The 89,406-nt window shown below is 46.6% G+C and carries 82 protein-coding genes, 1 tRNA gene and 1 pseudogene; 73 read left to right on the top strand and 11 right to left on the bottom strand.

Translation table 11 applies throughout. The features are described 5' to 3' along the window. Positions 1 to 731: 731 nt before the first annotated feature. The 3 genes from gntK to F4V51_RS28735 all read right to left on the bottom strand — a co-directional run bounded on the left by gntK (position 732) and on the right by F4V51_RS28735 (position 4,590). Complete coding sequence (gene gntK, locus F4V51_RS28745) at positions 732 to 2,279, bottom strand: gluconokinase (protein ID WP_153980507.1); 1,548 nt, start codon at positions 2,277 to 2,279, stop codon at positions 732 to 734. A gap of 63 nt (positions 2,280 to 2,342) precedes the next feature. Then, the gene (locus F4V51_RS28740; protein WP_153980506.1) at positions 2,343 to 3,704 is read right to left on the bottom strand and encodes a GntP family permease; all 1,362 of its coding nucleotides are present in this window, start codon (positions 3,702 to 3,704) and stop codon (positions 2,343 to 2,345) included. 211 nt (positions 3,705 to 3,915) lie between these two features. Further along, positions 3,916 to 4,590 (bottom strand): GntR family transcriptional regulator, encoded by a 675-nt coding sequence (locus F4V51_RS28735; protein WP_153980505.1) that lies wholly within the window; start codon positions 4,588 to 4,590, stop codon positions 3,916 to 3,918. Positions 4,591 to 5,396: 806 nt separating this feature from the next. Here F4V51_RS28735 and rpmH point away from each other — a divergent pair. The 12 genes from rpmH to F4V51_RS28675 all read left to right on the top strand — a co-directional run bounded on the left by rpmH (position 5,397) and on the right by F4V51_RS28675 (position 17,298). Continuing rightward, positions 5,397 to 5,531 carry a 50S ribosomal protein L34 gene (gene rpmH, locus F4V51_RS28730; protein WP_024629517.1) on the top strand — a complete coding sequence of 45 codons (135 nt, stop codon included), beginning with the start codon at positions 5,397 to 5,399 and terminating at the stop codon, positions 5,529 to 5,531. Between the two features lie 280 nt (positions 5,532 to 5,811). Continuing rightward, a complete protein-coding gene (rnpA, locus tag F4V51_RS28725; RefSeq protein ID WP_095293513.1) occupies positions 5,812 to 6,162 on the top strand; it encodes a ribonuclease P protein component in 351 nt (116 codons plus the stop codon). Between the two features lie 74 nt (positions 6,163 to 6,236). Then, positions 6,237 to 7,115, top strand: coding sequence for a YidC/Oxa1 family membrane protein insertase (locus F4V51_RS28720; protein ID WP_127537615.1), 879 nt, complete (start codon positions 6,237 to 6,239; stop codon positions 7,113 to 7,115). Then, positions 7,112 to 7,813 (top strand): RNA-binding cell elongation regulator Jag/EloR, encoded by a 702-nt coding sequence (gene jag / locus F4V51_RS28715; protein ID WP_153980504.1) that lies wholly within the window; start codon positions 7,112 to 7,114, stop codon positions 7,811 to 7,813. The genes F4V51_RS28720 and jag overlap by 4 nt, the downstream gene beginning before the upstream one ends. Positions 7,814 to 7,961: 148 nt before the next feature. Then, positions 7,962 to 9,338: a tRNA uridine-5-carboxymethylaminomethyl(34) synthesis GTPase MnmE gene (gene mnmE, locus F4V51_RS28710; protein ID WP_153980503.1), complete on the top strand. Its 1,377-nt coding sequence runs from the start codon at positions 7,962 to 7,964 to the stop codon at positions 9,336 to 9,338. A gap of 215 nt (positions 9,339 to 9,553) precedes the next feature. Further along, entirely contained in the window at positions 9,554 to 11,443 is a 1,890-nt protein-coding gene (gene mnmG / locus F4V51_RS28705; RefSeq protein WP_153980502.1) for a tRNA uridine-5-carboxymethylaminomethyl(34) synthesis enzyme MnmG, read from the top strand. Then, on the top strand, positions 11,443 to 12,168 hold the full coding sequence (gene rsmG, locus F4V51_RS28700; RefSeq protein ID WP_153980501.1) for a 16S rRNA (guanine(527)-N(7))-methyltransferase RsmG: 726 nt from the start codon (positions 11,443 to 11,445) through the stop codon (positions 12,166 to 12,168). The genes mnmG and rsmG overlap by 1 nt, the downstream gene beginning before the upstream one ends. A gap of 497 nt (positions 12,169 to 12,665) precedes the next feature. Beyond that, positions 12,666 to 13,484 carry a nucleoid occlusion protein gene (gene noc / locus F4V51_RS28695; protein WP_153980500.1) on the top strand — a complete coding sequence of 273 codons (819 nt, stop codon included), beginning with the start codon at positions 12,666 to 12,668 and terminating at the stop codon, positions 13,482 to 13,484. A gap of 189 nt (positions 13,485 to 13,673) precedes the next feature. Next, positions 13,674 to 14,435 (top strand): ParA family protein, encoded by a 762-nt coding sequence (locus F4V51_RS28690; protein WP_095293506.1) that lies wholly within the window; start codon positions 13,674 to 13,676, stop codon positions 14,433 to 14,435. Then, a complete protein-coding gene (locus F4V51_RS28685) occupies positions 14,428 to 15,273 on the top strand; it encodes a ParB/RepB/Spo0J family partition protein (protein ID WP_095293505.1) in 846 nt (281 codons plus the stop codon). Before F4V51_RS28690 ends, F4V51_RS28685 begins: the two co-directional genes overlap by 8 nt. 183 nt (positions 15,274 to 15,456) lie before the next feature. Next, the gene (locus F4V51_RS28680) at positions 15,457 to 16,611 is read left to right on the top strand and encodes an aminotransferase class V-fold PLP-dependent enzyme (RefSeq protein WP_153980499.1); all 1,155 of its coding nucleotides are present in this window, start codon (positions 15,457 to 15,459) and stop codon (positions 16,609 to 16,611) included. Between the two features lie 186 nt (positions 16,612 to 16,797). Beyond that, complete coding sequence (locus tag F4V51_RS28675; RefSeq protein ID WP_153980498.1) at positions 16,798 to 17,298, top strand: DUF4446 family protein; 501 nt, start codon at positions 16,798 to 16,800, stop codon at positions 17,296 to 17,298. Here the strand turns inward: F4V51_RS28675 and yyaC are convergent. After that, entirely contained in the window at positions 17,273 to 17,878 is a 606-nt protein-coding gene (gene yyaC / locus F4V51_RS28670) for a spore protease YyaC (RefSeq protein WP_095362187.1), read from the bottom strand. The genes F4V51_RS28675 and yyaC overlap by 26 nt on opposite strands. A gap of 162 nt (positions 17,879 to 18,040) precedes the next feature. Here yyaC and F4V51_RS28665 point away from each other — a divergent pair, with 162 nt between their 5' ends. The 4 genes from F4V51_RS28665 to F4V51_RS28650 all read left to right on the top strand — a co-directional run bounded on the left by F4V51_RS28665 (position 18,041) and on the right by F4V51_RS28650 (position 19,659). Beyond that, the gene (locus F4V51_RS28665; RefSeq protein WP_153980912.1) at positions 18,041 to 18,292 is read left to right on the top strand and encodes a putative Se/S carrier protein; all 252 of its coding nucleotides are present in this window, start codon (positions 18,041 to 18,043) and stop codon (positions 18,290 to 18,292) included. A 15-nt stretch (positions 18,293 to 18,307) separates the two neighbouring features. Next, positions 18,308 to 19,267 carry a mechanosensitive ion channel family protein gene (locus F4V51_RS28660; protein WP_153980497.1) on the top strand — a complete coding sequence of 320 codons (960 nt, stop codon included), beginning with the start codon at positions 18,308 to 18,310 and terminating at the stop codon, positions 19,265 to 19,267. Further along, positions 19,257 to 19,466 carry a DUF951 domain-containing protein gene (locus F4V51_RS28655; protein WP_153980911.1) on the top strand — a complete coding sequence of 70 codons (210 nt, stop codon included), beginning with the start codon at positions 19,257 to 19,259 and terminating at the stop codon, positions 19,464 to 19,466. The genes F4V51_RS28660 and F4V51_RS28655 overlap by 11 nt, the downstream gene beginning before the upstream one ends. A gap of 102 nt (positions 19,467 to 19,568) precedes the next feature. Beyond that, positions 19,569 to 19,659, top strand: a tRNA-Ser gene (locus tag F4V51_RS28650). 400 nt (positions 19,660 to 20,059) lie between these two features. Here F4V51_RS28650 and F4V51_RS28645 read toward each other — a convergent pair. Beyond that, on the bottom strand, positions 20,060 to 20,254 hold the full coding sequence (locus F4V51_RS28645) for a YjzC family protein (protein ID WP_153980496.1): 195 nt from the start codon (positions 20,252 to 20,254) through the stop codon (positions 20,060 to 20,062). Positions 20,255 to 20,453: 199 nt separating this feature from the next. On the opposite strand from F4V51_RS28645, the gene rpsF reads away from it, so the two are divergent. The 27 genes from rpsF (at position 20,454) to F4V51_RS28510 (ending at position 52,168) form a co-directional block, all read left to right on the top strand. Beyond that, positions 20,454 to 20,747 (top strand): 30S ribosomal protein S6, encoded by a 294-nt coding sequence (gene rpsF / locus F4V51_RS28640; protein ID WP_153980495.1) that lies wholly within the window; start codon positions 20,454 to 20,456, stop codon positions 20,745 to 20,747. Between the two features lie 48 nt (positions 20,748 to 20,795). After that, complete coding sequence (gene ssb, locus F4V51_RS28635) at positions 20,796 to 21,278, top strand: single-stranded DNA-binding protein (protein ID WP_128104227.1); 483 nt, start codon at positions 20,796 to 20,798, stop codon at positions 21,276 to 21,278. A 54-nt stretch (positions 21,279 to 21,332) separates the two neighbouring features. Continuing rightward, positions 21,333 to 21,605, top strand: a complete 273-nt coding sequence (rpsR, locus tag F4V51_RS28630; RefSeq protein ID WP_062327715.1) for a 30S ribosomal protein S18 — start codon at positions 21,333 to 21,335, stop codon at positions 21,603 to 21,605. Positions 21,606 to 21,795: 190 nt separating this feature from the next. Further along, positions 21,796 to 22,386: a M15 family metallopeptidase gene (locus tag F4V51_RS28625; protein ID WP_153980494.1), complete on the top strand. Its 591-nt coding sequence runs from the start codon at positions 21,796 to 21,798 to the stop codon at positions 22,384 to 22,386. A gap of 727 nt (positions 22,387 to 23,113) precedes the next feature. Then, positions 23,114 to 24,112, top strand: a complete 999-nt coding sequence (locus tag F4V51_RS28620) for an ABC transporter ATP-binding protein (RefSeq protein WP_095293497.1) — start codon at positions 23,114 to 23,116, stop codon at positions 24,110 to 24,112. A 4-nt stretch (positions 24,113 to 24,116) separates the two neighbouring features. Beyond that, a complete protein-coding gene (locus F4V51_RS28615) occupies positions 24,117 to 25,049 on the top strand; it encodes an ABC transporter ATP-binding protein (RefSeq protein WP_153980493.1) in 933 nt (310 codons plus the stop codon). A 7-nt stretch (positions 25,050 to 25,056) separates the two neighbouring features. Next, positions 25,057 to 26,019 carry an oligopeptide ABC transporter permease gene (opp4B, locus tag F4V51_RS28610; protein WP_153980492.1) on the top strand — a complete coding sequence of 321 codons (963 nt, stop codon included), beginning with the start codon at positions 25,057 to 25,059 and terminating at the stop codon, positions 26,017 to 26,019. A 27-nt stretch (positions 26,020 to 26,046) separates the two neighbouring features. Then, positions 26,047 to 26,952 carry an ABC transporter permease gene (locus F4V51_RS28605; protein ID WP_153980491.1) on the top strand — a complete coding sequence of 302 codons (906 nt, stop codon included), beginning with the start codon at positions 26,047 to 26,049 and terminating at the stop codon, positions 26,950 to 26,952. A gap of 17 nt (positions 26,953 to 26,969) precedes the next feature. Next, entirely contained in the window at positions 26,970 to 28,796 is a 1,827-nt protein-coding gene (locus F4V51_RS28600; RefSeq protein ID WP_153980490.1) for an oligopeptide ABC transporter substrate-binding protein, read from the top strand. Between the two features lie 302 nt (positions 28,797 to 29,098). Then, positions 29,099 to 29,992 carry a D-alanyl-D-alanine carboxypeptidase family protein gene (locus F4V51_RS28595; RefSeq protein WP_236146669.1) on the top strand — a complete coding sequence of 298 codons (894 nt, stop codon included), beginning with the start codon at positions 29,099 to 29,101 and terminating at the stop codon, positions 29,990 to 29,992. 104 nt (positions 29,993 to 30,096) lie between these two features. Next, positions 30,097 to 32,529, top strand: a complete 2,433-nt coding sequence (locus F4V51_RS28590) for a S9 family peptidase (protein ID WP_153980489.1) — start codon at positions 30,097 to 30,099, stop codon at positions 32,527 to 32,529. 281 nt (positions 32,530 to 32,810) lie between these two features. Further along, positions 32,811 to 34,403: an MFS transporter gene (locus F4V51_RS28585; protein WP_153980488.1), complete on the top strand. Its 1,593-nt coding sequence runs from the start codon at positions 32,811 to 32,813 to the stop codon at positions 34,401 to 34,403. A 258-nt stretch (positions 34,404 to 34,661) separates the two neighbouring features. After that, on the top strand, positions 34,662 to 35,696 hold the full coding sequence (locus F4V51_RS28580) for an LCP family protein (RefSeq protein ID WP_153980487.1): 1,035 nt from the start codon (positions 34,662 to 34,664) through the stop codon (positions 35,694 to 35,696). Between the two features lie 186 nt (positions 35,697 to 35,882). Then, positions 35,883 to 36,308: a CBS domain-containing protein gene (locus tag F4V51_RS28575; RefSeq protein ID WP_153980486.1), complete on the top strand. Its 426-nt coding sequence runs from the start codon at positions 35,883 to 35,885 to the stop codon at positions 36,306 to 36,308. Positions 36,309 to 36,491: 183 nt separating this feature from the next. Continuing rightward, positions 36,492 to 36,794: a MazG-like family protein gene (locus tag F4V51_RS28570; protein ID WP_095290575.1), complete on the top strand. Its 303-nt coding sequence runs from the start codon at positions 36,492 to 36,494 to the stop codon at positions 36,792 to 36,794. Positions 36,795 to 36,799: 5 nt separating this feature from the next. Then, entirely contained in the window at positions 36,800 to 37,711 is a 912-nt protein-coding gene (locus F4V51_RS28565) for a DUF2232 domain-containing protein (protein WP_127537598.1), read from the top strand. A gap of 11 nt (positions 37,712 to 37,722) precedes the next feature. Continuing rightward, on the top strand, positions 37,723 to 39,711 hold the full coding sequence (locus F4V51_RS28560; protein WP_127537597.1) for a DHH family phosphoesterase: 1,989 nt from the start codon (positions 37,723 to 37,725) through the stop codon (positions 39,709 to 39,711). Continuing rightward, positions 39,708 to 40,151: a 50S ribosomal protein L9 gene (rplI, locus tag F4V51_RS28555; protein ID WP_095290578.1), complete on the top strand. Its 444-nt coding sequence runs from the start codon at positions 39,708 to 39,710 to the stop codon at positions 40,149 to 40,151. The genes F4V51_RS28560 and rplI overlap by 4 nt, the downstream gene beginning before the upstream one ends. Position 40,152: 1 nt before the next feature. Continuing rightward, positions 40,153 to 41,514, top strand: a complete 1,362-nt coding sequence (gene dnaB / locus F4V51_RS28550; RefSeq protein ID WP_095290580.1) for a replicative DNA helicase — start codon at positions 40,153 to 40,155, stop codon at positions 41,512 to 41,514. Positions 41,515 to 41,954: 440 nt separating this feature from the next. Next, positions 41,955 to 43,241, top strand: coding sequence for an adenylosuccinate synthase (locus F4V51_RS28545; protein WP_153980485.1), 1,287 nt, complete (start codon positions 41,955 to 41,957; stop codon positions 43,239 to 43,241). Positions 43,242 to 43,413: 172 nt separating this feature from the next. Further along, complete coding sequence (locus tag F4V51_RS28540) at positions 43,414 to 44,175, top strand: dermokine domain-containing protein (protein ID WP_153980484.1); 762 nt, start codon at positions 43,414 to 43,416, stop codon at positions 44,173 to 44,175. A gap of 542 nt (positions 44,176 to 44,717) precedes the next feature. Continuing rightward, positions 44,718 to 46,250 (top strand): peptidoglycan DD-metalloendopeptidase family protein, encoded by a 1,533-nt coding sequence (locus tag F4V51_RS28535; RefSeq protein ID WP_153980483.1) that lies wholly within the window; start codon positions 44,718 to 44,720, stop codon positions 46,248 to 46,250. A 248-nt stretch (positions 46,251 to 46,498) separates the two neighbouring features. Continuing rightward, positions 46,499 to 47,221, top strand: coding sequence for a response regulator YycF (gene yycF, locus F4V51_RS28530; protein WP_095290587.1), 723 nt, complete (start codon positions 46,499 to 46,501; stop codon positions 47,219 to 47,221). Continuing rightward, positions 47,221 to 49,071, top strand: a complete 1,851-nt coding sequence (walK, locus tag F4V51_RS28525; protein WP_153980482.1) for a cell wall metabolism sensor histidine kinase WalK — start codon at positions 47,221 to 47,223, stop codon at positions 49,069 to 49,071. The genes yycF and walK overlap by 1 nt, the downstream gene beginning before the upstream one ends. Next, the gene (locus F4V51_RS28520) at positions 49,055 to 50,335 is read left to right on the top strand and encodes a YycH family regulatory protein (protein WP_153980481.1); all 1,281 of its coding nucleotides are present in this window, start codon (positions 49,055 to 49,057) and stop codon (positions 50,333 to 50,335) included. Before walK ends, F4V51_RS28520 begins: the two co-directional genes overlap by 17 nt. 276 nt (positions 50,336 to 50,611) lie before the next feature. Then, positions 50,612 to 51,355, top strand: coding sequence for a two-component system regulatory protein YycI (yycI, locus tag F4V51_RS28515; RefSeq protein WP_153980909.1), 744 nt, complete (start codon positions 50,612 to 50,614; stop codon positions 51,353 to 51,355). Positions 51,356 to 51,361: 6 nt separating this feature from the next. Then, positions 51,362 to 52,168, top strand: a complete 807-nt coding sequence (locus tag F4V51_RS28510; RefSeq protein WP_153980480.1) for an MBL fold metallo-hydrolase — start codon at positions 51,362 to 51,364, stop codon at positions 52,166 to 52,168. Here the strand turns inward: F4V51_RS28510 and F4V51_RS28505 are convergent. Next, on the bottom strand, positions 52,137 to 52,349 hold the full coding sequence (locus F4V51_RS28505; protein WP_095290595.1) for a hypothetical protein: 213 nt from the start codon (positions 52,347 to 52,349) through the stop codon (positions 52,137 to 52,139). The two genes, F4V51_RS28510 and F4V51_RS28505, sit on opposite strands and share 32 nt — an antisense overlap. A gap of 668 nt (positions 52,350 to 53,017) precedes the next feature. Here F4V51_RS28505 and F4V51_RS28500 point away from each other — a divergent pair. The 4 genes from F4V51_RS28500 (at position 53,018) to rlmH (ending at position 56,510) form a co-directional block, all read left to right on the top strand. Further along, positions 53,018 to 54,289, top strand: a complete 1,272-nt coding sequence (locus tag F4V51_RS28500) for a S1C family serine protease (protein WP_153980479.1) — start codon at positions 53,018 to 53,020, stop codon at positions 54,287 to 54,289. A 277-nt stretch (positions 54,290 to 54,566) separates the two neighbouring features. After that, a complete protein-coding gene (locus F4V51_RS29215) occupies positions 54,567 to 55,088 on the top strand; it encodes a hypothetical protein (protein WP_236146668.1) in 522 nt (173 codons plus the stop codon). A gap of 282 nt (positions 55,089 to 55,370) precedes the next feature. Continuing rightward, positions 55,371 to 55,538 (top strand): CxxH/CxxC protein, encoded by a 168-nt coding sequence (locus F4V51_RS28490; RefSeq protein WP_068964251.1) that lies wholly within the window; start codon positions 55,371 to 55,373, stop codon positions 55,536 to 55,538. Between the two features lie 492 nt (positions 55,539 to 56,030). After that, a complete protein-coding gene (rlmH, locus tag F4V51_RS28485) occupies positions 56,031 to 56,510 on the top strand; it encodes a 23S rRNA (pseudouridine(1915)-N(3))-methyltransferase RlmH (protein ID WP_095362209.1) in 480 nt (159 codons plus the stop codon). A 123-nt stretch (positions 56,511 to 56,633) separates the two neighbouring features. On the opposite strand, the pseudogene F4V51_RS28480 reads toward rlmH, so the two are convergent. The 3 genes and pseudogenes from F4V51_RS28480 to F4V51_RS29440 all read right to left on the bottom strand — a co-directional run bounded on the left by F4V51_RS28480 (position 56,634) and on the right by F4V51_RS29440 (position 58,024). Continuing rightward, positions 56,634 to 57,354 (bottom strand): annotated as a pseudogene (locus F4V51_RS28480) (SDR family oxidoreductase). Then, positions 57,338 to 57,640: a Dabb family protein gene (locus F4V51_RS28475; protein WP_153980478.1), complete on the bottom strand. Its 303-nt coding sequence runs from the start codon at positions 57,638 to 57,640 to the stop codon at positions 57,338 to 57,340. Before F4V51_RS28475 ends, F4V51_RS28480 begins: the two are co-directional and overlap by 17 nt. Positions 57,641 to 57,892: 252 nt before the next feature. After that, a complete protein-coding gene (locus tag F4V51_RS29440; protein WP_323131795.1) occupies positions 57,893 to 58,024 on the bottom strand; it encodes an NADPH-dependent FMN reductase in 132 nt (43 codons plus the stop codon). Positions 58,025 to 58,209: 185 nt separating this feature from the next. On the opposite strand from F4V51_RS29440, the gene F4V51_RS28465 reads away from it, so the two are divergent. From F4V51_RS28465 to F4V51_RS28425, 10 genes are all read left to right on the top strand, one after another. Next, positions 58,210 to 59,082, top strand: coding sequence for a helix-turn-helix transcriptional regulator (locus F4V51_RS28465; protein ID WP_153980477.1), 873 nt, complete (start codon positions 58,210 to 58,212; stop codon positions 59,080 to 59,082). A gap of 207 nt (positions 59,083 to 59,289) precedes the next feature. Beyond that, positions 59,290 to 60,306 (top strand): AraC family transcriptional regulator, encoded by a 1,017-nt coding sequence (locus tag F4V51_RS28460; protein ID WP_236146667.1) that lies wholly within the window; start codon positions 59,290 to 59,292, stop codon positions 60,304 to 60,306. A gap of 181 nt (positions 60,307 to 60,487) precedes the next feature. Beyond that, the gene (locus tag F4V51_RS28455) at positions 60,488 to 61,447 is read left to right on the top strand and encodes an SDR family oxidoreductase (RefSeq protein WP_153980476.1); all 960 of its coding nucleotides are present in this window, start codon (positions 60,488 to 60,490) and stop codon (positions 61,445 to 61,447) included. A 195-nt stretch (positions 61,448 to 61,642) separates the two neighbouring features. Continuing rightward, entirely contained in the window at positions 61,643 to 61,843 is a 201-nt protein-coding gene (locus F4V51_RS28450) for a hypothetical protein (protein ID WP_153980475.1), read from the top strand. Between the two features lie 123 nt (positions 61,844 to 61,966). After that, positions 61,967 to 62,593 (top strand): DUF2306 domain-containing protein, encoded by a 627-nt coding sequence (locus tag F4V51_RS28445; RefSeq protein ID WP_153980474.1) that lies wholly within the window; start codon positions 61,967 to 61,969, stop codon positions 62,591 to 62,593. Between the two features lie 319 nt (positions 62,594 to 62,912). Beyond that, positions 62,913 to 63,281, top strand: a complete 369-nt coding sequence (locus F4V51_RS28925) for a hypothetical protein (RefSeq protein WP_167301672.1) — start codon at positions 62,913 to 62,915, stop codon at positions 63,279 to 63,281. A 178-nt stretch (positions 63,282 to 63,459) separates the two neighbouring features. Then, positions 63,460 to 64,182, top strand: a complete 723-nt coding sequence (locus F4V51_RS28440; RefSeq protein WP_153980473.1) for a hypothetical protein — start codon at positions 63,460 to 63,462, stop codon at positions 64,180 to 64,182. 34 nt (positions 64,183 to 64,216) lie between these two features. Next, complete coding sequence (locus tag F4V51_RS28435; RefSeq protein ID WP_153980472.1) at positions 64,217 to 65,494, top strand: polysaccharide deacetylase family protein; 1,278 nt, start codon at positions 64,217 to 64,219, stop codon at positions 65,492 to 65,494. A 130-nt stretch (positions 65,495 to 65,624) separates the two neighbouring features. Beyond that, the gene (locus F4V51_RS28430; protein WP_153980471.1) at positions 65,625 to 67,748 is read left to right on the top strand and encodes a bifunctional metallophosphatase/5'-nucleotidase; all 2,124 of its coding nucleotides are present in this window, start codon (positions 65,625 to 65,627) and stop codon (positions 67,746 to 67,748) included. Between the two features lie 295 nt (positions 67,749 to 68,043). Continuing rightward, on the top strand, positions 68,044 to 68,376 hold the full coding sequence (locus F4V51_RS28425; protein WP_153980470.1) for a hypothetical protein: 333 nt from the start codon (positions 68,044 to 68,046) through the stop codon (positions 68,374 to 68,376). An 87-nt stretch (positions 68,377 to 68,463) separates the two neighbouring features. Here F4V51_RS28425 and F4V51_RS28420 read toward each other — a convergent pair whose 3' ends face one another. Next, positions 68,464 to 69,207, bottom strand: a complete 744-nt coding sequence (locus F4V51_RS28420) for a YheC/YheD family protein (RefSeq protein ID WP_153980469.1) — start codon at positions 69,205 to 69,207, stop codon at positions 68,464 to 68,466. Between the two features lie 466 nt (positions 69,208 to 69,673). Here F4V51_RS28420 and F4V51_RS28415 point away from each other — a divergent pair, with 466 nt between their 5' ends. The 3 genes from F4V51_RS28415 (at position 69,674) to F4V51_RS28405 (ending at position 72,199) form a co-directional block, all read left to right on the top strand. Next, a complete protein-coding gene (locus F4V51_RS28415) occupies positions 69,674 to 70,891 on the top strand; it encodes a sensor histidine kinase (protein ID WP_153980468.1) in 1,218 nt (405 codons plus the stop codon). Between the two features lie 98 nt (positions 70,892 to 70,989). Further along, positions 70,990 to 71,436 (top strand): RrF2 family transcriptional regulator, encoded by a 447-nt coding sequence (locus F4V51_RS28410; RefSeq protein WP_153980467.1) that lies wholly within the window; start codon positions 70,990 to 70,992, stop codon positions 71,434 to 71,436. A 118-nt stretch (positions 71,437 to 71,554) separates the two neighbouring features. Further along, positions 71,555 to 72,199, top strand: a complete 645-nt coding sequence (locus F4V51_RS28405) for a nitroreductase family protein (RefSeq protein WP_153980466.1) — start codon at positions 71,555 to 71,557, stop codon at positions 72,197 to 72,199. A gap of 123 nt (positions 72,200 to 72,322) precedes the next feature. Here the strand turns inward: F4V51_RS28405 and F4V51_RS28400 are convergent, their stop codons facing one another. Beyond that, positions 72,323 to 73,414 carry a GntR family transcriptional regulator gene (locus F4V51_RS28400; protein WP_153980465.1) on the bottom strand — a complete coding sequence of 364 codons (1,092 nt, stop codon included), beginning with the start codon at positions 73,412 to 73,414 and terminating at the stop codon, positions 72,323 to 72,325. 461 nt (positions 73,415 to 73,875) lie between these two features. On the opposite strand from F4V51_RS28400, the gene F4V51_RS28395 reads away from it, so the two are divergent. The 13 genes from F4V51_RS28395 to F4V51_RS28335 all read left to right on the top strand — a co-directional run bounded on the left by F4V51_RS28395 (position 73,876) and on the right by F4V51_RS28335 (position 89,036). Beyond that, on the top strand, positions 73,876 to 75,492 hold the full coding sequence (locus F4V51_RS28395; protein WP_153980464.1) for a xylulokinase: 1,617 nt from the start codon (positions 73,876 to 73,878) through the stop codon (positions 75,490 to 75,492). A gap of 1 nt (position 75,493) precedes the next feature. Beyond that, the gene (locus F4V51_RS28390; RefSeq protein ID WP_110758158.1) at positions 75,494 to 76,189 is read left to right on the top strand and encodes an L-ribulose-5-phosphate 4-epimerase; all 696 of its coding nucleotides are present in this window, start codon (positions 75,494 to 75,496) and stop codon (positions 76,187 to 76,189) included. A gap of 271 nt (positions 76,190 to 76,460) precedes the next feature. After that, positions 76,461 to 77,885: an L-arabinose isomerase gene (araA, locus tag F4V51_RS28385; RefSeq protein WP_153980463.1), complete on the top strand. Its 1,425-nt coding sequence runs from the start codon at positions 76,461 to 76,463 to the stop codon at positions 77,883 to 77,885. A gap of 207 nt (positions 77,886 to 78,092) precedes the next feature. Beyond that, entirely contained in the window at positions 78,093 to 78,857 is a 765-nt protein-coding gene (locus tag F4V51_RS28380) for an AAC(3) family N-acetyltransferase (RefSeq protein ID WP_153980462.1), read from the top strand. A 293-nt stretch (positions 78,858 to 79,150) separates the two neighbouring features. After that, complete coding sequence (locus tag F4V51_RS28375) at positions 79,151 to 80,848, top strand: histidine kinase N-terminal 7TM domain-containing diguanylate cyclase (protein WP_153980461.1); 1,698 nt, start codon at positions 79,151 to 79,153, stop codon at positions 80,846 to 80,848. Positions 80,849 to 81,072: 224 nt separating this feature from the next. Then, positions 81,073 to 82,521 (top strand): WXG100 family type VII secretion target, encoded by a 1,449-nt coding sequence (locus F4V51_RS28370; RefSeq protein ID WP_153980460.1) that lies wholly within the window; start codon positions 81,073 to 81,075, stop codon positions 82,519 to 82,521. Positions 82,522 to 82,562: 41 nt separating this feature from the next. Next, positions 82,563 to 83,060 (top strand): hypothetical protein, encoded by a 498-nt coding sequence (locus tag F4V51_RS28365; RefSeq protein WP_153980459.1) that lies wholly within the window; start codon positions 82,563 to 82,565, stop codon positions 83,058 to 83,060. Between the two features lie 342 nt (positions 83,061 to 83,402). Then, on the top strand, positions 83,403 to 83,732 hold the full coding sequence (locus F4V51_RS28360) for a hypothetical protein (protein ID WP_153980458.1): 330 nt from the start codon (positions 83,403 to 83,405) through the stop codon (positions 83,730 to 83,732). A gap of 307 nt (positions 83,733 to 84,039) precedes the next feature. After that, positions 84,040 to 85,587, top strand: a complete 1,548-nt coding sequence (gene nikA / locus F4V51_RS28355) for a nickel ABC transporter substrate-binding protein (protein ID WP_153980457.1) — start codon at positions 84,040 to 84,042, stop codon at positions 85,585 to 85,587. Then, positions 85,587 to 86,534 carry a nickel ABC transporter permease gene (nikB, locus tag F4V51_RS28350; RefSeq protein ID WP_095290629.1) on the top strand — a complete coding sequence of 316 codons (948 nt, stop codon included), beginning with the start codon at positions 85,587 to 85,589 and terminating at the stop codon, positions 86,532 to 86,534. The genes nikA and nikB overlap by 1 nt, the downstream gene beginning before the upstream one ends. After that, positions 86,531 to 87,388, top strand: coding sequence for a nickel transporter permease (nikC, locus tag F4V51_RS28345; protein ID WP_153980456.1), 858 nt, complete (start codon positions 86,531 to 86,533; stop codon positions 87,386 to 87,388). Before nikB ends, nikC begins: the two co-directional genes overlap by 4 nt. Then, positions 87,385 to 88,185, top strand: coding sequence for an ABC transporter ATP-binding protein (locus F4V51_RS28340; protein ID WP_153980455.1), 801 nt, complete (start codon positions 87,385 to 87,387; stop codon positions 88,183 to 88,185). The genes nikC and F4V51_RS28340 overlap by 4 nt, the downstream gene beginning before the upstream one ends. Continuing rightward, positions 88,182 to 89,036: an ABC transporter ATP-binding protein gene (locus F4V51_RS28335; protein ID WP_236146666.1), complete on the top strand. Its 855-nt coding sequence runs from the start codon at positions 88,182 to 88,184 to the stop codon at positions 89,034 to 89,036. The genes F4V51_RS28340 and F4V51_RS28335 overlap by 4 nt, the downstream gene beginning before the upstream one ends. Positions 89,037 to 89,406: the final 370 nt, after the last annotated feature.

The following is an 89,406-nucleotide window of genomic DNA, read 5'->3' as shown; positions in this document are numbered from 1 at the left end:
AAGTGTGGCTTAAGCCATGATGCAGTGTCGAAATACGAGATATATTGCCGGAATTTATCCCCAAACCCCCGCAGGTCGAAAACAAAAAAAGAATGAACAACGGAAAATTGTTCACAACTTTATCCACAGGCTGTTGATAATATTATGGGTCAGATCACATATTCACATCCAAAAGTAATACAATCATAGCAAAAGAAGCCCCGCATTTCAACGTATCGCGAGATTTTATCCACAAATTCAATAACTTGTGTATAATTTTTAATCACAACACAATATATTGTTTATAAATTGTTTAATTTTCGACAGGATGACCCAAAAAGCCAAAATGTTTTATACACAGGTTGTTCGTCGAAAATCGCTAAATTGTGTGTAAAACGACTCCTGAGTTGTGAATAACACATCTGTGGATAACCGCGAATTCAGAATGAGCGTTTTGGGGATCTGTTGAATTAGCCTCTTTAACCTCATTTGGGGTTGTATGTAACAAGTAGAGGTTCGCAGCAATGATAATAGAGGCGGACAGGCTGATTAATACTAAAAAGGGGCCGGTTGAAGCGCTGGCTGGATAGGATGAAGGAAGTCATACACTTCGGCGTAAATGCTGGATGGGAAGAATAGATTGAATCAAAAAAATGAATCAAATACATGGACAAAAAAGAGGTTGTTCCTTAAGGCCAGCGTGTGGTCTAAGTGAACAACCTCTTTTTTTGGTGATTACAATGAAGGAACCATTACTTGGTTCTTAAGGACAATTTGCGTTGGAATTCTGCAATATCCGCATATTCCTCTTCAAGTTTGCGCGAGATGCGAATGAAAATCGGGAGCAGTTCCCTGTAAATTGCCGCGTTTTCTCTAACAGGGGTATGTCTGTGCGTTGTCCCCACCATAGATGAGACGGCATGAAGTGACTTGATTCGCCCTGTAGCATACAGACCGAGGACGACGGCACCCAGACAGGAGCTTTCGAAGCTCTCGGGGACAACGACCTCCTGATTGAAAATATCGGACATCATCTGACGCCAGAGAGGGGAACGTGCGAATCCGCCGGTAGCCTGAATGGAGGTCGGTTGCCCGATCTGTTCTTCCATGGCCAGCAAGACCGTATACAGGTTGAAAATGACCCCTTCCAGGACAGCACGAATCATATGCTCTTTCTGATGATGGAGGGTTAACCCAAAGAAAGAACCACGGGCATCCGGATTCCATAATGGGGCACGCTCTCCTGATAAATAAGGATGGAACAGTAGTCCTTCAGAGCCTGGGCTGACTCGCTCAGCAATTTTGGTGAGGACGTCATATGAATTGATGCCGAGCCTTTTTGCTGTTTCCACTTCTGATGCTGCAAATTCGTCACGTACCCAGCGAAATAGCATGCCACCGTTATTCACAGGCCCACCCACGACCCAGAGGTCCTCCGTGAGGGCATAACAGAAGGTCCGTCCTTTGGGATCGGTAACAGGGCGATCAACGACCGTACGAATGGCACCACTGGTCCCAATGGTTGCTGCCACGACTCCAGGCTCGATGGCATTTACGCCGAGATTGGATAGCACTCCGTCACTTGCCCCGATCACAAAAGGAGTAGAGGGGGAAAGACCCATTTTCTCTGCACATTCGTTGTCCATTCCCTCTATTGTATATGTCGTAGGAACGAGCTTCGAAAGATGGTCAGGTGTGATTCCTGCAACCTCGAGCGCTTCCGTATCCCAATCCAGTTGTTCCAGGTTGAGAAGACCGGTGCAGGAGGCGATGGAATGATCCACGATATATTGTCCGAACAAACGGAAGAACAGATACTCTTTAATCGAAATGAACTTGGCTGTGCGCTGAAAAAGGTCTGGTTCATCATGGCGCAGCCACATGAGTTTGGTTAGGGGAGACATGGGATGGATCGGTGTGCCCGTGCGCAAATAGATCCGATGACCTTGCCCACTCTCCTGTAATTGGGCTGACCAGGCTGCACTGCGGTTATCCGCCCACGTGATGCAGCGAGTGAGCGGCTTATGGTCCGGGTCCATGGCAATCAGACTGTGCATGGCAGAGCTGCAGGACAAAAACATGATTTGTCCTGCACTTACACTGCTCTGATCCATGACTCCACGTACCGAGCGAATAGCTGCTTGTACAATTTCCTCGGGATCCTGCTCAGCTACATCAGGAGCAGGTGTATATAGAGGATATTCCTGAGTGGAAGTGCTCACAACCTCACCTTGCTCCGTAAATAATACGGATTTGGTGCTGGTGGTCCCGATATCCATGCCAATCATATATTTTTTCATTTGGTGTAATCCTTCTTTCCCTTGATACAGTAAAATTTATCTTCTAATAGATGCGATCTTGTCTTAGATTACGGTACTCAGCAGCAAAATAAAGATCAATCCGACAACGGATAGTAGTGTTTCCATAACGGTCCACGTTTTCAGTGTCTGGGAGACACTCATATTAAAGAACTCCTTAATCATCCAGAAGCCTGCGTCATTCACGTGGGACAAAACAAGTGATCCCGCACCAGTAGCAAGTACAACCAGTTCAATGTTGGCTCCTGGAGTCAGCGCAAGAACCGGAGCAACGATCCCCGCTGCCGTTGTCATAGCAACCGTTGCCGACCCTGTGGCTACACGAATCAATGCCGCAACGAGCCAAGCAAACAGGATGACGTTGATATTGGCGTGAGTGGCAACTTCTGCAATCGCATTGCCGACACCGCTATTAATCAAGACCTGTTTAAACGCACCGCCCCCACCAATAATGAGGATGATGGTCGCCGTAGGCGCCAGACATTCACTGGTGAAACGGGAAATGTCGTGTTTGGTAAATCCGCGTGCGAAGCCGAGCGAAAAGAGGGCAAACACAACAGATATCAACAGGGCAATAATCTCATGCCCGATAAACTCACAAAAGACTGTAAAGCTGCTTGTGGCATTGGGATCTACGATATTGGCAATGGAGCCGATTAGCATCAGGATGACTGGCAGCAAAATCGTAAACAGGGTAATGCCGAACCCTGGAAGATTGGTGTTTTTCTTCGTTGCGAACTGCTCTGCCAGCTCCGCTGGCGGTTCCGTGTGTATTCTTTTGCCGATAAACTTACCGAACAAGGGACCTGCGATAATCGCGGTCGGAATACCAACAATGAGGGAGTACAAAATAGTTTTCCCCAAATCCGCGTTGAATGCATCAATAGCGATCATAGGAGCGGGATGTGGTGGAACCAGACCATGTACAGTCGACAGACCGGCCAAAATCGGAATCCCGATCTGCAGAAGAGACATATTGGTTTTACGTGCAACGGTGAAAATGATTGGAATCAGCAGAATCACGCCAACTTCGAAGAAGACAGGGATACCTACGATAAACCCAACGATCATCATGGCCCAGTGCACACGTTTCACACCAAAGCGATCGACCAATGTGGTTGCAATGCGCTCGGCACCGCCTGATTCGGCCATCATTTTACCCAGCATCGTGCCAAGCCCGATGACAATGGCTATGGTTCCTAGCGTACCGCCGAGTCCACCTGTAATGGAAGAGATCACATCGGCGGGTTTCATACCGGCAAGCAGACCAAGCATTAAAGCGGATATTAAAAGGGTAACGAAGGGATTCCATTTATATTTGGAGATCAACACGATCAGAAATACGATCGCAATCAATGTCCACACCAACAATGTTGCATTATGGGATAGTCCAAAAAGAGTGCTCATGATGTATGCTCCTTTGTTTTGAATATAAACGCTTACAAGTGAATTTGCCGTCAGGGAAGTTTATCTCCCTTTAATATGCCCAAAAATTGAAACTAAATCGCATTTTGTATACTTGTCGACAACTTAGTTGACAATCCATCCAATTGGATGTGATTGCAGACGGTGGTCATTATTTAAACCAAAGTCGAAAAATATAAACTTTCTGACATGATCAGGAGTCGAAGCTCTCATGCAGGGTTTTGCCGGAATCCTGAAAGTACGTACGCACGCCGGCCTGAATGGATGCTTTGTCACCTGACTCTAGTGCTTCAATCAGCAATCGGTGTTTTTGAATTACAGCGCTTACTTTTGGATCGCCCTGATCAAACACCCTGCGGGTTGTTAGCAGCATAACCGTCATGACAACATAACGAATGCTTCTCCATAAATGTGAAATACGGGAATGCTTGGCTGCCTCAATGATGGTCTCATGGAAAGTCAGATCCTGAAAAGCAAACTCGACGGCATCCTGATGCCGACCTGCCAGCTCCATTTTGTCCATTATATTACGAAGTGAAGTAATCAATTGCTCGGGAACTGACCCAGCTAGTCGCTGCTGGACAAAGCTTTCAATTAGAAAACGGACGTCGTACAGCTCTTCAACATCCTTGATCTTCAATCCAAGGACAACCACACCCATCCGTTCAAGCCGAATCAGTCCTTCATTCGACAATGTTCTCAGGGCTTCGCGGACAGGTGAACGACTGCTGTCAAAATCAGCGGCAATTCGATTTTCAGACAAAATCTCTCCAGGACGCAGGGTTCCACTGATGATGCGCAGCCTTAATTCGCAGGCGATGGCTTCCCCACGGGAAGCTCCCTGCAGCCAGGAAGAAGGAAACAACATAATGGCTAACGCTCCTATTCAAGTAATCAGTTCTCTAGGTCCAGTACTCGGTAATCCATCTCAGGTGGACCTGTACACTGATCATAGCATAACCTTTTTGCAGTTTGCATGCTGCCTGATTAAGAAGCGAAAGTCCAAAACCTATTTTCCTAATACCGTTTTCAAAGAGCCGAAGATCAGTACTTTTGTAAATCAAAAAGAGTGTTAGGTAATGCGGATGTTCTCTTCATGAATACTTAAGTATACTTGTATACAAGATGATGATTTTTATCCTACACCTTTCTTGAAAGCTTGTAAACCTTCAGATTAAAGCGGATACATCAAATTTTAAACAAGGTCCAATATTCAATAAAATGTACTACATAAGTTAAGAAAATAATTAGAGAATTTGTCGCCTTCAGTAGAAAGAAAATAATGTATAAAAGGAAAGCTCCAATACGAATAAAACGTAGTAGAATTCGTTATCCACATGTGAATAACTTCTGGTTAATGAAGTGGATGGTGAGAGATGAGAGAGAGGTCCAAATTAGGGTGTGGATAACCGTTGGAGTGATGGATGAAGTGACAGCGCGAGGCTTGTTGGGGATAACTTTTTTCGCTTCAAAAATTATTTTATTCAAATCAAAATCTACTAAAGTGTTACGAGCTCTGAGGGGCAGGCTGGAAAGGGCTATAAAAAGAGGGAGAAGCTAAGTGGGTTAGAGTTGACTTTTCCAGGTGTACGTGGTTAAATGTATAAAGGTGTTTTCTGTGAAGATGAAAATGATTCATCACATAAGTATTTCCTTGTAAGGAGGTGCAATACATTGAGACCTACATTCAAACCGAACGTAAGCAAACGTAAAAAAGTTCATGGTTTCCGGAAAAGAATGAGCACGAGCAACGGCCGTAAAGTTTTGGCTGCACGTCGCCTGAAAGGCCGTAAAGTCCTGAGTGCTTAATGCATGAGAAGACCACCGAGGTGGTCTTTTTTTTCTTAAATGAGTCATTTCAGACTGGATGCTGATATAGATCGGGTCTGAATTGGCTGCGAAAAAGGGCGAAAGTGTCTATTTCTTTATTGAAGAAGGATCTAATCCGTCACGAAATTTTTAAAAAAGTTACCTTATATATAATGAAGTTGTCGTTAGAACAGTTTACCGTTATTCAAGAAAGCCTATACTAAATCAGTAATGAGGCCTCCGTCAATATGGATGGTGGAGAACAGCAAGGAGAAGCGCCGTGTATAAAAGACTGCGTTTGCGAAACCGGGCGGACTTTAGCCGCGTATACCGGTATGGGAAATCTTTTGCCAATCATCAATTTGTGGTGTATGGCTGCCGCCGTAAAGATACGGAGCAATTCCGGGTGGGTGTATCGTGCAGCAAGAAAATCGGAAACGCTGTCGTACGAAACCGGATGAGACGCATGATTAAGGAAATTATAAGGCACCATGAAAAAGAGATTGTCACACAGATGGACCTGATCTTCATTGTGAGAAAAGGTGCGCTGGACATGACCTATCAGGAAATGGAGAAAAGCCTGCTGCACGTTATGCGCAAAGCGGCTCTTCTTAAGCCTAACAAACGGTAAGCTTCGGTTTATTTGTCCTCCTAATTATGGTATGATTTACGGTGGAATGGAATGGTTAAGAGAGGGGTTATGAAGTGTCGCGATTGAAGACATCAAAGGGGAAGTGGATTCTCCTCATTGCAGTCATTGCAATGGTCACCGTACTAGCGGGGTGTACTCCGCAAGGCTCCGGGGTTACGACGGAAGATCTGAAAAACAGTGACTCATTCTGGCAAAGCAATGTTGTTTACTGGTTCTCACTGGCGCTCGATACATTCGCCAACTGGTTTAACGGTGAATATGGACTAGCTGTCCTAGTCATGGTGCTGATTGTGCGGACGTTGATTTTGCCACTAACAATGAAGCAGGTCCGCAGCTCCAAAGCCATGCAGGCAATTCAGCCGCAGTTGAAGGAGATTCAAGCCAAGTATAAAGATACACCTGAGAAAGTTCAGCAAGAAACGATGAAGTTGTTTCAGGAGAACAAAGTTAATCCGATGGCGGGTTGTCTACCACTTCTGATTCAGATGCCGATTTACATCGCACTTTATAACTCAATTTACGGTAACTCCAGTCTGAGAACACATGACTTCTTGTGGCTCCAGCTCGGAGCGCCGGATCACCTGTTTATACTGCCTGTGCTGGCTGCCATCACAACATTCGTACAAACATGGATGATGATGCGCATGAATCCTGCACAACAGGTTGGACCAATGCAGTTCATGCTGTGGGTTTACCCAATCTTGATTTTCGTAATGTCTTACCAGTTCCCGTCAGCGTTGCCGCTGTACTGGTTCTACAGTAACATCTACACGATCGTGCAAAACTATTTCCTTTACCGGAATAATGATAAAGTCGTGGCTGAAGTCAACGTGAAGCAGAATAGTTCCTCCAAAAATGGAGCTAAACGCAAAAACGGTGGCAAGGCAACCGTCTCTGGAAAAGGGTCGAAAGGGGCCAAAAAATCGAAATGACCAAAGTCATTACGTCAGGAAAAACCGTTGAAGATGCTGTAAACCAAGGATTGGCTGAGCTTGGCGTGAGCCGGGACAAGGTCGAGATACAAGTGTTAGAGCAGCCGTCAAAAGGATTCCTGGGTTTGATCGGGGTAAAGGCGGCGAAAGTTGAAGTAAAACTTCTGCCTGTGCCCGAAGCTGTACCACAGCGGGTCGAACCGGCCGCACATGTACCTCAGGTTGAAGCTAAGCTTGAGGATGTCGCAGCTAAAAATCCCTATGAGGAAGCGGCTGCTTTCTTAAAAGAAGTAGCAGCAGGTATGGGACTGGATGTTGAAGTGGATATCAAAAAGCAGCGGGATGGACATATCTTCAATATTGCCGGGGAGGATCTTGGCATGATTATTGGCAGACGTGGACAGACGCTGGATGCACTTCAATATCTAACGAACATTGTAGCTAACCGTTATTCGGAAAGTTTCGTTCGAATTGTACTGGACGCGGAGAATTTCCGCCAACGCCGCCGGAAGACACTTGAGGATCTGGCTGAACGTCTGGCTGGACAAGCGATCCGTTCTGGCAAGGAAGTGGTTCTGGAGCCGATGCCTCCACTCGAACGCAAGGTCATTCATGCGAAACTGCAAAACCACCCGCAGATTAAGACGTACAGTAAGGGCGAAGAGCCCAATCGGCGTGTGGTCATCATGACGAAATAACACGAAATTGAAGACGCAATGGCTTCCTGCCCGGTGCAGAAGCCATTGCTTTTTTCGTAGATAAGTATATTGGTAAGAACTCATAAAGTGAAATTTACATGTGGTCCGTAAGGACAACCATTTTAAAATAGAGCAGGGAGAGATAACGATGATCAGTGATACGATCACAGCGATATCCACGGCTGTTGGGGAAGCGGGCATAGCCGTTATCCGGGTCAGCGGTCCGGATGCAGTATCGGAGACGGAGAAAATTTTCCGCAGTAAAACCCCTTTGACCCAAGCCGCATCTCATACAGTTCACTACGGTCATATCATAGAACCTGGCAGTGGAGAGAACATTGAAGAAGTACTGGTTACGGTCATGCGGGCACCTCGTTCGTTTACGACAGAAGATGTGGTTGAGATTAGTGCTCATGGTGGAGTAGTCTCCGTGAAGCGGGTTCTGGATCTGCTGCTTCAGCTTAATATTCGCCTTGCGGAGCCGGGTGAGTTCACGAAGCGTGCTTTCCTGAATGGGCGGATCGATCTGTCACAGGCGGAAGGCGTTATGGATCTTATTCGTTCCAAATCGGATCGAGCATTCTCGGTAGCACTCAAACAAGTGGAGGGCAAACTTTCTTCCAAACTGCGTGATCTGAGACATACGTTGGTGGAAACACTGGCTCACATTGAAGTGAACATTGACTATCCCGAGCATGATGTAGAGTCTTTAACTGCTGATTTTATTAAAGAAAAATCCAGTCTGGTCATGACTGAAATTGATAAATTGCTGGTAACGGCAGAACAGGGCAAGATACTACGTGAAGGAATTACGACGGCAATTGTAGGGCGGCCAAACGTAGGGAAATCCTCTTTGCTGAATGCACTCGCTCAGGATAATCGGGCAATTGTAACGGATATTCCGGGAACAACACGTGACGTCATTGAGGAATTTGTAACGATTAATAACATTCCGCTCAAGCTGCTGGATACAGCCGGCATTCGGGAAACGATGGACGTTGTCGAGAGAATCGGGGTAGAACGTTCACGCTCCGCAGTAGCAGAGGCAGATCTGTTGTTGATGGTGATCAATGCGGCAGAACCATTACATGAGGATGAGATTGAATTACTGGAACAAATCCGCGGTAGACAATCAATTATCATTATGAATAAAATGGACTTAGCTCCGCAGGCTGACCGCGAGATTTTGCTTCGCTACATCCCGGAAGAGCGCCTTGTTCCGATGTCGGTGAAGGATGATCTGGGTGTTGATCGTCTGGAAGATGCCATTTCCACCTTGTTCTTCAGCGGTAAGCTGGAATCGGCTGACTTGACGTATGTCAGCAATGTGCGTCATATTGCTTTGCTCAAAAAGGCAAAACAGTCCTTGGTAGACGCATATGAAGCTGCTGAACAGCTCATTCCAATCGACATGATTCAGATTGATGTGCGTCTGGCATGGGAGCACCTTGGTGAGATTGTGGGCGATACGGCACATGATGCATTGATTGACCAGATTTTCTCCCAGTTCTGTCTAGGAAAGTAAAATGAACAAACATACTTCCTGTGAAAAGTAGTATGATAATGAAGTCCATTTCTTGTGAATGGTCAATATGGCAATGACGTCTGTAGGAATTACAGACTTGATGGCTTGATATAGATCGGAATGTCCCTGGCTGAATAGGGAGAGCATTCAAATTTTTTTACAATAGACCGTGGGCATGGAATTGAAACGTGCTGCGGCATAAGGAGGTAAACAGAATGGCTTTTGATGGCGGCAGCTATGATGTAATTGTCGTTGGTGCTGGACATGCGGGTGTGGAATCGGCACTGGCCGCAGCCCGTATGGGTTCCAAAACACTGATGATTACAATAAATCTGGATATGGTGGCCTTCATGCCTTGTAACCCATCCATTGGGGGACCGGCTAAAGGACATGTTGTGCGCGAAATTGATGCGCTTGGCGGTGAGATGGGACGGAATATCGATAAGACGTTTATTCAGATGAGAATGCTCAACACAGGGAAAGGTCCTGCAGTTCACGCTCTGCGGGCTCAGGCAGACAAATTCTCTTATCAGCACAAAATGAAAGAAACGATGGAGAACGAGCGCAACCTCACTATGCGTCAAGGCATGGTGGATCGCTTGATCGTCGAAGACGGGAAATGTGTGGGGGTAGTGACGCAGACGGGTACAGAGTACCGTGCTAAGGCTGTTGTTTTGACTACAGGCACATATCTGCGCGGTAAAGTCATTATGGGTGAATTGATGTACGAAAGCGGACCGAACAACCAACAGCCTTCACTCAAATTGTCTGAGCATCTGCGGGAACTTGGATTCGATCTGGTTCGTTTCAAAACAGGTACACCACCTCGTGTGCATAAGGATACAATTGATTTCAGCAAAACGGAAATTCAGCCTGGTGATGATGAGCCGAAGTTCTTTTCATATGAGACTGAGTCTTCGGAAAATGAGCAGCTGCCATGCTGGTTGACTTACACTTCAGTTGAAACGCATCAGATCATTAATGATAACCTGCATCGTGCACCGATGTTCTCAGGTGTCATTGAAGGTACGGGACCGCGTTACTGCCCATCCATTGAAGACAAAATTGTTCGTTTCAGCGATAAGCCGAAACATCAGATCTTCCTGGAGCCAGAAGGCAAAAATACATCCGAGTATTATGTACAAGGACTATCTACCAGCCTGCCGGAGGATGTTCAGCTTGCTGTCCTTCGCTCGATTCCCGGAATGGAAAAAGTGGAAATGATGCGTAATGGATACGCCATTGAATACGATGCGATGGTACCTACACAGCTCTGGCCTTCACTTGAAACCAAACGTCTGCCAGGTCTGTTCACGGCCGGACAAATCAATGGTACTTCCGGTTATGAAGAGGCCGCAGGACAGGGGATCATGGCTGGGATTAACGCTGCACGCAAAGTACAAGGCAAAGAGCCTGTTATTTTGGATCGTTCCCAAGGCTATATCGGCGTGTTAATTGATGATCTGGTGACTAAGGGAACAAACGAGCCATATCGTTTGCTCACATCACGTGCCGAGTATCGTTTGCTGCTTCGTCATGATAATGCAGATCTGCGTTTGACCGAAATTGGTCATGATATTGGTCTGGTTTCAGACGAGCGTTATGCTAAATTCCTCGACAAAAAAGCAAAAGTGGATGCAGAGGTTGAACGTCTAAAAGCGGCTAAAGCACGCCCTGCGGATGTGAATCCGAAGCTTGAAGAGTTTGGCTCGACTCCAATTCAGGATGGAAGCACACTGCTTACCCTATTGCGTCGTCCGGAAATTACGTATGACTGGGTTGAACAGGTTTCACCTTCTGAGGTAGAACTGACAGCAGATATGAAGGAACAAGTAGAGATTCAGATCAAATATGCGGGTTATATTGAGAAACAATTGATCCACGTGGAACGTTTGCAAAAGATGGAGAAAAAGAAAATTCCGGATACGATTGAGTACAATGATGTTCATGGTCTGGCTATGGAAGCGAAGCAAAAACTATCCACGATCCGTCCCATTTCAATTGGGCAGGCTTCCCGGATTGCTGGGGTAACTCCTGCAGACATTTCCATTCTGCTTGTCTACTTGGAGCATTATAACCGTGTAACCGCAGCAAGGGGACAATAATGGACGATATTCAACAGCAATTGCAGGTTCGACTGAAAGAGCATGGTTTGGAGCTGGATAAACGTCAGCTGGAACAGTTCGAACTGTATTTTCAGGAGCTGGTATCCTGGAATGAAAAGATGAACCTGACAGGGATAACGGAACGGGAACAGGTGTATACGAAGCATTTTTATGACTCGGTATCCCTGGCCTTCTACACGGATATGACCAAAGTGGAAAAGCTTGCTGATATTGGATCTGGGGCAGGCTTTCCCGGTATTCCGCTCAAGATATGCTTCCCACATATAAAGCTGACCATTATTGATTCACTCAACAAACGCATTGGCTTCCTGCAGCATGTCGTGGATACCCTGGGTCTAACTGAGGTTGAATTAATTCATGGCCGGGCAGAAGAGCTGGGGCGCAAAGAAGGATATCGGGACAGCTACGATCTGGTTACTGCCCGCGCAGTAGCTAAGCTGGCAGTGCTGAATGAATTCTGTTTGCCTTTCGTTCGAAAAGGTGGGATGTTTGCCGCAATGAAAGGCGGAGACCCTCGTGAAGAAATGAAGGAAGCAGAATTTAGCTTCAATCAGCTGAGAGGACGGGTAAAAGCCGTTCATCCATTCCAGCTGCCCGTGGAAGAGTCAGCGCGTCATATCATCTTGATACAGAAGTTTGATAAAACGCCTCACAAGTATCCTCGTAAACCGGGGACTCCACTCAAGACACCATTGGTACAGTAAATCAATGTTGGGTAAACCAATATACTTTGCTTACTTTATGGGCGATCGATTTATAAAATAATTAGTCGTGCATGTCGTAGTCAGACTAGAAAAATAAAAAGAGGATGTTTCACGTGAAACATCCTCTTTTTATTTTCAGATACATATTACAAAGCGAGTACTATTTCAAAATAAACTAATGAAAAAAAGGGCGAAAACGAGGGTAAAACCGACAAGATGCTCGGAGGAAAAGCAGGAAAATTAGGAGGGTTTAAAGAATAGGTTAGAATAGGATTATGATAGAAAAGATGATAGAATAGAAGTAGCCGATCCTGGGTATCAGAGATCATAGATTATATATAAATAGATTTGGCAAGAAGGATAGACATTTCATCAGAACGTGGATGTAGAAAGCAAAACTTATTCGAAGAACGACAACATATGAGGGGTCGCATATAGAATAGGAAGCACCTGCACTGCTGCGGGAGCTATTACGAAACTAGGTGGTAATATACGGAATGAAAGAACAATTTTCGAAGTTGTTTGGTTTGGCGGAGCGCAATAACGGAGATGAAGTGAAACAAATTCCGGTAGGTGAAATAGTAAGCAGCCCTTATCAACCTCGTACGATTTTTGACGATGATAAAATTGATGAGTTGTTGCAGACAATCAAAACCCATGGAGTCATTCAACCCATTGTTGTCCGTGTGCGGAATGGATCATATGAGATTATTGCCGGGGAACGTCGCTGGCGTGCGGTTCGAAAACTGGGACTAGAGCATATTCCAGCCATTGTGCGCGAATTTAATGACTCTCAGGCCGCTTCCATTGCCTTGATTGAGAACCTGCAGCGTGAAGGCCTCACGGCTATTGAAGAAGCGGTTGCATATCAAAAGTTGATTGATCTTCACCAATTGACGCAAGAGAGTCTTGCGCAGCGATTAGGCAAAAGCCAATCAACCATTGCCAATAAAATTCGGTTGTTACAACTCCCGGAAGGGATTAAGACTGCACTGATGGAACGGAAAATATCCGAGCGTCATGCAAGAGCTTTGCTTTCACTGGACTCGGAAGAACTGCAAATGAAATTGCTCAGCGAGATTATTGATAAAGAGCTGAACGTAAAACAAACCGAAGCAAGGGTTGCCTTTTACAAGGAAGCTTCCAAAATCAAAAAGTCCAAACGCATCTCATTTACCAAAGATGTCAGACTCGCGCTAAATACGATCCGTCAATCCATTGATATGGTATCTGGTTCTGGTATGGATATCAAAACAAAAGAAGCCGATCACGAAGATCATTATGAGATCGTCATTCATATTCCTAAACGCAAATAGTTGAAGCTTAAGGCGGCAATGGGGCCGCTTTTTCTGTCTATAGAGCTGGTTGAAGTCTGGTGTATTGAAGAACGTGCTTGAAGAACGGAACGGTAGTTGTTGTTTTTGTGGACGATAGCCACCTGCTTTTAGTTAACTGTATCTCACAACCTACAAGAAAAGACTCCTATTTTATTTGAGGTGAAGTAATTGTCTAAGATTATGGCCGTAGCAAATCAAAAGGGCGGTGTGGGGAAAACGACGACATCTGTTAACTTGGGTGCAGGACTGGCTTCACTCGGGAAAAGGGTACTGCTTGTCGATATTGACCCTCAGGGAAATACGACTAGTGGAGTCGGAATCAACAAAGCAGATGTGGCCAATTGTATATATGATGTCATCATTAATGAAGTACATCCTCAGGAAGCCATTGTGGAAACCCAAATTGAAGGGCTTCATATCATCCCTGCAACGATACAACTTGCCGGAGCCGAGATTGAGTTGGTATCCACCATATCACGTGAAGTTCGTTTGAAAAAATCACTCGCCATGGTGAAAAAAAACTATGATTACATACTGATCGATTGCCCACCATCTCTTGGCATGTTAACGATCAACTCGTTAACCGCTTCCGACTCGGTGATCATTCCGATCCAGTGTGAGTACTACGCACTTGAAGGGCTAAGCCAACTGCTTAACACGGTTCGCCTCGTGCAGAAACATTTGAATACCTCTCTGCAAATAGAGGGAGTGCTGCTCACCATGTTTGATGCCCGCACAAACCTGGGGATTCAGGTGATTGAAGAAGTGAAGAAGTATTTCCAACAAAAGGTATATCAAACGATTATTCCGCGTAATGTGCGACTTAGTGAAGCCCCTTCACATGGGCAGTCCATTATTACGTATGATCCCCGTTCACGAGGAGCAGAAGTGTATTTAGAGCTCGCAAAGGAAGTGATATCGTATGAGTAAGCGGCTCGGAAAAGGTCTGGATGCCCTCATTCCATCGCTTTCAATAAATGACGATGACAAGGTTGTAGAAATTCCAATCGCCCAGTTGCGGGCAAACCCTTATCAGCCACGGAAGGTATTTGATGAGGATGCGATTCATGAACTGGCAGAGTCCATACGTCAACACGGTGTGATACAGCCAATTATCGTACGTACTGTACTGAGAGGTTATGAGATTATTGCCGGGGAACGGCGATTTAGAGCTTCTCAATATTGCGGTAATGCAACAGTGCCTGCAGTCGTTCGCAATTTTAGTGATCAGCAGGTTATGGAAATTGCTCTGATTGAAAATTTGCAACGGGAAAATCTCAACGCAATGGAAGTGGCTGTAGCCTATCAAGGCCTGATGGATCAGTTCTCGCTGACACAGGAAGAGCTGTCTGTCAAAGTGGGAAAATCCCGTTCTCACATTGCAAACTTCTTGCGTTTGCTTTCGCTGCCGGAAGAAGTGAAAGACCATGTTTCACGTGGAACATTGTCCATGGGTCATGCACGCGCCATAGTTGGTGTGAAGGATCAGGATATGGTGAAACAGCTGGCCAAACAAACCATTGACCAACAATGGAGTGTACGTGAACTGGAAGAAGCGGTACAGCAGCTGGATCGTTCCAAGACGGGTGAAGCCAAGGCAAAATCCAAACTCAAGAAAAAGGACCCATTCATTGATACGGTGGAGGAATCCTTGCGCGAGCGTTTCAAAACAACAGTGAAGATAAAGCACAACAAAGATAAAGGCAAAATCGAGCTCAACTACTACAGCAAACAGGATCTGGAGCGATTGTTAGAACTGCTGCAATAGACAAACCTGTAGATTCACTTACAACACGCGGGGCTTTTCATCTGATGACATATCGCCTCTGTACGATGGAGAAACGATATGTCATTATTTTTTCTGTAAAGGTGTTGTTTTCTTATTCAGTAGTGGCGTTTATGATGGTTTTATCGTGGATTGCTCAATGAACAGGACAGAGGTGGTTGTGAGGTGAAGGAAGTCATTTATCTGGATCATGCGGCGACATCATGGCCTAAGCCGCCTGCTGTTGGTGAAGCCATGCTGCATGCCCTTGATGTCGCCGGAGCCAACCCGGGCAGAGGCAGCCATCGAATGGCTGTTCAAGCGAGCCGTGTACTTTTTGACACGAGGAAGGTACTATCCCGTCTTTTTGGTATAAGTAATGCCAATGATATTGCACTCGGTTCCAATACGACAGAAGCATTGAATCTTGCAATCCAGGGCCACTTGCGAGAAGGTGATCATGTCATTGCTACAATGGCGGAGCACAACTCGGTCAGGCGGCCTCTGGAATACATGCGGCGGATCCGAAATGTAGAAGTCGATTATGTACCTGTGAATGCTGCAGGTGATATTGATCTGGTTCAACTCGAACGTTTGTTTCGTCCAAACACGAGATTGGTTGTATGTACACATAGCTCCAACTTGCTTGGCAGCATTTTACCTATTGGCGAAATATCGCTGATTAGCCGTAAATATGGGGCGACATTTCTTGTAGATGCCGCTCAGAGTGCTGGCATTATGCCAGTCGATGTGCAACTGCTCGGTATCGATATGCTGGCGTTTCCAGGACATAAGGGTCTGCTTGGTCCACAGGGAACGGGAGGCCTCTATATTGCTCCGGAGCTTGATCTCGAACCGCTTCTCCATGGAGGAACAGGCAGTCAGTCTGAAGCCATTCAGCAGCCGCTCGTTCGTCCAGACCGATATGAGGCAGGAACTCCGAACACCGTAGGAATGGCAGGGCTGGCAGCCGGCGTGAAGCATGTGATGGAATTGACTCCTGAAGCAATTTATAAGCATGAGTGGGAACTGACGCAATATATGATGCAAGGGTTATCATCTGTAGCAGGGATTCGAATGCTTGGGCCAGAGCTTGGACAACCACGTACCGGGTTGGTATCCTTTACAGTAGAGGGATATGATTCTGCTCAGTTAGCTTTTCAACTGGACCGGCGTTATGGTATTGCGGTGCGTTCCGGTTTTCACTGTACACCTCTTGCTCATGAATCGGCCGGAACCACCTTGAGCGGAGCAGTCAGAGCCAGTGTAGGATATTCAACAACTAGCCAAGAGATAGATGCTCTAATTCATGCAGTAAACGAACTGACAATGCCGCGGTAACTACGATGATCGGTATGAGGGACTGCGGATTAGAGGGATATCTATTGAAATTGGAAAATAGTTGATTAATTACTATAGATAAAGGGTTTATTTATTAGGGGAAGGCCTAACGAATGTACGATCGCTCGTTGGCAAAAATGAATGGACAGGTTAATGAACAAACAAACAGAGGGGTAGTTGCACTACATGGCTGAATTAAACGAGCTGATTCTGGAACAGCTGCTATGGATTATTGGCGGAATGGCATTAATATTGGTAATCTTACTGATTGTAATTATTGCCCAAGGCGCAAAGTTACGCAAGTTCAAACGGAAATATGAAGCGATGATGGCTGGCAGCGGAGTAGAGGACCTGGAATCGTTGTTGATCAATCTGAAAATTCAGATGGACAGCATTGAGGACGAGCATAAATTGCAGACTAGTCAGATCCAGGCAGTCATGCAAAAACTGACCCGTATCCAGGGTAAAGTGGGCGTGAAACGTTATAATGCCTATGGTGAAAGAGGCAGTGATCTGAGTTTCTCCATGGCCATGATTAACGATAATAACGATGGGATGATCCTCACAGGGATCTATAATCGTGATGGTTCTTATGTGTATGCCAAACCTCTTAAAGGGGGAGAGTCATCTTATACACTATCCCCTGAAGAGAAGGAAGCCATTACTCTGGCACAGCAAGCAGAGTAGAGCGTGTATGCCATTCGCGAATGGCTGAGTATAGACTGCTCGCTATAATTTCAGACATGCGCATGACAAGACTAAGCCGTGTGTTTTGCAAAACAAAGTATTCCATAAAGCCGCCGACGTTAACGATACCTGTAAGATGGATATCGCCGACCGGCGGTAATTCTTTATTTACACCCGCACCAGGCTTGAGCGGCCCATTGACCACCTGAATACAGCCTACACTGGAGGATTGCCCGAGGCACGCGTCTATTCCTATTACATAGGGGTTATGGTGTGTATTTTGAATGGTGTTCAGGGTGTCCTGAAGATTCATTGCATGCACAGGTTCGTCCAATGTACCGTAGAGGTGAAATAGGGGGCTGTCCCACTTGGCAAGCGAAGAGCCTACCAGAGGACCAAGACAGTCTCCTGTAGAGCGATCTGTGCCGATGCAGACAATGACGACATTTTGCAAAGAGTGTGCCTTATAGAGATGAAACATTAAACGATGTATAATGGCGGAGTGTATGCCTGGGTCGGTATGTGGTATCTTCAAACTGGTCATATCTTGGGATGAATAAGAACGCGAATTGGGATTCATAGGATCTATCCTTTCCCCTTGAGAATGGTAGTAACAGTATATGGAAGGATAGAGGGTTTTATACTTCGCAAGGACAAGCTTTTTCCTAAAGGTTTACACCGAGAGAGAACAACCCATGGATGATGCTTGGAAATCGGAAAGGAGCCGGACATGGACGAGTGGATGGATGATTGGATGCTGATTGCCTTTGATTCTACCCAGCAGGCTTTGCGGGCGGAAATGCTGCTAGAATTTGCCGAGATTGAAATTGATTTATTTCCTACCCCGAAAGAGATTACGGCAGGCTGTGCACTCTGTATACAGTTTCCAAAAGAAGATCTGGCAAGAGTGCAGCAGATCATTCGGAACGAGTTTGTAGAGATCCGGGGCCTCTATTTTAAAACCGAAGACAGCTATGATAACATACCCTTGTAGAGGAGGTCGGAATTGATGCTGCCTTTTAAATTTTTTGCTGCAGCTCCTGCTAACAACGCGGAAGAGCCTACTGCCTTAGAAGAAACCGTAAAAAGTGCTGTCAGCTGGACTGATAAGTTATGGAATTCCGTTACCGATGCGGATATGTGGTTAAACATTCTGTTCAGCTCGATTCGCATTGTTATTATTTTTATTATCACCCGTATCGTAATCAAAATTGTGTACCGCATTATTGATCGCAGCCTGGAACGGAAGCAGGAAGGCAAAGTCCGCGTAAACCCGCGCAGGTTTGTCACGGTAGGTGAGTTGCTCAAAAATGCGACCTCCATAACATGTAATTTCATTATGATTCTGTTACTGTTATCAGAGATCAACATACAAGTCGGACCGCTACTGGCCAGTGCAGGTGTGCTTGGACTTGCCATCGGTTTTGGTGCACAGGGACTGGTGAAGGATGTTATTACGGGTTTCTTCATTATATTAGAGGACCAGTTCGCTGTAGGGGACGTTATTCAGACAGGTACCTACAAAGGAACCGTTGAAGTCATCGGCTTGAGAACCACCAAGCTGGTTAGCTGGCAAGGTGAAGTTCATATTATTCCGAATGGTACGATTGCCAGTGTGACAAACTTCTCCATGTCCAATTCGCTTGCTGTGGTGGATATTCCGATGAAGGGTGATCAAACCCTGGATGAATCTGTTCACTTGGTCAAACAGGCTCTGGTTGGAATTGAAGACCGGGATCTCAATATAGTAAAAGTTCCGGATGTGCTCGGCATTCAATCGATGACCACTTCAGAGTATGTCGTTCGGATTGTTGCAGAGTGTATGCCAAACTCCAGAGGCTCTGTAGAGCGTCAAATTCAGAGTGATGTTAAGAAAACGATGGAGTATCATGAGATGGGTAAGCTCGCAGCATTGGAACAGGCAGCCGGGCAGGAGAAGGATGAAGGGGATGGTACTGGTGGAGCGTAAGAGTTTCCAGCTTGGAGACATTGTACAGATGAAGAAGCAGCATCCCTGTGGAAGTAATGAGATGGAGATTATTCGGATGGGGATGGATATTCGAATCAAATGTGTAGGCTGTAAACACAGCGTACTCATTCCAAGAGCGAAGTTTGAGAAAAACATGAAAAAAGTTCTTCGCTCGGCAGAGGATACTGCAGAATCTTAAAAGCAAGCCAGTAGTAAAATGCATACCGTTATAACGGTTTCATGCATGCGCAGCACAGGTATTGCGTTCTGTAATTGATCATGCTATAATCAGTATTGCTGCGGAAAGGTACCCAAGAGGCCCAAGGGGGCTGACTCGAAATCAGCTAGGCGTGTCACAGCGTGCGTGGGTTCGAATCCCACCCTTTCCGCCACTTACAGCATTTATGCAATGGCATTTCAATGAACTCAGTTATATGGAATAAATATAAAGCGATCAGACCTTCCTTGAATGGAAGGTTTTTATTTGTTTTAACCAAAAAAAGTCTACGACATAAAACAAAAGAGCCCCGAAGGGCTCCTTGTAGGCGATACATCGGTTAGTGTAGGAAACAATCTGTCGTAAGATCAGAAACCTGGCGTACTGCTCATGCAATACTCGTGCTCAGACGAAGGGCCTTACACACTACCACTTGCTTCTTAGATTACGTGATGAATCTCCAACATTACACGATCGGCTGCGTTGTCCAACGGAACCACACCTCTCTCGTGTACCGCCTGATTGTATTATGTGCATTTCGGTGTGTTATATACATGCTGCTTAAAATAATTTTTTTAGTGAACACGAGCCTTCGTCAGCTTTTTCCATTTGCGATCCTGGTTGCTGGTCTCAGGGAAGGGCTCCCCTTTTTTCAGAGTTACTCTTTTGGGATTTTGGATTTCGGTATGGAAGCTTCTTTCCCCAACTTCCGTGTATTCACCGTCATTGGGAGCTTTATCTCCTGGTTCAAATTCTGTACGTTCACCCATGCCACGACCTCCTTAGATATTTGCTTATTAATGCCTTCCTAGTGTGCTCCATAAATGAAATGAACATGTGCCAATAAGAACAGGGAACGTTTGCTTGCATTGGTGCCGGATATTTGTTATATTAATATGGTTCGAGTTTGTGCTCGATCCTTGCTCTCAACCTGGATTGAGGGCCAAAGTCCATAAGGAGGTGAAAATTATGCGCAAATATGAAGTGATGTACATTATTCGTCCTGACGTTGAGCAAGAAGTTGTTCAAGCTACAGTCGATAAATTCCAAGGCATCATCTCCAACGGCGGTGGTGAGGTTACAGCTCACGACGTTATGGGTAAACGCCGTCTTGCGTATGAGATCAAGAAATTCCGTGATGGTGTTTACGTTCTGGTAAACTTCACTGCTGAACCAGCAGTAGTTACTGAGCTTGAGCGTCTCATGAAGATTTCTGACGAAGTAATTCGTTATCTCATTACGAACGATGTTAAGTCTGCCTAAGACAACTCGTGATTATCGCACCAATACGCTCTGAAGGAGGGGATTACATTGTTGAACCGTGTCATTCTGATCGGCCGGTTAACCCGGGATCCTGAGTTGCGTTACACTCCAGCAGGAGTTGCAGTTACGCAATTTACTTTGGCGGTGGACAGACCGTTTACAAGCCAAGGGGGAGAGCGGGAAGCGGATTTCATTCCGGTCGTAACCTGGAGACAGCTTGCTGAGACTTGTGCAAACTATTTGCGCAAAGGACGCCTAGCTGCAGTCGAAGGACGCATTCAAGTACGGAACTACGAGAATAACGAAGGTAAACGTGTATACGTGACCGAAGTCATTGCCGATAATGTCCGTTTCTTGGAGTCAGCTAACCGTGATAATAACGGTGGCGGCGGTGGGCAACCGATGCGTGAAGAGCCTTCTTATGGAGGCGGCGGACGCGCGAACAATAACAATTCGCGTAGCAACAATCAGGATCCTTTTTCCGATGACGGAAAACCGATTGATATATCGGATGATGATTTGCCATTTTAACGTGAACCAACACTCTAGAGTGAGTGGTTTAACGATAGGAAAGGACTGAAAAGCATGAGCTTCAAGCAAAGAGAAGGCGGAGACAACGATAAAAGACCGGCTCGCCGTGGCGGCCGTAACAAACGTCGTAAAGTGTGCTTCTTCACAGCTAACAAAATTACTCACATCGATTATAAAGATACGGACTTGCTTCGTAAATTTATCAGCGAACGTGGAAAAATTTTGCCACGCCGTGTAACAGGTACTAGCGCTAAATATCAACGCATGCTGACGATCGCGATCAAACGCTCCCGTCAAATCGCATTGCTGCCATACACAACTGAGTAGTATTACTCAGCTTGCATACGAAGCAGCCGGCTTATAGCCGGCTGCTTTTTTATGTTTTGAAACGAACGAGAACCTGAGCGAATGATCGTGGAGAAGTAATTGGGATGCAAATCATTTATAATAGAATAGATTATGTTTGAGTAAGTGATGAATATTCCATTTATAACAGATCAAGACATCAGGAGTGCATATGAAGAAAATCAAGAAAAAAGAGCAGCGGAAGCAAAAGAAAAGTTTACGTTTTTGGCTAATAGCTACGCTGCTAATTTCCGTTTTATACGTATGGCTGCAGCAAAAAGAGGATACTTACGAAATTTGGCCAGATTATACTAGAGAAGCTGCGCCCATCACAGGTCTCCATCCCGTCGTGGCAGAGAGTGAGCAGTTACTGGTACGCAAAGCAGCCCGGCGTGGTATAGATATCGTTATCACCCATGGTTATCGAAGTATAGAAGAGCAGGATGAGCTGTTTAATCAAGGCCGCTCGACCACTGGGAATATCGTTACGAATGCCAGAGGCGGGGAATCATATCATAATTACGGACTGGCTATTGATTTCGCACTTCGGACCCCAGATGGTGATGTAGTATGGGATATGGAGCGCGATGATAACGGCAATGGACAAGCAGACTGGATGGAGGTTGTCGATCTGGCCAAGGAGTTAGGATTTACATGGGGAGGCGACTGGGCTAACTTTCCGGATTATCCTCATCTGCAGATGGATTTTGGCTTAAGCATCAATGAGTTGAAGCGTGGCAAACGCCCGCCGGATTCACCATAAAGCCTATAATTAAAATACAACATGATGCATAAATATCGGAAAAGCCTTGCATTTTGCAGGGCTTTTTTCATTCTTTTGTAAAAAAAATGATAAAAGATTACAATTAGTCCTTTACAGCAGCAAATAAATAAAACTATACTAGAATAACTAGAATTTTAACACAGACTTAATGAATAGCATAAAAATAATCGCATAGGCATAAATTTGCTAAAAAGACAGCTGACATAGAGGAAACAAATTAAAGCGAATATTTGCCACAAACCTAACATATATATTCTAAAATTAAATTGATTCGACATGTAAGTACATAATAAACGTAAGGTACATGTTATATATTTAATATTCATACTCTCCTAATTCAGAACCTCACTCGAAAAAAGTCGAAATAATATCGAAATCCCCCTTGATAAGTACCTTAAAAATATAACTAATACCCAAAACTATGATATAAAAAACATTTATACCAAAAATCTCAAAATAATTATTGACGTCACCTAAATTTACACGTATGATTACATTAATTATTTTGCTATATAATTCCGCTAGGATTTATCAACATTAATTGACCAATGGTCTAAATAGCAATATCGAAACTCGTTTCTCCTAATGGATTAGTATTTTGTATAAACTTTTGTTCGTCTTCTTCAAGAACATGGAAATATACAGTGGATGCATTCTTATATATATGAATACAGTCTGCGGAAATTTTGGGGTTAGGGTGATTGATTTGAACACAGAGCTATTGGAAGTCAGAAATCTAACTACATCATTCAGAATTGAAGATGACTATTATGCAGCAGTTGATCACGTTAACCTTACGGTTAAGAAAAACGAAGTACTAGCGATTGTTGGAGAATCAGGATCAGGCAAAAGTGCGTTCGCATTTTCAATTATGGGTCTTCACAACAAAGCCAAAATTGATGGCCAGATTCTATATAAAGGACAGGATATTGCGAATATCTCTCCTAACAAATTAAACAAGCTCCGCGGTAAAGAGATGGGAATGATCTTTCAGGACCCACTTTCCGCATTAAATCCTCTGATGATTATTGGTGACCAGATCGATGAGATTCTGACACTACATCAACCTAAAATGTCTTCTAAAGAAAAGAAAGACAAGGTTATTGATCTGCTTAACCAAGTAGGGATTCCACGTCCCGAACAGATATACAAGCAGTATCCCCACGAACTATCTGGCGGTATGAGGCAGCGTGTTGTTATTGCAATTGCCATTGCAAATAAACCTGAACTGCTCATTGCCGATGAGCCTACAACAGCACTTGACGTTACGATTCAACTTCAGATTCTTGAACTTATCCGAGATTTGAAGAACGAGATCAATGCTGGCATCATCCTGATTACACATGATCTTGGGGTGGTTGCTGAGATGGCGGATCGAGTTGCAGTAATGTACGCGGGTGAAATCGTTGAGATTGCAGATATCTACACGCTAATGAACAATGCAAAGCATCCATACACAAGATCTCTATTGAACTCTATTCCTACGATTACCGAAGAAAAATCGAAGCTGCATGTCATTCAAGGTATTGTACCTTCATTAAAAAATCTTCCTCGCAAAGGGTGCCGATTCAAGGCCCGAATCCCGTGGATCAGTGATTCGGCCCATGAAGAGAACCCGCAGATGCATGAAATTGCTCCAGGTCACTTTGTACGCTGCACCTGTTACCAGCACTTTCATTTCCCTGATCAAGCTGAGGAGGAATAACATAATGGCATTACTCGAAGTTGAAGGACTCAAAATACATTTTCCGATTCGCGGTGGATTGATCAAACGTGAAATTGGAAGTATCAAGGCGGTTGATGATGTAAGCTTCTCCATTGAGCAGGGACAGACTTACGGACTCGTTGGTGAATCAGGCTCAGGCAAAACGACGACAGGGAGAGCCGTTATCGGACTCAACCATGTAACAGCCGGAAAAATTCTATTTAACGGCAAGGACCTTACCAAAGAGCGCCGTAAGGACAGACAACTCCAGCGAGACGTGCAAATGATCTTTCAAGATCCCTATTCTTCACTGAATCCCAAGAAGAGGGTTATCGATATTATTGCTGAACCTCTACGCAACTATGAGCGACTTACAGCTACGGAAGAGAAGAGACAAGTCAGGGATTTGCTAGAAAAAGTAGGTCTAAGTCCAGAGTCCATCTATAAGTATCCTCATGAATTTTCCGGAGGACAGCGGCAGCGGATCGGAATTGCCCGGGCAATTGCACTGAAGCCGAAACTAATCATTGCAGATGAGCCCGTATCCGCTCTGGATGTATCCGTACAGGCACAAGTGCTTAATTTCATGCAGGAGATTCAAAAAGAGCTAAATCTGACCTATCTGTTCATCAGTCATGACCTCGGAATTATAAGACATATGTGTGATCAGATTGGAATTATGTATAAAGGTCGCTACGTAGAGCAAGGAACGACCGATGATATTTTTGAGAATCCACAGCATATCTATACCAAGCGTCTCATAGCAGCTATTCCGGATATGGATCCAACCAAACGTGACGAGATGACTGCTTTCCGTCAGCAGGTTAAATCCGAGTATGAGAATTCATACCGAAACTTCTTTGATGAGGAAGGGCTTGCTTACTCGCTCAAATCCATTTCCAATACTCACCGAGTAGCTCTACCTCAGAAAGGTTGAAGGCCATATGTGGAATATAATACTACGAAGAATCATGATTATGATCCCTCAGATCTTTTTGCTTAGTCTCTTGGTATTCTTGATGGCCAAGGCGATGCCAGGCGATGCACTAACAGGCTTGCTTGACCCAAGCATAGATCCTAAGGCTCTGGATGAACAAAGAGAACGACTTGGACTCAACAATCCATGGTATATACAGTATTGGGACTGGATCAGAAATGCAGCACAAGGTGACTTCGGGCAATCTTTCCGATTTAAAATGCCAGTTATGGACTTGATTGGTCAACGGATCTCAAATACATTCTGGCTGGCTTTTGCAACGCTTGTGTTCACATACTTAATCGCAATTCCACTCGGTATTATCAGTGGTCGTTACAACGATACATGGTCTGACCGTTTAATTACGGGTTACACCTATTTAGGTTTTGCAGCACCTTTATTTATTTTTGCACTCGTTATGTTATGGATTTTTGGGTTCCACTTCGGGTTATTCCCAACTGGAGGCAGCGTAGCACCTGGACTTACACCAGGAACATTTAGTTACGTTGCAAGCAAGTTCTATCATCTGTTATTACCGGCCTTATCCATGGCGTTGATCGCTACAGTATCCACGGTTCAATACTTACGTAGTGAAATTATCGATATTAAGCACAAGGAATTTGTTCTCACTGCGAGGGCCAAGGGCGCCTCGGAATCACGAGTTTACAACAGGCACATTCTAAGAAACTCTCTACTTCCGATTGCTGCATTCTTTGGTTATGAGATCACTGGACTTATCGGAGGTACCATTATCATTGAGGGTATATTCAGTTATCCGGGCATGGGTCAGCTGTTTCTTAACTCAATCTCTCTTCGGGATTTCAGTGTTGTGACTGCGCTTGTCCTGATATTTGGTATCGCCACAATTCTGGGCTCGCTGTTATCTGACATTATTCTTGGATTGGTAGATCCACGTATACGGATCAAGTAAGAACTTGAAGATTTCGGGGTGAATAAGATGAGCAAGGCCAATGATGTCGTTATAACTTCACAGAAGATAGATAAAAGCCCCTCTAGCTTGAGTATCTTATGGAGGGAGCTAGTCCGGGATAAAGTGGCGCTAATTTCGCTCATATTTTTAGGATTAGTTTTATTACTAGTTTACGGAACCGCTTTGGTTCTGGATCAGGATGAAATTGTTAAAGTAGATCTATTCGCCTTGTATGAGCCGCCTTCAGCCCAGTATTGGTTAGGAACAGATTACGGCGGGCGAGATGTATTCGGACAATTAGTCATAGGTACTCGGAACTCATTATCCATTGCCATTCTTGTTACGGTAATGACAGGATTCTTGGGAATCGTGATTGGTTTATTGTCCGGTTACTTCGGAGGATTGATTGATAATATATTCATGCGTGTCGTGGATTTCTTCATGGTTCTACCGTTCATGATGATCGTTATCGCGTTTGTTACAGCAGTACCCAAATATAGTATTACTTCGTTCTCACTAATCATGACTGCTTTCCTATGGATGGGAATTGCCAGATTGATTCGGTCTAAGGCATTACAGGAGCGCGAACTTGAATATGTAAAGGCATCAAAAACGTTGGGTTCTTCCCATCTCAAAATCATGCTTTCACAGGTTCTACCTAATCTGAGCTCCATCATCATCGTAACGATGACATTGAACCTTGCTGCCAATATTGGCCTTGAATCCGGGCTGTCTTTCTTGGGATTTGGATTCCCTGAGAGCACACCGAGTCTTGGAACACTCGTAAGTTATGCACGTAATCCGCAAACCCTGGAAACCAGATGGTGGATATGGCTACCTGCGTCAGTACTTATTCTGGTATTGATGTTGAGTATAAATAATGTCGGTCAAGCCCTTAAGCGTGCGACTGATGCAAGACAAAGAAGAGGTTAAAAAGGGAGGAAAGGTTCATGAAAAAGAGATTTTTTTCACGGGGACTATTTTTCACGATGATGTTGGTCTTCGTACTGGCGCTTGCGGCGTGCTCGGAGAAAGAGGCAGCAACACCAACGCCTTCTTCGAACACAGGGGAGACGAAGACAGAGGAGAAGCCTGCTAATGAAGAGGGCGTGTACTCCATTGAGGACTTTAACAATGTTAAAACCAACGAAGGAACTGCCATTGAAGGTGGATCTATCACATTTGGACTTGTATCAGATACTGCTTTTGAAGGTACACTGAATTACAATTTTTACTCGGGCGATCCTGACGTGCAAGTTCTGGGTTGGTTCGATGAAGGTTTGCTGACTTGGGATAAAGACTATGTATACACCAATGATGGTGCAGCAACGTATGAAACATCCGAAGATGGAAAAACGTTCACACTAACCATTCGTGATAATGTAAACTGGCATGATGGTAAGCCGGTAACGGCAGAAGATTTGCAATTTGCTTATGAAGTTATCGGTAACAAGGCTTATGATGGTCCTCGTTACGATTCCAACTTCACAAGCGTAGTAGGTATGGATGAATACCATGCTGGTAAAGCAAAAACGATCTCCGGTATCAAAGTGCTGAGCGACAAACAAATCAGCATCACATACAAAGAATCTACACCGTCCCTGCTGACAGGTGGCGTATGGACATATCCGCTGGCTAAACATATCTTCGGTGATATGGATGTAGCCAAAATGTCCTCTTCCAAAGAAGTGCGTGAAACTCCAATCGGTTTTGGTCCATTTAAAGTGGAAACCATCACTCCAGGTGAGTCTGTAACATTTGTGAAAAATGAAGACTACTGGCGTGGAGCTCCAAAACTGGATAAAGTGACTTTGAAAGTTATCAACCCAACAACGGTTGTTCAAGAATTGAAATCTGGCGGGGTAGACCTCGTGGATGCATTCCCTACAGATCAATATAAAGACAATGCAGATATGTCCAATGTGGAATTCCTGGGTGCAATCGACCGTGCTTATACGTACATCGGTTTCAAACTGGGTACATGGGATGAAGAAAACGGAAAAGTTGTAACGAATCCTGATGCAAAAATGGCTGACAAAAACTTGCGTAAAGCGATGTGGATGGCTGTAGACAACGACCAAGTCGGCAAACGTTTCTACAACGGTCTGCGTTGGAACGCAACAACATTGATTCCGCCGTCTCACCCTGAATTCCATGATTCCAACAATCCAGGTGTAGCCTATGATCCTGAAGCAGCCAAAGCTTTGCTTGATGAAGCTGGCTACAAATTGGACGGAGAATTCCGTACCAATCCAGATGGATCACCACTGGAGATCAATTTCGTATCCATGACAGGTGGCGACACCGCTGAACCACTGGCACGTTATTATGTTCAATCCTGGGCAGCAATCGGCCTGAAAGTGAACCTCGAAATGGTTGAGTTTAACAGCTTCTATGACCGTGTAGGTAACACTGGTAAAGATGATCCAAACATCGATGTGTACCAAGCAGCATGGGGTGTAGGTATTGACGTAGACCCAGCAGGCCTGTATGGTCGCGATGCACTGTATAACTTCTCCAGATTCTCTAGTGAGAAAAATGATGAGTTGCTTGCAAAAGGTGTCTCTGCTGAAGCCTTCGACGTAGAGAAACGCAAAGAAATCTACAATGAATGGCAGCAGTACATGGTTGATGAAGTTCCAGTATTCCCGACACTGTACCGTGCTGTAGTAGCACCGGTCAACAAACGTGTAATGAACTACGCGATTGGTGATGGAACAGGTATCTACCTGAGCGATCTGGCTGTTAACGCAGATAAACCAGTAGTGGCTGAGTAATTATACTTTTCTTATTCTAATTATAAGTGCCTTGTTCTCAAGGAAAGGTTACTTTTGATTCTATGAGCAGCCATAAGGATTGGGGTCCTTTGACGAAGTCGGTTGCTAGATCGAGTAAATGAATTCCTCTGGGTACGATAAAAAGTGTCATTTAAAACATGGATTCTATCACTCTGGCATGGGGTGAATAGAGTCCATGTTTTTTTGATGACAAAAAAATAAAAAAAATTTAACTTTTTTGCAAAAAAGTGCAGACCAAATGCCTCTTTCATTCGTCTATATCTATAAGAGGTGATTCACTGATGAAAAGATGGTGGAAACGGGCAGGAATGCTGCTGGCTCTGCTGGTCATTATATATGTGGGTGTTAAACCGGACATACTGATAGGCAAACCGGGAATCAAGGCGGAATCTGCAGTACTGATGGATTTGAGTACAGGCAAGATCCTGATGGATTATAACGGTTCATTAGAAATGGCCCCTGCGGGTATCAGCAAGTTGATGACAGAGCTGCTCGTCATGGAAGCTGTTATGAATGGCGAGGCACGCTGGGATGATGCGGTTAATGTTAGCCTGTACGCCAGTTCGGTGGGAGGTACTCAGCTTGCACTTAAGCAAGGGGAGAAGTTTACAGTACAGGAGCTTTTCCAGACGATGGCGGTGTATTCCGCTAATGATGCAGCTGTCGCGCTTGCAGAGCATATTGGTGGTACAGAGCAGTCGTTTGTACAGATGATGAACGAGAAATCCTCGGAGATTGGCATGTCAACGGATACCATCTTCAGGAACTCAACGGGACTAAGTGAGAAACAGCTGGGTCCTCATCGTCCTGATGTAATTCAGGGACAGACGGTCATGACAGCTACGGATGCATGCAAACTAGCACAATATCTGATTGAAAATTACCCCGAAGTACTTCAGGTCTCCAGCCAAACTCAGGTCTCCATGCATCAAAAAGGGATTTATATGAGTAACAAGAACTGGATGCTATCTTCCATTGGAGGACCTTACGCTTACGATGGCAATGATGGATTGAAAACGGGCTATGATCCACTTACAGGCTACCACTTTGTAGGAACAGCAGAGCGCGACGGTAAAAGACTGATCTCGGTTGTATTCGGTACAGAAAGCCGCGAAAGCCGTTTTAACGAAACGCGTAAACTCCTCAATTATGGTTTCTCCGGGTCAAAGAATTAAATGTTGCCGTATTCCCCTAACTGTAAACTTATGGATGATCGTGGTACAATGATTTACGAATAATTCCAAATTATTCTGTAATTCACTTATAAGGGGGATTAATATTGAACGCAATTAGCAAAAAGGTATATGCTGTAACGCTAACCATGGCCATGTCTATTGCTCTAATTCAGCCTGCAATTCTGGCAGCCGAAGCAAGCAAGCCTACAGCAGCCGTTGCTGAAGCCATAACCTCGAAGGCAGCACAGACGCTCCAGCAACTGGGATACATAGATGGTACAACAGATGGAATGCAACAAACACAGACACCAATAACGCGTGCTCAAGCAGCAATCATCCTGCAACGTGTACTTAAGCTCGATACACCTGCTTCTCTTATAGGCTTCGCTGATGTTCTGGCTCAAGATGAAGCCGCACCAGCCATCTATGCATTGAAGCAAAGTGGTCTCATTCGGGGACAAGCCAAAGGCTATGCACCGGATGCACCACTTACGCGAGCACAGATGGCCTCATTATTTACCCGTGCATTTGGATTGAAGGATAATGGAATACAGGTCGTATACAGTGATATGAAACAGATTCCCGCTGTACATGCCGAGGATGCGATTCGCCTCAAGCAGCATTTTATCATTGAAGGCAGTGCATTTAATGCCAAGGGTACAGTGACTCATGGTGAATTTGCCGAAGCATTGTATCTGGCACTAGGGCTTGATGTAGCAGCTGAGGGACTTACCCCATTAGAGGATTTCTTCAAGCAGCCAGCTCAGGCTGGATTCCAGATGTCGCCGGACGGCAAACATATGGCCTATCTGGAACCATGGAATAACCGCATGAACGTTGTGGTTAAGGAAAATGGAGGCTCGGGCAAGCCGACCCGGATTACGAGTGAAACCGATCGCAGTATTGCTGCCTTTGTATGGGCTACTGATGACAAATTGCTGTATGTGAAGGATGAAGCCGGAGACGAGAATTATCATATTTATGTTACGGATATGGATGGGAAGAACAGCAAGGATCTTACCCCATATCCCAATACAAGAGCCATGTTGGTTGATCCGCTGGAGAGCATTCCAGATGAAATTCTGGTGGGCATGAACAAACGTGATCCTCGGATCTTTGATGTGTACCGCATCAACATTAAGACAGGCGAAGCTGTGCTTGCTGCCGAGAATCCAGGTAATATCTCGGGCTGGTTAACAGACCACGAAGGTAAGATTCGTGTAGCCGTTTCCAGTGATGGCAACGTATCCTCGTTAATGTATCGAGATTCGGAGGATAAACCGTTTGAGCCATTGCTAACCACAGAGCTGGGAGAGACGTTTGTTCCATTGATGTTCACCTATGACAACAAAAATATCTATGTTGCATCTAACCTGGATCGGGATAAAACAGCTATCGTAGAATTTAGCCCGAGCACCAAGAAGGTAACTAAAACCATTTATGAAAACAAAGATGTGGATGTAACCAGCTTCATACCTTCGAAAGAGAAGGGGACAATTCTTGCAGCAGTTTATGAGACAGACAAGGTAAACTATGAATTCTTCGATAACGAGTTCAAGAAATTAATGCAGGATCTTCAAGCCAAAGTGCCCGGCAAGGAAGTTAGCATTTCCAACATGAGCGAAGAAGGTCAGGTCCTGTTCGCTGCTTATAGTGACAAGTCGATGGGCACCTACTATTTCTACGACTCGAAGACAGGCAAGCTGGATAAACTGGCTGATGCTGCACCATGGATTGATGAGAGCAAAATGTCAGACATGAAACCTGTGACATATACGTCACGTGATGGTTTAACCCTTCATGGCTATCTGACACTCCCTAACGGGGCGGAAGCTTCCGGGCTACCACTCGTTGTTGTCCCTCACGGCGGTCCTTGGGCACGTGACTCATGGGGCTTCAGTCCGGAAGTCCAGTTCCTTGCCAGCCGCGGCTATGCTGTACTGCAGGTGAACTTCCGTGGCTCTACAGGCTATGGTAAAGCGTTTCTGGATGCAGGAAACAAAGAGTGGGGCAAAGCGATGCAGAACGATCTTACGGATGGCGTAAACTGGCTGGTGAAAGAAGGGACAGTTGATCCAGAACGTGTAGCCATTTATGGAGGATCTTATGGAGGCTACGCAGCGCTAGCTGGACTGGCATTCACACCGGACGTGTATGCCGCCGGCATCAGCTATGTGGGACCTTCCAATCTGTTCACCCTGCTGGATTCCCTTCCACCCTATTGGGAATCTGAGCGGAACATGTTCTATGAGCGCATGGGTGATCCGGTGAAAGACAAGGAGCTGCTGACTGCAGCCTCACCTTTGTTCCATATCGATCAGATGAAGGCGCCGCTATTTGTCGTACAAGGTGCGAATGATCCGCGGGTTAAACAGGCAGAGTCTGATCAGATCGTGGAAGCACTGCGCAAACGTGGAGTGGATGTACCATACATGTTAAAAGCGAATGAAGGCCATGGTTTCGCCAATGTCGAGAATCAGCTTGATCTGTATCGAGCCATTGAGAAATTCCTCAATCGTCACCTGATGCAGGAATAGTGTACATTCGAGTTATCTGTTTCTCTAAAATAAGAAGCCATAGGTTATCTTCATAAGTCAGCGAGCTGTCCCTCAGATTAGATTTAAACATAATCTGGGGGCAGCTTTTTTTATTAAAAGCATGCTATTAACACTGGAAATCCATATCAATGAATTGACATATAAAATCCTTTTGTTTTAAAATGACCAGTGAGTCATTAATGTTCTGTTTTGTTTAATATATATGTAGCATCCCGGCATAAGGCTGGGTCATTGTGATCTGATCGGGGAGGTAAGAAGAGATGCAAAAACAAATGAAATGGCCGCTCATTTTATTTGCGATAGGGGTATTCATGGCTGCACTCGATAATGGTATTATCACGTCATCGCTGACGACGCTAAATGCTTCGTTTGGAGTATCTCCGACGTGGGGAGCATGGACAATTACCCTCTATACGCTTGGTCTTGCGGTAAGTGTACCGATTGCAGGGAAGCTGTCGGACCGTTATGGCCGCAAAAAGCTGTTTTTAATTGAAGTCGCGTTGTTCGGAATAGGATCATTGCTTGTCGCACTGAGTCCTTCATTTACCTTCTTCCTGGTTGCGCGTGTCATTCAGGCGCTGGGCGGTGGCGGGATCTTTATCATTGCGAGTTCGTATGTGCTGAGCAAGTTTCCTGCTGAACGTCAGGGTACAGCCTTGGGCCTGCTTGGAGGCATGAATGGTGTTGCTGCGATTCTGGGGCCGAACATTGGTGCTTTTATTTTGGATATTACGGGAAACTGGCACTGGTTATTCCTCATTAATGTACCGATTGCCATTCTCTTATTTATCGCGGGCATTCGATTCATCCATGAAGAACAGGAGTTGAACCGCGCTGCTGTGGACTGGAGTGGTATTGCTGTTCTCACACTCGGGGTACTAAGTTTAATGTACAGCTTCAGTAATCTGGACGGTGTCGATATGCTGCAGAGTCTCGGTTCGCCAATGTTCTATGGTTTCTTCCTGGCAGGTGTGGTCATTCTGGTGCTCTTTTACTTTTTGGAAAAAAGGCTGGAAGGCTCGCAACGTGAACCTGTCGTATCAACTCAGCTTCTTGGCATTGCGTCCTTTCGGTGGACGCTGCTGATTGCCTTTTTCTCGGGAGCCATTCTGGCATCCGTGATCTTCATTCCAGGCTTCGTGGAGCAATATCTGGGTGTATCCAGTACAGCTTCAGGTTATTGGTTTACCCCGCTTGCCTTGGCATCAGGAATTGGCGCAGGTGGTGGGGGTTACCTGGTTGACCGCAAAGGACCAATCTGGACCTTATCCGTCGCCGGTTTGCTGTCTGCCATTGGATTCTTGCTATTCCCGCTATGGGTAGAGCATATCTGGCAGTTCGTTATTGCGAGTGTACTGGTGGGGATCGGTTTCGGCATGATGCTGGGGGCGCCGGTAAACGTGCTCGTCACGGAACAGGCTGGTGAGAACAACAAGGGCATTGCCGTAGCAACTAGTTCCTTGTTCCGCCAGATGGCGATGGCCATTGCGCCTACCATCTTTGCAGGATTTCTCGCCCGTTCGTTCTCCAACCTGGGCTCCAATATTCAGTCAGGTCTCGCGGATCAGGGGATTCAGGTTCCTCCAGAGGTACTTCAACAGTATGCCTCAGGAGCAGGAGGAGCATCGGGTAGCGATGTGGCGAGTCTGACGGAAGGGTTGTCCCAAATTCCCGACCCGGGTATTCGGGATATGCTGCTCCAAGCCGTTCATCAAACGACCGGTCAAGGTTACAACGGGTTGTTCTGGTCTGCCGTTATCTTCAGTGTGCTGACCCTGGCCGCTGCCCTGATTACTGGACGTTTGCGTTCACGAGAGAAAAACAAACGTGTGGATACAGTATCCACCAATTGACCTTCTAGAATAGATATACGTATAATTTGAAGAGAACAGCCTTACCTTTGAACGAGTCAAAAAGGAAGTGCTGTTCTTTTCAATTTAACCGTATTGTAACTTTTCGCCCTGTAGCAATGTTTAAAATAGAACGAGCGTGAGCGCTGTTCCTGTCCGAGATAGAGAAAAGTTCAGAGAGCACCGTGTCATAAGCAGTTTCAGACGTTTAATGATAGGTAGTATCGAATTTCATTTTGACAGTGAAGAAGGAATCGATGAATGAAAAGCAGAACTAAAGAAAAGAAGAAGAAAAGAAGAAAAGGCATATATATTACTCTCGTGTCGCTCGTTGTTTTGTTGATTGGCGGATATTTGTTTCGCCAGCAGCTCGCTGTAGCTGCATTTGACCTTTTCCTGGCAGGCTCTGTAGAGGGCCAATTGTCCAAATCGTATGTTCCGCAGGAGGGCAATAAAACGCCTGATCCAACCGTCTATCGCAAAGAGCCATTTTCGGTGCTGCTGCTTGGTTCTGACAAACGTGCTTACGAGAAAACGCGTGGTCGCTCGGATACGGTCATTTATGCCGTGGTCAGACCGAAAGAATCACGTGTATTGCTCGTATCCATCCCCCGCGATACTTATGTACAGATTGTTGGACGTGATGCCAACAAGGATGGCGTAGATGATTACGACAAGCTTGCGCATGCCTATGCTTTCGGAGGGGAGAATATGTCCATCAATACGGTGGAGAAGTTTCTGGATGCGGATGTAGGCTATTATGCAACGATCAATTTTGACGGAATCAAAAAGGTCGTGGATGCGCTTGGTGGGGTGAAGCTGCCGATAGAAGAGGATATCGTGAACAAGGATCCGAACCACGTGCAATTCATGATTGAAGGCGGCAAACCGATCTATGATGGTCAGGAAGCTCTCTATTATGTAAGATACCGCGAGGATAGTGATTTTAATCGTACCAAGCGGCAGCAGATTTTCCTGAACGCCATGGCAAACGAAATGCTGAGTTTGAATCAGATCACGAAAATTCCGGAATTGATTCAGATTATGGGAGAGAACTTCCAGACAGACATGCAGCCATCATTTATTACCGATCTGGCCAAACAGGTCATGACCCAGGATAAACCGCAAATCTCGAGCTTCACCATTCTCGGCGAAGGGATGCGCAAAGACGGTATCTATTATGGTCAGGCGGATGAGAAGGATGTCCAATATGCCAAAGAGCTGATTAACAACTGGATGGATGAATCGACCCCAGCCGGTGAAGTCATGGTTCCAGACCGGCAAGCGATCGACTAATGAATTCCATACAGACCATGTGTATGACAACAATCAGCAGTACGTTAATGAGCGGGCTGCTGATTTTTTTTCATTGGAGGGCAATTTCAACCTATTTCAACCTTTTGGAACATCTTGCGTTTTGATTCGTATAATATAAGTTGAGGCGTAACTTGAAGTAGAAATACAAGGAGGATACGTAAGGGTATGAACATCGCATTTTTTTTGCTGCCTAAGCAAGAGGTTACCTGTGTAACGTCGGATTCTACTCTGCGGCAAACGTTGGAACGGATGGAATATCACCGGTTTACGGCGGTACCCATTTTGAATAAGGAAGGCAAATATATAGGCACGGTTACCGAAGGTGATCTGTTGTGGTATATGAAAAACGCTGAGGGAAAGATTACATTTGAAAACGCTTCAAAATTTCTGCTCAAAGATGTACCTCTTCGCCTCGATATTAAGCCAGTATCCATTGATGCCAATATGGAAGACCTGATCAATCTCGCCAAGGTACAGAACTTTGTGCCTGTAGTTGATGATATGGAACGTTTTATTGGTATTGTACGGCGCAGTCAGATCATTGAATACTGTGAAGGCATTGTCTCCAAAGAGTCCATGAAAGCCAAGTAAGAAATAGTAAATGAAATGAAGCTTCAGTGAACGCGGATAATCAGAGCCTCTCAGTATCATGTTAAGCATTAGGAAGCATAAGAAGAGCGGGCATTTTCCTGCCATGGGGGATGATTTTGTGGACCCCCTTTTTATGCTATAATGGAGAATAAAGCTTTTTCGGGGAGAGTGACTTTCGCCAATATGCCTAAAGAACTGGATGTAGCCAAACGCGCTAAAGTGATTGAATGGCTGAAAACCGAAGTACTTGACCAGGTTTCCCGATTGTTCAAAGCGTTATGGGAAGGCAGTACCTCCCGCATCGGGGACAGTCTCGCCAGTCTGATGATGAGTAGTTACATATTGGGCCGCAGGCTCGGTATTCCTTTCAAGGATCTGGATGCATTGTTAATTGAGAAATTGAGAAAGCACAAATCGGAAGGTCACCAGCTTGAAGACTGGTACCAGGATATATCCGCGCTAGAAGATCATATGCGTAAGAGGTGAATTTGTTGAAATTTAGCTTGAAGTCAGCCGTCTGGAGCGCAGTATACCTGCTCTTGCTGCTTTCGCTGTTAACTCCTTTATCGGTTCTCGCCATATTTTTCATGATGGTACCCGGAGTTATTTTGTATGCTTCCTTATCTGTGAAATCATTTATATGGCACCTTGTTCCGGTAGCGGTCATATTAGTCCTGTTTCATCCGATCTATCTATTACTGCTGCTGCTGTTCACCCTGCCTGCGATCATTATGGGTAATGCCTATAAGAAAAGGAAATCGGCCTTGTTCGCATTATTGGCGGGAACCGGAGCCATGCTGGCAGAATACCTGCTGCTGTTGCTGATTGGAAGTGTCATCTTCCAATTCGATCTGTCGAGTTATATTGATGATGTAGTGAGACTTACCATTGAACCACTAACGAATACGTCTAATCAAATGGTAAATGGCTTTGCGTGGACACCTGAAATGACTCAGGATGTCGCAAGGCAGACACAGCTCATGATTCCGTTCGCTTTGGTTGTGACATCCATGGTGATGTCGCTCATCACACACGTGATTGCTCGTCCTATTTTGAATGTGATGGGTGTATCCGTATCGAAGCTGCCACCAGCGCGCGAATGGCGTATGCCTCGTGCACTGATCTGGTATTACTTCCTGGCACTGCTCTTCGAGGTCATCTCCAGACAGAGCGATGGGACATACTGGACCATGATTGCGATGAACTTGTCGCCTTTGATTAATCTGGGCTTCATGATTCAAGCCATCGGTTTCTTCTTCTTCCTGGCACATGCGAAGAAGTGGAACCCGGTTATACCGTATTTGCTGGCGGTTGCGGTCTTCTTCATTGGGCCGCTTCGGATTATCGGGATTATCGATCTGGCGTTCCCGCTTCGCGAGGCAATATCGAGACCAAAACGTTAGGGTGATGAGTCATGCCTAAATTTCTGAAGAAACGCTGGCACGGCTACTATACCGTATGGGCGTTCATACTGCTGCTTCTGCTTGTTATGTTCGTGACCATCTATAACTGGGCGCTTGGTTTGATTAGTCTGATACTGGCTTCAGCGCTGGGAATCGTCATGATCAAGGCGGAGATGGCGTTCCGCCGCGAGCTTAACGACTACATTAACGGCCTGTCCATTCGCATTAAACGAATGGAGGGCGAAGCAATCAGCATGCTCCCATTCGGGATCGTGCTGTACAGCGAGGATCGTACGGTAGAGTGGCACAACCGTTTCGTTGGGGAGATGTTTCAGGAAAAGACAATGGTGGGCAATCCACTGCTTAACCTTTTCCCGAAGCTGCCTCAGCCGAAAGAAAAAAAGGATGGAACCAAAGAACCGGCCAAGGAGCTTCATGATGAGTTCCAGTTGGATGACCGGTTCTATGGCGTTATTCATAATCCGCAGGAGCGGTATGTATATGTTTACGAGATCACAGAGCTTGCCATTCTGCGAGACAAATATGAGAATGAACGCATCGCACTGGGGATTCTGGTATTGGATAATCTAGATGAGGCAGCACAAGGGATGGACGATCAGCAGCGTACTGCGCTTATTGCGCGGGTAACAAGCGAGATTACATCCTGGGCGAAGAGATATGAGGTTTACTTACGCCGTCTCTCTTCTGACCGCTATCTGATGATGCTGAATCATAAATCGCTGCAGGAGCTCGAACAGAGCCGTTTCGTCATCCTGGATGAAGTGCGAGAGATGACGGCAGATCTTAAAGTTCCGATGACACTCAGTATTGGACTCGCATTTGGTTCGGATACGATCAGTGAGATGGGTGAACTGGCACAGTCCAGTTTGGATATGGCGCTTGGACGCGGCGGGGATCAGGCTGCTGTGAAGTCCGGACAACGCCTGTCCTTCTACGGCGGGAAATCCAATGCTGTGGAGAAACGCACACGGGTCAGAGCCCGGGTAATTGCCCATGCCTTGCGTGATTTGATGCAGGAGAGCGATCGAGTGCTGATCATGGGTCACAAGATGCCTGACATGGATGCAATCGGAGCTTCAATTGGCGTGTGGAAGGCAGCAAGCTTATACAATGTAGAAGCAAGAATCGTCCTGGATGGCATCAACCCGTCCATCGAACGATTGATGGAGCAGGTGAACAAGGATGAGAAATTGTCCAAAGCCTTCGTCTCACCTGAACAAGCGACACAAATGATGACAGAGCATACGTTGCTCGTGGTGGTGGATACCCATAAGGCATCGATGACGATGGAACCGAAGCTTGTGCAATCGGCCAATCGCGTCGTGGTGGTGGATCACCATCGTCGCGGAGAGGAATTTATTAACGATGCGGTATTAATCTATCTGGAGCCATATGCTTCTTCGGCTGCGGAGCTTGTGACGGAGCTCCTGCAATATATTCATGACAAGGTACAATTTACTCCGCTTGAAGCAACGGCCCTGCTGGCCGGGATTACGCTGGATACGAAGCATTTTGCACTGCATACAGGTTCGAGGACCTTTGAAGCCGCAGGTTTCCTGCGCCGCAGTGGTGCAGACACCATTATGATCCAGCGTCTCATGAAAGAGGATTTGTCAGAATATATTGCTAAGGCAGAAATCATAAAGCATGCTAAAATGGTATACGGGAATATTGCGCTGGCGGTCACGGATCCCGGCAGCAAGATTTCACAGATGATGATTGCCCAGGTGGCAGACACATTGCTGAATATGACGGATGTGGTCGCTTCATTTGTTATTAGTGAGCGTCCGGATGGACTGATTGGCATCAGTGCAAGGTCACTGGGCCGCATGAATGTTCAGGTCGTCATGGAAAGACTTGGCGGTGGCGGACATTTGACGAATGCTGCCGTGCAATTGGAAGGAACGCTTGGAGAGGCAGAAAAACGGCTGATGAACGTACTGGCTGAAATCGAAAAGGAAGAGGGGCTGTTCGAATGAAAGTCATTTTTATAAAAGATGTTAAAGGTCAGGGGAAAAAAGGACAAGTGAAGGAAGTATCCGAGGGATACGCACAGAATTTCCTTCTGCCACGGGGAATGGCACGCTTGGCTACGGACGGTAACATGAAGACACTGGATAACCAGAATGCAGCTGAGGAAAGACGCAAGCAGGAAGAGAAAGCAGAAGCGGAAGTACTCGGCAAAAAGCTGGAAGCAGAAGTCACTGAACTGAAAGCAAAATCCGGCGAAGGCGGCCGATTGTTCGGTGCAATTACAAGCAAACAGATCGCTGAAGCTCTGGCTGCAAAAGGTCTGAAAGTCGACAAACGCAAAATTGAGCTGGACGAGCCTATTCGCACACTCGGCGTAACGCAAGTAACCGTCAAGGTTCACCCTGAAGTGAAAGCTACCTTGAAGGTACAGGTAACGGAGGAGTAAGATGGGCGGCGAAATGTTATTCGACCGGATTCCCCCACAGAACCTGGAAGCCGAACAGGCTGTGCTGGGTGCAATCCTGTTGCAGGGCGAAGCCCTGATTACAGCGATGGAACGGGTGCAAACCGAGGATTTCTATGATAAGCCCCATCAATTGATATTTGAAGCGATGATTCAGCTTGGAGAGGAAAATCAACCGATTGACCTTGTCACGCTGACTTCGCGTCTAAAGGATAAAGGCGAGCTGGAGGACATTGGCGGCGTTAGCTATCTAGCGAAGCTGGCTCATGGTGTGCCTACAGCGGCCAACGTGGATTACTACGCACAGATTATTGAAGAAAAATCGATGCTGCGGCGCTTGATCCGTACAGCTACGCAGATTGTTAGCGAAGGCTATACGGGCGGTGAAGACGTTGCTGCAATGCTCGGTGAAGCAGAGCGGCGCATTTTGGAGATTTCCAACCGTCGTTCCAGCAGCGGTTTTATCGCTATTCAGGATGTACTGATGGAAGTGTTCGACAAAGTCGAGACGCTGCATCAGAACCGGGGAACCACAACGGGAATTCCGTCCGGATTTATCGATCTCGACAAGATGACTGCCGGATTCCAGCGTAGTGACTTGATTATTGTAGCTGCGCGTCCTTCGGTAGGTAAGACAGCCTTTGCCCTGAATATCGCTCAGAATGTTGGCATTCGGGCGCAAGAGACGGTAGCCATCTTCAGTTTGGAGATGTCAGCTGCGCAGCTGGTACAGCGTATGATCTGTGCGGAAGCCAATCTAGATGCAGGGGTTCTTCGTACCGGTGAGTTCAAAGGTGATGAGGATTGGCAAAAGCTGACGATGGGGATCGCTGCATTAAATGAAGCAGAGATCTATATCGATGATACACCAGGGATTACGGTAGCTGATATTCGTGCGAAATGCCGTCGTCTCAAAAAGGAAAAAGGCCTTGGCATGATTCTGATCGACTACCTCCAGCTGATCAGCGGCCGCGGCAAAGCGGGCGAGAACCGTCAGCAGGAAGTATCGGAGATCTCGCGTACACTGAAACAGATTGGCCGGGAACTTGAAGTACCTGTTATTGCCTTGTCCCAGCTGAGCCGGGGTGTAGAGCAGCGTCAGGATAAACGTCCGATGATGAGTGACTTGCGGGAATCGGGTTCGATCGAGCAAGATGCCGATATCGTAGCCTTCCTGTACCGGGATGACTACTATAACCAGGAGACCGAGAAGAAAAATATTATCGAGATTATTATCGCCAAGCAGCGTAATGGTCCGGTAGGTACGGTTGAACTGGTATTCCTCAAAAACTTCAATAAGTTCGTTAACTATGAGCGGGCTCATAATGATGCCTTTGCCATGTAGAAGATAGTTAATATATGTTTCGCTAGTTTATAGAAAAGATTAGGTACTCATCAACTACTAGTTAATACGGACTTATAAATTGATATTAAATACGATATGTAGGGCCTTAATCTATCGTGCAAATAAACCGGAGTTAGCCGTCAAGCTAGTTTTGACAGGCTGCCCCGGTTTTTTGCGTTGGATTATGAGGTTAATTCCGAACATTAGAGTAATGCGATTACCAATTGTTCGCCATTTCATTTGACTTTGAAAAAAGGGACTGGTACACTAGAATTGCTGCGTTAAAGCAGCGAAAACCTTCCTTGATATGTAACACGAGGGAGAGTTTCACTGTCCGTTAGCACGCTTCTCCGCCGGTATTTTCACTTCGAATTCCTGCCGAGATAGAGGACGGACAGACCAATACAAAGGTGCGCAAGGCACCCACGGAGGTATGTACGATGTCAACGGTAGTTGTAGTGGGAACGCAATGGGGAGACGAAGGTAAAGGTAAGATTACGGATTATTTGGCTGAAAGTGCAGACGTGGTCGCTCGTTACCAAGGTGGTAACAATGCAGGACACACGATTCTGATCGACAACAAAAAATATAAACTGACGATGATTCCATCGGGCATTTTCTACACGGATAAAGCTTGTGTTATTGGTAACGGCATGGTTATCAACCCGAAGGCACTTATTGAAGAAATTAACTATATTCATGATAATGATTTTACAACCAAAAACCTGTTCATCAGTGAACGCGCACATATCATCCTGCCATATCACATGGTTCTGGATGCACTGGAAGAAGAGAGCAAAGGTCCAAACAAGATTGGCACAACCGGTAAAGGGATTGGTCCAGCTTACATGGATAAATCTGCTCGGATCGGTATTCGGATGGTTGACCTGCTTGATGCGGAAGAGTTCGAACTGAAATTGCGTCATCTGGTAAAAGAGAAGAACCGTGTGATCGAGCAAGTCTATGGCGGTGAGCCAGTAGATGTAGAAGAAATTCTGAAAGATTATCTGGGATATGCAGAAATCCTGCGTCCGTACGTGCGTGATACATCCGTTGTTCTCAACGATTCCATTGATGAGAACAAAAAAGTATTGTTTGAAGGTGCACAAGGTGTGATGTTGGACCTCGACCAAGGAACGTATCCTTATGTAACTTCATCCAACCCTTCTGCAGGCGGTGTATGTATCGGTTCCGGTGTGGGTCCTGCTCGCATTCAACAGGTCATCGGAGTAGCTAAAGCCTACACCACACGTGTAGGAGATGGTCCATTCCCTACAGAACTGCACGATGCAGTTGGTGATCAGATCCGTGAGACTGGACATGAGTATGGTACCGTAACCGGACGTCCGCGTCGTGTGGGCTGGTTCGACAGTGTTGTCGTGCGTCATGCTCGTCGTGTCAGCGGCATTACAGGACTGTCCTTGAACTCTCTCGATGTGATGACAGGTCTTGAAACGGTGAAAATCTGCACAGGATACAAATACCGTGGAGAGATTATCACACACTACCCAGCTAGCCTGAAAATGCTGGCTGAATGTGAAGCAGTATACGAAGAGATGCCAGGCTGGAGCGAGGATATCACGGGAGCGAAGAAACTCGAAGATCTGCCTGTGAACACACAGAACTATGTGAAACGTGTTTCCGAGCTGACAGGGATTCCAATCGCGATCTTCTCCGTAGGTCGTAATCGTGAGCAAACGAATCAAGTTCTTCCAATCTACGTTTAATATAAGTTGAATCATAGACCCCAGTTATCGCCTCATAAGCGATGACTGGGGTTTTTCGCGTATCTCCTGATATAATCCCGAGATTTCCGTCAATACTGAATAACAGTAGAATCACAGACCTGATGTGCTGACTGCCGCAGACAGGTTGGATAATCGGAGGAGGAGAACAGGGATGAAGTTGCTTCAATGGTTTGCCAAGATCGTACTTACCGTCATGCTGGTTAGTTCATTGACCCTACTGACAACCGGATTAATTGTACAGTCGTATGTGAAATCGCTGCTGGCGAGTTTTAATATTGAGTGGGAAGGTCAACCGCTGGGGTTAACATCCATGTTCCAGGGGGCACTCGGTGGTAAGGCGAGTGAGGAGAACAAACCGGGGGCAGGAACAACGGATCAGCCGACTGGTGCTGAAGAGGAACAAGTTCCAGAGGACGCCATATCGGTCATGGGGAATGGAACAGACCAATCTGAGACAGGCGCTGACAATGGTTCTGGCAATACAGGGAGTGGGTCAGATAAGTCCGACCAGACGGCTTCAGCCGAGGGGGGCGCGAGCAGTAACGGTGACACAGGCAGCAAAGGCTCAGACCCTAATAAGGCTCCAGAAGGTGCTGCGGGAAGTGGAAACGGGACAGCAGCTGGCAATGGTACGGCTGGAACCTCTGGTCATTCTGCTGGCTCAGGTAATGATGATATTGTGGTATCACCAGATGATATTACGGGAACCAAGGACAAGCTGCCTCTGGAGGAAAAAGAGAAGATCTTCAGTCTGCTGATGGCAAAGCTTCCCCAAAATGAAATGCAGCAGATCTCGGGCGCGATGGAAGATGGTCTGACTGAACAGGAATTACGTGATATTGAACAGGTGATATCGAAATATCTGACGAGTGAGGAATACGATAATCTTATGGAAGTGCTTCAGGCTGAATAAGTCATGGTTTACAAATACACATGATGTGTATGCAGCTTGACGTATTTATAGATTCAGGACAGAAATCCACTCTTCAAGGCCTGAGAGCAACCGAGAAATATAGTAGGATAGCATATTCAATTCATATAACCATCCCTTGTCTGAGATCATCTGGCGAGGGATTTTTTGATTGTGTTTTTATGAAAATAATGTCGCATTGTTGTGGGTCTTAGAACCTAGTCTTAAAACTAGACCGAAACTACATAGTATACCTGAACATGAGGCATAATGGGTAAGAATATTCGTCTGCCATGTTATGGATAATACAGGAAAACCAAGCGGGGCGCGGCTTTGGGCTGTGACGCATAGAGTTGAAATGAGTGTAAAACCTGTGTTAAAGTATACGGGTGTGATTAAAGGTTAAAATTTTGACACTTTTATGAGCGCAGCTAAAGTCCTGATTTGCGGACACCCAGAACCAAATATCGACAAACCTGAGACAGACACGGATGGGTGTGTCTTGACAGAAATGCGAACTGAGAAGTGCTGAAAAGGAGAGAATCATGAAAGGTTTCAGAGGCATACGCCAACCGGGCAAAAACCGGGTACACGAACAATCCGGAGAACACCGGACGGCCGAAGACAAAAACAACATGAGCATGTCCAACTTCAGTGTAAATAAAAAGCGCGTCCTGGCCTCGCGTAAATGGATCATTACAGCAGCATGCGGAGTGTTCATCGCTGCATCGGTTGGATTCGCAGGCAAGCAATACGTTGCTGCAAACACCGTTCCATACTACAAGGTCATGGTAAAAGGGAATGAGATTGGCAGTATCGCAGATGAAGCGCAATTACAGAAACTTTTTGCAGACAAAACCGAAGAATACCAAAATAAATATCCTGACGCGGAAATGGTGCTGAACACAGATGGCATCACGACCGAAACGGTAAAAGCTTACAAACCTGAAGTGAACAGTGAAGAAACGCTGGACAAGCTGGATGATATGCTGACAGCATATGCCAAAGGCGTGGAACTCAAAGTGGATGGCGAAGTAATCGGCATTGTGAAGGATCAGGCAACAGCAGATGCCATTCTGGAACAAGTGCAGAGCAAATACATATCGGCATCGGCTGTGCGTAGTTCGCTCAAGACGAAGTCGGTATCGGCTAACTCGTCAAGCAAAGCGGAAGGGCCAAGTACAACACTGAAATCTGTGGACATCAAGGAAGATGTGGCGACAGAGTCAGTGAAGGCTGATCCGAACAAAATATGGGATGTGTCCGAGGCGGTTAAAGCATTAACCGTTGGTAAAGATGCGCCTGTAACCTATGTGGTGCGTGAAGGAGATACGATCTCTTCCATCGCGGCTAAATATGAGATTACGCAAAGCGAGATTCGCAAGAACAATCCAGGCATCAAGGAAACGTCACTGCAGATCGGGGACGAGCTTACACTGACGGTACCTAAACCGGCAGTTACGGTGAAGTCGGTTGAGCAGGTCGTGGAGCAAATTGAGATTAAACCACAGGTTGAAGTACGCAAAAGTGCTGAGCTAAAAGCTGGCACAACCAAAGTGGTACGTCTTGGACAAAGCGGATTAAAAAGCATGCAGTACCGTGTAACCAAGGAAAATGGTGAGGTCATCAAGGAAGAATGGCTGGGCCAGGAAGTCATCAAGGCAGCGGTTACTGAAGTGGTGCTCAGCGGAACCAAAGTGGTTGGTGAGGGTACAGGTGAATTTGCTTGGCCTGTCTCCAACGCAACGATGAGCAGCAGCTTCGGACAACGCTGGGGTCGTCAGCATAAAGGTGTTGATCTGGTAGGTAACCGGGATGTGAAATCAGCCGATGAAGGCGTGGTTACTTTTGCAGGACAGAAGAGCGGGTATGGCAATGTCATTATCATTAACCATCGTAACGGATATGAAACACTGTATGGCCACCTGGACAGCATTGGCGTCAAGGTTGGGCAAGTGATTGAAAAAGGGGAGAGCATCGGCGTTATGGGCAACACGGGTCGTTCGACCGGAACGCATTTGCATTTCGAGATTATCAAGAACGGAACCCCAGAAAATCCGATGACGTATCTTAACTAAGGGAAAGAAATCAGAAGCAAGGTTGGCTGAAATGCCGGCCTTGTTTTTTCATGCTGTAAAATATTTTCAATTTGTAGCATTTGGATAGCTGGATCAGGATGTGACTGTCCTTCAGGTATGTTAAACTATACAGTAAAGATACACTTACAGATCAAATCGTAGAATTACGTTTGTCATAGAAGATAGGATCCAAAAAAGATAAAGACCGCTAGAGCGGATCAAGCAGGATATAGGGGTGAATACAGCCGATGCAGGGGAAGATTTTGGTGGTGGACGATGAACAGCCCATTGCGGACATTCTGAAGTTTAATTTGGAAAAAGAGGGGTATGAGGTCATCTGCGCTTTTGATGGCATTCGTGCAGTTGAACTGGCGTTATCCGAGAAACCGGATCTGATGCTGCTGGACTTGATGCTTCCTGGCAAGGATGGCATGGATGTGTGCCGTGAGGTACGCGCCCATCTGGAGCTGCCGATTATTATGCTGACGGCAAAGGACGGCGAAATTGATAAAGTGCTCGGCCTGGAGCTGGGTGCGGATGATTATGTAACGAAGCCTTTCAGTACGCGAGAGCTGCTCGCTCGGGTGAAGGCACAGATGCGCAGACGACAGAAGCCTGCGATGGCTGCCGAAGCTCCGGAGGACGACGAGAAGCAGGTCATGCGTCTGTTCGATCTTGCATTTGATATGGACATGTATACGGCTTATAAAAGCGGTGAACCACTTGATCTGACACACCGTGAATACGAGCTTCTCTATTATATGGCGAAGAATTCCGGCAAGGTCATGACACGGGAACATCTGCTGCAGGCAGTATGGGGATATGAATATTTTGGGGATGTACGTACCGTGGATGTTACGATCCGTCGTCTGCGCGAAAAGATTGAGGAGAATCCGAGCAAACCGGAAACGATTCTGACTCGCCGCGGGCTGGGTTATCTCGTGCGCAGTCCCAAAAGCGTGGGGATATAATGGGGCGTTTCTCGCGATTTTCGTTCTTCCGAACGATTCAGGCGAAACTGATTATTATCTATGTACTCCTGATTTTGATTGCAATGCAATTGATCGGCGTTTATTTCGTGAGTGCGATGAAGAACTCCCTGACGAGCAACTTTACCGAGGATCTGCAGGCACGGGCGGAGATGCTGTCCGTTCTTGTAGGCGAGACCATGGCTGGGGGAGAAGCAGAGCCTGGCGAGGACAAAACGGAAAACCTGCGCGTACTGGTGAACAATCTGTTCAACATTAACGGCGCCGAGATTCAGGTGCTGGACGCCAGTGGCAAAGTGCTGACCACTTCCTTGAGTTCACATTCCGATTACGTGGGTCGCAAAAATACCCAGACCGTTGTCAGCCGGGCACTGCAAGGCATCCGGGATAACGAGGAATATATTGTGGACGAAGACAATGTCCGTAAAAAGGTCGTGGCCAAGCCGGTCATGTCCGGCGGCAAGATCATCGGCGCGGTCTACATCGCCGCCTCCATGAACGAGCTGTACTCCACCATGGAGGGAATCAACAAAATTTTTATTTCCGGCATACTGATTGCCTTGGTACTGACCGCGGTGCTTGGCGTCATTCTGTCGCATACCATTACGCAGCCCATCAAGGAAGTTACCCGCAGGGCAACAGCCGTTGCCGAAGGAAACTTTGATCAGCAGACACCTGTATTCGGTACAGATGAGATTGGGCAGCTCAGCCGGGCGTTCAACTACATGACCAGTCGCCTGCGGGATGCACTCTCCCAGAACGAAGAGGAGAAAGAGAAGCTGACGTCCATTTTGACGAACATGAGTGATGGTGTGGTCGCGACCGATGAGTATGGCAAAGTGATTCTGGTCAACCGCCGGGCCAGCAGCATTCTGGGCATGCGTCCTGCGGATATCGAAGGCAGGCATTTTGCCGTATTGCTCGGCATTGATCCCGAAGATGCAGAAGCACTTGCAAGTGGTTTTACAGGCTCGACACTGCTGCAGATTGCACCTGCCGGGCAGGAGGAACCAGTGGTGATCCGGATGACATTTACGCCGGTTCATCGGCGCGAGCTGGGCATTACCGGAACGATTGCCGTGCTTCAGGATGTTACCGAGCAGGAGGAGCTGGAGGCATCCCGGCGCGAGTTCGTTGCCAACGTATCCCATGAGCTGCGTACGCCGCTGACGACGATCAAGAGTTATGCAGAAGCACTGGACGATGGTGCACTTGAAGACCCGCAGCTGGCAGGGCGATTCGTTGGTGTTATTCAGAATGAGACGGAGCGGATGATACGGCTGGTGACGGATCTGCTGCATCTCTCCAGGCTCGACTCCAAGGAAGCACTGCTGCGCAAGCAGCCGACGGATATTATGGACATGCTGGAGGAGGTAACGGATCGATTCTCATTCCAGATGCATCAGAAGGATATCCAGCCCGTATTGTCGGTCGAGAATGGCATTCCTGAGGTACCCCTTGATCGGGACCAGATTGATCAGGTCCTGGATAATGTCGTATCCAATGCGCTGAAGTATACGCTGGAGGGCGGCACGATTACAATCGCGGCCAGACGCAGTGATGAGCATACCCTTGCCATTTCCGTGTCAGATACGGGGATGGGTATTCCGCAGCGGGACCTCGATCGTATCTTTGAACGGTTCTATCGTGTGGACAAAGCTCGTTCCCGCAGCATGGGCGGTACAGGACTCGGACTATCCATTGCCCGGGAAATTGTTAGGGCGCATGACGGCACCATTTCTTTGGAGTCCGAAGTGGATGTAGGCACAACCGTAACGTTCACACTGCCTATGCGTGAAGAAGGGGGTGAGCACCTTGAAGGAACGGATTAAATCTCTGGTGCTCGCTTCTCTCGTTGCCGCCAGTCTGGTGCAGAGTTATTTTCTGATCTATCGTTTGCCCGGAGGCGGGGATTCGATTGTGACCTCTGAGACGAACTATGTGAAGACGGAGAATATGGGTCAGGAGCGAGATATTGAGGAACTGATCTTTCCCGATCAGATGATGATTCATATGGGAGAGGACAAGCATACCGTGTTTTACCCAGGCAATACCTTCTACCAGCTGATCTATTCACGTCTGCAAGGACGGACATTTGATGATTTTCAGCGGCGCACGGTACAGTCCGTGAACTGGGATCAGATCCGCAAGGATAACCCCGGCATTGAGCTGTCGTTCAAAGAAGGCATTCCGGTTGCCCTGCTGCAGCGAGTGATGCGGCTGGGTACGGATTCGTTGTTTCAGGGGGAAACCATTAACCGGATAGCGATCTATACCGCGAAAAATGAAACCAAAGCCCATGCCCTGTTCTTCAGTGCCAAGGGTGATGTTGTCTATGAAGCTGCTCAGGCGGATCTGACGGTACAGGATGTACAGCAGCATGTCGACTTTGGTACCAACTGGACACCGTACACGCTGACGGAAGGCGGATATTATATTCCGGCAGAGCCACTGGATGCGGTGGAGGCCGATGTGCCGACCGGGCAGTTCACGGTGGAGCAGATGCAGCGCAGCCTGTTCTTCGATCCCAGCATGACCCGCAATATTCGGGAAAAGGATGGGTCGGAGATCTATACGGACAGCAAACGAAGTCTGCAAGTGAAGCAGGATCAGCGCTGGATCAGCTATACCGACCCGGCTGCACCGCCTGCAGGCCAGATTGATGCAGCGAAGGACGCGCTGTCTGCGGTCGATTTTGTGAACCAGCATGGCGGCTGGAAAGGCCGCTCACGAATGATGCTGGATACCGTGGATAACAAAACACAGCTGGAGTTCCAACAGTATTACGGCAGTTTTCCGATTATGGACTCGGTGCAGTTTCGCTTTGGCACCATCAGTATGGAGATGCAGCAGGAGACCGTGTCCAGCTATGAACGCTCGCTGGAATACCTGAACGAGGGTGCCGAGACGAAGAAACCGGTGAAGCTATCAGGTGGAGACAAGCTGAAGGCCCTTATCGAAAAGGTTGCTGGGGAGAGCCGCCAAGTGGTAGATGTGTACCCGGCGTATCGTCCGTCCACGATTGAAGTCGGACTGAAGCTGATCCCTGTATGGGTCATCCGCTTCAGCAACGGAGAGGAAACCACTGTTTCTTGATAGGTTATAACCATTAAACATGCAGTTTTGCTGCACTGGACCACTACGCGGTCAGAACAACCTTCCGATCGCTGTTACCCCCGGATTTTATGAATTCTCTTCAAAGGGGAAATCCGGTGGTAAACGCGAACGCTCCGCTTCTTCAGGTTTATTCTGCCCTCTCCGTTATCGTGTAGCTTTTTGGTTTAAAGGCTATAAACGAACATGGCGCAGTGGGGAAGTGTGGATAGTTTAGTTAGGGTACCTCAAGAAGTAAAATTAACGGAGGTGAATGGTTTGGATTGGGGACGGGCGAAAAATGTATTGATCTATGCCTTCCTGCTGCTCAATCTGGTGCTGGGTTACCAGATTTGGATGGATGCACGGGAGACGGCCGGAGCCAATCTGGACTTCACCTCGCTGGCAGACAATACACAGCAGGCGATGGAAGAGAAGGGTATTCAGGTGCTGGCACCAATCCCGAATGAAACGCCGAAGCTGCCGAAGTTGTCGTATGAGTTTATAGAAGAGGACAAGACGGGAATACAGGTGGATCTGGAGAAGCCGGTGGACAGCAAGCTGATCTTCTCGCAAAGAGAGCTGGCGGATGTGCTGGCGGATGAAATTCCGCAGATTGGCACGTATCGGCTGGATCAGCTGATGACGGAGGATGGGGCGTTTGTACTTCATCCGCTAGTCGATGGGAAATGGCCGCTCTTCAATGTCAGTCTGGAGCTGTTCTACAGCGATCAGAAAATTACGGGTTACCGTCAGACTCCGGTGCGGATTACAACCGCAGAGGAGAGCGATCAGCAGGTGCTTCCGGCGCCCAAGGCGCTGGGAACGCTGATCGAGAACTTTTTGCCGAATGATGCAATTGTCAAAGACATTCAGCTGGGCTATTACGGCCAGTTGTTCAATTCCGATATACAGGTAGCGATGCCGGCATGGCGGTTCGTGCTGGAAAGTGGCGAAGTGTTGTACGTGCAGGGCATCAGTGGGGATGTATTCAGTCCCAAGACAGACAAACCAGGGGAGTAATGCGTTATGGGGATATATTTTACCGTGTTATCCAGCGGTTCGACAGGGAATGCCACAGTTATACAGCATGGGGGCACGTCCCTCATGATTGATGCGGGCCTCAGTGCGAAGCGGCTGGAAGCCTTGTTTCTGGAACGGGAGATTTCAGGAACAGAGCTGGACGGGATTCTAGTTACACATGAACATTCCGATCACATTAAAGGACTAGGCGCGATGTCTCGGAAATATAATTTACCAATCTATGCAAATACGAATACGTGGGCGGCATTGGAGAAGTCGGTTGGGGCCATTCCAGAGGAAAACCGGAGGGTGTTCGAGACGGGGGAGCAGCATGATTTTGGCTCCTTGCGTGTGGAATCGTTTGGCATCTCTCATGACGCGGCCGAGCCTGTGGGATACACGTTCGATGATGGCAGCGAGAAGCTGTCCGTCGCAACAGACCTTGGCTATATGAGCGACAAGGTTCGCGATGCGATTGCAGATTCCGATGTGCTTGTGCTGGAGGCGAACCATGATGTCGAATTACTGCGCATGGGGCGATATCCATGGAACACCAAGCGCCGCATTCTGAGCGACATTGGGCATTTGTCGAACGAAGCGGCAGGGGCAGCGCTCAGTGAACTGATGAACGGACGCATCAAGCGCACGTATCTGGCACATCTCAGCCGGGACCATAATATGATGGATTTGGCGAAAATGACGGTGCGTGAAGCGATGGAAAGCCGGGGCTGTTTTTACAAAGACAATGAGTTCAAACTCTGTGATACGTATTATGATCGTCCTACGCCATGGGATAGGGTGGGTGAGCCATAAAGCTGTCGAGCTCGGCGGCTTTGCGCTCCACTTCCTCGCGGGTCAGAATGCCTTTGTCGATCAGCAGCTCAATGATGGTGCTTAACGCTAGGGTATTACGATAATGTTCTTCCTTGAGATCGGCCAGCTTGGCCGCCATATGAACCTCATCCATGGCTGTGAGAGTACGCGTGCGTTCCATAAGTGAATCCTCCTTCTATGAACCTTCGAATGGGTCTTTTACTATTATTGTAGTCAGGCTGGATGGAAAACATTCCTCTTTTTGCCGCTATAATTTAAGTTGCGAGGCGTGTATGCTGAAGTCTGTGGCTTCCTGAGCCGAAAAAGTTCTTGGGAAATTGGAAAAAGTACGCTTAGCGAACCGGGTTTTGTGGTGATAGTTACTATGGATGTTTTATTGTAGGTCCGTTATTGGTAAACCTGCTTTAGCAGAAATTTGCGTCAATCTTCGTAATTATGCAACTTTTTTGAATTTGGCGTGTTTAGTATATATGGAGCCTTGAAAGAGAGGCTTGTTTGCTCGGGAAGTTGGCATGTCGTAGAATGCGAGAACGTTGCTGGTAGAGTCATAGACAGGATGGGAGTGTCCGTTCTGTTGTACATAGACGCTTCATTTCGGGATAGCGGGGATGCAGCGATATGCAAAACAACCTTGAAAAATGCTAGAAAGCATGGAAAACCGTTGGGGTCTTCACGTAACGGAGACGACAGAATGAACTTGGAGAAGCGAATCGAAAGGTTCATCTGTCGGCGGAGTGGGCTATGTGAGAACACCATCGTTGGCCATGCCACAATGATCAGGCGGCAGTCAGGATCTGGATGCGTGACAACGAAGGGGAGAGGATCACGATGGGATTGTTCGGAGACGATTTTTATTCAACCAAAGTATCAAGACGCGCCGAGCCTGTACAGAAAGGCAAACTTCAGATTATCCGCCCCGGTGGACGGGATCGCTGGCAAAATCCGCGGAGATCGCGCTCGGGCATCAGCTCCACCGTGAAGGTGGCAGTCATTAGTTCGGTAATCAGTTCCATCGTGACCGTCACGCTGTTTAGCTTCATCATGCAGCCCACATCTGTTCCTCTGGCCAACGCTACAGGCAATGGCGGGAATGGAGGTAACCTGCAGGCCGCGCAGGCGGCTGATCCATACGACCGGATTATCCAGGCAGCAGCCAAGGTGCGTCCTTCGGTCGTGAGCATCGTGAACCATAAGACGGGTAGCAGTCTATCCATGGAAGATTCGGCGCTTGGATCAGGTGTCATTTTCAAGAAGGAAGATGGCAAGGCCTATATCATGACCAATCATCATGTCGTCGAAGGGGCAAGTGATCTGGAGATCGTGACCGTCGAAGGCGAAACACACAAGGCGAAACTGGTCGGCAAGGATCGCGTAAGTGACATCGCAGTCATGTCTGTTGAGGATGACAAAGGCATTGGGCCAGTAGCGGAGATTGGCGATTCCAGCAAGCTTCAGCGTGGCCAGACGGTACTCGCCATCGGGAATCCGCTTGGCTTGGGCGGTACGCTGACATCCGGTATTGTCAGTTATACCGATCGGATCCTGCCCGTGTCCATTAATCAGGATGGTGTATACGACTGGGAGCAGAACGTAATCCAGACGGATGCTGCCATCAACGAAGGCAACAGCGGTGGTGCACTGGTTGATCTGAACGGCAAAGTGGTCGGCATCAATACGATGAAAATCTCGGATACAGGTGTTGAGGGCCTGGGCTTCGCGATTCCGATGAACGAAGTGATGAAAACCGTCGATTCACTGCTGCTGAGCGGCAAGGTGTCCCGTCCATACCTGGGCGTGTACACCGTTGATCTCAGCAATCCATATGCACCACTGGATGACGAGCAGCGCAAGGATCTGAAGCTGCCATCTCACGTCGATAGCGGTGTGGTGGTGCTCGAAGCATCCGGTCCGGCATCCGAAGCGGGTCTGAAGCTCAATGATGTCATTACGGAATTTGATGGGCAAAAAATTACCTCTACGCTGGATCTGCGGAAATATCTGTACGATAAGAAGAAGATTGGCGATACCATTGAAGTCACCTTTTATCGGGACGGCAATGCCGAGAAGGTTTCTGTGAAGCTGACCGATAAACCGGAGTAAAGGTAATCGGAAATGAATTTGGGCGAGAAGTCCCCTGCTCGTGAAAGAGGCAACACATCATTTATTTGGAATGGTGGAACCTTCTGACACGAATCGGGGACTTTTTTTTGTTTTCTTTCCGAATAAGCGGATTGAACCAGAGCCAAAGTCTCAGTTACAGAAGGGGTAGGCTATGATAGACTATTTTAAAACGTGCCAAGGTGCACGATTGTGCGAGTAACATGCATTTGTCGTGGTTGGGTTGAAAGATCAATTGGCAAGAAGAGGAGCTTATTCGATGAAACATTTGATGAAACCATCGCTCGGAGGAGCGGCTTTACTGCTATCATTATCCGTACTCTCTGCATGTGGGTCAGAGGTATCTTCCTCTGGATCTGCGGATAACAGCGGTTTGGAAGGACGGATTGCAAGTCTGGAGAAGCAGCTTGCCTCCCAAGGGGAGAAGAGCGTAGAACAGGATGAGAAGATTGCTGCGCTGGAGAAGAAGCTGGAAGAGCTGAGTAGTACGGTAACAGCAGTAAATGAATTAGGTGGGAATGGTTCTGCTGCTTCAGGTAATAACGGATCTGCCGGCAAGGGGGATGGCATACGGATTACCTTTGCTCAATATGAGAAGCTTGAAGTGGGTATGACGTATGATGAAGTGAAGGAGATCGTTGGCGGAGAGGGCGAGGCCCTGAGTGAAGCGGCGAATGCGGTCGTCTACAGTTATAAGGGAGCTGGCGATACGGGAGCCAATGCGATTCTGGCGTTCCAGGGTGGCAAGCTGCTGACCAAGGCACAATCGGGATTGAATTAAGAACGTTGGACTGGAAATTGAATGTGTTTGAACCATAGATAAGCGTTGTTGTATGGAATCATTGGAGCGTTCTCTAGGGACACAGAATAGTGTCGAACAAGAACGCTTTTTTGGTTTGATTTTTGCCGGTTGGGGAAGATTATTGGGGGTTAAACACGATAAATGAGGGATAGGGGTTTCTTTTCCACCCCAGGTGTGATAGAACAGAGAAGTGGCTATCCTATATGGATAAGCGGTTGTGAATCGGGAGCATAGCTGGTTACAGAAAGGATGCTTGAACGGATGTACGTTGTATGCAAAGAACACGTGGACATTGCCATCGACATGTTTGTCGATGAGTATGAGGACGCTCCGGATATTGTTGATCTGAAGGAGACGGAATTTGCCGATTGGGACCCGCCTGCGAAGTGCGCCGAGTGCGAACAAAAGGCCGAGTTTCTCGTCGTCTAGCGTACTGTGTAGGCATCCGCAGCAGAGGCGTCCCTTATGGACTCACTCGCTCGCCTGCCATCCGGTATGAACATCAAAGGCAAGAAGCAGGGAGAGCGTGTCGGAGCGCTCTTTTTGTGTTTGTGGGAGAATGGGGAGATGGCGGTATGTGCTGTCTGCTGTTCGTGGTTGAAGTCGGGTAGGGAGAGCCATTCTTTGAAGCGTAATGTAAGGAACCTGAGACGTCTTAAAAGGGATGATTCGGGCCAATATGTGGGGTTAACGAACCGTAGACACGCTATTTGCCGGAAATGAACTGTAAAGAGCCCTTACTTCCTTGTATTAAGGTGAGTAAGGTTCGCTAGCTGCGCATTAGTGGGGATTTGAGGCTGTATAAGGTGCGTGGGGTTCGGTAGTGGATCTGCGTTTAATAAGTGAGATTATAGGTGTGGGGAAGCACCGTTCATATAAATAGATACATATGGGATTGGATCATGAGGAGGAAATGGTTTTATGTTCATTCAGATTATTGGCGTAGGCAAATTAAAGGAAAAATATCTGACGCTTGGCATTCAGGAATATGCCAAGCGTCTTGCCCCGTACATCAAGTTTCAGATGATCGAGGTCGCAGACGAGAAGGCGCCCGACACCCTAAGCGAAGCTGAGGTGCGGGCCGTGAAGGAGCGCGAAGGTGAACGCATCCTCGCGCATGTGAAGAGCGAGGCGCATGTCGTTGCGCTCGCATTGGACGGCCAGCTCTGGAGTTCCGAGGAGCTGGCAGCAGAGATCGACAAGCTCGGCACGTATGGGACGAGCCATGTCGTGTTTGTCATCGGAGGAAGCCACGGGCTCTCCGATGAGGTGCTGCGCCGCGCGAAGCAGCGACTGAGCTTCGGGCGCATGACCCTGCCGCATCAGTTGATGCGGCTGGTGCTGGTGGAGCAGATTTATCGCGCGGTGAAGATCAATCGGAATGAACCGTACCATAAGTAGGGCGGAATTTTGAGGATTGAGGTACAGAGAGCGACTGTAAAACATAGAGCTATTATTGCTGAACACAAATAGCCTCTTCAGCGGTTTAACCGCGAAAGGGGCAAATGAAGTTTTTCCTGTAAGCTAAATAAAACTACCATTAGCACGGATTATTTGACCCGTAACCCACTGCGATTCGTCACTCGCAAGAAAGAGGATCACGCCTGCAATGTCTTCGGTCTCCCCGAGGCGGCCGAATGCGTTCATGTTAGCAAACCTTTGAATTTCTTCCGGAGTTTTGCCAACCGTAAAGAGTTCGGTATTAACAGAGCCCGGTGCCACAGCATTAATCGTTATATTTCTCTTTCCAAGCTCTTTGGCCAATTGACGTGTGAATTGTTCAACGGCTCCTTTGGAGCCAGCGTACAGACTGTAGGCCGGGAACATCTGACCGGTCACTGAAGTGGAGAAGTTGAGGATGCGGCCCTTTGGATTTAGATGCTTAGCAGCAAGCTGGCAAGAAAAGTAGGTTCCCTTGACATTAATCGCGAACAGCTGTCGTAATCCGCTTCCGTTACATCGCCTTTAGGCTTTGTGACGAAAATCCCTGCATTATTCACCACAATATCTAGCTTTCCGAACATTTTGATTGTTTCTTGATAGAGTCTCTCCAACTCGCTCGGACGGCTGATATCGGCCTGAATCGCTATTGCTTCTCCGCCGTTCTTTATAACATTCTGAACGACCTCGGCCGCCTGCTCCGAACGGTTCGCATAATTCATGACACCTTCGCGCCATGATTTGCCAGATTTCCTGCTATCTCCTTTTCTGAGGCGTTCAAAGGGGATTTAGGAAAATGAGTAATCCATAACGACGATCCCTTCGATGAATGCGCCGATAGATTGCAATAATTGTTGATGCAGGGGGTGCTGAATATAATCCCGGCAAGCCAGCTGGTCCTCAAAGGTAACTCGGATCCCCAGCGTAAAACCCTGCGCGTGCTCGATCTCCTCGGTTATGTTAATCCCGGCGCTAAGATCAACGACCCCCGGAATTTTTCCTTTAAAGTCATACGCGCGCTTCAATGCATCTTCCTTCACTTCAGCATAAACACCGGGCTTAAACTTCAATAGCACGATATGCTCAAACACTTGAATCCCTCCTAGGTAACGGTTTAGTTTCAACTTTGATGCCGCTTCAATTGCAGGATTTGTCCTTCATCCATTTCACGAAATTGTCGACTACGAGATCAAGGTACTTAATGGTAGGTTCGTCCGTAAGCTCGCCTTGCTCGTTAAAGCTTTTCATGAACCAGGGCGATGTATGCTTCATTCCCCGGCAGCAGCGACCCTCACCTGAAAATCAATAACCGGCTGTGGCGGAGTCGTCTCGATATCCTGATCCTAAAAAGGGAGATCCCGAATGTTCAACATATCCAACTGGAATAGATGCTGATAACGGTTCTGAATATAACGGGCTAACTTCAAGTTGTACGAATCTTTACGAATGCTCCCGACAATTGCAGCTACCTTCATTTTCATCACCTCAATGATTTCGAATGGAATTAAGCAGGTTCAACCGATCCGCCTCATTCATTCTTGCTATTCTCTCTAAGGAGGACATAGACTAGTGTACATGGGCCTAACAAGGCTAGGGAGAGATCTGGATATCGTAGGATTGGCAATCCTATGTTCATAAATAGATAGGAGGCATGGCGATCATGGCGAACAGATTGGACCGTTATGAGGAATTAGCTCGTTTTTTGCGTTCACGTCGTGAACGATTGACCCCAAGGGAAGCAGGATTGCCGGAATCCGGACGCAGACGCACACCAGGACTTCGTCGTAACGAGGTGGCTCTACTGGCAGATGTAGGATTGGATTGGTATACCTACTTGGAACAAGGGCGTCATATCAACGTATCTGCCGAGGTTCTTGATCGAATAGCAGAAGGGCTTCGGTTAGACGAAACGGAACGCAGGCATCTATACCATCTCGCCCGTAAGCAATTTCCCTTAATCGATACGAAACACCCCTCTAAGGTAACTCCGGAACTTCAACGTTTTTTGGATAGCCAATATTTGTCCCCTTCAAATGTCATGGATTCGCGAATGAACATCATTGCCTGGAATGAAGCCTACTGCGCATTGAATGGGGACCTCGCGATGATGTCGGATAGGGAACGAAATTTTGTCTGGATGACATTTACTTCTCCACGTTTCCGCTATGTCAAGGGAGACCAATGGGAATTGCATGCGCGACGGATCGCCGCTCATTTCCATGCCGGGTATGCGCGACACGGCGACGACCCTTGGTGGTCCGAGCAGTTCGAGGCGTTGTCCCAAGCTAGCGGGGAGTTTCGGGAATTTTGGGACTCTCATGAGGTTCTCGATGCCATTGATGCTCCCAAGACACTGCAATGTCCGAATCTGGGGATATTGAATTTTGACCTTGTGTCGTTTCAGTATTCGAACGATTCCAATTTGACCATTTCCACCCATGTTCCCCAACAAGACGGCACAGAGGAGAAGATGCAGCGGCTGTTGATCGAATATCGGAGCCGGCATTCAGACCCGCTTGAATCTTCTCAATGAGTTTAGTATGGAGACAATTATTTGATTTTGCTCTATAAGTGATACGCTGAGCCTCTCATTAGTAAAGCACATTGGGAAGCGATATCTAGAAATGCTATCCGCTTCGTGCCAGCACGGAATTCCCTCGGACTTGTAGAAGAGTAGACTTGAGATATCCATACTAATTTAACTTTAATGCTTAAGCTTTTTGGATGCCCCTGTGGTATCATGAACATGCCTATAATCCCGTTACATCTGAGGGGGAGGAAGTTGCTTGTGAACATGGCCAATAACCATAAATATGAGGATGTATCTGTATTAGATGAGGCCAAGTCAGCGCTAGAGGGTGAAGCAGCCCGGTTGGCAAGTTTGATTTACACGCATACTTCGCAGGATGGGACCTATGCTTCACCGATCCATGGTCTGTATGTGAACCGATATTCGCAAGTAGAAGCGGGGGATGATGTTCACACCATGTCCTCGCCGGCAATCTGCATTGCAGCGCAAGGGAAAAAGCGAATTTCCGTAGGCAAGGATGCTTATGAGTATAGTGCGTCGCGAATGTATATTGCCCCCGTTGCCTTGCCTGTTGCGATGAAAATCATGCAGGCCAGCCCCCAAGAACCGTTTCTCGGGATAGGTTTATACCTCGATCCGCAAAGGATTGCTTCGTTGCTGCCGATGGTATTTCCTAATGGTTTGCCGGAGGTTCGCAATCGCAGTGCGTGCTACGTCATCGAAGCAGATTTGGCCATGATGAATGCCGCTGTAAGATTGATGGCTTGTCTGTCCTCTCCCGATGATGCTCAAATGCTGGCTCCGTTGGTGAAAGACGAGATTTATATCCGCCTCCTCCGTAGCCCAATCGGTGTTTATGTTGCCGAGACTGTTCTTGCGGAATCGGGCATGCAGCAGGTTGCAAAAGCAATTGATTGGCTCCAAAATAACTTTTCCCAGCCGTGGAAAGTAGCGGATTTGGCGGAGTTGGTCCATATGAGCGAATCGTCGTTTCGCGAGTATTTCAGATCGGCTACTGCGATGAGCCCTCTGCAATATCAAAAGGTGCTGCGCCTGCAAGAGGCGAGGCGTCTAATGTTATCCAGCTCTATTGACGCAACTACGGCGAGCCGGCTTGTGGGCTATTTGAGCGATTCCCAATTTAGCCGTGATTACAGCCGATTTTTTGGTTGCCCTCCAACTAGAGATATCACAAGGTGGCGTCAGGACCAGCAACATTTGAAGTGAAACGCACACGTAAACGGCTTTTCAAACTTCCGCGGGCATAGAGCCTAGCGGATTTTTCTTTTTTAAGCGGCGGAATCTGTTGAATCAGGCAAAAACTCTGACGGAAAAGGCAAGGACCGCAGTGGTCAATCCCCTATACTTAGAGTCAACATTCTACCGATAGGAAAGGGGCTTTTTGAAAATGCGTGTATTGGTTACAGGGGCGACAGGCTTCATCGGAGGGGCGGTCGTTCGCGAACTTCTGGATGCCGGTCACCAAGTGGTTGGTCTTGCCCGTACTGAAAAAGCCGGTAAACGGCTTACGGCATTCGGTGCCCAGGTTCAAATCGGTTCGATTGAGGATGTAGCAGGCTTGCGCAAAGTGGCTGCTGCAGTAGACGGGGTCATTCATTTGGCCTTCTTCCACAAGTTCTCGCATGCGGGCCTTCCAACTCGGCTTAAGGTTTTATTCGGCGGGAATCCTCGTCATGTGGTAATGCGGTTTATGAAGGCTGCAATTGAGACCGACAGGCGAGCCATCGAGACACTTGGCACCGCCTTACCCGCCGGTGACCGGGCGTTTGTTGTCGCGATGCCTACGATGACGCTTACTCCCGGCCGTCTCGGAACGGAGGACAGCGCTGGGGATCCTCAATCCCAAGGTGGATTACGCATCATTTCTGAACATACCACCTTAGATTTGGCGAATCGGGGGGTACGTTCCTCGATTGTACGCCTCCCACCGATCGTACACGGTGAAGGAGATAAGACGGGCTTGTTTCCAAATCTGGTGAACATCGCTCACAAGAAGGGCTTTTCCGCCTATACAAGCTCCGGAACCAACCGTTGGCCATCCGTGCATCTACTGGATGCGGCGCGTCTGTTTAGACTCGCCTTAGAACAAGCTCCGGCAGGGTCACGTTTTCATGCGGTGAGCGAAGAGGGCGTTCCGTTTCAAGAGATCGCCACGGCTTTGGGCCTCCATCTGAACTTGCCAGTCCAAGGCATTGGAGTTGAAGAAGCAGGTAAACATTTCGGATGGCTTGCGCCCTTCACGAAAACGGATAATCCGGCGTCTAGTGCGTTGACGCAGGAGCGTTTGGGATGGAATCCAGTACATCCTAGCCTTTTAGATGATATTCGGAAGGGGTATTATTTCTAATTGTAAACCGAGAATGGATGTTTCGTGGAAGGGGCGATTTTGTTGTTGATTTCAGTGACACGAGTGCGAGTAAAGGGCATGTGAGTGCTCCCGTTTTTTATCTACCACATCGTTCGGTCAACGAAGCAACTGAATATGGCAGCCGGATTGCTACATTCCGACCTCACACGCGACAATTGGAGAATAGGTTGGACGATGTCGGTATGGGAGAATAAGGATCGCATGCTGGAATACCGCAATCACGGCAATCACGCCAAGGCCATGCGGATCGCACGCCGAATTGGCGATGAATTTGATGCCGCCCACGGGGATGCCTATACTATTCCTTGCTGGGAGGAAGCGAAGATCCGTTTGCATCAAAAGTACGGCAGGAAACTGGACCAGAACAAGCGGTGAATTGCGTCCCTTTCAACCCCAAGCTTGTGCCTCAATCGAGAAGATCGGTATTGATCCTATAGCTACTATAGGGTTTAAGGGGGCAACAGCTTCACAGTGCATCAACGGAGGAGGATAATTCATATGGAAAATAAGATGATTCGGGCACTCGTTCTCATTCTAGCATTTTCGATTGCCGGATACGCAATTGTTCAGTATGGCGTGCTTAAAGCTAGTGATGCCGGACTTGTCTCTTTCAAATTGCAAAAGCCGAATTTTGAACTCAAACCATGGATATATGTACTATACATTCATATTTTTACTGCTATATTTGCCTTGATCATAGGACCCTTTCAACTATTTATGAAGCCAACAAATGCTAGGAAACGTTGGCATCGCCTATTGGGGTATGGATATGTTCTTTCGATTACAGTTAGTGGGATCGTGAGTGTGTATTTATCCGTTTTTGCCACAGGAGGTTGGATTGCCGGGCTTGGGTTCATGTCGCTCGATGTATTGTGGGTTGTGACTACGCTTACTGCTACGAGAAAAATTATGGCCAAAGACATCCAAGCTCATAAAGCATGGATGCTTCGCAGTTATGCGCTTACTTTTGCAGCTGTCACGCTTCGAATCTGGTTAGCGCCGCTGGCTCTTCTGTTTGGCGATTTCGAGGCGGCGTTTCGGGTTGTCGCTTGGATTTGTTGGATTCCTAATCTGCTCGTCATTGAAGCCGTGATTTCCAGAATGAGGTTGCGGCATCGGCAATGATTCACTACTGGCATGCCAAAAACGATCCGTAAAACCGCGCATCCATGGCGCGGTTTTATTTTGCGTTGGGTGGAATGAGTATTTTAATGGAATTTATTCATATCTGATGTTTATAGGCTTCGAGAAAATTTAAATTTCAACATTAGAGTGATACGGTGAACCGTACCATAAGTAGCCCGAAATCCTTACATCATAGGTACCATTTAAAGCCCATGCTTCGAAGGCAAATTTAGCATTCGTAAAAAAGTAGTCTCGAGAGTTTCTTCGACGAGAGCTTTAAGAGGGATGCTTTACTATATTCTTAAAAAGGAGAATGGAGATGACCGCAAAATTAACCTTGAATTATACGGATGGAGATTTCATAGAAAAGATAGAAATACCCATTTACGATGAGTATCGTAAGAATACCTCTTTTGGGCTGTATCATTTAAATCGCAACCCTGCCCTTACTGTTCACAAAGAGCTACTTGTTATCGATAAGTCAGGCATTACCCCTGAATCGATGTTTCAAAGTGTTATAGAATTTTGTGAGAAAATTATTCCTTATTTATTAAGTAGGAAGAATAAGTCCCTATTTCTATATGGGGAGTACTACGATGCAGAAAAGGATAAGATGATCGAGATTGATGATATAGAGATTCTCTGTTTCATAGGCGGAGAAGCCACCGCACAAGAAGAAAAAAAGTAATTTAGGTTAAAAGTCAGAGACGATGGAGCGATATCCACGTCTCTTTTTTCTGCGCTCAGAACTTGTAAATATTATTGAACATATTAAGAAATACAAGTGAATTTCCGATAATTAATATGCAGTAATATTTCATGAATCGACATTTATCAACATTTTCTTAGAAAAGGTGATTTAATATATGTTTTCACCGTTCCAAAAGAAGAAGAGTAGACTTGAGCAGCAATCGAGAGAGGACCTTGGCATAAAGAGGGACTTGGACGAGCCGCAAGAGGAAGGTTCACAAAATTCGACTACTTCCGAAGTAAAGGAAGAGCATTCAGGTTCTGTTTTAATAAATAAGGCCCATATGGACAAAAGCTCGCTTGATCTATTGTTCGCCGTAGAGCAGATGATTAAGGATAAGCAGCATGTCGAGATGAGCCATAACGATGTACAGGATCGACTAAACCATGCGAACGGACAAAATGATCGCTTGAACAGAGATCTAAAGAACTTGGGCAAGGTCATTGAGGAGCGGGAGAAGAGCATTTTGGAGCTGGAGCGGAAATTGGCCGATAAGAACTTGAAGGTTGATCAGATGCTGGAAGACTATCGGGAGCTCCAATCGAATATGTCTGGTCAAAATGAGGAGCTAAAAGGTGTCATTGAACTCGAACGCCAGAATTATGCTGGCCTGCTTCAGAAACACAATGAGATGATTACCGATAAGAATAAGAGAATCAGCGAGCTTGAGGAGAAGAATGTAAGATCTGAATCCGAGCTCACTCAAATGAAGCAGAAATTCGATACTCTTCGCCAGGAGAAAACGCATCTGCTTAATGTGGTAAATGACTTTACGAACAGACTGACATCTCCGTTTGCATCGAACGCTGGGAAAACCGAGGAATCTCCAAACGATTAAAAGTGATGTCTGATCGGAAGAGAGGACGAGTGGTATGGAGACATACATTACGCAGGTAATAGAGCTGTTATCGCTTGGGAAGACCGCGGATGGTGTACATCAGATCACGGTCGTTGTGACCCAAGATGATAGGCAAGCTACATACGAAATGGTTATTGATGAGTTTACATATATTGGACTTGAAGTGTTACAGCCCATGAACGGAGACAGGATCAGACTCTCTCCTTATGCCAAGTGGGATCCTTACCGAAATACCTTGTATAGTTCCATAACCAGATCCACAGATGTTTCCCGGGATGTGCAGTATTTTGCGTGCAGTGAAGCATACATAAATGAAATAAAGCGGATCAGGAACTTTCCGTCCGTAGTGATGGAAGATGGAGGGCAGGGAGACAGCATAGAGGAACCCGCTCAGCAGCGGACGCATCTCCTGCGGCAATTCTCTGTACACATGCCTAAGATACTCGTTCTGTTTCTGTTCACTGCCGGCTTGCTGATTGTTCTATCTATCACTTCGAAAGGGAATGACAACTCTGCAGATTCATTTAGCAGTCCAGTCGGAGTGGCACAGGCAGAGGAAAAGACAGATGCTCCAAAATCAGCGGTGGATCCTGTATCTATAAGCAATACATACAAGTCCAAAGTCACCGATGCGGCTGCGAGAACGGAACAATTGGTCATATCTCAAGTATCGGATCGGCCTAGTACCAATCAAGCATTCGTTGAAGTCATCGATATTGATGAAAAGGAGTCCTTCTTTGGTTTACCGAAGGGGTATGTGGCTTTAACCTTTGATGATGGACCTTCAGCGCTTACGAAGCAGTTTGTGGACATTCTGACAGAACAGAAGGTAGCGGCAACATTCTTATTCGTAGGGCAGAAGGTGGAACGCAATCGGGACGCCGTTATCTATGCGAGTGAACATGGAATGGGGATCGGAAATCATTCCTGGGATCACAGTTTGCTTCCGAAAGCTACTCCTCAGGATCAGAGCGAAAGCTTGTCGAAGACAAACAGCGTTATAGAATCACTGACGCATAATACGGTTACATTGTTCCGGCCACCATACGGTGCGATAAACAACGAACTTGTCTCCGAGGTCAAGAAGTTGAATATGAAGACTCTCCTATGGAATCGGGATCCAGAGGACTGGAATGCGAAGAAGCCAGAGGACATCATTCGATACTTTCACCAGGTGGAAGCTGCTGGGGGCGTATATGTGCTGCACGAGAACAAGAACACACTAGAAGCACTGCCCGCTATTCTAAAACACTTAAAAGAAAAGAACTTGAAGTTTGTCATCTTCCAATAAAATAGACCCGCTTCCTTCTCTATCAATCTTCCAAAATTTTTACATCCATTTGATAGTATTCGCGATTTTTATGACTTGGTTTATGTTAAAATATCTCAGGATCAGAAATTGGAGAGGGGTTTTTTAACTCATGTCATGGAAAAAAGTTTTGGGGAAAAGCACCATTCGTGTGGCAACGACTGCACTATTACTTTCTCAACTATTCGGTGCGGTAGGTCCTGTCTCTGCTGCAGGCACAGATGTAGAAGTACACTTGATCGGAATTAATGACCTGCATGGTCAGCTCGATACCACATCAATGGTTGGTGATAAAAAGGCAGGAACAGCTCCAATTCTAGCTACATATCTGAAAGAAGCTCAAGCCAAATATGAAAACTCCCTACTCTTCCATAATGGAGACTCTGTTGGTGCATCAGCGCCAGTTTCTTCTTTGGATCGTGATGAGCCTACGATGGAATGGATGAACATGATGGGCTTCGATGTAGGTTCTCTTGGCAACCATGAGTTCGACCAAGGGATTGCTGCATTAAAAGCACAAATCTTTGGTGGCCTTGATCCAAAAGAAGGCAAAGTGACTCATGCTGGAGCAAAATTTGATTATGTAAATGCAAATGTCATCGAGACTGCCACGGGCAAAACGTTAATTAAACCATATGTGATTAAAGAAGTAGGCGGCGTCAAAATCGGATTTATCGGATTGGTGACGAAATCTACACCGGCTAAAGTTTCCCCATCGGGTACAGCAGGCGTGCGTTTCTTAAGTGCTGAAGAAGAAGTGGAAGCGGTTAATAAATATTCTAAAGAATTGCAAGATCAAGGTGTTGAAACGATCATCGTTCTGGCGCATGACCCAGCAACAACCAAAGAAGGCGTAACTACTGGAGAAGCAGCTGATTTGGCAAAAGCTCTGCCAGCAGACTCTCCTGTTGACGTCATCGTTGCAGGTGACAATCACGCTTTGGCTAACGGTGAAGTGAATGGAAAATTGATTGTTCAAGCGTATTCTTATGGTACAGCATTTGAAGATATTAAGTTGATGATCGACCCGACGACTGGGGATGTAACTGAAAAATCAGCTACAGTGACAACAACTTTCCAAGAGGGTGTAAAAGAAGACCCTGAATCTTTGGCAATTATAAAAAAATCATTGGACAAGCATCCTGAGCTAACCAAGCCAGTGGGTACAACAGATGGTTCTATCACTCGCACAGATGCCTACAATAACGAAGCACCTCTGGGGAACCTCATTGCGGATGCAATGCGTCAAGCCGACTTCGGGGATAACGCAAGCGAAGCTGACTTTGCATTTATGAACCCAGGTGGTATTCGTGCAGATCTGCCAGAAGGCGATGTGACTTTTGCTGATCTTGCTAAAATCCAACCGTTTGGCAATACTCTAGTAAAACTGGAGCTGACAGGTGAGCAAATTCAAACCTTGTTGGAACAACAATGGGGAACCAATGCGGATGGTACGCCAAACACCAAAACACTACAAATCTCTGGTTTAAAATATACAGCAGATTTCAATAAGCCAGTTGAGGAACGTGTAACTAGTCTTAGCCTTGAAGATGGTACTGCTATTGATCCTGCCAAAACATATACAGCTGTAGTGAACAACTTTATGGCAGCAGGTGGAGATAACTATAAAGTACTGGTGGATGCTAAATCATCCCTGGCCGGTCCTATCGATCTGGATGTATTCTATCAATATATTGTAGATGCATATAAAGGCGGCGCGATTCAAGCGAAAACAGAAGGACGCATTACGAACATCGCTGCACCTGCAGAGCAACCAGAAACACCGGTAACAATAGAATTCATTTCACGTGCTGAATTTGTAAGTGCGCTAGTAGACATGTTGAAACTAAACGAAGTTGCTACAGCACCTGCATTCAAGGATGTGGCTGCTGACGCGGCATATGCAGATGCCATCGCTGAAGCTGCTCACGCTGGATTCATTCAAGGCTTTGGCGGCAACTTCAATCCTGACCGTAATATTACTCGTGAAGAAGCAGCTACTATTCTTGCTAAATTGTTGAAAAATCCAGCCTTGGATAAAGAGGCTACTGCCATTATTGCTGGTTACAAAGATGGTAAATCCGTATCTGCCTATGCAGTTAAATCCTTGGCACAATTGATTGAGCAAGGTATTCTTGAAGCGGCAGAGAACAATTCACTCGAGCCAAAACAAGGCCTCTCCAATAACGATGCCAAAGCTCTCATTCAAAAAGCAGTGGCAGCAAAAGCTTCATAATATAGAACGTATTCAAACCATATAAGCCTCGCAAAGCATAGAAAAGTATTTGTTAATAGAAGGTTTGCATGTCAGATAAATGTTTCAAAATGAATTGCTATATTAAATCTATAGTCCTCGAACCACCTGTTAATTACGGGTGGTTCTTTTTATTTTAATCAATCTAGTAAGCTGCCATGTCCATGCGGTGACGATCGGACAAACGTACTTTTTGTTTCTTGTCCACTTTTATACCTCACTAAAAGCTCTCCTATTGCATTTAATAAAACTATCAATAACAAAGGAGGTTTTGAGAATGGGAAATAGAAGACCTGGAGCTGGCTATGATCTTGTTCAGATCGTTAACTCCACTCCGTATAATGCCGTTGGGAGAGTAGAGTATGCATCCATCTTTTGTGCTGATGACAATTATAGTGTTCAGCGTGATGAGACGTGGAGAGCGTCTAGTCGCGGGGCCTGCCTGGTGACTAGAATAACGGCAACGGTTAGAACACCGAGTGGAAATGTTGAAGCCGAACCGTATACTTCTTCGGGTACTTCATACAGCCAGTTCGCTATTATACAAGTCGGGGTAAATAGATTCCAAGTGACACGCGTAATAAGTGCTGCTAAACGCCGCAAGAAATAACAGAAACCGATTATGATCGGGAATAGGGATCAAAATTAAAGAGGCGACCTGCCCAAGCTACAAGGTGGGTCACCTTTCTTTTTTGCTTCAATGCTCCTTATACCATATTATTCTGTGATACATCGAGGAATCTTGTACATGCCGGAAAGGGCGCAGGTCTGGTCTATAATTACCTTCAATGATCCAAATCCGACGCTTCCTGTCGATGCCTATATCGAAACCCACCTGTCTAAGCTTGGGGTAGTGCTCTCCCAGTCGTTTGGCAGCCAGCAGGGCAATTCGTTCCGCCTTAACAAGTAAGCTTCGGTCTCCAATATGAGCTAATTTTAATGCTTTTAGCACGGGGATGGTGCGGCTGGTCACATTCGTGACACAGTATCCTTGCTCTGCAACTTTTGCGTATGAACCTGTCACGTTCCAGGGGGATGAAGGATTTTTTTTGCGTTGAACCATAATGCGGATATCGAAGGGTCGATCTTGAATCTGGGCAAGCTGCAAACGTCTTTGGACGACATATCCATGATCCTTGTCTTTGTTATGAAACAATTGAAGTAACTGATTCGTGTCTTTCATGGTAGTAACATGGTCCTCATGTTGAATACGTATGGATTTTGTACCTTTTCGATGAATGAACAGGATATCTCTTCCGTAACGTCCGTTGCGAGGCTTCACAACGACGCTTTGATATTGGTTCAGCATCTTCGTTAAATTGTTCTTTCGAAGCAGCCGCGTCTTAGGCAGTCGTTTGGCAAGAGAAGGGCCCTTACGGAGTATGCGATACTGAGTCCATTTGTCTCTTTTCATTACAATCGGAATCACAGCCTTTTCCATTCGTTTACAGTCATTCTAAGGTAAAGTAAAGGTTAGCATAAGCGGCCATTCGTCTATATTTATGCTGAAACGAATCGAAGCAAAGGTAGAATCTGAAAATCTGAATTCCATAAAGCTCTTGCAAAAGCTTGGTTTCACGTATGAAGGAATCGTTAATCAAGATAAAGGCGCAGAAGAAGCAGCGAGTGATCTCTATCTATACTCAAAAGCAACAACCAATTAAGCTAATCTATCAGGATTACGATAGCAGCATAAACTTTAGATAGCCGTACGGGCTCGTAGACTGTACGGCTATACTATATTTTACGTAAAACAACAGAATTTTATATTAAGTCGTTAGTCAAATAAGATACAATGAGATGTAGAATAGGCATCCAGGCGGGTGCCTTTAGGTTTGCCCGCGCACAAGGTTATATCGTGTTGAAGATATTCGAAGATATTAAATTTGAATTGAAATGGTGGGTTCATGAAGGAATTATACAGTCAGGTAAACCGAAGAACATATTACATATCCATGTTAACGATCATAGTGCTTATGGTGTGGGGACTTATCCTATCGACGTCTGAGTTAAAGGGCATTACGATAGGCTATGGTATTCATTTTACGTGTGTAGCAATTATATCGGTGTGTTTGCTGATCTATCCGAAGTATGAGACCTATGTTTTCAGAACGATCATCATTATGATGGGGTTCGCTTATTTCTATACGCTGTTCTTTTTGTACCCGGATACCTGGACCATCTATATTCTGATATGCCTCATTCCTTCTCTTGCGATTTTGTTTTTTGATATGAAATTGTTTTACTTCTCCATGTTTTTAAATGGAATACTGATTCTGTTGACTTTCGTTTACATCACTCTAATTGACCAGGGACAGGTGTATACATACTTACATTATGATCTTGTAGGCAATTTAATCAATATCATAGCCAGCCAAGTGATGCTGTTTCTCATATTTCATTTATCCTTTAGTCGGATGAAAAAGCAGCAGCTCTATTATGAGCAGGTACAACAAGCAGAGCGTTTGAAGATGATCGCTAATTTGACCGCTGCTGTGGCGCATGAAATTAGGAACCCGGTTACTGTTGTTCGAGGTTTTTTGCAGTTATATCAGCAAGATCCCACTTTTGACGTTTCGGACAAGAGCAAGTTTAAATTAATGATCGACGAACTGAATACAGTTGAACACATCACTTCTCAATTCCTAACCCTCTCGAAGCCCAACGGAGATCTGAAACCGGAGAGAGTCGATGTGAAGGATGTCCTTCATAGTGTTACAAGTCTGCTAAGTTCATATGCCATGCTATCGGATAATCATATTGATATAGATGTTGAGGAAGACTGTACGATTCTCATTAATACGATTGAGTTCAAGCAGCTGCTTATGAATTTAATCAAAAATGCAGTGGAAGCGTCGGAGGCGGGCATGTCTGTCTCTGTTACGGCAAGGAGAAGTCGTCATAATATTGAGATAAGAATTATCGATCAAGGAAGCGGAATGTCAGAAGATGAGGTGAAGTCACTAGGCACTCCTTTTTATTCGTTAAAAAGTAATGGGACAGGGCTAGGGTTAATGATTTGCTTTAATATTGTCGAAAAGTATGGTGGAGAAATTCATTATCATAGTGTGAAAGGATATGGAACCACGGTTACTGTTCGCTTCTTAGCTGTAAATGAGAAGTAAACTGCCAGCGTAGAGCGGTTCCTCTTCCTCTTGTTGAATGGGACTTAAGGGTTTGCTATAATGCACACATTACATCACGAAGAAGGGAGCACTGTATAATGAAAAAGGCCAAACATACCTGTCCATCCAACAGCAAGGCATTCGGCTTGGCTCTGCAGGCTCTTGTGTTCATGTCCGATAGTCCAAATCGCTATCCTAGCACCAATATTGCTGATCACTTGTGTTCGGAAGCGACGTTGATCCGCCGGATATTGGCGAAGCTGGCTCAGGAAAATATTCTTGAAGTCCGGGAAGGTCGCGATGGGGGATACTGGATGAAGGCAGCGCCGGAGTCAGTCACACTGGCTGATATATATCAGGCACTCCAGACCGATGTATCTCTATGTGAAGGTATGCTTGAATCTACAGGTGAGCACGCATTCGGCTTACAGATGCATGATATGTTCAGCGATATATCGGATGAAATTAACAATAGCGTTCTGAATATTTTACAAAAATACACCATTGCCGATATGGCCAATAAAATGAACCCTGTAACGGAATAATTGACAACGATCTATTCCGCATATATACTGTGCTTATATTAGCACAGTTAAGTGGTTTATTTTTTTGTTTTTAACTGTGCTGAATAACACACAGTATAAATATGGGAGGCTAAACGGAATGGAGAGCACAAAACAAGAGCAAAGTTTCATGGGTGTTGTCAAAGAAAGACGTTCAGTACGCAATTACGATCCTGCCTTCCAAATTTCCGAGCAGGAACTGAAAGATATTTTGACTGAAGCTACTCTTGCTCCGTCAGGTGCAAATATGCAGCCATGGAAATTCGTTGTCTTCAATGAACAGGCTTTGAAGGAACAGCTGCTTCCCATTGCGAATAACCAACAGCAAGTGGTGAATGCCTCGGCCGTCATCGCGGTGCTTGGTGACCTGGAGTACATTAGACAGGTGGACTCTGTTTATGACGCTTCCGTAGAAGCTGGTTACATGACCCAAGAAGTCAAGGAAACACTGGTTACCAATATGAAGGGAATGCTGGCATCCATGGATCCTCAATATATTAAGGAGGGTGTAATATTCGATTGTGGTCTTGTATCGATGCAGCTCATGCTAGCCGCACGAGCGCGCGGTTACGATACCGTTGCCATGGCTGGTTATGACAAGGAGAAATTCACCCAGGCATTTGATATTCCCAATCATTATGTACCCACTATACTCATAGCCATCGGTAAAGCATCACAACCGGGACATCCAACCACACGTCTTCCGATTGAAGAGATGACATTTTGGAACGGCATAACAAAATAATGGGAAGAATGCTCCCGAGGATTTTCCTTGAATAGGGTTCTTCCAGCGATTGTCGGATAGGTAAAACATAAAAAAAACGTTAAAGGCTGCCATGGATGGCAGCCTTTTTCTATGGATAGTACCTTATTCTACTTCAATCTCCTTCACTGTCTCACCCTCCACCAGGACAGGCTGGTAATAGGTGTTGGTGGGCAGATCCTTTTTGCCTTGCAGCTTCTTAATGACCCAATCGGCAGCGTCGCGTCCCATTTGCTCCTGGGGATGGGTTAGCGTGGTGAGTTTAATATTGGCGTTTTTGGCGATGTACGAATTGTCCTGTCCAATAATGGATAACTCATCCGGAATGGATATGCCCAGCCTTCTGCAGGCATGCACCACTTCCAGCCCCACCTCGTCGTTGTAACATACGATGGCGGTCAGAGCTTCCCTGTTATCGTTCAGAAACGTTTCCAGATTAGCGGACAGATCCGGCTTCGAGGCCGTATCGAACGAAAGCACCTGCTCGGGATGGAACCGTAACTTGACTTCGCCCAATGCTTTGATATACCCCTTCATCCGGTACTTTCCTTGCAAATCATCCATTTTTGCAATAAGCCCAATCTGGGTATGCCCATTGGCGATCAATTCCCGGGTGGCCAGATAGCTGGACTGTACGTCATCCAGACAGAAGAAGGGAACCTCCAGCTCCTCGTAAAAGGCATTGATCATCGTAAACGGTACATCCTGCTCCTTAAATGAAAGGTAGTACGCAATGTTGGGATTGTACAGATTGCTCTTGGTCGGCTCCACAATCAGGCCATCGACCCCGTAGGAGAGCATCATCTCCAGCGCTTTTTTCTCTTGGGCGACATCATTATTGGTGCTGGCTAACAGCAATGAATAATTATCCTCGTTCAATCGGCTTTCAATACCGCGAATGATGGAGGGGAAGATGTAATCAGAGATGTACGTCGTGATGACACCAATCGTTTTCTTCATCGTTGTTCCGCCGGATCTGGATCGGTATTGGTTGCTGACATAGGTTCCAGAGCCCTTCTCGCTTCGCAAAAAACCTTCGTTCGACAGCTCCAAAATGGCCTTCCTCACCGTCTGACGGCTCACATTGTAGCTCTCCTGCAGAGCAGACTCGGTTGGGATCTGTTCGCCCACGTTATATGTCCCCGAAAGGATATGGCTCTTTATATCATCAATAATGACTTGGTATTTTGGCTTCACGCAATCCACTTCTTTCATGATTACTCATCTATAGAAACGTTATGGTTCAAATAGTTGTACGTACATATTTTAGCATGATTCTAGTCTGATGAAAATAAAACAGCATATTTCCCGAAATAAACCGTACAATTCAGGTTCAATTACATGAAACTGTACACTACAGCATACCCTTAAGCAAGCAAAAAAAGACATGATAAACAGTAATAACAGGTTCTTTGTAAGTATAAATGTTATATATTATTGACAGATGTACGTACAAAAATTATACTAAGGCTGTCAGAAAAGGAAAGCGCATTCTTAAATAAGGATTGCTGCTGTTTATTCACCAGAAATGTTCGCAACAGCAGTACACATTTTATACAAATTCATAAATTCATCCTAAGCCGTTGCAGCTTTGGTCCTTTAACGTAAATACCATCCTAGCGATTAAAACGGCGATCAGAGAGGGGACAACCATGGTTATGAGTCATGAGCAGACGAAAGAGGCGATTGCGAAGGGAGCTACTTCACTTGGCATCGAGTTCGGTTCAACGCGGATCAAGGCCGTATTGATTAACGAACGTTTCGACACCATCGCATCCGGAAGTTACGAATGGGAGAATCTCCTGAAAGACGGATATTGGACGTACAACCAGGAGGATATCATCACGGGCATGCAAACCGCGTACCGCGAGATGAAGAAGGATGTGGAACAGAAGTACGGCATCACGCTTCAAACCATCGGTTCTATCGGCTTCTCCGCCATGATGCACGGATATGTTGCACTGGATCGTACGGGTGAACTGCTGGTACCGTTCCGGACGTGGCGTAATGCAACGACTGGAGTGGCAGCAAAGGAGTTAACGGATCTTCTTCAGTTCAATATCCCGGAACGCTGGAGCATCGCACACTTGTATCAAGCGATTTTGAATGAGGAGGAGCATCTGCCTCGCATCGATAATCTGACCACACTGGCTGGATACATCCACTGGTTGTTAACCGGCAATAAAGCGATCGGAATTGGTGATGCTTCAGGCATTTTCCCAATCGATGAGTCCACACATAATTATCATCCAACCATGATCAAGCAGTTCGACGAATTGACCGCAGACCGAAGTTATCCATGGACATTGGAAGAGCTTCTTCCCAAGGTATATCTCGCGGGCGAGGATGCAGGAACGTTAACGGAAGCCGGAGCCAAGCTGCTCGATCCCGCTGGAGACTTGCAAGCAGGCATTCCGCTATGTCCGCCGGAGGGTGATGCCGGAACAGGCATGGTCGCGACGAACAGCGTAAGAAAACGCACGGGCAATATCTCTGTCGGCACATCCGTCTTTGCCATGATCGTCCTGGAAAATGAACTGTCCAAAGTGTATCCCGAGATCGATATGGTCACAACGCCAGACGGCAGCCCGGTGGGTATGGTACATGCCAACAACTGCTCCAGCGACATCAATGCATGGATCGGATTGTTCCGTGAATTCTCTGAGGCCATGGGATACGAAGCCGATAGCGGCAAGCTATTCAGCGTCTTGTTTAACAAAGCACTCGAAGCAGACCCGGATGGTGGCGGCCTGCTGAGCTACGGATACTATTCCGGCGAGAATATTACGGGGATCGACAAGGGCCGTCCGTTGTTCGTTCGTTCACCTGAAAGCCGGTTTAATCTGGCCAACTTCATGCGTACCCATCTGTTCACAGCCTTCGGTGCATTGAAGATCGGGATGGATATTTTGACGGAAAAAGAACATGTCGCTATCGACAGCATCTTGGCTCATGGTGGATTGTTCAAAACGCCAGTCGTTGGACAGCGGATTGTTGCAGCCGCGATGAATGTGCCTGTATCGGTCATGTCCACGGCGGGGGAAGGCGGGGCTTGGGGCATGGCGCTTCTCGCTTCGTACATGATCAATAAGGATGAGCAGGAGAGTCTGGATGTGTTCCTGGAGCAAAAGGTATTCAGCGATGTCGCTGGAGAGGAAGTAGCACCGGACCCATCGGATGTCAAAGGATTTGAATTATTTATCGAACGTTACCGGAAGGGTCTAGCCATTGAGCAGGCGGCTGTTGATCATCTGGTAGAGAACGGGAGGGACTAAGATGTTAGAGCAACTGAAGCAAGAGGTTTATGAGGCGAATCTGGAGCTTCCGAAGCATGGTCTTGTGAAGTTCACTTGGGGCAACGTCAGCGCCATTGATCGGGATAGCGGATTGTTTGTAATCAAACCAAGCGGCGTCAGCTACGATGCCATGAAGCCAAGCGACATGGTCGTTGTCGATCTGGATGGCAACGTGGTGGAGGGCGAGATGAGACCATCTTCGGATACAGCAACCCACGCCGTTTTATATAAGCATTACTCCGAAATAGGCGGGATTGTGCATACGCACTCCACATGGGCGACCATCTGGGCGCAGGCTGGACTGGATGTACCTGTTATGGGAACGACACATGCGGATACGTTCTATGGTGCGGTACCTTGTGCGCGTTTCCTGAACCAGAACGAGGTTGATCGCGGATACGAAGCGGAGACAGGACGCGTCATTATTGAAACGTTTGAAGAGCGCGGGATTGATGTTATGGCCGTTCCGGCCGTGCTGCTCCATGGTCATGCACCGTTTACCTGGGGGAAAGATGCGAAGGCGGCTGTGGTGAACAGTGTTGTGCTGGAGGAAGTATGCAAAATGAACCTGTATGCACGGCAGCTAAACAACTTTGCCAAAGAACTGCCGCAAGGTATTCTGGATAAGCACTATCTGCGGAAACACGGGAAAGACGCGTATTACGGACAGAAGTAATGTGGTTATGTAGCGATCGGTTGATAATAATTCAAGCGAATAAGTTGTTTGTTACTACTACCAATGAAGTTGTATCAAACTTTTACACGATAACGGAGAGTGCAGTACCAATCTGTAGAAGCGAAGCGCTCGCCTTTATAACCGGATATCATCCTTATTAAAATTGATCAAAGAAATCCGGGGATAACCAGCGATCGGAAGATGGTACTGCAATCGGAGCGGTAAGTGTAACCCATTTATTCAACTATAAAAATGAAATGAGGATGATTACATGTCAGCAACAGCAGCAAAAGAATTTTGGTTTGTCGTTGGTTCGCAGCATCTCTATGGTGAAGAAGCACTGGGCGAGGTCAAAGCCAATGCACAGAAGATTACGGATGCCCTGAATGCAAGCGGCGTTCTGCCATACCCGCTCGTATTGCAGGATCTGGCGGTAAGCGCAGATAAAATCACAAGCATCATGAAGGAAGTCAACTATCGCGATGAAGTAGCCGGTGTTATTACTTGGATGCATACCTTCTCTCCAGCGAAAATGTGGATTCGGGGTACAAAATTGCTGCAAAAACCGCTGCTTCATCTGGCTACGCAATACAATGAGAGCATTCCTTGGGCAACCATCGATATGGACTTCATGAACCTGAACCAGGCAGCACACGGTGACCGTGAATATGGTTTCATCAATGCCCGTCTGAGAAAACAAAACAAAATTGTCGTTGGTTACTGGGAGCGCCCAGAAGTGCAGCAGCAGGTTGCGGATTGGATGGACGTGGCGGTTGCCTATAACGAAAGCTTCAACATTAAAGTGGCCCGTTTTGGCGACAACATGCGCAACGTGGGTGTAACTGAAGGGGATAAAGTGGAGGCACAGATCCAATTCGGTTGGACGGTCGACTACTTCGGCATTGGTGACCTCGTACAGGTTGTGAATGCGGTGACAGAGCAGGAAATCGACGACCTGATCGGCCAATACGCAGAGCTGTATGAATTTGATTATGGTACAAACAGCAAGGAAGCTTGGGAAGCCAGTGTGCGTGTGCAAGCCAGTTATGAAATTGCGATCAAACGTTTCCTCGACGAGGGCGGATACAGTGCATTCACTACCAACTTCGAAGATCTGCATGGCATGAAGCAGCTTCCGGGTTTGGCTGTGCAGCGCCTGATGGCCCAAGGATATGGATTTGCTGGTGAAGGTGACTGGAAAACAGCTGCACTTGATCGTTTGCTAAAAATCATGAGCCACAACGAGAACACGGGCTTCATGGAAGATTACACCTATGAAATGGCTGCGGGACAGGAAGCTATCCTTCAATCTCACATGCTTGAAGTAGATCCTACTCTAGCCAGCACCAAACCGAGAATCATCGTGTCTCCACTGGGTATTGGCGATCGCGAAGATCCTGCACGTCTGGTATTCGATGGCAAAGCAGGCGAAGGTGTTGTTGTATCCATGGCTGACTTCGGCACACATTATAAACTGTTGATCAATGAAGTTTCTGCATTCGAGCCAACGGTACCAGCACCAAATCTGCCTGTGGCACGTGTATTGTGGAACGTGAAGCCAAACTTCCAGGATGGGGTCAAAGCCTGGATCGAAAATGGTGGCGGTCACCACACTGTCGTTTCCTTGAACCTGACAACAGATCAGATCGTAACATATGCGAAGCTGGTTAACCTGGAGTACGTAGTCATTAAATAAACATAAGATATTTTTATCGTAATTGGACTCATATCCATAATTGCCTGGCGGCCGAGGGATTCCCTCGGCCCTTTGTCGTGCTGTGATGCAGTGACAAGACAGTCACAGTCACAATCTGTAGTGCAGTCTAATGAAGTGCGAACCCTTGCGCACCATAGAGTTCTTTTCATTTTGCTATAATAGCCCAAAGGAGGTTATCGATTCATTATGCATACTCAACAAAGCTTGCTTGATCAGCTCCACCAGCTTGGTATTGATGGACGAGGTACACTGCTTGTTCACTCTTCCATGAAAAGTATGGGTGAGGTCGAAGGTGGTGCGGATACCGTACTGGATGCCTTTACAGATTATATGAAGGATGGACTGCTGGTGCTGCCAACCCATACCTGGTCCACCATCAATGCGAGTAATCCAATGTTCCACGTGGAATCATCACCATGCTGCGTCGGGATTCTACCTGAGCTATTTCGTAAACGGCCAGGTGTAGTACGTTCATGGCACCCGACTCACTCGGTTGCAGCAATCGGTCAGGATGCGGTGGCATTCACGAAGGACGATCACCTATATGACACACCTTGTGCAAGGGGATCAGCATGGGGCAAGCTGCTTGATCGGAAAGCGACCATTCTCCTTGTTGGCGTTGACCTGAAACGAAACACGTTCATCCATGGCGTAGAGGAATGGGTGGACATTCAGGGGCGTCTAACAGATGAGCATGAGCAGCTCTACACGGTATTACCAGATGGAACAGAGATTTCAGTACCTTCCCGCAGGCATTGTGGGTTGTCGTGGTCGGAGCATTTCTGGAAAGTGGATGAGGTATTACAGCGCCAAGGAGCAATGCGTCAAGGAAAGCTTGGAGACGCTATTGTACGAGTATGTGATGCGGCCAAAGTAGAGGGAGTTATTACAGAGATGCTGAGGGCCAATCCGGATCTTTTCTCGGATAACCTGCCGCTGGCGAAAGAGTAGGCATGTCAGAAAGACCGCTCGGCAACGGGCGGGAGTTTGTTTTTTTTTCAATAGTTAAACGTTCAAAAACACTCACAAATCAGCAAAATAGATGCATAAATAAAACAGAGCTTGGCTGTATTTCCAGTGTATGGCCTACTCACCCATAGGGGTGTGTGATAAGATATGGTTAATTTAACCAAAACTTTAGTGAGAGAAAGCATTTTATAGTCTGAATCTAGTATTACTTCGTTTTACGAAAACAGCCTAGCTCAATGAAATCGTAGTAGTCGCAACCAAGAAGGAGAAGATTTGTGAGCCCATTGGTATGGTATGATCTCTTTTTATTCGTCCTGTTGTTTGGTGTATACGTTTATGTTTTTGCTACCGCTAGAATCACGAACTTACATAAGGTTTACTTTCTATTTCATGGGTTGATGATGCTCTGGCCCTTCTGTCAATTTGCGATCGTGTTGTCGGATAACCCGGGCTGGCAGTTATTTTATGTGACCCTGTCTTTCGTTGCCGTCTCACTCCTTGGAAGTGGTTGGCTGCTGTTGACGATCTTCATTACCGGTTATGCGGATCGATTAGGGACAAAAAGAGTTATGCTGCTGTTCGTACCAGCTGTTATTGCAGCCATAGGTGTGGTTATCAACCCGGCTCATTGGTTTGTAACCCCGCTGGAGGGTGGTTATATCGAACGGGCCTATGGCCCATGGTTCTGGGTGGTCATGATTGTTTTGGTGAGCTACTTTGTAGCTTCCCTCTTTATTTTGTTCGGGGCACTTCGCTCCTCCGATAAGTCACCAACGATTAAAAAACAGGTGAAAATTACGCTGTGGGGCATATTCGTCCTGGCTGTATTTGCAGCCATTGATGCCCTTCTGAATGTGGTTTTGCGAGCATGGATACCGTTTATCATTCCCGGACTGACGTCGCTGGGGATTTTTCTGTCGGATTTATTTTTTGTCTATGTCATCAAGCGGTACAATGTCTTCGATCTGGTTTCCATCGCCCATGAGGATGTGATTAATACGATTCCCTATGGCATCCTGGTTTTGGATGAGAATGAGACCATTATTGAAGCAAACAAGGCATCCAGATCCTTCATGGATCGGCATGTTGGGGATTGTTTTGATATGGAGGCATTTCTGGGATCAGTTCGTGTAGAGGGCGATAGTGGGTCGTTCCTAGATCAATATCGGCAAAAGGAAAATACGCTGTCTCAGATTGAGGTCATTGTGGAGGAGCGTGACATAGAGCGTCATTTTATCCTCCAAACCTCTCCAATCATTGATCATTATCAGATGCCTCTTGGTTATCTCCTGACGTTTCAGGATGTGTCACAAGAGCGCTACTATGTGAAAAAAATGAATCGGCAGAATGAGATGCTTCAGGAACGCAATCATGCCCTGGATCGCATTCGGCAGGAGTTATCCGAGGCTAATCTCAAGCTGGAGGAGCTGGCGCTTACGGATAGTCTGACTCACTGCTACAATCGCCGTTATCTGACCCAGCAGCTGACGCATGAGGTCATTACGAATGTTCACTATAAGACGCCGTTTTCACTCCTTCTCCTGGATATTGACTACTTCAAGGCAATCAATGATCGCTATGGACATGTCATTGGGGATGAAGTGCTGTACCGTACAGCTCAGGCTGTGAAACAGTCCATCCGGGAGACCGATATTTTAACGCGCTACGGCGGGGAAGAGTTTATGATCTACCTTCCGCACACGGAACGCCAGTTAGCTCAAAAGATTGCGGAACGGGTGAGGCTGTCCGTGGAGTCCAACCTTATGGCAGTAGATCATGAGGTTGGGCAGGTGTCCATTACGATCAGCATTGGGATTCTATCGATTGAGGATTTTGAATGTGATGATGCACCGGATAATGCGGAAGGGTATCTGACGCAGCTGTTTGCAGCCGTAGACAAGGCACTGTATCAGGCGAAGCAGAATGGGCGGAATCGGATTGAGTTTGCGGAGTTAGAGCGGGGCGTTTCTTGATGAGGTGAGAATCACTTCTATAATATGACTTACAAATGACACCAAGCCGATTGGTGTCATTTGTTTTTTTAGCCTTTAGCTTGGGTATATGCATATAGGACCATAGGACTGATAGTATCAGGAGCTAACATTATGAAATAGGGAAAATCAGGATGTTAGCCGGATGTATGTGTGCAAAACTTCTGCTAACATAGTTTAATCTTATTAAATGAGCGGAGATACATATGAGTACAATTAAAGTTACCCCTGAACAACTACATCACGTATCCAATCAGGTAGATCAGGCCAGACAACAATTGGAGGGCATCCGGAGTGATCTGACCAGGCAGATTATGTTCATCCAGGCGATGTGGATGGGTGCAACGCAGGAACGTTTTTACTATGAGTTTGAGCGATCCAAGCCTATACTGGAGAAAGCATTAGAGAGTATGGTTAACACGTCCAAGGATCTGAAGGATATCGCTACCCGCTTTCAGGAAGCAGATGCAGGGCAGGTCAGTTTGGCAGGTACAACTGGAGCTGTTGGTGCGATGGCGATGACGACAAGATTGACGGGTAATGGAAACCTGGAAGATAAGGGTTATCGGATGGCGTATAACTCAGCATTTGGAATATGGCTTCCTGTGAATGAGAAAGGCGTTACAGATCAGGCGGCTCTCCAGGCTTATGAGAAGGATAAAGGGAATTTGGATGTAAAAGGCATGCAAGGCCCTATGAACATGGACCCGCCAGGGGAGGATATCTTCGCGCTCCAGATCAAGGCATTTGAGAATGGGATACATCCGTTTACAGGCGAGCCTGTCTCAGATAAATATGCTCAAACAATGGTTACGTCGCTTAAGCTTAGTCAGATTTTTATGGCCGTTTCGATGGTTAAAGGGAGTATGCCGGGTAGCAAAGGTCCTTTCCGTTTGCCCTCATCCAACCCAGCTGTGGCGAATATTAAGCAGCATATTGAGGCTGCTAGAACGAAAAATGGTAAGATAGATGGCAAGACTTCAGGTGTATCAAGAAAGTCTACTATTGAGACAGAGAATACAATAAGGAATATAATCTCCGGTGATAACATACAGGACATTCGTAAACATGCGAAAAAAGTGACCGTTTACGATGATTATTCGGAGATTACTACTCATGATAATAAAGTCATAAAAGTCAATAAACATGAGATGCCGAACTCTTCCTTCGACAAGTTGGATGATCTTATTCTCTTTGAAGATAGCATTTCAGATTACGGTATGAAGTCATATGATAAAATTAGGAGCATGCATTTAGAGGATGTTCCGGCTGTTGCTAACAATACTGGTTTGAGTGTTTCAGATATAACAGCTTTAAAAAAGCATTTATTTTTGGAGAAACATGAGATCCCAAAGGCTGGAGGCATTCTGATAAAAAAAGAACATTTCTCACCTGACGATGAAATAGCATATGCATGGCAATTGGCCCAAAAGAAAGAACTGACTCAAGCACAGAAGGATTGGTTTAAGCAGCTAGCCGATCATGAACTTACTGAAGCAAAATTGATGAGTGAAGGGATCCCATACAGACGAATTGAGTCATGGTCAGATGAGAGGAAAACATATACTGATCAACCGCCTAATGATGGTGCACATAAAAAAGCCCCAGAGCAACCTGAGTATGGAACCTTTGAAGGTTTTGATCCTTTTAAATAATCGTAAAAACCATAAGTGAATTTGGAACAATGGAGGTAATTATGAATCGTTTTCCCGAGGCTCTAGAAAGAATTAACAACATAGATTGGAGCATCTCTGGCAGTGTTGACGTACCGTCAAATATGGCACTAATACAAGAATATATCAGACGAGCAGCCTTATTAATAACTTCCTATGATTTAAAATCTCCATACCCTTTTTTTAAAGCTTCTCATGCAATCGGTCATGACGTTGATCTGGATTTAACAGAAAAATGCCCTGAGTTAGCAAAGCTGACCAACAGTTTTATGAAAGGGACCTGTGAAGCATATCTGGAGTGGGTATTCTTAATTGATTCAGGAAATGAAATAGCATTGAAGTTTAATGATTTGTACGAACCCCTCATTCGATTAATTGAAAGAGGAGGAACCGTTAGAAGACGACACGGAGACATTATTGCTGGGGGCTATGTGTTTCCGTTAGCAAACGCTGACTACATGTCAAAACAAAAACCTATTGATATTAGTGATGAAGGCTTAAAAGCTTGGGTCAGCCAGTAATTTATATTGTAGCTCAAGGTATAATTACATTAGAATGTACACTTCAGTGTGCTATGAGTTGTCCGTTCATATAATAAACTATTTTAGGAAAACTGCTAAATCCATATTTATTATCTCGCTGTAACATAAGTGGTAAAGATGTTAGGGAGTAAAATTGTGGATTTCGATTTCTACAGATAAGAGATGTCGATTCTATATCAATGAAGAACGTTGAAGGATATTGGTCAAATTTCCTAGAAGACTACGAGACTGGGTTATAACTTAAAGAAACCTTGGACCGTTTTTTAAAACTAGAATAATCCCGGATTACAATTTTTCAGCTGAATTTGGAGGGAAAGAATAATGTCCATAGGTCTATTTAGATATAACGGTGACATCAATGATCGGAACTCAGAGCTGACACTCAGTGAGAATATATCAACTCAAGATTTCTATGAAGAACATTGGGAAACAGCAATACATGAATTAGGAATAAAAATTATTCAAGATGGATCTGAGATTAATTATAGTCAATTAGGAGCTGCAATAGATGAGTTAGCACTTTTAAAGGAATGGGCAATAAAAAACTTGGTTGGGAATGATTTAGAGTATATGAAGGGGCGAATTGAGAATCTACAAAAAGTGCTGCCGGATGCATTTATTAATGAAGACACGGTACTCTATATATTCTAGGTAAGATTTAAACATTCTGTACGATGCAACTAATGAACGTAGAGACTAGGTCACATCTATTGAAAGAACAAGATGCAGCATGCAACTTATTTTCATCTATACACAATTAGCGAAATAGTAATATGATAAAGCCCTCATATGTAACAAAAATCATGAAGAATCCGCTCTCATCTGAGAGTCGGATTTTTTTGCGTTTTACCACCAACATATCTCTTGTCAAAACGTAATCATTACGATATGATAATACTCATTGTTTAAATAATAATAATTACGATTAAGACAACGATTAAGAGAGAGGGGCATTACCTTGAATAAAAAGACGCCGCTGCTGGTGCTGACCTCCCTGGTCCTGAGCGCCGGACTGCTGAGCGCCTGTGGATCTTCCGAAACGAGTCCCGCTGCGCAGCCTTCCACCGACAAAAACGTTCACTTCCTATATAACTTTTCCACAAACTCGCTTGACCCCCATGTCGACTCCAGCTACGTTCCGCTTCGTGCAGGCATTACAGAAACGCTGGTTCGTCTCGACGAAGAGAACCTGACGGTTGCTCCATGGCTTGCTGAGAGCTGGGAAAGCGAAGACGGCCAGCATTGGACCATTGACCTGCGTGATGATGTAACATTCCAGAACGGCAAGCCGATGACCGGTGAATCTGTTAAGGCATCGCTTGAGCGTGCATTGACTGAAAGTGCAGCCATTCAGAATGCACTTAAGATCGACACAATTGAAGCCGAGGGCGACAAACTGGAGATCACAACAACACAGCCGTTCCCGGAATTCGCATCCGAACTGGTTAACCCGAATACAGCCATTATTGACGTGAGCGAGCCGGACATCGTAAACAAGCCGATCGGCACCGGGCCGTTCAAGCTCACTTCATTTACTCCGGGCAGCAAGCTTGAACTGGATCGCTACGATGAATATTGGGATGGAGCTTCACCACTCGACTCGGTAACGTTCTCGTTTAACGAGGATGCCAATGCTCGTACACTTGCACTTCAATCCGGACAAGTCGACATCGTATACCGTCCAGAAGTAGAAAGTCTGGAATCCCTTAAAGCAATCGATGGCATGACTGTGGAGTCCACCTCCACGTTCCGCGTTCACCAGATGACAATGAACATGCAGCGTGAAAGCATCAAGGACCTGAACGTACGCCGTGCACTAGATGCATTAATTGACCGTCAGGGGATTGTTGATACCATCCTGCTTGGCTACGGTGAGTCGGCTATCGGGCCGTTCCTGCAGTCTCTGCCGTTCGCACCTACCTATGACAAGGCAGCATCACAATCAGGTGAAGAAGCTGCGGTTCATTACCTGAAGGAAGCCGGCTACACGCTGCAAAACGGCGTTATGACCAAAGATGGCAAGCCATTGCAACTGACACTGCTTACATACTCGGCTCGTGCAGACCTGCCACTGATTGCTCAGGTCTTCCAGTCTGACGCCAAGAAGATTGGCATCGATGTGCAAATTCGCCAGATCGACACGCCGGAGGATTATATGGCTTCCAATCGTGATTGGGATATCGCAACCTATAGTAATCTGACTGCACCGCGAGGTGACGCGGGTTACTATCTGAATGCAACGTATCATCCGAAGGGTGCACTCAACTTCAGTGGATCAGAGGATCCGGAGCTGACGGCGATCATCGATGAGCTAAACCTCACAGTCGATCCGGAGAAACGCGCAGAGCTTGCGGAAAAGGCAGCCAATTACGTGCACGACAACGTACTGAATTCATTTGTCCTGCATCCGGGTACGATCGTTGCCTACAACGGCAAGAAGATTAAGAACTGGGTTACCACACGCAGTGAGTATTACATGATTACCAATAAGCTGGATGTGATGTAATGTTTCGCATTTTGCTTCGCAAGTTTCTTGAAGTTTTTATTTTTCTATTATTCATTATGTTTGTGAGCTTCCTGTTCATCCGTCTGGCTCCAGGGGACCCGGTGCTCACGATTCTAAATGTGGACGAGCTATCTGTCAGTCAGGAACAGGTTGAGGCTATGCGTGAAGAAATGGGCTTCAATGATTCCCTGCCTGTTCAATTTGGCAATTGGCTGCTGGACTTCATCCGTCTGGACTTCGGTGTATCGTACTCGACAGGACAGCCGGTTATGCAGACGCTCATGCGGGCGCTTCCGGCTACAGCGGAACTGACGATCGGTGCTCTGCTGGTCATGCTGGCTGTGGCCATTCCGCTTGGATCACTGTCAGCATTGCATCGCGGCAGCTGGATCGACCGGGGCAGCCGGTTGTTGTCCATTGTCGGTGCGGCGGTGCCCAGCTTCTGGCTGGGCCTGATTCTGATCGACTTGTTCGGTGTGCGCTTCGGCAGTCTGCCGACCATGGGGCGGGACGGATTCGCATCACTTATTTTGCCATCTCTGACGCTGGGACTTGCCATATCCAGCGTTTATGTGCGTCTTTTGCGTTCCAGCCTGCTGGATTCACTGAGTCAGGAGTTCGTTCGGTCTGCTCGGGCGAGGGGATTATCTGAAGGTCGCATCTTCTTTTTGCATGCCTTCCGTCACAGTCTGCCACCAGTCATTACAGTGTTCGGTGTCAGTCTGGGAAGCCTCATTGGTGGGGTTGTCGTCATTGAAGTGCTGTTTGCCTATCCGGGCATTGGCAAGCTCGTCGTTGATGCCATCCGCCAGCGTGACTATCCATTGATTCAGGGGTACATTCTGATCATGGCGGTCGTTGTATTTTTCGTAAATACGGCAGTTGATCTGTCCTATCGATATTTGAATCCGGAAATGAAACTTAAGGAAAGGGAGGCCCACCGATGAAAACGATGCTTCTGCGTCCGCTGGCCGCTAAAAAATCGAAAAAACACAGCCTACAGGCGATCATCGCCTTGCTATTTGTGCTGCTGATCATCGGGGCTTCCATATATGCCTTTGTTTATCTTAAGCATGACCCTACACTAACCGACCTGCGTGGACGGCTGCAGGGTGCAAGTGCTCTCCATCCATTTGGCACCGACCATCTGGGTCGAGACGTTCTGACAAGGCTGCTGTTTGGAGGCGGCCAGACGCTCGGTTACAGTCTGCTGGCGCTCGGAGCGGCACTACTCATTGGAATTCCGTTTGGCCTGATTGCGGGATACAAGCGTGGTTGGGTGGATAAGCTCTTTATGCGAATCGCTGATGGCTTCCTTGCCTTTCCTGACACGATTGTTGCTATCGTGCTGAGTGGGCTGCTTGGGGCCGGTATCGGTAATCTGGTGCTGGCGATCGTGATCGTCAAGTGGGTCAGCTATGCGCGCCTTGTCCGCAGTACCGTCCTGTCCGAGTCGCAAAAGGACTACATTCGTATTGCCCGGACCAATGGACTGTCAGACGCACGCATTATGACCAAGCATCTGCTCCCGCATATTGCTGGGCATGTGCTCGTACTGGCAAGCCTCGATCTGGGGAAGATCATCCTGCTCATTTCCTCGCTATCCTACATCGGACTTGGGGCTCAGCCACCAACACCTGAATGGGGAGCGATGCTGAATGACTCCAGACCATACTTCCAGTCAAGGCCAGAGCTTATGGTCTATCCTGGTCTAGCCATCGTAGTGGTAGTACTGCTTGCGAATATGCTCGGCGACTATCTGAGAGACCGTTTTGACGTGAAAAAGGAGGTGCAGCCGTGATTCTCTCCATAGAGGAATTAAGCATCTTCAGCCGTGAGCGTACCATTGTCGACAGCGTCTCTCTCGCCGTTCGGGAAGGCGAATTCATGGCGCTGGTCGGGCAGAGCGGCAGCGGCAAAAGTCTTCTCTCACAGTCGATTGGTCAACTGCTTCCGTCTAACCTGTACGCAGCGGGGCGAATCATGTTTGAAGGCAGCAACCTGCTCGAACGTAAACCGAAGGAGATGCGCGCCCTGCGGGGAAGCCGCATTTCATATATTTTTCAGGATTATCAGGGGGCGTTTACGCCGTTTCGAAGTATTGGCGGACATTTCGATGAATACCAGAAAATCCATGGAGAAAAGTCTTCTGCCGTCCGGCAAAAACGCGCCATCGAGGCGCTGGAGTCCGTTGGGCTTGGCGCAGAGCTGCTTCGGCGCTATCCGTTCCAGTTGAGCGGTGGCCAGCTTCAGCGTGCTTCCATCGCGACATCGCTGATGCTATCGCCAAGGCTGCTGATTGCCGATGAGGCAACTACGGCACTCGACAGCGTCTTGGGTCACCGCGTGCTGGAGCTGCTGGCGCGCAAGCAGGCAGAGACGGGCTGCGCCATTCTGTTCATTACACACGACTGGCGTCATGTGCGCCGCTACGCCAATCGGCTAGCAGTTATGAAGGAAGGACAGATCGTCGAATCGGGTGGGAAACACCGTATTCTTGACCATCCGCAGCATGAGTATACACGTCAACTGATTGAAGCAGCTCCTGTCCTGAGCCGCTCGTTAAAATCGGGTCTGAAGGAGGCGGAAACGCAATGAAGACAAGCGAAATGGAGTACCACAAGGAATCATTGCCGGTTGAGCCATCTGTCCAACAGGACAAGGAGCAATCCGAGCTGTCTGCCCAACCCGTGCTGGGCGTGGAACATCTCAGCCGCACCTATGCTGGCGCTGAGCGTCCAGCTGTTAACGGCGTCTCCTTCACCTTAAACCGAGGCGAGTGCCTCGGACTAGTTGGCGAGAGCGGCTGTGGCAAGAGTACGCTCGCTCGATGTCTGCTGCGGATTGAAGATGCGGATTCCGGCTCGATCCTGCTTGGTGGTGAGGACATTGCGCGGCTTAGCGGCCGACGCCTGCGTCCACACCGTAGGAAGATCCAGATTGTATTTCAGAATCCGGCTGCAGCGCTGAATCCTAAGCTGAAGGTTGCTGATTCACTGATTGATCCGTATGAGCAGTTTGGGAGAGATGTTAAGCTGTCTCATTTTGCCTATACATCGAAGGACACTTATGTGAAGCAGCTGCTTGAAGCTGTTGAGCTTCCAAGTGATTTGGCTGGACGTTATCCGCATGAGTTAAGCGGCGGGCAGCGTCAGCGTGTAACCATCGCACGTGCCATTGGCATTGAACCGGACGTTATCGTTCTGGACGAACCAACAGCGAGCCTGGATGTGATATCACAAGGCGCTGTTCTGCAATTGCTAACCGACCTACGGATTTCACTGGGGCTTTCCTATTTGTTTATCTCTCATGATCTGGCCGCCGTACACCGTATGAGCCAGCGTATTATCGTCATGCGAGATGGACAAATTGTCGATCGATTTGCTGCAGATGTGCTGTTTGCAGAAGAACGACATCCGTATACGAAGGAGCTCATCTCAATCTTCTGACTAAACCCGAGACGTAGGGGATAAGGTTATATCTAACAATAGGCCACTTTCAATGAAAATTGATTGTGGCTTTTTGCTAGAAACCTGACCTAGAATGGCGTTATGCTTGCCATGTTTTCTATTATCTTGAAAAAATAAATCTTTCACCCCTATAAGTGGGTTAGCGGTAAAGTTGAAACTAAAGTATACTAACAGGTAAACCAAGTAACTTAAAATTGCATATTTCAATCTAACCGTAATATTGATACACTATGACCAAGGTTTAATTTCGTTCAGAAGAGGTTTGGGCCAGTTCAAGAACGGGCTCGCTGCAAATGCCAAATCGATAACGCTTACATCCTTTTGGCAAATATAGGATATAAGGACGGTA

Origin of the sequence: Paenibacillus xylanilyticus, assembly GCF_009664365.1 — a bacterium.
GTDB lineage: Bacteria > Bacillota > Bacilli > Paenibacillales > Paenibacillaceae > Paenibacillus > Paenibacillus xylanilyticus_A.
Note: the sequence above shows the minus strand (reverse complement) of the source record. Positions and strands in the feature narration are given on the sequence as shown.

Excerpts from the sequence above, each read along its gene's own strand:
- F4V51_RS28445 (WP_153980474.1), top strand. The coding sequence starts at position 61,967 with ATGGAAAATAAGATGATTCGGGCACTCGTTCTCATTCTAGCATTTTCG.
- F4V51_RS28425 (WP_153980470.1), top strand. The coding sequence starts at position 68,044 with ATGGGAAATAGAAGACCTGGAGCTGGCTATGATCTTGTTCAGATCGTT.
- opp4B (WP_153980492.1), top strand. The coding sequence starts at position 25,057 with ATGTGGAATATAATACTACGAAGAATCATGATTATGATCCCTCAGATC.
- F4V51_RS28440 (WP_153980473.1), top strand. The coding sequence starts at position 63,460 with ATGTTTTCACCGTTCCAAAAGAAGAAGAGTAGACTTGAGCAGCAATCG.
- mnmG (WP_153980502.1), top strand. The coding sequence starts at position 9,554 with ATGGCTTTTGATGGCGGCAGCTATGATGTAATTGTCGTTGGTGCTGGA.
- jag (WP_153980504.1), top strand. The coding sequence starts at position 7,112 with ATGACCAAAGTCATTACGTCAGGAAAAACCGTTGAAGATGCTGTAAAC.
- F4V51_RS28925 (WP_167301672.1), top strand. The coding sequence starts at position 62,913 with ATGACCGCAAAATTAACCTTGAATTATACGGATGGAGATTTCATAGAA.
- F4V51_RS28625 (WP_153980494.1), top strand. The coding sequence starts at position 21,796 with ATGAAGAAAATCAAGAAAAAAGAGCAGCGGAAGCAAAAGAAAAGTTTA.
- F4V51_RS28510 (WP_153980480.1), top strand. The coding sequence starts at position 51,362 with ATGGGGATATATTTTACCGTGTTATCCAGCGGTTCGACAGGGAATGCC.
- F4V51_RS28490 (WP_068964251.1), top strand. The coding sequence starts at position 55,371 with ATGTACGTTGTATGCAAAGAACACGTGGACATTGCCATCGACATGTTT.
- F4V51_RS28365 (WP_153980459.1), top strand. The coding sequence starts at position 82,563 with ATGAATCGTTTTCCCGAGGCTCTAGAAAGAATTAACAACATAGATTGG.
- F4V51_RS28545 (WP_153980485.1), top strand. The coding sequence starts at position 41,955 with ATGTCAACGGTAGTTGTAGTGGGAACGCAATGGGGAGACGAAGGTAAA.
- F4V51_RS28535 (WP_153980483.1), top strand. The coding sequence starts at position 44,718 with ATGAAAGGTTTCAGAGGCATACGCCAACCGGGCAAAAACCGGGTACAC.
- F4V51_RS28740 (WP_153980506.1), bottom strand. The coding sequence starts at position 3,704 with ATGAGCACTCTTTTTGGACTATCCCATAATGCAACATTGTTGGTGTGG.
- nikC (WP_153980456.1), top strand. The coding sequence starts at position 86,531 with ATGAAAACGATGCTTCTGCGTCCGCTGGCCGCTAAAAAATCGAAAAAA.
- F4V51_RS28455 (WP_153980476.1), top strand. The coding sequence starts at position 60,488 with ATGCGTGTATTGGTTACAGGGGCGACAGGCTTCATCGGAGGGGCGGTC.
- F4V51_RS28465 (WP_153980477.1), top strand. The coding sequence starts at position 58,210 with ATGGCGAACAGATTGGACCGTTATGAGGAATTAGCTCGTTTTTTGCGT.
- F4V51_RS28460 (WP_236146667.1), top strand. The coding sequence starts at position 59,290 with ATGAACATGCCTATAATCCCGTTACATCTGAGGGGGAGGAAGTTGCTT.
- F4V51_RS28370 (WP_153980460.1), top strand. The coding sequence starts at position 81,073 with ATGAGTACAATTAAAGTTACCCCTGAACAACTACATCACGTATCCAAT.
- gntK (WP_153980507.1), bottom strand. The coding sequence starts at position 2,279 with ATGAAAAAATATATGATTGGCATGGATATCGGGACCACCAGCACCAAA.
- noc (WP_153980500.1), top strand. The coding sequence starts at position 12,666 with ATGAAAGAACAATTTTCGAAGTTGTTTGGTTTGGCGGAGCGCAATAAC.
- F4V51_RS28435 (WP_153980472.1), top strand. The coding sequence starts at position 64,217 with ATGGAGACATACATTACGCAGGTAATAGAGCTGTTATCGCTTGGGAAG.
- dnaB (WP_095290580.1), top strand. The coding sequence starts at position 40,153 with ATGGGCGGCGAAATGTTATTCGACCGGATTCCCCCACAGAACCTGGAA.
- F4V51_RS28735 (WP_153980505.1), bottom strand. The coding sequence starts at position 4,590 with ATGTTGTTTCCTTCTTCCTGGCTGCAGGGAGCTTCCCGTGGGGAAGCC.
- rsmG (WP_153980501.1), top strand. The coding sequence starts at position 11,443 with ATGGACGATATTCAACAGCAATTGCAGGTTCGACTGAAAGAGCATGGT.
- F4V51_RS28645 (WP_153980496.1), bottom strand. The coding sequence starts at position 20,254 with ATGGGTGAACGTACAGAATTTGAACCAGGAGATAAAGCTCCCAATGAC.
- F4V51_RS28660 (WP_153980497.1), top strand. The coding sequence starts at position 18,308 with ATGCTGCCTTTTAAATTTTTTGCTGCAGCTCCTGCTAACAACGCGGAA.
- F4V51_RS28395 (WP_153980464.1), top strand. The coding sequence starts at position 73,876 with ATGAGTCATGAGCAGACGAAAGAGGCGATTGCGAAGGGAGCTACTTCA.
- rpsF (WP_153980495.1), top strand. The coding sequence starts at position 20,454 with ATGCGCAAATATGAAGTGATGTACATTATTCGTCCTGACGTTGAGCAA.
- F4V51_RS28665 (WP_153980912.1), top strand. The coding sequence starts at position 18,041 with ATGGATGATTGGATGCTGATTGCCTTTGATTCTACCCAGCAGGCTTTG.
- F4V51_RS28685 (WP_095293505.1), top strand. The coding sequence starts at position 14,428 with ATGAGTAAGCGGCTCGGAAAAGGTCTGGATGCCCTCATTCCATCGCTT.
- F4V51_RS28505 (WP_095290595.1), bottom strand. The coding sequence starts at position 52,349 with ATGGAACGCACGCGTACTCTCACAGCCATGGATGAGGTTCATATGGCG.
- nikB (WP_095290629.1), top strand. The coding sequence starts at position 85,587 with ATGTTTCGCATTTTGCTTCGCAAGTTTCTTGAAGTTTTTATTTTTCTA.
- F4V51_RS29440 (WP_323131795.1), bottom strand. The coding sequence starts at position 58,024 with ATGAAGGTAGCTGCAATTGTCGGGAGCATTCGTAAAGATTCGTACAAC.
- F4V51_RS28415 (WP_153980468.1), top strand. The coding sequence starts at position 69,674 with ATGAAGGAATTATACAGTCAGGTAAACCGAAGAACATATTACATATCC.
- F4V51_RS28410 (WP_153980467.1), top strand. The coding sequence starts at position 70,990 with ATGAAAAAGGCCAAACATACCTGTCCATCCAACAGCAAGGCATTCGGC.
- F4V51_RS28540 (WP_153980484.1), top strand. The coding sequence starts at position 43,414 with ATGAAGTTGCTTCAATGGTTTGCCAAGATCGTACTTACCGTCATGCTG.
- F4V51_RS28580 (WP_153980487.1), top strand. The coding sequence starts at position 34,662 with ATGAAAAGCAGAACTAAAGAAAAGAAGAAGAAAAGAAGAAAAGGCATA.
- rpsR (WP_062327715.1), top strand. The coding sequence starts at position 21,333 with ATGAGCTTCAAGCAAAGAGAAGGCGGAGACAACGATAAAAGACCGGCT.
- F4V51_RS28675 (WP_153980498.1), top strand. The coding sequence starts at position 16,798 with ATGGCTGAATTAAACGAGCTGATTCTGGAACAGCTGCTATGGATTATT.
- F4V51_RS28405 (WP_153980466.1), top strand. The coding sequence starts at position 71,555 with ATGGAGAGCACAAAACAAGAGCAAAGTTTCATGGGTGTTGTCAAAGAA.
- walK (WP_153980482.1), top strand. The coding sequence starts at position 47,221 with ATGGGGCGTTTCTCGCGATTTTCGTTCTTCCGAACGATTCAGGCGAAA.
- F4V51_RS28585 (WP_153980488.1), top strand. The coding sequence starts at position 32,811 with ATGCAAAAACAAATGAAATGGCCGCTCATTTTATTTGCGATAGGGGTA.
- F4V51_RS28615 (WP_153980493.1), top strand. The coding sequence starts at position 24,117 with ATGGCATTACTCGAAGTTGAAGGACTCAAAATACATTTTCCGATTCGC.
- rplI (WP_095290578.1), top strand. The coding sequence starts at position 39,708 with ATGAAAGTCATTTTTATAAAAGATGTTAAAGGTCAGGGGAAAAAAGGA.
- yyaC (WP_095362187.1), bottom strand. The coding sequence starts at position 17,878 with ATGAATCCCAATTCGCGTTCTTATTCATCCCAAGATATGACCAGTTTG.
- yycF (WP_095290587.1), top strand. The coding sequence starts at position 46,499 with ATGCAGGGGAAGATTTTGGTGGTGGACGATGAACAGCCCATTGCGGAC.
- F4V51_RS28335 (WP_236146666.1), top strand. The coding sequence starts at position 88,182 with ATGAAGACAAGCGAAATGGAGTACCACAAGGAATCATTGCCGGTTGAG.
- F4V51_RS29215 (WP_236146668.1), top strand. The coding sequence starts at position 54,567 with ATGAAACATTTGATGAAACCATCGCTCGGAGGAGCGGCTTTACTGCTA.
- F4V51_RS28570 (WP_095290575.1), top strand. The coding sequence starts at position 36,492 with ATGCCTAAAGAACTGGATGTAGCCAAACGCGCTAAAGTGATTGAATGG.
- F4V51_RS28380 (WP_153980462.1), top strand. The coding sequence starts at position 78,093 with ATGCATACTCAACAAAGCTTGCTTGATCAGCTCCACCAGCTTGGTATT.
- F4V51_RS28420 (WP_153980469.1), bottom strand. The coding sequence starts at position 69,207 with ATGGAAAAGGCTGTGATTCCGATTGTAATGAAAAGAGACAAATGGACT.
- F4V51_RS28430 (WP_153980471.1), top strand. The coding sequence starts at position 65,625 with ATGTCATGGAAAAAAGTTTTGGGGAAAAGCACCATTCGTGTGGCAACG.
- F4V51_RS28450 (WP_153980475.1), top strand. The coding sequence starts at position 61,643 with ATGTCGGTATGGGAGAATAAGGATCGCATGCTGGAATACCGCAATCAC.
- araA (WP_153980463.1), top strand. The coding sequence starts at position 76,461 with ATGTCAGCAACAGCAGCAAAAGAATTTTGGTTTGTCGTTGGTTCGCAG.
- F4V51_RS28605 (WP_153980491.1), top strand. The coding sequence starts at position 26,047 with ATGAGCAAGGCCAATGATGTCGTTATAACTTCACAGAAGATAGATAAA.
- rlmH (WP_095362209.1), top strand. The coding sequence starts at position 56,031 with ATGTTCATTCAGATTATTGGCGTAGGCAAATTAAAGGAAAAATATCTG.
- F4V51_RS28390 (WP_110758158.1), top strand. The coding sequence starts at position 75,494 with ATGTTAGAGCAACTGAAGCAAGAGGTTTATGAGGCGAATCTGGAGCTT.
- F4V51_RS28360 (WP_153980458.1), top strand. The coding sequence starts at position 83,403 with ATGTCCATAGGTCTATTTAGATATAACGGTGACATCAATGATCGGAAC.
- mnmE (WP_153980503.1), top strand. The coding sequence starts at position 7,962 with ATGATCAGTGATACGATCACAGCGATATCCACGGCTGTTGGGGAAGCG.
- F4V51_RS28575 (WP_153980486.1), top strand. The coding sequence starts at position 35,883 with ATGAACATCGCATTTTTTTTGCTGCCTAAGCAAGAGGTTACCTGTGTA.
- F4V51_RS28600 (WP_153980490.1), top strand. The coding sequence starts at position 26,970 with ATGAAAAAGAGATTTTTTTCACGGGGACTATTTTTCACGATGATGTTG.
- F4V51_RS28560 (WP_127537597.1), top strand. The coding sequence starts at position 37,723 with ATGCCTAAATTTCTGAAGAAACGCTGGCACGGCTACTATACCGTATGG.
- F4V51_RS28500 (WP_153980479.1), top strand. The coding sequence starts at position 53,018 with ATGGGATTGTTCGGAGACGATTTTTATTCAACCAAAGTATCAAGACGC.
- F4V51_RS28595 (WP_236146669.1), top strand. The coding sequence starts at position 29,099 with ATGAAAAGATGGTGGAAACGGGCAGGAATGCTGCTGGCTCTGCTGGTC.